Genomic DNA, 113,233 nt, shown 5'->3' with positions numbered 1-113,233 from the left:
TACCGCCGCAACGGAGTCTTCGCAGTCCATGATGGTGGTCAGTGCCGCTTCCATCAGGATGTCCTTGACGCCGGCCGCGTCGGACTTGCCAATCTGGCTGTCACGGTCGATCTGGATCTCGAAATGCAGACCGTTGTGCTTGAGCAGGATGGCGGTCGGGTTGCTGGCACTGCCGGTATAGCCGGCCAGCTGAGACGGGGCTGCCAGGCCGGTTTCGCCACCGTCACGCAGGGCGACGCAGAGCTGACCGTTCTGGATGCTGTAACCGGCAGAGTCCTTGTGGGACGCACCTGCCAGCGGAGCGCTTTCGTCGAGGAAGTCGCGACCGAAGGCGATGACCTTGGCGCCACGGGCCGGGTTGTAGCCCTTGCCTTTCTCGGCGCCGTTTTCTTCGGAGATGGCATCAGTACCATAGAGCGCGTCGTACAGGCTGCCCCAGCGCGCATTGGCCGCGTTCAGTGCATAACGGGCGTTCATCACCGGTACCACAAGCTGAGGACCGGCCATGGTGGCCATTTCCGGATCCACATTCTCGGTGGTAGCTGTGAAGTCTTCACCTTCCGGCAGCAGGTAGCCGATTTCCTGCAGGAAAGACTTGTAGCTGTCGAAGTTGAAGGTGCCGCGGTTATCACGGTGCCAGGCGTCGATCTGTGCCTGAATGGCATCACGCTTTGCCAGCAGCTCACGGTTACGCGGTGCGAGGTCGTGCACGATGCTGTCGAAGCGGTTCCAGAACTGCTCCACGTCGACGCCGGTGCCCGGCAGTGCTTCGTTATTGATGAAATCGTAAAGCTCTTTGGCGACCTGCAGGCCACCGACCTGTACCCGTTGGCTCATCTTCTTGCCTCAATTTTTATGATCGTTGTCCTTCAGATACGGCGAAGAACAACTGGAAATCTGTCCATCAAAGGATTGTGCATTGCGAAAATAGCGCATTTTTTTTCGCCTGTCCCGCGTATGCGCCTAAAGTATGAGAAAGTGGGTCGATGGTGGTGTTTTCGTGAAAGATCGCTGTGTGTTGACAGTTTTTCGTGAATTTTAGGTTGTTTTTTTACAAGCAAAAGGGCCGCTGGGCGGCCCCTTGTGCACGGGTTAAACAGAATCGTCGGCTTGTCGTAATTTTAGAACAACCAGCTGCCTGAGTCGGGCAGCGGCTGGCGCTTGTCCAGGCACTGCAGGCCCTTGATGCAGCGGACGATGTACCAAACCAGCACAAACAGCAGGATCAGGTAGCCTACCAGAATCAGTGAAGTGATCAGGCCAATAAGGCTGTAGAGGACGCCGATCCAGAAGGTACGGATCTGCCAGCGGTAGTGGTCCTTGAGCCAGTTCGGCGCATCACCCTTGTAGATATACGCCATGACGACGCCGATGATACTGGTGATACCGACCACCAGGCCTACCAGGTAGAGGATGTAGACAATCTTGGCGTTACCGGACTCGCCGACAGTTTCCAGCGTCTGGGGTGAGGGTTCGTTCATCAATAGCTCCTTTTGATCAATGTTTGGTCTTTCACGGCTTTGCGCGATGCAGATGGATATCGAGTTGAGGGTAGGCAATCTCGATGTCGTGCTCATTAAACAGCCGGTTGATCGCCTTGTTCAGCTCGTCGGTGACCGGTATCCGGTCCGCCATGTTGCTGACGAAGATACGCAGGTCGATATTCAGGGTGCTGTCGGCAAACTGTCGGAAGTAGGCATCCGGTGCAGGATCATCGAGCACGCGGGCGTTCTCCCTGGCGGCCTGCAGCAGCAGCTGTTCGGCGAGTTCCACATCACTGCCGTAGGCCACGCCCACGGTGATGACGACACGGGTGGTGGCGTCACTGAGCGACCAGTTTATCAGTTGTTCAGTAATAAAGGTCTTGTTGGGGATGATCACTTCCTTGCGGTCCCAGTCGGTAATGGTGGTCGCCCTGATCTGGATGCGCGAGACCGTGCCGGTCACGTTCCCCAGCGTGACGGTGTCACCGATGCGGACCGGTTTCTCGAACAGGATGATCAGGCCGGAGACAAAGTTTGCCACGATCTCCTGCAAACCGAAGCCCAGCCCCACACCCAGGGCTGCCACCAGCCATTGCAGCTTGCTCCACTGTACGCCGAACTGACCGATGGCGATCATCACGCCGAGAAGAATCAGCGAGTACTTGAGCAGGGTGGTGATCGCGTAGCCGGTACCGGGCGACAGGTCCAGGTGGCGCAGGGCGAGCAGCTCCAGCAGGCCCGGCAGGTTTTTGGCCGCCAGCAGGCTGAGCCAGACGATCAGGCCTCCCACCACCAGATCTCGCAGGGTGACATGGGTGAGAATTTCCTGATCGCCGCTCATCACCAGGCTGCTCCAGAGTTGCACACTCTCGAGTACCTGAAGGGTTGGCAGGAAATCACCCAGCGTCAGCCACAGGGAAATGCCCAGCAGCAGGACCACAGCTGTTTTCAGCAGCACGCGGGACTGATCCGAGATGGTCTGCAGGTCGAGGTAGTCTTCTTTCAGCGGAGCGGTATCGTCCTTGTTCTCGCGGGCAGCGATGATCTCGGCGCGTCGGTTGCGGGCACGGCTGAAGGCCAGGCGGCGCTCCTCGATCAGCAGCCAGCGCAGTCCCAGCTTGAACAGAATGAACGCGCCCACACCCTGCAGGATCACCACCAGCAGGATCAGCATGAAGAACAGGGCGGTAAGGGTGTAGCCCCAGAGTCCCAGACCGAACATGACCAGGTTGAACAGGAGCATCAGCCCGATCCACAGGTGGGCGTTGGACCACCAGCGATGATGCTGGGTCAGTTGCTCGAAAGTATGGCTGACGCGCCAGAAGCCCTGCCAGAACAGGATCAGGCTCAGCACCAGCAGCAGGAACAGCACACGGCCGGGGCCGCTCTGCAGTTCGAGCGCATTGTAGCTGTCGGTCAGCAGCAGCAGCGAAAGCAGCGGCAGGGAGACCCAGAACAGCAGGTGCAGTTGTCGGCGTACCACTTTGGCCAGCGGTTTGGGCAGGGCGAAGTGGCCGCACATCAGTCCGTCCGGGATGCGCAGCCAGACCAGCGCCATGCCGTAGAACTGCAGGCTCAGTGCCCAGAGCAGTAACAGTTGACCAAGGATCAGATGATCGGGGTGGTCCGGGTTGAGGCTGTAGTTGCGCAGCAGCAACAACAGGGTTGGTATCGGCAGCGCCGCGATGGCGCCGGCAATAAGTAGCCTCAGGGTGCGTGAGAAGCGGTCGTGAACCACGTTACCCAAGTCTTGACGCCAGCGCTGTCGGTTCCTCTTCTGATAGCGGTAGACGCTGACCGACAGGGCCAGTAACAGCGCGGCGAAACCCAGCAATGAGTTCAGGTGCGCATCCTCGGCCAGCAAGGGTGTCGCGGGCAGTGGTATCAGCTTCTGTTTCAGCATTTCCAGGCCGGCTGCGATCTCGCCGGGCCATTGCCAGGAGACAGGCGGTGAGACCGGCAGCCACAACAGCTGCTGCTCGATCAGGCGCCGGGCCTGTTGCAGGCGTTCGTTGAGCTGTTCCTTGACCGCCAGCAGCTGGGACAGCTCACTGATCAGTTGCTGGCGGCTGTCCTGCAGCCGGTCGCGCAGTGTCTGCTGGTTCTGCAGGAGTTGTTGCTGATAGCTGCGTAACTCCCCGGTCAACGACTCCGCCGCGGCGTCAGGACTGCTGGCCGCCTGGCGCAGGCTGTTGAGCTCCAGGCTGCTCAGGCGCAGGGCATTCAGCGCCTGACGGGTGGTGGCGATATCCACCGGGCGTGACAGTTCCTGAGTGAAACGGCGCAACTCGAAGCTGGCACTGTAGCTTTCCAGCTCAAGTTGCTGCTGAATGGTCTTGAAGCTGCGAGTGATCAGATCCAGTTCACGCTCAAGGCTGGTACGGTGGCTTTGGGCTTCGCTGGTCTGCTCGACCAACTGACGAAGTTGCTCGCTGAGCCGTCGGTTTTGTTGCAGCAATTGTGACAACAGCGGGTGTTCCATGGCGGTCTCGTCAGGAACGGTCAGACTGCTAAGGGTGCTTTCCAGTTCGTCGCGTTGCAGCTGCTCGCGACGGTCCAGCATCGCTTTCAGGGTGAGGCTGGCCTGCTGCAGTTGCAGGCGCAACTGCTCCAGCTGAAGGTTGGCCAGTTCGGTTTGACCGGGCAGGGCCAGCAGTTCCAGTTCAAGGGCTCGGATATGACTGCTGCGGCGTTCCTGCAGGGCGTTCTTGAGTTGCAGGCGAGCATCGTTAAATTCCCGACCGGTCTGTTCCGGTGGCAGAGGCGGCAGCTCCGGCGGTGTCTGTTTCAGTTCGGCCAGCTGCTCGCGCAGGCTCAGCAGCTTCTGATCGTTCAGTTCGACCTGCTGATTCAGCTGTTCCTGCTGCTGTTCCAGCTGCAGCAACGACGCGCGCTTGAGGATGATGGCCTGCTCCAGGTCGGGCTGGCTTAGCTTCGCAAAGCCGGTATCCCGGGCTGGTTCACGGTTCTGGTCGAGCGCCTGCTGCTGCTGGCGCAGCTCCTCGGGCTGGCGTTCGAGCAGCAGCTGCAGTTCGTCAGCGTGGCTTTGGTATTGCTGGCGGCTTTTCAGTGCGTTCAGGGTTTTCTGATACAGCTCCCTGAGGGCGGTCTGATTATCCGTCGCTTCGGTCTGCTGCAGCTGCTGTTCGAGCCGCTGAATGGTGTCTTCCGGGGAAGCAGCTAAAGTTAAAGAGCAGGCCAGCAGCAAGCCAGACAGTAACAGCCAGCGGTGGAGTAATCGTTTTGTCATCAGTCTGTCAATATCAGCACATGGAGAGGAGGCACAATCAGTACCGGCTAATCAGAGCATAGGAGCATCACCGTGAACAGAACAAAAATAATACCGCCGGGTGATCAAGCCGTACCGGGTTTTCACCCCTGTCGACTGCGTGATTCTCTGGATACTTTCATTCCGGGGGAGCAGACCCTGTGCAGCGCCGAGGTTCAGGCATATCTGGCCTACTATGGCCTGGATGCCGTTACGGCCAGGGCACGCTTCAGCATCGGCACCGAACTGGTCGGTGATACGTTGCTGGTGGTGCAGCATTACAGTCGCGCCCATAGCCGGGGCACGGCCGTTGTCGTGCATGGTTATACCGACCATGCCGGCCTGTATCGCCACCTGATTACCCATCTGCTCGATCAGCACTGGGATGTGCTCATCTATGATCTGCCTGGTCATGGTCTGTCATCGGGACAACGCTATGCCATCGACAGCTTTCGTACCTATGCCCGTCAGCTGACCAGCCTACTGCAACGGCATGAACATCAGCTGACGATGCCCTGTGTCGGCATCGGGCAAAGCACTGGCGGGGCTATCCTGTTGCAGGTTGCGTTTGAGCGGCAGCGTGGCGGCCTGTTGTTGCAGGACAGGGTGCTGTTGTCGCCGCTGGTGCGTCCGCGTCATTACAGCCGTATCGAGCTGAGCTACCGCTGGCTGCACTGGTGCCTCAAGCGGGTTAATCGAGAGCACAGCGAGAGCTCCAATGATGCCGAGTTCGTTCATTTCATGCGCCATCATGATCCCATGCAGGGTAATTTCGTCGATGTCGGCTGGGTGGGCGCCATGCTGGAGTGGGTGCATCAGGTGGAGTCTGCTGCACCCGTTCAGGTGCCGGCCCTGATTATTCAGGGGACAGACGATCAAACGCTGGAGTGGGAGCACAATCTGGAGGTGTTGTCGGGGGTGTTGCCGCGAGCCAATATCGAGCGTCTGGTCGCCGCGCGTCACCATCTGGTCAATGAGGCGGAGCCCTGGCGCAGTGAGGTGCTGGATCGGGTCAGTCAGCGGCTCAAGGTGCATTCGCGACCACAAGGGTTGCGCCGGGTGGCCGGTTAGGCTTTCCAGCGCGAGTTCTAACTTGCTAGACTCGGGGTACACAGAGTGAGGCTGACGCCTTGTGTCCATGGATGGAGCACAGTCGGCCTTTGACGCTTCAGTTCAAGGATGAACGAGGAACAACGCATGAGCGGCAAAAAAGCCGTACGGGTTGGTGATATTGGCACCGACCATGATGGATTTCCGGCCACACCGGTTATTTCAGGCTCTCCTGATGTCTTGATCGATGGCATTCCGGCCGCCCGTGTGGGCGATCCTCTGGCGCCACATTCCAAACCCAAGCATCCTCCCCATGGCCGCAGCATTGCGACCGGCTCCACTACCGTTTTGATCAATGGCCGGCCTGCTGCTGTCACTGGAGGTTCGATCTCCTGTGGCGGGGTCACCATCGGCGGTGGCAGCGTCAATATTGGTGACCGCTACATACCGGCTAATGGCAAGGGGCTATTTTCTCCTGCATCCGCATTGGGGCCAGCGGAAGCAGGAGAGGGCTTGCGCGGTGGGCGCGCGAGTCAGGTGAGCCCGGCAGGCCTTGAGGGTGGCCGCGATACTTCCTTTCTGGAGGATAACGACAAGCGCCGCAAGACCTTGCGCATCGGCCTGTTCTTCGATGGCACCGGCAATAACATGTACAACGATATCCAGCTGCCGGACAGGGATATTACCAATATTGCCAAGCTCTACGAGTTGTACAGAGAGTCCGAGGAAGTCAAACGTATCTACATCGAAGGTGTAGGTACCACACGAGGCGAAATGACTGTGTCAGGATTCGACGCGCCTGAGCCCTGGCTTGCACTGAGCATGGGTGTTGGTCCGGAAGGAGGGCATGGGCGGGTGCAATATGCCGTGGAGGAAGTGAGGGATGCACTTAGAGACTCTCCGTGCGAACGTGTTGTTTTCGATGTATTTGGGTTCAGCCGTGGTGCCGCTCTGGCCCGGCATTTCGTCAATCTGATCCACCGCTGGCCCCGGATGTGGTCGTATCCCTCAAAACTGGCACCCATCCCGGCCTTTCCCCAGAGCGTCACAGCCAGTGTGTGTTTCCTCGGGCTGTTCGATACGGTCGGCAGCTTTTATGCCCCCGGCAACGATGATGATGGGGACTTCAACCTGAATCTGTCACCCGAGAGCGCGCAGAAGGTCGTACAGCTAACGGCATATCATGAAATCCGGCAAAACTTTCCGCTGACCAGCATCCATGGGACTAACAGCCAATCCGCCCATTTTCTCGAAATCCCCATGCCGGGTGTGCACTCGGATATCGGTGGCGGTTATGAAAACCCGGATCATCAAAGGTTGATCAACTTTGAGCGTTTCACCATCCGCACCCTGTCGGGGCATGGGCTGAACGGGGAAGCGATACGTAGTGCTCAGCGCCAGGCGGAAGCGCTCGACAAGCAGGACGCACGCAACATTGCCCTGCGTATACAGGGGGCTGACGCCATCATTGAGGAGCGCCGTGCCACGCGCAAGGAGCTGGCTGTCGTTTCACTTCGCGAGATGTACCGCTTTGCCGAACAGGCAGGCGTCCCTCTCAAACGCATTCTGCCGACTGACAAGCATTTGTCAGTTCCCGATGAGCTGGCACAGGCGCTGGGTCGCTGGCGGTCCGCAGGTGCCGAGTTGGGCAGGGCGCGCGACTTCTTGCATGGCTACATGCATACGTCTCACCGGGATGACAGCCAGGACAGTTTGATTGATAGCCTGGCCCATGCTCCCGAACCCGGAGGCAAGCGTCAAATATTCCTCAATCGACCAGAGCGCGCGATTCAACCACGGGAGTCCAGTCGGCATGCATAATTACTGGGCAAGGTGTATCGGCGCACTGTCATTGGCAATCCTGATGCTGGCAAGTTGTTCCCGAGAGCCCGAGCGCTATGACTTTGCAGTGGCTGTTGCCGGTGGCCCTAAAGGCTGGCCTGTTTGGGTAGTAGACGTGGTGTTTGATGGCCGCTGGAGGGTCGGCGCTGGCGCCATCGACAGTGGCTATGAAAGCGTACCGCCAACAGGAAAAGTTTCCGTGATCAGCAACCCGCGAGAAGCCCCGCAGGAGATTTTCGCCCGCTGGTTTTCCTATCGCACCCAGACGTTCTATGAGATCCATCTGACCCTGCCGGAAGACATGGCACAGCGAGTCGCGCGCTGGTATCGACAGTATCCGCGCAGAGACTACAACCATAAATTGATTGTGGGGCTGTCTGGGACGGGTGAAGCAAAAGTCTGGTGGAAAGCGTTTTGTTTGCCCTGTGATCGGGACCGCAGCAAGGACTTGCTGGCTACGTTGGTTGAACTCCAACATGGACAGGAAGTGGAGGGCGACCCCTATCCGTACGTTTACCAGACCACGGATTATGTGGATGAAGGCGTGATCCCGCTGCCGGACGGTTTTCAGCGTGAAGAAATGCCGCCGATCAAGAGCTGGTTTAGTGGGGAGCAGTGAGCATGCGGAATGATTGGGTTGTACGCCTTGGTTCGCTGTTGCTGGTGGTTGTCGTCTTGGTCGGCTGTTCCCGAGAGCCTGAACGCTATGACTTTGGTGTGGCTGTTGCCGGTGGCCCCAAGGGCTGGCCCATTTGGGGTGAAAAGGTGGTATTTGATGATCACTGGAGAGTAGGCGCTGGCGCCATCGACAGTGGCTATGAAAGAGTGCCACCAAAAGGAAAAGTTTCCGTGCTCAGCAACCCGCGAAAAGCCCCGCAGACAATATTTGCCCGCTGGTTTTCCTACCGCACCCAGACGTTCTACGAGATCCATCTGACCCTGCCGGACGATATGGCGCAGCAAGTCGCGCGCTGGTATCGCCAGTATCCTCGGTCGGATTATCTGCATACGTTAATTGTAGGCCTTTCCGGCGCAGGGGAAGCCAAGGTGTTATGGACGGCTTCCTGCATGTCCTGTGAGTGGCGAGACTTCAGCAAGGACTTCCAGGCTACGTTGATTGCAGGCGCACAGGGGCAGGAAGTGGAGGGAGACCCCTATCCGTACGTTTACCAGACCACGGATTTTGTGGATCAGGGCGTGATCCCGCTGCCGGACGGTTTTCAGCGTGAAGAAATGCCGCCGATCAAGAGCTGGTTCAGTGGGGAGCAGTGAGTATGCGGAATGATTGGGCAGTCCGTTTGGGTTCGCTGTTGCTGGTGGTTGTCGTCTTGGTCGGCTGTTCCCGAGAGCCTGAACGCTATGACTTTGGCGTGGCTGTTGCCGGTGGCCCCAAGGGCTGGCCTGTTTGGGTAGAAGATGTGCATTTCGATGATCGCTGGGGGGTACCGGTGGGAGCTATTGACAGTGGCTATGAGAATACCCCGCCGACAGGTCCTGTGGCTCGTATGAGTCCCAAACCACCCCCGCAGACAATATTCGCCCGCTGGTTTTCCTACCGCACTCAGACATTCTACGAGATCCATCTGGCCCTGCCGGACGATATGGCGCAGCAAGTCGCGCGCTGGTACCGGCAGTATCCGCGGCCGGATTATCTGCATAAATTTGTTGTAGGCCTTTCCGGCACCGGGGAAGCCAAGGTGCTGTGGCGGGCATCCTGCCTGTCCTGTGAATGGGGAGACTTCAGTCAAGACTTCCTGACTACGTTGATTGAAGGTGCACGGGGACAGGAAGTGGAGGGAGACCCCTATCCGTACGTTTACCAGACCACGGATTATGTGGATGAAGGCGTGATCCCGCTGCCGGACGGTTTTCAGCGTGAAGAAATGCCGCCGATCAAGAGCTGGTTCAGTGAGGAGCAGTGAGCATGCGGAATGATTGGGCAGTCCGTTTGGGTTCGCTGTTGCTGGTGGTTGTCGTCTTGGTCGGCTGTTCCCGAGAGCCTGAACGCTATGACTTTGGCGTGGCTGTTGCCGGTGGCCCTCAAGGTTGGCCCATTTGGGGGGAAAAGGTGGTATTTGACGACCGCTGGAGAGTAGGCGCTGGCGCCATCGACAGTGGCTATGAAAGTGTACCGCCAACAGGAAAAGTTTCCGTGATCAGCAACCCGCGAGAAGCCCCGCAGAAGGTTTTCGCCCGCTGGTTTTCCCACCGCAATCAGACATTCTACGAGATCCATCTGACCCTGCCGGAAGACATGGCGCAGCAAGTCGCGCGCTGGTATCGCCAGTATCCTCGGTCGGATTATCTGCATACGTTAATTGTAGGCCTTTCCGGGGCAGGGGAAGCCAAGGTGTTATGGACGGCTTCCTGCATGTCCTGTGAGTGGCGAGACTTCAGCAAGGACTTCCAGGCTACGTTGATTGCAGGCGCACAGGGGCAGGAAGTGGAAGGAGACCCCTATCCGTACGTTTACCAGACCACGGATTTTGTGGATCAGGGGGTGATCCCGCTGCCGGACGGTTTTCAGCGTGAAGAAATGCCGCCGATCAAGAGCTGGTTCAGTGGGGAGCAGTGAGTATGCGTAATCATTGGGCTGTCCGTCTGGGTTCGCTGTTGCTGGTGGTTGTCGTCTTGGTCGGCTGCTCCCGAGAGCCCGAACGCTATGACTTTGAAGAGGCTATTGCCTCGACTCCTGCCCCGCTCTGCCTGGGCACAACTCTGTAAAAACAAAACCCCGGTATATCGACCGGGGTTTTGGGTATCAATAGCACCCCGCAGGCAGGGAGCTGTACTGGCGCCTGATCAGAACAGGCGACGGCAGCGGATGGTGCCGTTGACCAGCTTCAGCTTTTCCAGCGCCAGTTCGGAGTAGTCCGCATCCACGTCGATCACTACGTAGCCAACCTTGTCGTTGGTCTGCAGGTACTGACCGGAGATGTTGATGCCGTTTTCGGAGAACACGGTGTTGATCTGGGTGAGCACACCCGGGATGTTCTCGTGTACATGCAGCAGACGGTGCTTGTTCGGGTGTTCCGGCAGCGCCACTTCCGGGAAGTTAACGGAGGTGATGGAAGAACCGTTGTCGCTGTACTTGACCAGCTTCTCGGCCACTTCGTAACCGATGTTCTCCTGGGCTTCCATGGTGGAACCGCCCACGTGCGGGGTCAGGATAACGTTGTCGAATTCACGCAGCGGGCTGATGAACTCGTCGTTGTTGGTGCGCGGCTCGACCGGGAATACGTCGATGGCGGCGCCCAGCAGTTTGCCGGCTTTCAGTGCTTCGCACAGGGCATCGATGTCGACCACGGTACCGCGGGCGGCGTTGATGAAGATGGCGTCCTGCTTGATCTGCTCGAACTGAGCCTGGCCCATCATGTCCTTGGTGGCAGCGGTTTCCGGGACGTGCAGGCTGATAATGTCACACATGCCCAGCAGTTCCGGCATGGAACTGACCTGCTTGGCATTACCCAGCGGCAGCTTGGTGACGACGTCGTAGAAGTAGACGTCCATGCCCAGGCCTTCGGCCAGCACGCTCAGCTGGGAGCCGATGCTGCCGTAGCCGACGATACCCAGCTTCTTGCCACGGATTTCGTAGGAATTCTTGGCGCTCTTCTGCCATTCGCCACGATGAGCCTTAGCGTTCTTCTCCGCCACGCCGCGCAGCAGGATGATCGCTTCAGCCAGTACCAGCTCGGCCACGGAGCGGGTGTTGGAGTAGGGTGCGTTGAACACCGCGATGCCGCTTTCGGTGGCGGCCAGCAGGTCGACCTGGTTGGTGCCGATGCAGAAACAGCCAACAGCGACCAGTTTTTCCGCCGCTGCGAACACCTGACGGGTCAGCTGGGTACGGGAGCGGATGCCGATGAAGTGAACGTCACGAATCTTTTCGATCAGCTCCTCTTCCGGCAGAGAACCGGTATGGAATTCAATGTTGGTGTAGCCCTGCGCGTTCAGCGTGTCGATCGCGGACTGGTGCACGCCTTCCAGCAACAGAATCTTGATCTTGCTCTTATCCAGAGAAGTAGTTTTGCTCATCTTCTGCGACTCATGCTGCAGCTGGGCGGGGAAGTCGTCCAGCCAAGGGAAAATTTGAGGCGCAAGTGTAGCACAAAGTCGATGGCTTGTTTGTGGCGACACTTGGTTGCAGTGCGGAAAAATATTCAGCTCGACTTGAACACAAGCGAATATCAGGGCTGAGGTGGGGTCAGCCCCGGAGAGATCAGGCTTGCCTTAGCTGTAGTAGCACAGGTAGGCGGTCGGGGTTTCGATCTGGACGTCAAAGGAGTCACCGGCGGTGATGTTGAACTCGGTACCGGCGGGGAAAGCGGTCCACTCTTCGCTGCCCGGCAGGCGGACAGTCAGCTGGCCCGCCGTAACGATCATGCGCTCGTTCTGGCTGGTGCCGAAGGTGAATTCACCCGGCAGCATGACGCCGGAAGTGGCCGGGCCTTCCGGGGTTTCGAATGCGATGGAAACGACTTTGCCGTCGAAGTAGCTGTTGGTGCTGAGCATGGGGCTCTCCTTGGATTCAGGGCCGTCAGGCCGGGATTTATGGAGTCGCATCATAATCCGGCGGGCTGGTGGCTGTCATCTGCGCTCAATCGGTGCAGCCTGCTCAAGGACCAAGTCAACAAAGGTCTGGTTGGCCCGCGACAGTCGGTGGCCCTTGCGCCAGGCCAGTGACAGCTTGAGCCAGACCGGCTGAGTGAAGGGGATGGCGACCAGGGAAGGGTCATCGGCCACCACCATTTTCAACAAGGTGGTGATGCCATAGCCGTGGCTGACAATCTGCTTGATCAGTGGGATCAGATTGGCTTCAAAGCTGATGCGTGGGGGCAGGCCGGCTTCCTGGCTGATGCGGTCGATTACTTCACGGTGGAAATAGCCCTCCTTGAACAGCACCAGCTCCTCGGCGAAGAAGGCTTCGTAGTCCATGCTGTCAGCTTCGGCCTGTGGGTGATCGGCGGGCAGGATCGCCATCATCTGATCGTGCAGAAAACACTGGGTTTCCAGATCCTCCGGCGGTATGTCGGTGACAATCACGCCCATATCGATTTCGCCGCGGTGGATCATCTGCTGCAGTTTGCGCGTGCCGGCTTCCACCACCTCCAGGCGGATGCCGGGATAGCGGTGATGGAAGGCCATCAGAATGGGGGGAAAGTAATAGGACCCGAGCATGCTGGGGATGCCGACGCGGACTTCGCCACGTTCAAGGGTGTGCAGTTCTCGCATCTCCCGCTCGGCGTCATCTGCCGCCTGCAGAATGGTGCGAGCATGACGTAGTAGTACCTCGCCCTCATCGGTCAACCGAACCTGTTTGCCCTGGCGGTCGAACAGGGGCAGGTCCAGCTGCTGCTCCAGTTTGCGGATTGCCATGCTTACGGCGGGCTGGGCGATATGCAGCTGCTCGGCGGCGGCGGTAAAGCCGCCCTGTTCGGCCACGGTGAGGAAGTAACGCAGGTTGCGCAGATCCATATCAATAATCGTTATGGGTTAAATAAAAACTATATATTTTAATGATTTTAGTCCGGCTGTTATTGTCTCGCCACTGATGTTTCCGATTGCTTCATTCAGGTCGACACCATGATTACTTCCGGCAGTGCCGCCTTCTGGCGTGCCACCCTGGCTCTGTGTCTGGGCTCATTCATGATCTTTTCCAATGTCTATATCACTCAGCCACTGTTGCCGATGCTGGCGCAGACGTTTGATGTGTCGGCACTGCAGGCGGGCTGGACCTTTACCGTTACCACCCTGACCCTGGGGCTGTCGCTGCTGATCTGGGGGCCCCTGTCCGATGCACTGGGGCGGCGCTCGATCATGCTGTTGACCATGTCCGGTGCGACCCTGATCACCTTGCTGCTTTCCTTTACCGACAGCTATGCCGGCGTGCTGCTGCTACGCGCCTTGCAGGGTGTACTGCTGGCCGGACTACCAGCGATCGCCATCGCCTGGATGGGCGATGAGTTCGAGCGCCCGGCGATGCTGCTGGCCGTGGGGCTCTATATCGGCGGCAACAGTCTGGGCGGGATCAGCGGTCGCCTGATCGGTGGCTTCGTCGGCGACTGGCTGGGGTGGTCGCAGGCGTTCATGGTGATGACGTTGCTCAGCCTGGTCTGCCTGGCGGTGTTTGCCCTGCTGCTGCCGGCATCGCAGCATTTCAAGCCACAGCCACTGAAGCCGCGGCGGATGCTGGCAGACCTGGGCAGCCATCTGCGCAACCCGGTACTGTTGCTGGCCTACCTGATTGGCGGCTTCAACTTCTTCATCTTCATCAACCAGTACAGCTACATCACCTTTGTACTGGCCGAGGCGCCCTACTACCTGCCGCCCAGTCTGCTGGGGATGCTGTTTTTGACCTATCTGGCGGGGACCTTCGGTTCAGCGATTTCTGGCAAGATCGGCCAGCAGCTGCCGCAGCCGCTGTGCATGGCGCTGGGCATTCTGGTGTTGATGCTGGGTAGCCTGCTGACGTTGTCGTCGCAGCTGTGGCTGATCCTGCTCGGTTTTCTGGTCAACAGTTTCGGCTTTTTCTTCGCCCATTCCAGCGCCAGCAGCTGGGTCAGCCAGAATGCCCACCATGCCCGCGCCAGCGCTTCGTCGTTATATCTATTGTTTTACTACACAGGGGCCAGCACCGGCGGCTTCTATCTGCACCCTTTCTGGCAGTGGCAGGCCTGGAGCGGTGTGGTGATCGGCTCACTGCTGGTGCTGGGTGTGACGTTGGCGCTGAGCCTCTGCCTGTACCGTTTGCAGCAGCGGCAGTTGAACGCGGTTTTGACCTGATCTGTTAGACTGTGGACAGAATCTGTTGTCAGGAGACGCTTGCGATGAGTTATCAACACCGTGCGGCCGATGGCCGTGATCTGGAGCTGCCGCTGGGCAAGGTGGTCTGCATCGGCCGCAACTATGCCGATCACGCCCTGGAGCTCAATAATCCCATCCCCAAAGAGCCGATCCTGTTCATCAAGCCTGCCACCTCCGTGGTGTCGATGGAGCATCCGTTCCGCATTCCCACCGACAAGGGCGCGGTTCATTTCGAGACCGAGATGGCCATTCTGATCGGTGAAACCCTGCGCAATGCCAATGAACAGAAGGCGATGCATGCCATCGCCGGTATCGGCCTGGGGCTGGACATGACCCTGCGGGAGGTGCAGGACCAGCTGAAACAGAAGGGGCAGCCCTGGGAGAAGTCCAAGTGCTTCGATGGTGCCTGTCCACTGTCGGTCTTCCTGTCACCGGCCTCGGTCAATGATCTGACCGATGTGCAGATCCGCCTGACCGTGAACGACGAGGTACGTCAGGACGGCAACTCGGCGCAGATGTTAACTCCGGTGCTCAAATTGTTGGCCTATGCCAGCCAGTGGTTCACGCTGGAGCCGGGTGACGTGGTATTGACCGGTACACCGGCCGGCGTCGGCCCGGTGCAGCCCGGCGATCAGCTGCGCGTGGAACTGGTCGACCTGCTCAGAGTCGACACCTCGGTGCTCTAAGCGGCCAAACAGAAAATGGATGACTAAGGCACGGCGAGTGCCGACAAGGAGACTTTGATGCTCTGGTTCAAAATGCTGCACATCCTGGCGATGACCAGCTGGATGGCGGGGATCTTTTACCTGCCGCGAATCTTCGTGCACTACGTGGAAGGCCGGGAGGCCGGTCAGGACGTGGCGCGTCTGGAGGTCATGGCGCGCAAGCTCTACGGCTTTATGACCATCATGGCGGTGTTTACGCTGGGGCTGGGGTTCTGGCTCTGGCTGGGGTACTGGTTCGACAGCCCGGGCAAGTGGATCCATGCCAAACTGCTGTTTGTTGCTCTGCTGATCGGCTACCACGTCTGGTGCCGGGCCTATCTGAAACAGATGCAGCGCGGAGAACTCAGTCGCAGCGGACGCTATTTCCGCCTCTACAACGAGTTGCCGTTGCTGATCTTCATTCCGATCCTGATCTTCGTGGTGGTCAAGCCGTTCTGATCCCGTAAGCGGACCCGTTTCAGTCGTTACGGGTCTGCTTGTGCTCCAGTCGTACGATACGCGCTTCCAGTCGGTCGGTCGCGTCGCGCAACTCCTCGACCTCTTCCTGCCAAATGTCGATCTCGACCTGCGTTGGCAGCAGTCGCGCTTCCTCGTGCAGGTATTCTTCCAGGCTGTGGATAAGGCTGCTGCTGCCGTAACGCAGTTGGTGGCTGGCGGAGCGCAGCAGGTTGGCCAGCGGGTGGGCGGCGGTATCGCCGATCAGGTCGGCGAGCCAGGCTTCCCAGTCGACCTGACTGTCGGCCAGGATCTGCTGCAGCCGGTGTACCAGTCCGCTATCTCCTTCGATCGTGACACCGTGTCCGAACAGCACCTGATTGCCGGCCATGGGCAGGCGCATCAGGTTCAGGGCCGAGCCGCGAAGGCAGGCATCGGCTTCGCCGGCGCTTTCCGCCAGCAGGTCGATGCCTTGGTTGTGTGGCAGCAGGTAGAGATGCCAGTCCGGGCTGGAGCACTCGACGCGGATCTCGCGTCCGGCCAGTTCGCCCAGCCGGGACAGGGTCACCGGATCCCGCGTCAGTATGCGGTTGAGACTCTCCTCGGCCAGCGTCAGCAGGGTGGCATTGATCATTCCGGTGGCCATGGCGGTGCTCCTGTATCCGGGTTCAGTGCTGTTCTCAGACTGGTTCAGGACTGCTCAGGGTTTGATGCCGGTATGCAGGGCGACGATGCCGCCGGTCATGTTCTGGTAGCGGCAGTTGACGAAGCCGGCGGCTTCCATCATCCCCTTCAGGGTTTCCTGGTCGGGGTGCTTGCGGATCGACTCGGCCAGGTAGCGGTAGCTGTCGGCATCGCCGGCGATCACCTTGCCCATCTGCGGCAGAATGTTGAATGAGTAGAAGTCGTACAGCTTGGTCAGCGCCGGGTTGTCGGTCTTGGAGAACTCCAGGATCATCAGTTTGCCGCCGGGCTTGAGTACACGCAGCATGGAGGCGATGGCGGCGTTCTGGTCGGTGACATTGCGCAGACCGAAGGCGATGGTGATGACGTCGAAGGTGTTGTCCTCGAACGGCAGGCATTCGGCGTTGGCCTGGACGTACTCGACATTGCCGGCGACGCCGGAGTTGAGCAGCTTGTCGCGGCCCACCTTGAGCATGGAATCGTTGATATCGGCCAGGATCACCTTGCCTTCGGGGCCGACCATACGCGAGAACTTGCGTGTCAGGTCGCCGGTACCGCCGGCGATATCGAGTACCTTGTGACCGCGGCGTACGCCGCTCTGGTCGATGGTGATTCGCTTCCACAGGCGGTGGATGCCGCCGGACATGAGGTCATTCATCAGATCGTATTTGCCCGCCACCGAGTGGAAAACATCGGCGACGCGTTTGACCTTCTCCTCGACCGGGACGTCCTGGTAGCCGAAGTGAGTGGTTTTCTTCTCGTTCTGCTCTGACATGGTTCTCTGTCCGACTGTTGATCTGGTTGGGGGCATTCTACTCTGCGCCCCCGCATTTGTCGCACCTGCATACGCAGGATTGCCGCGATGGTGCCTGTCAGCCGCGGGCGATCAGGCCGTTGTCGCGGCTGGCACCGGCCGCCTCGAGCTGGTCCAGGTAGCGCTGCCAGTACTGCGCCTGATTATGCGCCAGATCGTGCAGGTATTCCCAAGTGTAGAGGCCAGAGTCGTGACCGTCATCAAAGATGATCTTCAAGGCGTAGTTGCCCGCGGGCTCAACACCCTTGATGCCGACATGCTGCTTGCCGGTTTGCAGTACGCCGTTACCAATACCGTGGCCACGCACCTCGGCGGACGGTGAATGCACGCGCAGGAATTCGGCAGTCAGCTCGAACGTGCCGTCGGCATAGATCAGTTCCAGGGTGCGGGACTTCAGGTGCAGCTTGATATCGGAGGGCAGGGGAACCGAGGTGTTCATGGTGGGGCTCCGTAGAAACCGGGGCAAGTTGCTTGCCCCGGTAATTGAAGGCTGAACAGGTTGTTAGAGAATATAGTGGCTCAGATCCTCATCATGGCTGAGTTCATCCAGCTGGGCATTGACGTAGTCGGCATCGACCTGCACCGTCTCGCCGGACTTGTCGGACGCCATAAAGGACAGCTCGTCCAGCAGGCGTTCCATCATGGTGTGCAGGCGACGGGCACCGATGTTCTCGGTCTGTTCGTTGACCTCGTAGGCCAGCTCGGCGATGCGGGCAATACCGTCTTCGGTAAACTCCACGTTGACGCCTTCGGTGGCCAGCAGCGCCTTGTACTGCTCGGTCAGCGATGCCTTGGGTTCGGTCAGAATGCGGCGGAAGTCGTTCGGTGTCAGCGCGTTCAGCTCGACGCGGATCGGCAGGCGCCCCTGCAGTTCCGGGATCAGGTCGGACGGACGGGCCAGGTGGAAGGCGCCGGATGCGATGAACAGAATATGGTCGGTCTTGACCATGCCATACTTGGTGTTGACGGTGCAGCCCTCGATCAGCGGCAGCAGGTCGCGCTGTACGCCTTCACGGGAGACGTCGCCGCCACCGTTGTTGTCGCCGCGCTTGCATACCTTGTCAATCTCGTCGAGGAAGACGATGCCGTTCTGTTCCACCAGGTCGACCGCTTTCTGCTTGGTCTCGTCGTCCTTCACCAGTGCCGCCGCTTCCTCGTCGGTGAGCAGCTTGAACGCTTCCTTCACCTTGAGGCGCTGGGATTTCTTGCGGTCCTGGCCCAGGTTGGAGAACATGCTCTGCAGCTGGTTGGTCATCTCTTCCATGCCCGGAGGGGCCATGATCTCGACGCCCATCGGTTGCTGGGAGACTTCGACGTCGATCTCCTTGTCATCCAGCTGACCTTCACGCAGCTTCTTGCGGAAGATCTGGCGGGTGGCTGTGTCGGTCTTGGTCGGCTCTTCGGCATTGTCGAAGCCGATGGGGCGCGCCGGCGGCAGCAGGGCATCGAGGATGCGTTCCTCGGCGGCTTCCTCGGCGCGGAAACGGACCTGCTCCATCGCCTGCTCACGCACCATTTTCACCGCCATTTCCACCAGGTCGCGGACGATGGTTTCCACGTCACGGCCGACATAGCCGACTTCGGTGAACTTGGTCGCTTCCACCTTGATGAAGGGCGCGTTGGCCAGCTTGGCCAGGCGTCGAGCGATCTCGGTCTTGCCGACACCGGTCGGGCCGATCATCAGAATATTCTTCGGCGTCACTTCCGGGCGCAGCTCGGCATCCAGCTGCATGCGGCGCCAGCGGTTACGCAGTGCGATCGCTACGGAGCGCTTGGCATCGTCCTGACCAATGATGTGGCGGTTGAGTTCATGCACGATCTCGCGCGGGGTCATGTTGGACATGTTCAGCTCTCCTCGCGGCTGTTGGCCTGGGCTTTGTTGGCAAGGGTTTCGATGGTCAGGTTATCGTTGGTGAAGACGCATATGCCGGCGGCGATATGCAGGCTCTTCTCGACGATGTCGCGGGCGCTCAGCTCGGTGTTGTCGACCAGTGCACGGGCGGCGGCCAGCGCGTAGTTGCCGCCGGAACCGATGGCGATGACACCGTCTTCCGGTTCGATGACATCACCGTTGCCGGAGATCAGATAGGTTTTTTCGTGGTTGGCCACCAGCATCAACGCTTCCAGACGGCGCAGTACGCGGTCGGAACGCCATTCGCGCGCCAGATGAATGACGGCGTTGATGATGTTGCCTTGGTGCTTGTCGAGCTGCTGCTCGAACAGGTCACGCAGGGTGATGGCGTCCGCGGTGCTGCCGGCAAAGCCGGTGATCACCTGGTGCTTGGGCAGCATGTTGACCTTTTTGGCAGTGCCTTTCATTACGGTGTTGCCCAGTGAAACCTGGCCATCACCGCCGACTACGACCTGGTCGCCACGGCGCACGGAAACAATAGTTGTCATAACAGAAAAATCCTATCGGCATCTCTAATGGCTACAGATATGGATGCGGATAACAGGATTTCAAGGGGGAGATCCGGATCAGTCGATCCGGATCGGCATCGGGATGATGTTGAGCTTGCCCAGCTTGTTGTGGGCCTGGTTCATCTCGGTCTTGTTGTCGAACGGGCCAAGGCGAACTCGATACCAGACTCCGTTGCTGCCGTCGGAGCGGTCGGTGCGTACACCGGGGAAGCCCTGCAGAATCAGTTTGGCTCTCATACGTTCGGCATCGCCCGGATCACGGAAGGAGCCGGTCTGCAGCAGGTAGCGGTGCTCCATCTTGGCATCCTTGGGTGTGGATTTGTACACATCCACCTTGGGCGCCACGACTTCGGCTTTGGGCAGCATCTCATAGAACTCGAACTTGCTCGTTTCGGGTTCCGGCTTTGCAGCCGGTGCCGTCGCAGGTGCCGCCTTGGGCGCGGGTTTCGGCGCCGGTTTGGGCGCGACCGTGGTCGTAGCCGCCGGTTTTTGTTCCGGCGGCGTCTGCAGCAGGGTAAAGACCAGATAGCCGAGTCCGCCCAATACGACCAACGTAATCAGCAGCAGTTTCCAGGGCGTGCGCCGCGGAGGCGGCGCCGAGCGCTTGGCGGCTGCCGGGCGAGCGGGCTGTCGCGCCGGCTTGCGGCTGGCGCTGTTGCCGCTGCGGCGCTTGCGGGCAAAGTCCTGCTTGGCCATCGATTACATCTGCTCCGGTGCGGATACGCCCAGCAGTTTAAGGCCGTTGGCCAGGACCTGACGCACGGCGACGCTCAGGGTCAGACGGGCGTTACGCAGTTCGGCATCGTCGATAATCAGCTTGTGGCCGTTGTACCAGGTGTGGAAGTCACCGGCCAGGTCACGCAGGTAGTTGGCCAGCACGTGCGGCTCGAAATTGAGCGCCGCATGCTGCAGGGTTTCCGGGTACTTGGCCAGCTGCTTGACCAGGTCTGCTTCGGTTTCGCTTTCCAGTCGCTCCAGAGAGGCCAGGCCAGCGGCTTGGTCCCAAGCCATGCCTTCGCTGTCCAGCTTGCGCAGTACCGAGCAGACACGGGCGTGGGCGTACTGGATGTAGTACACCGGGTTGTCCTTGGATTCGGTCTTGGCCAGCTCCAGGTCGAAGTCCATGTGCTGGTCGGCCTTGCGGGTCACGTAGAAGAAGCGGCAGGCATCATTGCCCACTTCGTTGCGCAGCTCGCGCAGGGTGACGAAGGAACCGGAACGGGTGGACATCTGTACGCGTTCGCTGCCGCGGTAGAGGATGGCGAACTGAACCAGGCGTACTTCCAGCTTCTCCGGGTCGTAACCCATTGCCTGGATCGCCGCTTTCACACGGGCGATGTAGCCGTGGTGGTCGGCACCCCAGATGTTGACCACCTTGTCGAAGCCGCGCTCGAACTTGTTCATGTGGTAGGCGATGTCGGACGCGAAGTAGGTGGTCTGGCCGTTGGCTCGCTTGACCACGCGGTCCTTGTCGTCACCGAAATCGGTGGAGCGGAACCAGATGTTGCCCTCCTGCTCGTACAGGTAACCCTTGGCTTCCAGCTGCTCCAGGGCACGGCTGACGTCACCGCTGCTGGTCAGAGAGCGTTCGGAGAACCATTCCTGGTAGTTGACGCCGAACTCACCCAGGTCTTCACGGATATCGGACAGAATGGAGTTCAGGCCAGCATCGAATACCAGCTCGTAGTCGTCGCCGAGCAGCTGCTGGGCGCGCTCGATCAGCGCATCGATGTGGATTTCCTTGTCACCGCCTGCCGGTTCGTCGGCCGGGATGTCAGCGAAGACTTCGGCTACCGGGCGGTTGAAGCGATCGCCGTGATCCTTGATCAGATCGTGAGCGATGTCGCGGATGTAGTAGCCCTGGTAGCCGTTGCTCGGGAAGGCCAGTTCCTGCTCGTGCTGTTCCAGGTAGCGCAGCCAGACGCTGGCGGCGAGGATGTTCATCTGACGGCCGGCGTCGTTGACGTAGTACTCGCGCTCCACTTCAACGCCAGCGGCTTCCAGCAGGTCGGCCACAGTGGCACCGTAGGCGGCGCCACGGCCATGACCAACGTGCAGAGGGCCGGTCGGGTTGGCGGAAACGAACTCGACCTGCATGCGCGGACCGGAGTTGGCGGCGCCACGACCAAAGGTATCACCCTGCTCGAGAATGTCGCCGACGACGGAGAAAGTAGACGCCTGGCTGACGAAGAAGTTGATGAAGCCGGGGCCTGCGATCTCGGTTTTTTCGACGCTGGCGTTGGCCGGCAGGGCGTCGCACAGCAGCTGGGCCAGTTCACGCGGGTTGCGTCGGGCCGGTTTAGCCAGAGTCAGAGCGATGTTGCTGGCGAAGTCGCCGTGGGCCTTGTCACGGGTGTTTTCCACCTGGATGTTGGGAGTGATGTCGGCCGGCAGGGTGCCGTTGGCGGTCAGGGTTGATAGTGCCGCGTCGATCAACTGGGCAATCTGTTCTTTCATCGGGGTACTCTGGCTGGAATTGAAGATCAGAATGATGCAATAAACCGGACATTATACGCCCCGGGGGTGGTCAATTGCCAATCAGTAGCTGTCGATCGGATCCACATCCAGCGTCCAGCGAACACGCCGTGCTTCCGGGTGGGCCTGCATCAGTCCGATCAGCACCGCCAGCGCCTGATGCAGCGGCTTGCGCTGTCCGGCCTGCAGCAGCAGCTGGGCACGAAACAGCCCGGCGCGCTTTTCCATCAGCGACGGAAAAGGCCCGATGCACTGGGCACCCTGTGGCAGCAGCTGTTGCTGCTGTGCCAGTTCGCGCAGGCTGAGCAGGAAGTTCTCGGCCAGCCCCTGGCGGGTGGCTTCGGCCCGGATCAGGCAGTGGTGGGCAAAGGGCGGCAGATGACCGCCGCGGCGCAGTTGCAGCTCCTCACGGGCAAAGGCGTCGTAGCCGGCATGGACCAGTGTATTGAGCATGGGATGGTCGGCATTGAATGTCTGCAGCACGACCTCGCCGGGCAGATCGGCACGGCCGGCGCGGCCGGCCACCTGTAGAATCAATTGGGCGGTTTTCTCCATGCCACGGAAGTCGGCGCTGAACAGGCCAGCATCGGCATCGAGGATGGCCACCAGTGTCACTCGGGGGAAGTGGTGGCCCTTGGCCAGCATCTGGGTGCCGACCAGAATGCAGGGCTCGCCCTGATGGACCTGCTCCATAATCCGCTCCAGCGCATGCTTGCGCTGGGTGCTGTCGCGGTCAACTCTGAGAATAGGGGTGTCGGGAAAATGGACCGCCAGACGGTCTTCAACCCGCTCGGTGCCGCTGCCGGCTGGTCGCAACTGGCCGCTGCCGCACTGGGCGCAGTGGCGCGGGATCGGTGTCTGCCGGTCGCAGTGGTGGCAGTGCAGGTGTGGCGGCTGGCGGTGCAGCGTCATGCGGGCATCGCAGCGGGTGCAGTCCACGGGGGTGCCGCAGTCATGGCAGACCAGTGCCGGTGAAAAGCCGCGTCGATTGAGGAACAGCAGCACTTGGGTGTCACGTGCCAGGTGTTCATGGATGCGTTTCAGCAATGGCGGTGACAGACCGGCATCCAGTGTCTGTTGACGGATATCGAGCAGCTCGAATTTGGGCGGTTTGGCGTTGCCGGCGCGGCGGGTCAGGCGCAGGTGCTGGAAACGCCCGCTCAGGGCGTTGTGCAGGGTCTCCAGCGACGGTGTGGCGCTGCCGAGCAGGATCGGGATGTCATGCTCGCGGGCACGGAAGATTGCCAGATCTCGAGCGTGGTAACGGAAACCATCCTGCTGCTTGAACGAGCCGTCGTGCTCCTCGTCGACGATGATCAGGCCCGGTGTCTTCAGTGGCGTGAATATGGCGGAGCGGGTGCCGATCAGGATGCGTGCACTGCCCTCGCGCGCCCAGAGCCAGGCATCGAGGCGCTGACGGTCGGTCATGCCCGAGTGCAGGGCCAGTACGGGCACGCGGAAGCGAGCCTTGAAGCGAGCGATGGTTTGCGGAGTCAGGCCGATCTCGGGTACCAGCACCAATGCCTGTTTGCTCTCTTCCAGGCAGCGCTGGATCGCCTGCAGGTAGACCTCGGTCTTGCCCGAACCGGTGACGCCTTCCAGCAGGATGGGGGTAAAGCCCTGTGCCTGGTTTACCGCCTCGACAGCGGCCAGCTGTTCGTCATGCAGCGTCAGCGGCGCTTCGCGCAGCACATCAGCGCCGCGATCATCGGAGTGCGTCAGCACAGGGTGGTGCTCAAAGGATTCAGCCAGGCCCTTGTCAGCCAGTGTTTTCAGCAGGGTCGGGTTGCCGCCTTCGGCCCGCAAAGCGTCGGTGCTGATCCCCTGCGGGTGCTCCAGCAGCAGGCTCAGCAGCTCGCGCTGGCGTTCGGCTCGTGTCGACAGCTGGTCAACGGCGGCGTCGGCGGCAGCCTGCCAGAGGGTCTGGTGCTGGAAGCGGGCGGGCTGTCCCTGGCGCAGCAGTACCGGCAAGGCCTGTTGCATGGCGTCGCCAATCGGGTGCTGATAGTAGTGCGCTGCCCAGGATGTCAATCGGAACAGGTCGGCTGTCAGCACCGGCTCGGTATCGAGCAATTCCAGTGCCGGTTTGAGCTTGTCGAGGGGAAAGTCGCTTTCGGTTTCGAGCGAGACCAGAACGCCGATGACCTCGCGCCGGCCGAAGGGTACGCGCACGCGGCAGCCGGGCTCGGCCGTTTCCGGCCCGTAGATCGGTGGGCGGTAGTCGAACAGGCGGTAGAGAGGCGTAGGGATGGCGACGCGGAAAATCAAAACGGACCCTCGGGGTGGCGAATGGGCGCTTGCTGCTAGGGTGCAGTCTAGGGGTTTTGGCGGTAACAGGGAATGGGCTTTGAAAGCTTGCCCATAATAGTGGTGGTGCGTATAATTTCGCGCCTTAGTTGTACATATCTGTGCTTGCTGAAAGCACGCCATTGAATGTGCGGTGCCTGGCGTCAAATACGACCGGGTGGCGGCACGCCAATTTTATCGAGGTTTAAGATGAAAGCTGGTATCCATCCGGAATACACCGAAATCAAAGTTACCTGTTCTTGCGGTAACGTGATGAACACCCGTTCTACCCTGGGTGAAGACATGCTGGTCGACGTATGCAGCCAGTGCCACCCGTTCTACACCGGCAAGCAGAAGGAAGCGACTTCTGGTGGCCGTGTTGACCGCTTCAAGAAACGTTTCGGTTCTCGTGGCTTCAAGTCATAAGCGACTGTTTCCACGCGAACACAAAAAGGCACTCATCACGAGTGCCTTTTTTGTATCTGTGCTTTTCCTCTCCACGCTCCTCTCCTTTCTATTTGTTGTCTCATCGGCGCAAGCCCGGTGCCCGCAACTGCCCGGCGGTTTTTCTGCTCGGGTCGAGTATGTCTATGACGGTGATACCCTTCGCTTGAGTGATGGCCGCAAGGTGCGCCTGATCGGCGTGAATACACCAGAGCTGGGGCGTGATGGTCGCCCGAACGAACCCTATGCGCAGGCGGCGCGGGGCTGGTTGCGGCAGTATGCCGATCGGCAGCAGGTCCATTTGTTGCCGGGTGTTGAGCCACGTGACCGCTACGGGCGTTTGCTGGCGCATCTCTATCTGCCGGATGGTCGTCTTGCCGCTGAGGAACTGGTGCGCTCGGGGCTGGGCTTTGCGCTGGCGGTGGGGCGCAACAACGGTTTGGCGGACTGCCTGTTTGCGGCGGAAAGTGAAACTCGACTGAAACGCGAGCGACTTTGGCGGCAGTCACCCATTGCAGCGGCTGACGTCAGCCGAGCCGGCTTTGCTGTAGTGCGTGGGCGGGTGACACGAATGACGGCGACCCGGCGCGGGCTTTATGTGGACCTGGATGACCACCTGGCGTTATTCCTGCCGCAGGTGCTGGCCAATGAAGTGCGTGGCCAAAACTGGCGAAAAGGGCAGTTTCTGGAAGCACGTGGTTGGGTGATTGACCGGCTGCGGCGGCAGGGTCGCCTCTCTGTCGGGCAGCAGCGCTGGCTGCTGAAAGTGACGCAAAAGTACCACTTACAATCACACTAAAGTAAAAAAATTACACTTCTGAAGCACGGTTGTTGTGGTTATGGGTTTTTTATATGATGCAAGTCCGTCTTATTAAACCTTAGTTGGAAACAGCAACCATGTCTCAAGATTTCAAACAAGCTGCTCTCGATTACCACGAGTTTCCGCGCCCGGGTAAAATCAGTGTAGAGCTCTCTACCTCTGCTGAGACTTCGCGCGATCTTTCCCTGGCCTATTCGCCGGGTGTGGCCGAGCCGGTCCGTGAGATCGCCAAGGATCCTGAAGCAGCGTACCGTTACACTGCAAAAGGGAACCTGGTTGCCGTGATCTCCAACGGTTCCGCTATCCTGGGTCTGGGTGACCTGGGCCCGCTGGCTTCCAAGCCGGTTATGGAAGGCAAGTCCCTGCTGTTCAAGCGTTTCGCCAATATCGACTCCATCGATATCGAAGTGGACGCTGAGAGCCCGCAGGCGTTCATCGATACGGTTGCCCGCATCGCTGAAACCTTCGGCGGAATCAACCTGGAAGACATCAAGGCACCTGAATGCTTCGAGATCGAGCGCGCCCTGATCGAGCGCTGCAACATCCCGGTTTTCCACGATGATCAGCATGGTACCGCGATCGTAACCGCGGCTGGCATGATCAACGCGCTGGAACTGGCTGGCAAGAAGCTGGAAGAAGCACAGATCGTATGTCTGGGTGCGGGCGCTGCTGCCAGCGCATGCATGAAGCTGCTGATCAACATGGGTGCCAAGGTCGAAAACATCTTCATGCTGGACCGTAAGGGTGTGATCCACTCCGGTCGTGAAGATCTGACTCCGGAGAAAGCGGCTTTTGCCACTGAAACCGATAAGCGTACTCTGGAAGACGCTATTACTGGTGCAGACGTATTTGTTGGCCTGTCCGGCCCGGATCTGCTGTCACCGGAAAACCTGCTGAAGATGGCGGACAACCCGATCGTCTTCGCCTGCGCCAACCCTGACCCGGAAATCAAGCCGGAAGTGGCGCGTGAGACCCGTTCTGATGTGATCATGGCAACTGGTCGTTCCGATTACCCGAACCAGGTAAACAACGTCCTGGGCTTCCCGTTCATTTTCCGTGGTGCACTGGACGTACGTGCAAGCGCTATCAACGAGGAAATGAAGGCCGCAGCCGTTCGCGCGCTGGCCGATCTGGCAAAGCAGCCGGTGACCCAGGAAGTGCTGGATGCCTACGGCATGGACTCTTTGGAGTTCGGTCGCGAGTACATCCTGCCGAAGGCTACCGACTCCCGTCTGCTGGGTGCAATCTCCTACGCTGTAGCCAAGGCTGCAGTCGATACTGGAGTGGCGCGTCTGCCGATGCCGGCGAACTACCCGCTGTAAGCGGCTGTTCTTTCGGGAAAATAAAAAACCGCTGCCTGTGCAGCGGTTTTTTTATGCCTGTCTTGCGTGTGCGCTTGCAGGCCCGGGCGGGAAAGCGACTGTCGGGTCAGTAGCCGAAGATCGCTTCCGTCGCCGGTGCTTCCAGTTGCTGTTCCGGGCTGCGTGCGGTTTCGCGGGGGACATCTTCGCTGCGGAAGTATTCATTCATGGCGTTATCCTGACCGGCATAGGCGCGCTTGCCGGTGGCCGGGTCGATACGTACACGTACGACGCCTTGCGGCACTGTTGGCGGGTTGTCAGGAATATCCTTCAGGGCTTCTTCCATGAAGTCGATCCAGATCGGCAGAGCGCGGCTGCTGCCGTACTCACCACGGCCAAGGGGTGCCGGCTGGTCGAAGCCGACCCAGGTGGTCGCGACCAGATCGGGGCTGAAGCCGCTGAACCAGACATCCTTCTGTTCGTTGGTCGTGCCGGTCTTGCCAGCCAGATCGGCTCGTTGGAGTACGCGAGCACGCGTGCCGGTACCGCGGGTGATGACATCACGCATGACGTCGTAGATCAGGAAGGCGTTGCGCGGGGTGATGATACGCGTTGCCGGTGACGGAGTGGCGGGTGCCTCGTCCGGTGGCAGCAGGGCGGTCAGTGCTGAATCGTTGACGACCTGCGCCAGCTCGGTGTCACTGTCGCCTGTGTCGTCGCTGACGGAAACGGCAGTATCGCACTGGGGACAGGCCTGCACAGGGTTGGCCTGAAGAATGATGTCACCCTCGGCATTCTCGATGCGGGCGATCAGGTAGGGCTCGATCAGGAAGCCGCCATTGGCCAGGGCCGCGTAACCACGGGCAACCTGCAGCGGTGTGGCGCTGGCGCTGCCCAGTGACAGGGATAGGTTGCCCGGAAAGTTATCCGGTTCGAAGCCGAACCGCAGAATGAATTCCCGGGCCTGCTCGATTCCCAGCGCGCGCATCAGGCGAATGGAGACCAGATTGCGAGAACGGAACAGGGCTTCACGCAGGCGTGTCGGGCCGTTGAACTTGCCGTTGTCGTTCTCGGGGCGCCAGGCGCCTTCCAGGCTGACATCATGAAATACGACCGGGGCGTCGTTGATGATTGAGGCCGGTGTGAAACCGTTTTCCAGTGCAGCGGTATACAGGAAGGGCTTGATGTTGGAACCGGGCTGACGATAAGCCTGGGTCGCCCGATTGAACTTGTTGTGATAGAAGCTGAATCCGCCGGTCAGGGCGCGGATGGCGCCGTCCTGCGGATTCATGGCAACCAGTGCGCCCTGGACGCGGGGCATCTGGGTCAGGCGCAGCTTGCCTTCCGGGTCCAGCATGACGCGGATGATATCGCCGGCATCCAAAACGTCACTGGGGCGTTTGGGCTCAGGGCCGGTCCAGTGAACGCTGCGGTAGGGGCGAGCCCACTTGATGCCTTGCCAGTCCAGCTGGCTTTCGTTGCCGTCAGTGCGCAACAGTCGAGCACCGTCGTCGGTTACCTCCAGCACCAGGGCCGGTTCCAGACCCGCATAGGCAGTATGCTGGCGCAGTGCGCTGAGCTGATCTTCGAGGTTGAGGGTGTCGATATCGATGCTGGCTTCGGCGCCGCGGTAACCATGGTCGTCGGTATAGTTAAGCAGGCCTCGTCGCAGCGCCGCGGTGGCTTCGTCCTGCATCTGGCTGTTAATGGTGGTCCAGACGCGGTAACCGTCGGTATAGAGGTCTTCGCCGTACTGCTCATATAGCTGCTGGCGCACCATTTCGGCGATATAGGGCGCATCCAGTTCGATATCGCTGCGGTGGTAGCGGGCGGTGACCGGGGTAGCTACGGCTTCGTCATGCTGTTGCTGTGAAATGTAGCCGAGCTGTAGCATGCGGCCCAGAATCCAGTCGCGTCGCTCCTGAGCGCGATCAGGGTTGGTGATCGGGTTAAACGCAGAAGGAGCCTTGGGCAGGCCGGCAATCATCGCCAGCTGGGCGAGGCTCAAGTCATCGATATTCTTGCCGTAATAGGTATTGGCGGCTGACTGGATACCGTAGGCGCGGTGTCCCAGATAAATCTGGTTGACGTATAGTTCCAGAATCTCCTGCTTGCTAAGCTCCTGTTCGATCTGCAAGGCCAGCAATATCTCGATGAACTTGCGTCGGAAGGTCTGCTCACGCGTCAGGAAGAAGTTCTTGGCGACCTGCATGGTGATGGTGGAGCCACCGCTCTGGATGCGCCCGGTTGAGGCCAGCTGGAAGGCTGCACGGCTCAGACCCTTGATGTCAATGCCGAAGTGCTCGAAGAAGCGGGTGTCTTCAGCTGCCTGAAGTGCCTTGATGAAGTTGCCGGGGATTTGCTCGAACGGAATCGGTGTGCGCTTCTTTTCACCGAATTCGGCGATCAGTTTATCGTCGGCGGAGTAAACGCGTAACGGCGTCTGGAATTTGACTTCGCGCAGGCTCTGTACATCGGGAAGCTCTGGGCTGAAGTAATAATACACGCCGGCAAAGGTCGCAGCGCCAGTAAAGACGCCGATCAGAGACAGTGTCAGTAGCCATTTAAATAGCCGTTTCAGAATACGCATGCGGGCCTTGGAAATTACGTTGGAAAAAAATAGAGCTGGATCATTATATAGGTGTAACTAGCACGGTCCACAATGAACTGGCAGTTTAAATTGTCCCTGATTCAGGCTACATTGTGACCGATTGCGGGACTTCACCTGGTTGATGATATAAGGAAAATGTCGTGCTCAGCTTATTCAAGCCAAAGACTGCCGGCTGGGTAGGAGTGGATATAGGCTCCGCTTCTGTAAAGTTGGTGGCGCTTACCAAACATGGACAGTCATACCAGATCGAAGGTTATGCTGTTGTTCCTCTGCCTCCCACCGCGGTAGTTGATGGCAATGTCGAAATCCCGGGTGAAGTGTCTGATGCTATCGAACGTGGTATCAAAATCTGCGGCGTAAGCCTTTCTCATGCGGTTACGGCGGTTCCCTCCTCTGCGGTCATTACCAAGCGCCTGGAAATCAGCAACGCCTTCGTTGGCATGGAGCTGGAAGAGCAGGTGCAGGTTGAGGCCGACCAGTTCATCCCTTACCCGCTGGAAGAAGTTGCGCTGGATTTTGAAGTGCAGGGGCCGGTTGATAAGGCGCCAGAGCTCAACGATATCCTGCTGGTCGCCTGTCGTCGCGATGATGCCGATAGCCGGGAAGAGGCGATTAACGGTTCAGGCCTGAAGTGTGAAGTGATTGATATCGACACTTACGCGATCGAGCGTACCCTGCCATTGCTGGAGATGGGTGAGCCGGGGGGGCAGCTTGTCGGTATCGTGGATATTGGCGCGGCAACCCTGACCCTGAATGTGTTCAAGGGCAACAAGATCATCTATAACCGTGAACAGGCTTTCGGTGGCAATGATCTCACCAACATGATCCACCAGCAGAAAGGAATCGACGTTGCGGAAGTCGAGCGTTTGTTGAGCACGGGCGAACTTGACGAAGAAACGATGGAAATGCTGGTGCTGCCTTTCCGTCAGACGGTTGTGCAGCAGGTATCGCGTGCGCTGCAGTTTTATTACTCCTCCGGTTCTCAAGGGCAACTGGGCAAGCTGTATCTGGCCGGCGGTACCTCGGGTCTTGAAGGACTGTCCGCCATGGTTGGTGAAGAAGTGGGTGTAAGCACCTACATTGCCAATCCTTTCGTTAATATGCAGGTGGCCTCCAAGGTTAACGCAGCACGGTTGCAGAAGGATGCTCCTTGTCTGCTCAAGGCGTGTGGCCTGGCGCAACGAAGCTTTGATATTTAGGGATCATAGGGATTATGTATGGCACGTATTAACCTCAGGCCCTGGCGCGAAGAACGGAACGAGCGGCAACAGAAGCGCTTTATCGGCAATATTGCCGGTGCTGCCTTGCTGGGTGTGCTGGTCGTACTGGGGATCAGCTATTACTACGATGTTCAGATGGATCGCCAGAATGCGCGTAACAGCTATCTGAAGACCGAGATTGCCAAGCTGGATCAAAAGATCAAGGAGATCCAGGAACTGCGCGCCAAGCGCGAGCGTTTGCTTGAGCGTCTCAAGGCTATTCAGCAGCTGCAGGGCAACCGTCCGGTCATCGTGCGTAACTTTGACGAGCTGGTGCGGGTGTTGCCGGATGGTATCTATTACGAATCACTGGTACGTAAGGGTGAAGCAATCACCGTTGATGGCTTGGCCGAGAACAACAACGATGTTTCCGAGCTGATGCGTCGCCTGGATAGTTCGATCTGGTTTACCGAGCCTGACCTGCGTCAGGTCGATACGAGCGATGATGCCAAACATTTCAATATGCAAGTCGGCATGACCCGGCCTGATGCTGAGGAGGCAAAATAATGGATGCCAACTCATTCAAGCGTGCCTTTCAGGGATTCGATATCAATAATGTGGATGTCAATCAGGCCGGCAGCTGGCCGATCGGCGTCAAGATTATCGTTTACCTGATGGTATTTGCGCTGGTAGTCGGTGGTGGCGTGCACTTCCTCATCAACGATAAGCATGTGGCCGTCGAGCGCGAGATCGCCAAGGAAGGAGAGCTCAAGCAGGAGTATCAGACCAAGGCGTTTCAGGTTGCCAGTTTGGATGCCCTGCGCAAGCAGATGGCGGATGTGGAAGGGCGCTTTGCCGAACTGCTGAAACAGCTGCCGACCGACAAGGAAGTGCCGGGGCTGCTGGAAGATATCACCGAGATTGGCAAGGCTGCCGGCCTGGAGTTCGATCTCATCGCGCTGCAGCCTGAGCGCAAGGAACAATTCTATGTGGAACTGCCGATTCGAATTCTGGTGCGGGGCAACTACCATCAGATGGGCGAATTTGTCAGTGGTGTGGCCGCTATCAAGCGTATCGTGACCTTGCATGACTTTGCTCTGAAGCCTGAGAAGCAGGGCGGCCTACTGTCAATGGAAATCAGCGCGAAGACTTACCGCTATGATGATACGAAATAACGCTCAGCCCAAAGGCCGGTTAGCACTGGCTCTGCTTCTGATGTTGCCGTTATCAGGGTGCCTCTGGGTCGATGATACTCAGGATCTGCAGAGCTACACGCGTGAGCAGCAGGCACGGCCCAGTGGTAAGGTCGAGCCGCTGCCTGTCTTCAAGCCCTATGAAAGCTTTGTCTACGAAGGCGCGAGCCTGAGGAACCCCTTCCGCCCCCTGGTGCGCGGCACCGGCGAGCGCGAAGAGATGATGCCTGATGATGCGATCCGGCCTGACATGGAGCGGCCCAGGGAGTATCTGGAAGAGTTCTCGATTGATGAGCTGCACATGGTGGGTATCATCACGGAGCCAGGGGGTAATACGCTCTGGGCGTTGGTCAAAGACCCCAATCGGGAAGTGCACCGGGTCGTGGCCGGCAACTACCTGGGCAACGATTATGGTGAGGTGACCGCCATCAGTGAGCGTGAACTTCAGCTGGTAGAGATTATTTCGAACGGACGGGGCGGCTGGATGAAGCGGCCACGTACACTGACGTTAGAAGAACAGCAGGATTGATAAGGATGCAGACCGTGAATACACACAGACGGATCGAAACCAACCGGATGCAGGCTCGACGCCTGGCGCCATTCTGGCTCCTGCTCAGTGTACTGATGCTGACTTTGTTCGGACGTACTGCTCTGGCGCAAAATGCAGTCCTGCAGGACGTCAGCTTTGCTTCTCTGCCGGGCAAGAAAATCGAGGTTCAGATGAGCTTTGATGCTGTGCCGCCTGCGCCCAAAGCCTACATGATCGAAACCCCCCCGCGTCTGGTGGTGGATCTCTGGGGAGCGGGTAACGGCATGGAGCAGAAAGTGCTGGCAGTCAAGTCCGGTGAGGTCGACAGTCTGCATTTCGCTGAAGCCAATGGCCGTATGCGCATCGTAGCCAATCTGAATGCGGTGGTTGGCTATGACATCCGTACTCAGGGCAACATGCTGTTGCTGGAGCTGGGGAGGGATGCCGCAGTTGCGTCTTCTGCTGCAGTGCAAGCCAACAAGGCGGCTTCGGCACCGCGTGATGTAGCGGCCGATAACAGCCGTGTAACCGGGATCGACTTCCACCGTCTGGACGGTGACCGTGGCCGTATCACCGTTGACTTGAGCAATGCCGGAGCGGGCCTGGATATCATTGAAGAAAGTGGCAACGTGGTGGTCAATCTGACCAATGCCGATCTGGATCCGGCGCTGCAGCAGCGTCTGGACGTGCAGGATTTCGCTACGCCGGTGAACTACATCGATACCGTGGTTAATGGCCGCAATGCAACCATCCTGATCAAACCGACCTCAATGCCCTACGACTACATGGCTTACCAGAGTGGCAGCCAGCTGGTGCTGGATTTCCAGCCGTTGACAGCCGCTGAGCAGAAGGCCAAGGAAGATTTCTTCCCCTATAAGGGAGAAAAAATCGACCTTAACTTCCAGAATGTCGAGATCCGTACTGTTTTGCAGATCATTGCTGAGGTGGCGGAAAAGAACCTGGTGGTCAGCGACAATGTTCAGGGTGATATCACCCTGCGCCTGAAGAATGTTCCCTGGGACCAGGCGCTGGATATCGTGCTCAAGACCAAGGGGCTGGATAAGCGTGAAGCGGGTAATGTACTGCTGGTCGGTACTGTGCAGGAAATCGCTGAGCGCGAAGCAGTGGAGCTGCAGAGTCAGCAAAGTGAAATTACCGTTGCGCCTTTGGCCACCGACTTTATTCAGATCGATTACCGCAAGGCATCCGATATCAAGGCGCGTCTTGAAGAAGCCAAACTGGTCTCCGAGCGTGGTTTTGTAATGGCTGACGATGAAACCAATACCTTGATGGTACGTGAAACGGCTAAGCAAATAGCCGAGATTCGTGACACCATCAAACAGTTCGATGTTGAAGTTGCACAGGTGATGGTGCAGGCAAGACTGGTTACAGCGTCCGATACCGCTGCTAAGGAACTGGGTATCCGCTGGGGTGCCGGTTATCAAGGCGACCGTCTGAGTGTCGGGGGATCACCCAACTTCGATTCAACTCCTTTCGTGCATAACCCGATTCTGACCTCGGACCAGGCCGACTCGGTCGAGGATTCCGAAGCGCTGAAAAAGAACATAACAATCCCGAGTAACCTGATGGTGGACCTCGGAATTGAAAGCGCGACATCGGGCCTCGCCTTCGGATACCTGAGCGATCGTTTCCTGCTTTCCGCCGAACTGCTGGCAATGCAGACTGACGGTAAATTGGAGATCGTTTCCCAGCCAAAGGTAATTACCACCAATGGTAAACCTGCCGTTATCAAGGCGGGTCAGGAAGTGCCGACCCGAACTATCGATAGCGACGGCAAGGCGACAGTCGAATGGAAAGAGGTGGTTCTCAAGCTGGATGTGGTGCCGCAGATCATCCCAGGTGATAAGGTACAGCTGGATCTGATAATCACCGAAGACTCGGTGGGTGCGATCTACGATGACTTGGGTAACCGCCTGATCAACAAGCAGGAGCTGCGAACCTCCATTGTGGTGGCCGATGGTGAAACGGTCGTGTTGGGTGGCGTGTTGCGTAACCAGACCAGTGAAAATGTGTCCAAGACACCGTTGCTGGGTGACTTGCCGGTGCTGGGGCATTTGTTCAAGAGCCGCATAACGGATAATGAAAAACGTGAACTCCTGATCTTCATCACTCCGCAGATGATCCGAGAGTCACTCAGACGATAAGTACAAAGAGCTAAGAACAACTTGAATGTGTTTCTAATTGGCCCTATGGGTGCTGGTAAAAGCACCATAGGGCGTTTGCTTTCTCAGGAGCTGGCACTGGAGTTTCACGATTCCGATCGTGAAATCGAGGAAAGAGCCGGTACCAATATTCCGTGGATCTTCGATGTCGAAGGTGAAGCGGGCTTTCGTCAGCGCGAAGAAGCCGCAATCGATGAACTCAGTCGGCTGGACAATATCGTCCTGGCTACGGGTGGCGGTGCTGTGCTTCGTGAGGCCAATCGTCGGCATCTGCAAAGTCGGGGAACCGTCGTTTATCTGCACACCTCCATTGAGCAGCAGTTGGAGCGGACCGCCAAGGATCGCAACCGGCCCCTGTTGCAGACGGAAAACCCCCGCGCTGTGCTGGAAGCCTTGATCAAGGAGCGAGACCCGCTTTACCGCTCCTGCTGTGACCTGCTGATCAAGACCGACCGTCGGCACCCCAGGGGTGTCGTGAACGATATTGTTCGCTTTCTCAAGCGGCAACAGCCCCTCAAAACATCCGACTAAAGCGCTTTCGGAGACGTACTGATGCAAACGCTGAATGTTGATCTGGGGGAGCGCAGCTACCCTATTCATATTGGCCAGAACCTGCTGGCACAGCCACTGTTGGCGCCTTTCATCAAGGGGCGCCAGGTGATGGTAGTCAGTAATGAAACCGTGGCGCCGCTGTACCTGGATAAACTGATGGCACAGCTGTCCGGTTTCCAGGTGGATGCGGTTATCCTCCCCGACGGTGAGGCGTTCAAGGATCTGGACCATATCAACCGTATCTTTGATGCTTTGCTGGAAAAGCGCCATAACCGAACTACCACGCTGATTGCGCTGGGCGGCGGCGTGGTGGGTGACATGACGGGTTTCGCGGCCGCCTGTTACCAGCGTGGCGTGGCCTTTATTCAGGTGCCGACCACTCTGCTGTCGCAGGTGGATTCATCTGTGGGGGGCAAGACCGGCGTCAACCATCCGCTGGGCAAGAACATGATCGGTGCCTTTCACCAGCCACAAGTCGTGCTGGCCGATACCGATGTACTGACGACGCTGCCGGAGCGGGAGCTCTCGGCGGGCCTGGCCGAGGTGATCAAGTATGGCTTGATCCACGATGTCGAATTTCTGGGCTGGCTGGAGCAGAACATGCCGGCCCTGCGTCAGCGCGATTCATCTGCGCTTGCCCAGGCGATTTACCGCTCCTGTGAAATCAAGGCGGAAATGGTGGCACTGGATGAGCGGGAAGCCGGTGTGCGGGCGCTGTTGAACCTTGGCCACACTTTCGGTCATGCGATCGAGACTGATCAGGGCTATGGGCAGTGGCTGCATGGTGAGGCCGTTGGGGCCGGGACGATGATGGCGGCGGATCTGTCTGCACGCCTGGGATGGCTGTCGCAGCAGGATCTTGATCGCGTGCGCAACATTCTGCTGGCTGCAGGCCTGCCGGTATTGCCGCCGACCGATATGACATCTGAGCGATTCCTGGAGTTGATGTCGGTCGACAAGAAAGTGATCGATGGCAATCTGCGCCTGGTGTTGCTGCAGAAGCTGGGCAAGGCCGTTGTGACGTCGGATTTCCCGGCCGCGCGACTGACGGAAACACTGATCGCAGGTGAGCGTCTGGGACAGCTGTAACCGGATATCGGAAGGGTCGGAGAAGGAAGGTCAGACATGAGTGTGCCCAGCTATTACCATGAACCGGGATCGCGGTTGCAGTTATCGGAGAAGCTGCAGCACCTGGTGCGTTTTTCCGACTTTCTGATCCTGATTGCGGGTGTTGAGGGGTGTGGCAAAACGACCCTGCTGAACAAGCTGGAACAGGATGGGCAGGCCAGTGCTGGGCGCTCGGCGCTGGTCGGCTTTGAGGCGACGGCGGATGTGACGGGGCTGTTGCAGGCGCTGACACATGCGCTGCAGATGGAGCCGGCTGACGGCAATCAGGCGCGATTGTCCCAACTGCATGCTTTGGCCAAGCAACTGGCTGAAGATGATCTTCCTCTGGTGTTGCTGATCGATGATGCCGATTACCTGACCAATAATGCGCTGGAGTTGCTGATCAATTTTGCCACTCTGGAAGGTGCGGCCGCGCCCCGGATCCTGCTGGCGGGCACGCCGGCATTTGAACAGCGCTTCCGTGAGCTGGAGCTGGATCAGCGACTCGAAGGCCATCTTCATGTCGAGCATCTTGAGCCTTTTACGGCAGAAGAGTCGGCTGAATTCATTGAGTCGCTGTTGCCGGACGGTGTCGTACTCAAGGAGCGCCAGCTGCGCTTGCTGGTTGAGCAGTCGGCTGGTCGGCCGGCACGCTTGCGTCAGGCGGTTGCCGATGTTTTGAAACGGGATTCCGGCGTCGCGCGTTCCTCCGGTAAGCTTCCCATGCCGCCGAAACATATCAGTGCGGCGTTCATTATTCTGCTGCTGGTGTTTTCCGTTGCCATCTGGCAATACCTGCCCGATGACGAGGCGGAGACGGTCGTGGCGGAGCGGGTAACCCTGCCGCTGGCGATCAACACCGTGCCACAGGCGCAGACCGGTGCGGCAGACGAAATTCGCCTGGATGTGGAGCCGTCTAGGCCAGCTGACAGTTCATCGATGCCACCGGGTGTGGAACAGGCGATGGCGGCGCTGACGCCTGCGGAAACCCTTGTTGAAACTGCCGCGGACGCTCTCGCGACTACAGCCGCATCCGCAGACAAGGCAGCTTCACAACCAGAGGTGGCTCCGGCTGTAGTGGTTGAAACGGCTCAAGTTGGCTCAGACATTCAGCCCTCTGAAGTTTCCCTCCCTGACGTTGACCCTGCAGTGATTAAGCCCGCCGAGACCAGGCCGGTAGTGGTGGAGGCTGCTGAAACTCCAGTCGTGAAACGGCCAGAGCCGGAGCCGGTTGCAACGCCTGCACCGAAACCGGAGCCGTTACCTGTCGCGCAACCCAAGCCGCAACCGGTAGCTAAGCCTGTAGCTGAACCAAAACCTGAGCCCAAGCCTGTGGTAACACAGCCAAAAGAGACAGCCGGTGCTGCCGATCGCTGGTTGCGCGAACAGGAGTTGATGGGCTGGCCGGTGCAGGGGTATACATTGCAGATGCTGGGGGCGCGTGAAGAGAAAAGCGTGAAGGTCTTTATCGAATCCCAGGCTCAGCCGGAGCGCTTCTATTATTTCCGTACCCTGTTCAAGGGCAAGCCCTGGCATGTGGTGGTGTATGGTCAGTATGCCGACCGTGCCGCCGCGGTCAATGCGGTTAAGGCGTTACCGCCCGCTCTGCAGAAGCTGCGGCCCTGGGCGAGATCGATTGCCGGTGTGAAGGCAGATATTCAGAAAAATCAGTAACTTAACCTGGAAAATGGCACCCTGGGGTGCCATTTTTTTTACCCCGGATTGTCACCTTTGTTGGGTAAAATTTGTTCTTTTGCCACCGCGCGTGTAAAATTGCTTCCCCTTTTTGCCCGTCCAGTATGCTCCGGGAGAAAGGAGATATTATAACTATTTGTTTTTAAAGAGTTTTTAGTGAGGTCGGCTTATGAACAAAGGTCTTTATCGCCTCGGAGAATTCAAGGATAACTGTGGCTTTGGTCTGATGGCCCACATGCAGGGACAGACCAGCCACGACTTGTTGGAAAAGGCGATTGAAGCACTGGCTTGCATGACTCACCGCGGAGGGATAGCTGCGGACGGCAAAACCGGGGATGGTTGTGGTCTGCTGATGCAGAAGCCGGATAGTTTCCTGCGTGCGGTGATGAAAGAAGAGCAGGGCGTAGAGCTCGGCGAGAATTATGCCGTGGGCATGGTATTCCTGTCCCGTGAGCCGGCACTTGCCGAACAGGCTCGCAGCGAGCTGAATAGTGCTTTAGAGGCACAAGGCCTGGAAGTCGCAGGCTGGCGTACGGTTCCAACTGATCAAGGCTGTTTGGGACCCATCGCAAAAGATACTCTGCCACAGATTGAGCAGGTATTTATCAACCCAAATGGCAAGAACGATCGTGAATTTGCCGTTAGCCTCTTTACAGCCCGCCGCCTCACCGAAAACGCTCTCAACCAGGATCCTGATTTTTACATCTGCAGTCTTTCCGACAAGGTTCTTTCCTACAAGGGCCTGATGATGCCGGTGGATCTTCCGGTGTTCTACCAGGATCTCAACGATCCGCGCCTTGAAACAGCGATCTGTACTTACCACCAGCGTTTTTCTACCAACACCGCTCCGCGTTGGCCGCTGGCGCAGCCGTTCCGCTTCCTGGCGCACAATGGTGAGATCAACACGGTTGACGGCAACCGCAACTGGGCTCGTGCACGTCGCACCAAGTTCGTGACCGAACTGCTGCCGAACCTGGATGAGCTGCAGCCGATCGTCAACACCACCGGCTCCGATTCCTCCAGCATGGACAACATGCTCGAGTTCCTGCTGGTCGGTGGCATGGACATCTACAAGGCCGTACGCATGATCGTACCGCCGGCGTGGCAGAACGTTGAGACCATGGACTCCGATCTGCGTGCCTTCTACGACTACCACTCCATGCACATGGAGCCCTGGGACGGTCCCGCCGGCATGGTTATGACCGACGGTCGTTTCGCGGTCTGCATGCTGGACCGTAATGGTTTGCGCCCGTCCCGCTGGGTGATGACCCGTGACGGCTATATCTGCACCGCCTCCGAGATCGGCGTGTTCGATTACAAGCCGGAAGATATCGTGGCGCAGGGCCGTGTCGGACCGGGACAGATGCTGTCGATCGACACCGCGACCGGTGAAGTGCTGCATACCGATGACGTGGACAACAAGCTCAAGTCCGGTCAGCCGTACAAGCAGTGGCTGAAAGAGAATGCCATCCGCCTCGAACAGCACATGAACTTCGACATGGAGTCCCAGTCCTTCCGCGAAATGTCACCGGAAGAGACCAAGGAACACATGAAGATGTTCCAGGTGACCTTCGAAGAGCGCGACCAGGTACTGCGTCCGCTGGGTGAATCCGGCATGGAAGCGGTCGGCTCCATGGGTGACGACAAGCCGATGGCGGTGCTGTCGAGCAAGATCCGCTCACCCTACGACTACTTCCGTCAGCAGTTCGCGCAGGTGACCAACCCGCCGATCGACCCGCTGCGTGAAGCGATCGTCATGTCGCTGGAAACCTGCATCGGTGCCGAGCAGAACGTGTTCGAGGAAACCCCGCAGCACGCGCGCCGTATTATTCTGACCACACCCGTGTTGTCGGCGAACAAGTTCCGCTACCTGTGTGACTGCCCGAACGAAGGCTTCGAATCGCACAAGCTGGACCTGCAGTACGACCCGGAAGTGGGTCTTGAGCAGGCGATCCGTGACCTCTGCGCCCAGGCTGAAGAAGCAGCCCGTAACGGCAAGGTCCTGCTGGTCCTGACTGATGCTTATATCCAGCGTGGCAAGCTGCCGATCCATGCCGCCATGGCCACCGGTGCGGTACACCACCACCTGGTGGAAAAAGGTCTGCGCTGCGAGACCAACCTGATTGTGGAAACTGCGACTGCGCGCGATTCTCACCACTTTGCCGTGCTGTTCGGTTTTGGTGCGACTGCGGTTTACCCGTACCTGGCGTACCGCGTGCTCAACGACCTCTGCCGTACCGGTGAGCTGGGTCTGGAACCGATGCAGGCGCACGAAAACTACCGCAAGGGCATCAACAAGGGCCTGCTGAAGATCCTGTCCAAGATGGGTATCTCCACCGTTGCCTCCTACCGCGGCGCTCAGCTGTTCGAAGCCGTGGGCCTGTCCAGCGAAGTGGTCGACCTCTGTTTCCGTGGCGTGTGCAGCCGTATCGAAGGTGCCCGTTTCGCCGACTTCCAGAGCGAACAGGCGGATCTGGCCAAGCTGGCCTGGAGCGCGCGCAAGCCGATCAGTCAGGGTGGTCTGCTGAAGTATGTCCACGGTGGCGAGTACCACGCCTACAACCCGGATGTGGTGCGTACCATCCACGAAGCGGTCACCACCGGTGATCAGCGTGCCTACGACCGTTACGCCGAGCTGGTCAACAACCGTGGTGTCGCGACGCTGCGCGACCTGCTGGGCCTCAAGAAAGGACTGAAACCGGTACCGCTGGACGAAGTCGAGCCGGTTGAGAACATCTTCCCGCGCTTCGATAGTGCTGCCATGTCACTGGGTGCACTGTCTCCGGAAGCGCACGAAGCGCTGGCCGTTGCGATGAACGAGCTGGGTGGTCGCTCCAACTCCGGTGAGGGTGGTGAAGATCCGGCCCGTCACGGCACCATGAAGCGCTCCAAGATCAAGCAGGTCGCTTCTGGTCGTTTCGGTGTTACGCCGGAATACCTGATGAGTGCCGATGTCATGCAGATCAAGGTTGCCCAGGGCGCCAAGCCCGGTGAGGGTGGCCAGTTGCCGGGCGGCAAGGTCAACGACCTGATCGCGCGTCTGCGTTACTCGGTGCCGGGCGTGACCCTGATTTCGCCGCCGCCGCACCACGATATCTACTCGATCGAGGATCTGGCGCAGCTGATCTTCGACCTCAAGCAGATCAATCCTGAAGGGCTGGTATCAGTGAAGCTGGTATCCCGCCCGGGTGTCGGCACCATCGCCTGTGGCGTAGCCAAGGCCTATGCTGACCTGATCACCATCTCCGGTTACGACGGTGGTACAGCAGCTTCTCCGCTGACCTCCATCCACTACGCCGGTTCGCCATGGGAACTGGGTCTGGCCGATGCTCAACAGGCACTGCGTGCCAACCTGCTGCGTGGCAAGATCCGCCTGCAGACAGACGGTGGTCTGAAGACCGGTCTGGATGTGGTCAAGGCCGCGATGCTGGGTGCCGAGAGCTTCGGCTTCGGTACCATGCCGATGGTCGCGCTGGGCTGCAAATACCTGCGTATCTGTCACCTGAACAACTGTGCGACCGGTGTTGCGACTCAGCGTGAAGACCTGCGTAGCGACCACTTCCGCGGGACCGTGGAAATGGTTAAGAACTTCTTCCGCTTCATCGCTGAAGAAACCCGTCAGCTGATGGCTCAGCTGGGTGTACGCAGCTTCGACGAGCTGATCGGCCGTGTCGACCTGTTGGAAATCCTGGAAGGCGTAACGCCGAAGCATGCCAACCTGGACCTGACGCCGATCATCGGTAATGCCGGTGTGCCGGAGGAGTATCCGCACACCTGTCAGCAGCCGCGTAACGAGCCGTACGACGCCGGTACGCTGAACACCGAAATGCTTGAACTGGCCCGCGAAGCGATTGCCGGCAAGCAGGGCGGTGAGTGGACGCTGAGGATCACCAACTGCGACCGTTCCGTTGGTGCTCGCACCTCGGGCGAAATTGCCCGTCTGCACAGCAATCAGGGCATGAGCGATGCGCCGATCACCTTCCGCTTCCAGGGCCATGCCGGTCAGTCTTTCGGCGTCTGGAACGCCGGTGGCCAGAACCTGCTGCTGGAAGGCGATGCCAACGACTATGTCGGCAAGGGCATGGCCGGCGGCAAGATTGTTGTGCGTCCGTTCGAAGCAGCGACCTTCAAGTCCAATGAAACCGCGATTCTGGGTAACACCTGCCTGTACGGTGCAACCGGTGGCAAGCTGTTCGCGGCCGGCCATGCCGGTGAGCGTTTCGGCGTGCGTAACTCCGGCTGTCATGCGGTGATCGAAGGTGCCGGTGACCACTGCTGTGAATACATGACCGGCGGTATGGTGACCGTGCTGGGTGAAACCGGCTACAACTTCGGTGCTGGTATGACCGGTGGTTTTGCCTACGTGCTGGATATGAACAACAGCTTTGTGGACAAGTACAACCACGAGCTGGTGGATATCCACCGCATCGGAACCGAGCAGATGGAAGCGTACAAGAACCACCTGCGCTCGGTGATCGAGGAGTTCACGGCGGAGACCGGAAGTGCCTGGGGTCAGGAGATCCTCGACAACTTCTACGACTTCAGCTGCAAGTTCTGGCTGGTGAAGCCGAAGGCCGCAAGCCTGAATGAACTTCTGAACACTGTGCGTGTACGTCCCGAGTAAGCACAGAGAACGACTAACAGCAGCACCTGCCCGCGGGGCAGGTGCCGGACGAGGTGGTAATATGACTGACCGTCTGAAAAACGATTTCCAGTTTATCGATGTTGGCCGTCAGGGACCGGAAAAGATCCCGGCGGGCGTGCGCAAACAGCAGTTTGCTGAGATCTACGAGCCGTTCAAATCCAAGGACGCATCCTCTCAGGCACACCGTTGCCTGGAGTGTGGCAACCCTTACTGCGAATGGAAGTGCCCGGTACACAACTTCATCCCCAACTGGCTGAAGCTGGTCACCGAAGGCAACATCATGGAAGCGGTGGAGCTGAGCCATCAGACCAACACCCTGCCGGAAGTCTGTGGCCGTGTCTGCCCGCAGGACCGTCTGTGTGAAGGTGCCTGTACGCTGAACGACGGCTTTGGTGCCGTGACCATCGGCTCCGTCGAGAAATACATCACTGACACCGCTTTCGCCATGGGCTGGAAGCCGGACATGTCCAAGGTGCAGTGGACCGACAAGAAAGTCGCGATCATCGGTTCAGGCCCGGCGGGTCTGGGTTGTGCCGATATCCTGGTACGCAACGGCATCAAGCCGGTGGTATTCGACCGTAACCCGGAGATCGGTGGTCTGCTGACCTTCGGTATCCCGGAATTCAAGCTCGAAAAGAGCGTGATGAGCCGTCGCCGCGAAGTGTTCACCGAGATGGGCATCGAGTTCCGTCTGAACACCGAAGTTGGCAAGGACATCAGCATGCAGCAGCTGATGGACGAGTATGACGCCGTCTTCCTGGGCATGGGGACCTACACCTACATGAAGGGCGGTTTCCCGGGTGAAGATCTGGATGGTGTGTACGATGCACTGCCGTTCCTGATCTCCAACGTCAACCACTGCCTGGGCTTCGAAAAAGACGCGTCCGAGTACATCAGCGTCAAGGGCCAGAAAGTGGTCGTGCTCGGTGGTGGCGACACCGCCATGGACTGTAACCGTACCTCCATCCGTCAGGGTGCAGAATCGGTGACCTGTGCCTACCGTCGTGACGAAGAGAACATGCCGGGCTCCAAGCGCGAGGTGGAAAACGCGCGCGAAGAGGGCGTCCAGTTCCTGTTCAACCGCCAGCCGGTTGAGGTTGTGGGCGAAAACGGCAAGGTCGCTGGCGTCAAGGTGGTTGCAACTCAGATGGGCGAGCCGGACGAAAACGGTCGTCGCCGTGCTGAAGTGGTACCGGGTTCCGAAGAAGTCCTGCCTGCTGATGCGGTACTGGTTGCCTTTGGTTTCCGTCCGAGCCCGGCGCCCTGGTTCGCCGACTTCGGTATCGAGCTGCACGACGATGGTCGTATCAAGACTCAGGCGCAGCCGCAGGAAGCGGGCCGCTTTGCCTTCCAGACCAGCAACGCCAAGGTGTTTGCCGGGGGTGATATGGTGCGCGGTTCCGACCTGGTGGTTACTGCCATCGACGAAGGCCGCAAGGCGGCCGAGGGTATCCTGGACTTCCTCGAAGTCTGATCCCTTCCGCAACTGCGTATAAAAAACCGGATGCTGTCATGGCATCCGGTTTTTTTGTGCCTGCACTCAGTCTGTTGCCCTGTCGATCGCCTTGCGCAGATACAGCTCAAGCCGGAGGGTGACCGCCCAGCGCGGATCGAAATCCGAATCACGGTTGAAGTGCAGCTCGGGGATCAGGTCCAGAAATAGCCGTCCCCGGTGGATATCGCGCCGGTACCAGCTTTGCAGGTAGTAGTCATTGATGCGCGGGTCGTGGAAGCTGTCACCCACCATGATCAAACCGTTGCGCCAATTGCTGCGGTTGTTGATGCGGCGGGAAACTTCAAAGCGCTGGGAGAACTCCAGCGTATCTTCCGTTTCCTGCCACTGGAACTGGGTGAAGGAGCGCAGTTGACGATCCGAGTCCAGTGGCCGGGTCAGGTCCCAGTGGCTGCGAGCCGAGTAGCCGTCGCTGTCGAACCATGACAGACGATTGTAGCTGTGCAGTTCCCAGGGACTGTCATCCCAGCTCCAGATGCGCTCACCGGTAGCACGCACGTAAGGATCAATTGGTGTTCTGATCTTGATACCGCCGCCAAAGCGGTAGCTCCAGTGCAGGCGCTTGTCATCGGGATCAAGCTTGTCCAGGCCGATGATGGCATCGTTGCCGGACAGGCGTTCATTGAGCTGGCTGTCGCTGCCCTGTTCTGCCAGGGTGCCGAGGGATTCCTCGGGGTCACTTTCGATCAGCAGTCGCAACCGTTCCTTGCTGGTGGGCAGGTCAAGCTTGAAGCGTACGCTGAAATCATCGCTGAAACCCTCCGATTCCTCCCATAGGGTCTCCTGGGTGATGCGCAGGTAGGATTCGTTATCCACCATCAGGCTTTCTTCGGTGCCGAACAGACCGTCGAGACTGCGGGCCGTGTAGTCGACCCAGCTACCGATGGTGTCATGGGTCTGGTCGAGGCCGTGGGCGGCCCAGTCAGGCAGGTCGGAACCGTTGGCGGCAAGGAGCGGCTGACTGCAGAGGCAGGCGAGGGCCAAGGTGGAGAGGCGGTTGGCTTTCATGCGGACGACATCCCTGAGAGTTCATCTAAATGTATAGATGATAAAGGGACGATGATAAAGAGGTGGATGGCAACGGCAGCACCGAGGGTGCGTGCTGCCGTTGCTTCCAGGGTGGGATCAGAGATTCTTCAGCATGCGTTCGTGCTGAGCCTGAATCTCGGCGTTGGGTTCTTCGCCCATCAGCGACACTACGATGATGGCGATGGTGGCGAAGATGATGCCCGGTACGATCTCGTACATGTCGAACAGACCGCCGGACAGCTGCTTCCAGACCACCACGGTGACGGCACCGATGACGATGCCGGCCAGGGCGCCGTTGCGGGTCATCTTCTTCCAGTACAGACTGATCAGCAGGGCCGGGCCGAAGGCGGCACCGAAACCGGCCCAGGCGTAGGACACCAGGCCCAGTACGGTGCTGTCCGGGTTGAGCGCCAGGAACATCGCGACCAGCGACAGACCGATTACGGCCAGGCGGCCAACCATGACGATCTCCTTCTGCGAGGCCTCTTTGCGGAACAGTTGCTTGTAGAAGTCCTCGGCCAGAGCGGAGGAAGAAACCAGCAGCTGAGAGTCAGCTGTACTCATGATAGCGGCCAGAATGGCAGCCAGCAGGATACCGGCGATCACCGGGTGGAAGATGGCGTTCACCAGCAGCATGAAGATGGTTTCGCCGTCGCCCAGTTCACCGCCCATCTGGGTTTCCACGAACAGCATGCCGGCCAGGCCAACCAGCAGGGCGCCCGCCATGGACAGACCGCTCCAGCCTACGGCAATACGACGGGCGGTAGGGATCTCCTCATTGCTGCGGCAGGCGGCGAAACGAGCCAGAATGTGTGGCTGACCAAAGTAGCCAAGGCCCCAGGCCGCCAGCGAGATGATTGCGATCAGGCTCAGCGGATCACCGTTGACATCGTTAAAGATGGTCAACAGTTCCGGGTTTTTCGCTTCTACGGCGGTCCACATGGCGGAGAAACCGCCGTCAGCCTGGATGGCGGCAACCGGTACGATCAGCAGTGCAGCCGCCATCAGCAGGCCCTGCACCAGGTCGGTCCAGGAAACCGCAAGGAAGCCGCCAAACAGGGTGTAGGACACGATACAGACGGTGCCGACGATCAGCGCGGTGGTGTACTCAAGACCAAAGACGGTTTCGAACAGTTTGCCACCGGCGACCAGGCCGGAGCTGGTGTAGAACAGGAAGAACAGCAGAATGAAAAAGGCTGAAATAACCTGCAGCATGCGGGAGCTATCGCGGAAACGGTTGGCAAAGTACTCCGGCAGGGTCAGGGCGTCACCCGCCTCAATGCTGTAGGTGCGCAGGCGCTTGGCGGTGAACATCCAGTTGGCCCAGGTGCCCAGCAGCAAGCCTCCCGCCAGCCAGAGGGCTTCCAGGCCAGAGCCGAAGGCGTAACCGGGAAGACCGAGCAGCAGCCAGCCACTCATATCGGAAGCACCTGCTGACAGAGCAGCGGGCCAGGGGCCGAGGGAGCGGCCGCCCAGGAAGTAGTCGGATGAGTTGGCGGTTCGCTGGTAGGCGATGACACCGATTGCCAGCATCATGATCAGGTAAACGACAAAGGTGCCGTAGACCGCGTAGTTGTTTTCAATCATGCAAAAAGCCTCTCTGCAGCCCTCGTGGGGCCTGGTTATTGTGCGCCTGCCTCATGCGTGAGCCCAGAGAAGCTGAGGCAGGTCGGCGATGAGTGTGCGGTTGGGCCCGCTCTCATTTCAGGTTAGACGGTACGGCTACCCAGCTCCAGCAGGGTCGCGTTACCGCCCACCGCGGTGGTGTTGATGGTACGGGTCTTTTCGGTGACCAGACGCAGCAGGAAGTCGGGACTGGTCAGCAGTGGGCAATGCTGCAGATCCGTTTCCGCCACCAGCTGCAGCAGGACTCCTTCCTGCATCGCCAGTGCCCGGTTCAGGCTGATCTCCTGCTCCGGAGTGCAGCTGGTGACGACCAGACGCAGATCGGGGTGCTTGATCAGTTCCGGCTCCGGGGTGTCACTGTCCACAGCCAGCAATGCACGGGGCACGCCGGCCTGTTGCAGCGCTTCAACCAGCTGACCCAGCCAGCGTTCCTGACCGGGCCAGCGCAGCACGGCAGCGTTACCGCAGGCCAGGGTGGCCAGCAGTTGGCAAGCAACCAGTGTTTCGCTGCTTTCGGGGTTGCCCAGCACCAGAGCGACACCACGGCCGGTCAGGTAGAGCTCGTTGGATTCGCCGGTGGGTCCCGGCATCTCCAGGGTTGCGCCCAGGCCTTCGGCATCGTTCAGCAGCTGGCGTGCCAGGCGCTCGGTCAAGGCCGCTTCGGCGTGTGCCGGCAGGTGCTCCAGTGCCTCGGCCAGCAGGCGGCAACGGTCGGCAAAGCCGCGACGGTTCCAGGCCTCCCAGACAGTGGTGGCCCGGATATCGTGAGAATCAGAGTGATGCATGATTATCCCTCCACCTTGTCAGTTTTGGATACTTGCCGGGCCGCGCTCGGTCGGGCCGCGATCGGCTGCAGCCGGGTGAAGCGCAGCAGGTAGTGCGGGCCGCCTGCCTTGGGACCGGTGCCGGACAGGCCCTGGCCACCGAACGGCTGTACGCCCACGGTGGCGCCTACCTGGTTACGGTTGATGTAGGTGTTGCCGACGCGTGCACGGGACTCGATATGAGCGGCCGTGCCTTCGTTACGGGTATGAATGCCCAGAGTCAGGCCGTAGCCACAGCGGTTGATCTGATCGATCAGCTTGTCCAGCTCGCGGGCGTCGTAGCGTACCAGGTGCATGATCGGACCGAACTGCTCACGGCCCAGGCGCTCGATGGAATCGATCTCGAAGGCGCTCGGCGGCACGAAAGTGCCCTGTTCGGCATCTTCATGCAGGGCTGTCTGTGCCAGCAGTTTGGCATGGGATTTCATCTGCTCGACGTAGCTGAGCAGACCCTTCTGCGCATCGGCATCGATCACCGGGCCTACATCAGTGCTGTGCAGGCAGGGGTTGCCGGTTTTCAGTTCTGCCATGGCCCCCTTGAGAAGGTCGATGACGCGGTCGGCGATATCCTTCTGCACGCAGAGTACACGCAGGGCGGAGCAGCGCTGGCCGGCGGACGCGAAGGCGGACTGCACGGCATCTTGTACCACCTGTTCCGGCAGCGAGGTGGAATCGATGATCATCGCGTTCTGGCCGCCGGTTTCGGCGATCAGGGGTACCGGTGCACAGTCACGGGCCGCCAGCGTACGGTTGATCAGACGCGCGGTCTCGGTGGAGCCGGTGAAGGCAACCCCGGCGATGCGCGGATCGCCGGTCAGCGGCGCACCAACCTCGGCACCGGTGCCGGGCAGCAGCTGGATGGCACTGCCGGGGACGCCGGCGGCCAGCATCAGTTCAATGGCACGGCAGGCGATCAGACTGGTCTGCTCGGCCGGTTTGGCGACCACGGTGTTGCCCGTGGCCAGTGCGGCGGTGATCTGGCCAAGGAAGATCGCCAGCGGGAAGTTCCACGGGCTGATGCAGACGAAGACGCCACGGCCATCGCGGATCAGTGTGTGGTTCTGGCCATCGGCGAGCGTGCGCTTCAGCGGGGCGCTGAACAGTTCATTGGCCTGAATGGCGTAATAGCGGCAGAAGTCCACGGCTTCACGCACTTCGTCGATGCTGTCCTGGATGGTCTTGCCGGCTTCCTGATGGCAGAGGGCAACCAGTTCTTCCAGGTTCTCTTCCAGCAGGTCGCCCAGGCGCATCAGGGCCTGGGTGCGGATACCTACCGGAGTAGCATGCCAGTCGGTGAAACCTTCACTGGCTGTCTGGATCGCCTGAGCAACAAGGTCGGCATCGGCAAAGTGGACCTGGCCGGTGTGGTGGCGGCGGTCATAGGGCGCCTTGACCTCGAACAGGTGACCGGTCTCGACACGCTGGCCGTTGATGATCGGGCCGCCCTGCCACTGGTGATCCAGCCACTGGTTGATCTTGTCACGGAAGGGTTCCCACTCGCAGGCGATTTCGATGTTAGGTCCTCGCGAGTTGCGGCGCTGCTGGCCGTAAATATCCCGCGGCAGCGGGATGTGGGGGTTGTGCAGCGGATTGCGCTTGCTCAGGGTCAGCCAGGGGTGCTCGGTCAGATCGCTGACCGGGCAGCGGGCATCGACCAGGCGGTGCACGAAGGAGCTGTTGGCACCGTTTTCCAGCAGGCGGCGCACCAGGTAGGGCAGCAGGTCCTTGTGATTGCCGACCGGGGCGTAGATGCGTACGGCAACACCGGCCTGTTCCAGCACGCGGTCGTAGAGGGCATCGCCCATGCCGTGCAGGCGCTGGAATTCGAACTGGTCATGCCGCGCTTCGGTCATGATGGTGGCGACCGTGTGAGCGTTGTGGCTGGCGAACTGCGGCCAGATCAACCCTTTGACATGGTTGCTGAGCAGGAAGCGGGCGCAGGCCAGGTAGGACACGTCGGTGGCTTCCTTGCGGGTGAACACCGGGTAGCCGTCCAGACCTTTCTGCTGGCACAGTTTGATCTCGGAGTCCCAGTAGGCACCTTTTACCAGGCGCACCGGGATCAGGTCGCCCTGCTGTCGGGACAGTGCAGCCAGCCAGATCAGTACCGGCAGGGCGCGCTTGGAGTAGGTCTGGACCACCAGACCGAAACCGCCCCAGCCCTTGCAGTCCGGGTGCTGGTAAAGTTTCTGGAACAGCTGCAGCGACAGCTCCAGACGGTCGGCTTCCTCGGCGTCGACCGTGATCGCCACGTCCAGCGCACGGGCCTGACGTATCAGCTTGAGCACGGTCTCGAACAGCTGCTCCATCACCTGTGCTTCCTGGCCCGGCTCGTAACGCGGGTGCAGGGCGGACAGCTTGATGGAGACGCTCGGTTTGGGCCCCTTGGCCTTCTTGTCCTGGTAGTTGCCGACAAAGTCGATGGCGCGGCTGTAATCGTTCAGGTACTTGGCGGCGTCGGTGCGGGTCAGTGCCGCTTCACCGAGCATGTCGAAGGAGTAGGTGTAGCCCTTCTGGCGTTCGTCGCTGCCGCGCTTCATCGCTTCGTTGATGTCACGGCCCAGCACGAACTGGTGGCCCATGATCTTCATCGCCTGCTGCATCACCTTGCGGATCAGCGGCTCGCCGAGACGGTTGACCAGACGGTTGATGACGCCGGACGGGGTACCGTCCTCGCGCTCGTCCATGGTGACCACCTTGCCGGTCAGCAACAGGCCCCAGGTGGAGGCGTTGACCAGCACGGAGTCGGAATTCTTCAGGTGGCTCTTCCAGTCGGCTACGCTGAGCTTGTCGCGGATCAGGGCATCGGCGGTATCGGCATCGGGGATACGCATCAGCGCCTCGGCCAGACACATCAGCAGGATGCCTTCACGGGTATCCAGACTGTATTCCAGCAGCAGGGCGTCGATCATGTGGATGGCGCCATCATCGGCCCGGACCTGTTCGATCAGGCTGGTGGCGCGGGATTCGGCCTGGCGGATCTGATCGCCGGTCGGTTCGGCCAGCGCCATCAGTTCCTTGAGCCAGCGGCTCTCGTCAATGGCGTAAAGCGGGGAGATCTGCTCCCAGAGCGCCGACAGCGGCTGCTCGATCAGTCCCGGATGCAGAGCATCGATCGCTTTGAACATAGACTTTTCCTCAACTCGTCCGCAGGCACCACGCTGCCGGTTTGGGCAGGGTGAAACCCTTGGTGTTTGCCGGTTCAGAGAGCTGAAGTGCCCACTGAATTGGCATTTAATAACAGTCGTTGCGGAGCGGTCTTGTCTGTTTCTATGGTTGTTTTGCGTGATCCTCCGGTGGCTGATCACTCCGCTGGCGACGGAATTGGGCCGGTGACATGTCGAAACGCAGGCGGAAGGCTCGGGTCAGCGCGCTCTGGTTACAAAAGCCGTAGCGACCGGCCAGTTGGGCGATGGAGTCGGGGGCATGCAGCAGCGCCTGGCGTACGGCCTGCAGGCGACGTTCACTGACATACTGGCTTGGCGTCAGGCCGGTCTGGTCACGGAAGCGGGCAAAGAACTGGCTGCTGCTGAGACAGAACAGTCCGGCCAGTTCTTCCACCGGCAGGCGTCGGTCCATATGGGTGTCAATATAGTCATTGAGCAGATCCAGATTCAACTTGCCCTGGATGCGCAGCGGCAGACTCTGGTCGAGCTGGCGTTGCAAGGCACAGATCAAGGTATTGCTGCAGGCTTCCTGTAGCAGGGCATCCTGAGGGTTGTACTCAATTTCGCGGCTTAATGAACGCAACAGCAGTTGCAGTTCGGGCGGGCAGTGGAAGTAGCTGGCTTGCTGGAACAGGCGGTCGATCCGTTCCTGTTGCAGGCGGTCATCACTCTCCGTGGGCAGGTCGAGCACCAGGATGCGGTTATCGCCGAGGCCGCTGAAGATATGGTCAGTCGCGCAGGGGACCAGACAGCCGTGGCCGATGCGCACTTCGCGGCTGTGACCCACCAGCTCAAAGGCGGTATCACCCTCAAGGCCGAACACCAGCTGGTGGTGCTGGTGATCATGCTGATCGGCAGCAGGGGGCAGGCTGAGAACTTTGGTGCTTCGGGTCATGGGACGTGGTCACCGCATTATCATGATTCGGGTTAACCTTAGCCTACTAATTATACAGTGCAACTGAGGCGATGTGATCAGGCGGAGCGCATTTGACCGCTTTTACGGGTACAATGGCGCCAAATAAACTCTTACTTACAGGATAGATGGCGAGATGGCTGAACTGAAAAACGATCGCTTTCTGCGTGCGCTGCTGCGTGAGCCGGTCGATGTGACCCCGGTCTGGATGATGCGTCAGGCGGGGCGTTATCTGCCGGAGTACCGGGCGACCCGGGCTCAGGCCGGTGACTTTCTGAGTCTGTGCAAGAACCGTGAACTGGCCTGCGAGGTAACCCTGCAGCCGCTGGAACGCTACGATCTGGATGCGGCCATCCTGTTCTCCGATATCCTGACCATCCCTGATGCCATGGGGCTGGGGCTCTACTTTGAGCAGGGCGAAGGCCCGCGCTTCAAGAAGGTCATTCGTACCGAGCAGGATGTGGCCGAACTGCCGATCCCTGATGCCGCCAGCGACCTGGACTACGTCATGGCCGCCGTCAGCGAGATCCGCGGCGCCCTGTCCGGTCGCGTACCGCTGATCGGCTTTTCCGGCAGCCCCTGGACGCTGGCGACCTATATGGTCGAAGGCGGTTCCAGCAAGGACTTCCGTCACATCAAGCAGATGATGTATGCCACCCCCGAGGTGATGCATGCGCTGCTGGACAAGCTGGCACAGTCGGTCACCGGATACCTGAACGAACAGATCCGTTGCGGTGCTCAGGCGGTACAGATTTTCGATACCTGGGGGGGCGTACTCAGTGGTCCCATGTACCAGGAGTTTTCGCTGAAATACATGCAGCAGATCGTTTCCGGCTTGATCCGCGAGCATGAAGGCCGTCGCGTGCCGGTGATCCTGTTCACCAAGAATGGTGGTCAGTGGCTGGAAATGATGGCGGAAGCCGGTGCCGATGCGCTGGGCCTGGACTGGACCACCAATATCGATGATGCCCGCCGCCGCGTTGGCAATCGTGTCGCTCTGCAGGGCAATATGGACCCGAGCGTACTCTACGCTCCGGCTGACCGTATCCTTGCCGAGGTGGCCGATATCCTGCAGCGCTTCGGCAGTGGCAACGGCCATGTGTTCAACCTGGGTCACGGCATCCACCAGTTTGTCGACCCGGAAAGTGCCAAGGTGTTTGTCGATGCGGTACATGAGCTAAGCGCCCAGTATCACCGTTAATCTGCTCGTCCTTCGAGTGAGCCAGGCAGCGGTGTGATCCATCGCTGCCTGTGTTGTATCTACGGATTGAAAAACCATGAAAAAACTGTCGAATCTCTTTACCAGCAACCGCAGCTGGTCCGACCGTATTCGGGAACAGGATCCGGAATTCTTCCCGACGCTGGCGGGGCAGCAGGCCCCCGAGTATCTGTGGATCGGCTGCTCCGACAGTCGCGTACCGGCCAACGAGATCGTCGACCTGTTGCCGGGTGAGCTGTTTGTGCACCGTAACGTGTCCAACATCGTTGTGCATACCGATATGAACTGCCTGTCGGTGCTGCAGTATGCGGTTGAGGTGCTCAAGGTAAAGCATGTGATGGTGGTGGGCCACTACGGCTGTGGTGGTGTACGTGCCGCGCTGGAGCAGCGCTCGCACGGCCTGATCGACAACTGGCTGCGCAATATCCGTGTGGTGTACAACAAGCACCGTGCCCTGGTCGGTCCCTGGAAGGATACGCCCAAGCAGGTAGACATGATGTGTGAGCTGAATGCCGTCGAGCAGGCCTACAACGTGTGTAACACCACGATCGTGCAGGATGCCTGGGCCCGAGGTCAGGATCTGAGTATCCATGGCTGGGTGTACAGCCTGAAGAATGGTCGTCTTACTGATCTGGAATTCTGCGCCGGCAACCAGGCTGAGGTTGAGCCCGAACTGCAGCAGGCGATTGCCCGTATCGAATCGACTCGCGCTTTCAGCTGACAGCCGAATAATCAGGAGAGCGTCGCTCCTGAAGTATGAAAAGCCCCTTCCCACAAGAAAGGGGCTTTTTCGTATTCAGGCTATGACGGAAACTCAGCTCAGCAGCAGGGTCATTGCGGTGCCGCCCAGCAGCAGCAGGATGAACAGCAGGGCTCCCAGCGCCATCGGTTTCCAGCCGGCGGCGCGGATGGCGCTGATGCGGGTAGCGAAGCCCAGAGCGGCCATTGCCATGGCCAGGCACAGCTGGTCCAGTTGATGCAACAGGTCCAGCACCTGCGGTGGCAGCAGCTCCAGGCTGTTGACCAGTGGCAGCAGCATGAACACCAGTGCAAACCAGGGGATGGGCAGCTTGCTCGGTTCATCACTGGCTGCGTCATCCCGACCGAACAGCTGGCTCAGTACCAGCAGGACCGGTACCAGCAGCATCACCCGCATCAGTTTGGTTACCACCGCGGTATGAGCAGCATCGGCGGGCAGGGTGGCGGCTACCGCCGTGACCTGTGCGACTTCATGGGTGGTGGCGCCCACCAGGCGGCCAAAGGCGATCTCGCCGTTGTGGAACCCGTTGTGATTAAACAGGGCCTGTACCCACTCCTGGGCGAACAGCCAGGGGTAGAGCAGCATGGCGGCGCTGCCGAACAGTACCACGGTGGCAATTGCCACCGGCACCGCCTGCTGGCGAACACGGATGGTGGGGGCGCTGGCCAGTACCGCGGCTGCGCCGCAGATGGCACTGCCGGCGCCGATCAGAACCGCGGTGCGGGCATCCAGTTTAAGCCAGCGAATACCGACCCAGGCCGCCGTGGCCAGGATGCCGACTACAATCACCAGATCGATCAGCAGCGCATTGAAACCGGCGCTTTGCAGATCGTCGAAGCTGATTCGCAGTCCATAGAGAATGATGCCGGCACGCAACAGGTAGTGGCGGCTGAACTGCAGACCTTCCGTGCTGAGTGTTTCAACCCTGTCGCTGCCCAGGTGCCCGGCGACAATGCCCAGCAGCATCGCCAGTGTCAGTGGTCCGATGGTGCTGATACCGGGCAAGGGCAGTTGAACCAGCAGCAGCGCACTCAGACTCAACCCCAGTGTCAGCAGCAGGCCGGGCAGCAGCCGATGAGTGTTGAAAGCCGGGTTGAGACGTGACTGCAGTTGCATGGGGCACCTCCTTGAAAACAGGGGTGCACTTTAATGCGATTGGTTATAAGTTTAAAACGGATTGATTTGGTATTATTTACCTGTTTTATCGATAGATGTATTGGGTGAATGAGGTTGCCATGCTTTCCCTGCGTCAGTTGGAAGTCTTTCTTGCCGTGATCGAGACCGGCTCCACCACCCGTGCGGCGGAAGCGGTGGCGCTGTCCCAGTCCGCAGCCAGTAATGCCCTGAGCGAGCTGGAGTCTCGGCTCGGGGAAAAGCTGTTCGACCGGGTCGGCAAACGCCTGGTGCTCAATGCCAGTGGTCGGGCACTGCAGCCGCGTGCCCGTACTCTGCTGGTGCAGGCGCGGGATGCCGAGGCCCTGTTTCGCGGTGGCGGCGGCCAGTTGAAAGTCGGCGCCAGTACCACCATTGGCAACTACCTGTTGCCGCGTCTGTTGGGGGCTGCTGGTGCCGATTTGCCCTGTGAGCGGGTGGAGATCGCCAATACCGATGATATCGCTGAGCGGATGCTCAGGTTCGAGCTGGACCTGGGCCTGATCGAGGGGCGGGCATTACATCCGGATCTGGTCATGACCCCCTGGCGTCAGGACGAGATGGTGATTGTGGCGGTACCCGGTTTCGCCGGCCAGCCCCTGGAAACTCTGCCCTGGATCATGCGGGAACCGGGTTCAGGCACGCGCAGCGTGGTAGAGCAGGAGCTGTTCGGGAAACTTGAAAGAGGGCGGCCGGCGCTGGAAGGGGTTCAGCCGGTGCTGGAGCTGGGTAGCTCCGAGGCGATCCACAATGCGCTGAGGGCCGGGCTGGGGGTCAGTTGCCTGTCGCGGCATGTGGTGCAGCAGTCGCTGCAGAGTGGTGAGCTGCAGGTGCTGGCGCCGGAGCGCAGCATCCGCCGCCAGCTGTACCTGCTGCGCCACCGGCAGCGGCCGGATACCGCTGTGGTGGCGCGTTTTCTGGCATGCTGTCCGCCAGAGGCTTGAACGATGCGCTCGGGTCTTAGCTGATGCTCTGTGCCAGCGCCTGGTCCAGGTCGGCGATCAGGTCGTCAATGTGCTCGATCCCGATCGACAGGCGCACCATCTCCGGCGATACGCCGGCCGATTTCAGCTCTTCGTCGTTGAGCTGGCGGTGGGTGGTTTCGGCCGGGATGGAGGCCAGCGACTTGCAGTCACCGATGTTCACCAGACGCAGGAAGATCTGCAGCGCATCATAGAACTTGCGTGTGCCTTCGCGACCGGACTTGAGACCGAAGCTGAGAATGCCGGACGCCTGACCGTTCATGTATTTCTTGGCCAGGGCGTGATCCTTGTGGCTTTCCAGACCGGCGTAGTTGACCCAGGTAACTTCCGGGTGGTTTTCCAGGTACTCGGCGATTTTCTGCGTGTTGTCGCAGATTCGTTCCATGCGCAGCGACAGGGTTTCCAGGCCCTGCAGCAGCATGAAAGCGTTCATCGGGGACAGGGCGGCCCCCATGTTGCGCAGCGGCACTACGCGGGCGCGACCGATGAAGGCGGCCGGGCCGAAGGCTTCGGTGTAGACCACGCCGTGGTAGGACACATCCGGTTCGTTGAGCAGCGGGAAGCGCTCCTTGTTCTCGGCCCAGGGGAAGTTGCCGGAATCGATGATCAGACCGCCGATGGTAGTGCCGTGGCCGCCGATATATTTGGTGGCGGCGGTGACGATGATGTCGGCACCCTGCTCGATCGGGCGCCACAGCGACGGGCTGGGTACGGTGTTATCCACAACCAGCGGCACACCGTGACGGTGGGCAATCTCGGCCAGCTTCTCGATATCGGCGATGCCGCCGGACGGGTTGCCCACGGATTCACAGTAGATCGCCTTGGTGCGTGCATCGATCTTGCTCTCGATGGCGGCGAAGTCATCTTTCTGTACGAAGCGCACTTCCAGGCCCTGGCGCGGCAGGGTGTGGGCGAACAGGTTGTAGGTGCCGCCGTACAGCTCGCTGGTGGAGATGATGTTGTCGCCGGCCTCGGCCAGTGTCTGGATGGTGTACGTGATCGCGGCCATGCCGGAGGCTACCGCCAGTGCCGCCACGCCGCCTTCCATCGCCGCCACGCGCTTTTCCAGCACGTCGGTGGTCGGGTTCATGATGCGGGTGTAGATATTGCCCGGCACCTTGAGATCGAACAGATCAGCTCCGTGCTGAGCGTCGTCGAAGGTATAGGACGTGGTCTGGTAGATTGGCACGGCTGCCGATTTGGTGGTCGGGTCGGTTTCGTAGCCGGCATGCAGAGCAAGTGTTTCCAGTTTCATTATTGGTTTTTCCTTGTTGGCTTGATCGGGGCGGCAGCATCTTTGGGGCCCAGGCTGACCCGGGCGGCGGCCGCTTGATACAATTGGGCTGTGCAAACAGTCGCTCAGTGTAAACCCTAATCCTCCAGGAGGCACCCCGATGGCCAAAACCAAAACCGCCTTTGTCTGCAACGATTGTGGCGCTGATTACCGCAAGTGGCAGGGGCAGTGCAGTGCCTGTGGGGCGTGGAACACGATCACCGAAGTACGTCTGGGTTCTGATGCCGGTGGCGTGCGCAGTGCGCGCTTCGAGGGCTATGCCGGCGGTGCGGGGGCACAGAAAAAAGTGGTCAGCCTCAGTGAGGTGGCGCTGGAAGAGATGCCGCGCTTCTCCAGCGGCAGTGCAGAACTGGACCGAGTACTGGGCGGTGGTCTGGTGCCGGGCTCGGCGGTGCTGATCGGCGGCCATCCCGGTGCCGGCAAGAGTACCCTGTTGCTGCAGACCATGTGCCATCTGGCGGCGCAGATGCCGGCGCTGTACATCACCGGTGAGGAATCGTTGCAGCAGGTGGCGATGCGCGCGTCGCGTCTGGGCCTTAAGGCCGATCAGCTGCAGATGCTTTCGGAAACCGCGGTCGAGACCATTTGCGACCTGGCGAACGAGCTGAGGCCAAAAGTGATCGTGATCGATTCAATCCAGGTGATGCATGTGACCGATGTGCAGTCGGCCCCAGGCTCGGTGTCTCAGGTGCGCGAGAGTGCGGCGTTTCTGACTCGCTTTGCCAAGCAGACCGGTACGGTGCTGTTTTTGGTCGGCCATGTGACCAAGGACGGCTCCCTGGCCGGTCCCAAGGTGCTGGAGCACATGATCGACTGTTCGCTGCAGCTGGAAGGTTCCTCCGACAGCCGATTCCGCACGCTGCGCAGCCACAAGAACCGCTTCGGCGCGGTCAACGAGCTGGGCGTGTTCGCTATGCTGGAGAACGGCCTCAAGGAAGTGAAAAACCCCAGTTCCATCTTCCTTAGTCGCGGCAGCGAACCCAGTCCCGGCAGCGTGGTGATGGTGGTCTGGGAGGGTACTCGCCCGCTGCTGGTCGAGTTGCAGGCGCTGGTCGACGAGTCGCATCTGTCCAATCCGCGCCGGGTGGCGGTGGGGCTGGAGCAGAACCGGCTGGCGATGCTGCTGGCGGTGCTCAACCGCCATGGCGGCCTGATGACCGGTGACCAGGATGTGTTCGTCAATGTGGTCGGTGGCGTCAAGGTGCTGGAAACCAGTGCCGACCTGGCGCTGCTGCTCGCGGTGGTGTCCAGTTTCCGCAACCTGGCGCTGTCACAGGAGTTGATGGTGTTTGGCGAGGTGGGACTGTCTGGTGAAATCCGCCCGGTACCCAACGGTCAGGAGCGCATTCGCGAGGCGTCCAAGCACGGCTTCAAGCGCGCCATCGTGCCGATCGCCAACGTGCCGCGCGAGCCTGTGCCCGGCATGAAGGTCGTCGGCGTCAAGACGCTGTCCGAAGCGCTGGATGCGATCTAGGGTGGCTCGGACGGGTTCAGCCGTCGATCAGCTGTTCCAGTTCGCGTTCGAGCAGTGTCTCGTCACCCAGGTTCAGTTCGATCAGGCGACGCAGGTGGGTGATGCTGTCGATCTCCATGCCGGCGGCGGCGAAACCGTACAGAGGTGGGTCCGCATGTCGGAGGATGGCCGGAATCTCGATCAGAATGTCATTGGCCAGGTAGAGGTGCAGCCGGGCCTCGTCACCGGCCTCGATCGGCAGTGGGCGTTGGGACTCCACCAGGGTGCCGCGCAGCGAAATGTCGATCAGCTGGACAACAGCTGTGCCCTTGTCACTGTGCAGCTCGCACTCGGCATCGAAGGGGATGCGGGTAAAACGTCGCCGTTCCTGGGAATTGTTCACGTTCGGGCTCCTGATGGTTCTGCCGGGTTAACCTGATGGTATTACACCACAGTCTGATTGTGGAGACAGAGTGCGCCAGATCAATATAGGCTCGACCTTAGTTGGCCTAGTCTAGTCGGTTTGATTCTTTTTCAACCAACAGAGGCGCGACATGTGGGACGTCATGACTGATCTGCTGGTGGCAGGGCGGCACTCTCGCTACTTCAACCATACGCGCAGTTACCATCTGTTTACCCGGGTGCGGATGATCGCCTGGTTGCTGATGGTGCTGCAAAGTGCCTGGATCCTGATCGACTGGTGGCTGTTGCCCACCGAAGTCAGTACCACCATCGCCTATGCCCGCCTGGCCACCAGCGCAGGCTGTCTGGTACTCGGGATCTGGGCGGCACAGCCCTATCGCCTTGAGGTGTCATTGATCCGGCTGCTGTTGCTGGTGCTGGTGCTGACCCTGTTTCAGACCGGCAGTACACTGATTCTGGAGCATCACGGCTATCAGAGCAGTGTTGCCGGCTACGCTTTCTTCCCCTTCATGATCATCACCATGCTGGCGATTTTCCCGCTGACGGTGCTGGAAGTGTTGGGCTTTACCCTGTTTGTGGTGCTGGTTGAGCTGGTCACCCAGCTCTGGCTGGGCAGTTTCGGTCAGGTCGGGGCGCTCAACGATCTTTGGCTGCTGGCGCTGCTGGGCTGTATTGCCGGCTGGGCATCGGTAAATCAGCTCAATCTGCTGCTGGTCCTCTATCGTCAGGCGACACGTGATCCGCTGACCGGCCTGGCCAACCGGCGCCAGGTGATGGAGCAGCTGGATGAAGATATCAAGGTGGCGCGCAGCCAGGGAGACCCCTTGGCGGTGATGATGTTCGATCTGGACAAGTTCAAGGGGTTCAATGATCAGTATGGTCATGCCGCCGGGGATATCGTGCTCAAGCAGTTTGCCCGCATTCTGCGTCAGCAGGCCAGGCGCAAGGAGGATCTGGCCGGGCGTTTTGGGGGCGAGGAGTTTCTGCTGATTCTGCCGGGCATGGACTGTACTCAGGCAAGTGAGCTGGCGGGTACCATTCGTGCGGCCTGCCATGAAACCCGCTTGCAGGTTCCCACAGGGGATGAGGTGAGCTTTACTACCAGTATCGGTATCGCGGTTCTGCAGGCTGGTGAGGACCATACAGGTCTGCTGCAGCGGGCGGATGAGGCGTTGTACCGCGCCAAGGATGCGGGGCGGGATCGTCACTGTCTGGCGGAGCTGGAGCAGGATCGGGCTGCCTGAGGCGCTGAAACGAAAAGGCCGCCCGAAGGCGGCCTGACACTCAGCCCAAGGCTCAGCTCATGCGGCGGTACTTGATCCGCTCCGGCTGATGGTCCTTGCCGTAACGGCGCTTGTAGTCCTCGGCGTACTCGGTGTAGTTGCCTTCGAAGAACTCCACGTTGGAGTCCCCTTCATACGCAATGATGTGCGTACAGATACGGTCGAGGAACCAGCGGTCGTGCGAGATCACCACGGCGCAGCCCGGGAACGCCAGCAGCGCTTCTTCCAGCGCACGCAGTGTTTCGATGTCCAGGTCGTTGGTCGGCTCGTCGAGCAGCAGCACGTTGCCGCCTTCCTTCAACAGCTTGGCCATGTGCAGTCGGTTGCGTTCACCACCGGACAGATCTTTGACGAACTTCTGCTGGTCAGAGCCCTTGAAGTTGAAACGACCACAGTAGGCGCGGGCCGGGGTCTGGAAGTTGCCCACGGTAATGATGTCCTGACCGTCGGAAATTTCCTGGAACACGGTGTTGTTGCCGTTCAGCTCACGGGACTGGTTCACGTACGCCAGCTGCACGGTGGAGCCGATCTCGATCTCGCCGGAATCAGGTTTCTCTTCCCCGGTCAGCATGCGGAACAGGGTGGACTTGCCGGCACCGTTGGGGCCGATGATGCCGACGATCGCACCTGGCGGGATGGCAAAGTTCAGGTTCTCGAACAGCAGCTTGTCATCGTAGGACTTGGTGACATTGTGCAACTCGATCACCTTGTCGCCCAGGCGCGGACCCGGCGGAATGTAGATCTCCTGGGTCTCGTTGCGCTGCTGGAACTCGCGGGAGTTCATCTCCTCGAACGCCTTCAGACGCGCCTTGGACTTGGTCTGACGACCCTTGGCGCCCTGGCGCACCCATTCCAGCTCGGACTTCATCGCCTTGCGGTGAGCCGCTTCAGACTTGGCTTCCTGTTCCAGGCGGGCTTCCTTCTGCTCCAGCCAGCTGGAGTAGTTGCCTTCCCAGGGGATGCCGTGGCCGCGGTCCAGTTCCAGAATCCAGCCGGCGGCGTTGTCGAGGAAGTAACGGTCGTGGGTGATCGCCACCACGGTACCCGGGTATTCCTGCAGGAAACGCTCGATCCAGGCGATGGACTCGGCGTCCAGGTGGTTGGTCGGCTCGTCCAGCAGCAGCATGTCCGGGTGATCCAGCAGCAGGCGGCACAGGGCGACGCGGCGGCGCTCACCACCGGACAGGTGTTCAACCTTGGCATCCCAGGGCGGCAGACGCATGGCGTCGGCGGCGCGCTCCAGTGCCTGATCCAGGTTATGACCGTCCTTGGCGGTGATCAGGTTTTCCAGCTCGGCCTGCTGTTTGGCCAGCGCATCGAAGTCGGCATCGGGATCAGCGTAGGCGGCATAGACCTGGTCCAGCTCGGCCAGCGCGTCCTTGACGTCGGATACCGCTTCCTCGATGACCTCACGCACGGTCTTGCTGTCGTCCAGTTCCGGCTCCTGCGGCAGGTAGCCCACTTTCATGTTGGGCATGGGGCGCGCTTCGCCGGTGTAGTCCTTGTCGACGCCCGCCATGATGCGCAGCAGGGTGGATTTGCCGGCACCGTTCAGACCCAGCACACCGATCTTGGCGCCGGGGAAGAATGACAGGGAGATATCCTTGAGGATTTCACGCTTGGGCGGTACCACCTTGCCCACGCGGTTCATCGTGTAAACGTACTGAGCCATCAATATGCCTGTATGCTTGGCGGGCACCACGCAAAACCTGCTGCGCGAATCAGCGGCGGCGCTGCGCAGCACTGGCGCGCCAGCCCGGTCAGAATCCTTATGTATACCCAATACACTGCGGTTCCTGCTCGCGGGCGCCTTGCCTCTGACTCGCTCACGACGGTTTTTCGAGGTCCCTTGGGGTTAAAAAACAGCCAGATTCTACCTCCGGCGCCGGGGGAAAGCCATTTGCTCTGGATCAGGGCGGAAAAATGGCAGGAGCGCGTGGCTCGGCCTACACTCATGACGACTGGTCACTCGGCCAGCAGTGTTTCTGGTCAATGATTCACCCAATATGGAGGGGAATTGTGATGAGTAAAAATCTGACCCGTTTCAACAGTCTGTTCGATGACACTTTTCTCAACGACTTCTTCCGCCCGCTGACAACGCGCTCCAACGGCGATCGGGTGCCGGCGATCGATGTGCATGAGACCGACACGGCCTACAAGGTCAATGTGGATATGCCGGGCGTGAAGAAGGAAGACATCCAGATCTCGCTTGATAACGGTGTGCTGACCGTGAAAGGCGAAACCCGCAAGGAAGACAAGGAAGAAAAGGATGGCAAGCTGATCCGGCAGGAGCGCCATGTGGGACACTTTATCCGCCAGCTGTCGGTGGGCTCCGACGTGGATGCCCAGGCGGTTAAGGCTGCTTTTGAGGACGGTGTGCTGGCGATTACGCTGCCGAAAAAGCCCGCTGAAGCGGAGCAGGGCGTTAATATCAGTATCGATTGAGCGACCCTTCGGCCAGGGACCGGCCTTTTACTTCTACAGGGTGAGGTGGTTGCTGGCAGCGTCAGAGGGGGTATGTCGCGGCCGGTCTAATACTTGGCTTTGCTGGGACTCGGTTGTGAGAGCCGCGCTTTGCGGGCGAAGCAACCGTCCAAGCTGCCGCGAGGTCTGCTTCTGCACCAAAATGAATCTTTTGCGTAATGGACTGACCCCTTTTCATGTGCCTTCCGTACGATTTTTAGACTATAATGCGCCTCTTTTTCAAGGCAGCTACAGGTCAGTCCGTCACTACCTGCACCAACTTTGCCGCTATTTTTGCAACTTCAGGGGACAGCAATGTTTAGCAAAGATATGTCTATCGCCAGTTATGATGCGGATCTGTGGTCTGCGATGCAGTCCGAAGCGACTCGTCAGGAAGAGCACATCGAACTGATCGCGTCTGAAAACTACACCAGCCCGCGCGTGATGGAAGCCCAGGGTTCTGTCCTGACCAACAAGTACGCCGAAGGCTATCCGCACAAGCGTTACTACGGTGGTTGCGAGTACGTCGACGTGGTTGAAGAGCTGGCGATCGAGCGTGCCAAGGAACTGTTCGGCGCTACTTACGCCAACGTCCAGCCACACTCCGGTTCCCAGGCCAATGCCGCTGTTTACATGGCACTGTGCCAGCCGGGCGATACTGTTCTGGGCATGAGTCTGGCGCACGGCGGTCACCTGACTCACGGTGCGGCTGTTTCCTTCTCCGGTCGTATCTACAAGGCCGTTCAGTACGGTCTGAACCCGGAAACCGGTGCTATCGACTACGACGAAGTTGAGCGTCTGGCGGTTGAGAACAAGCCGAAGATGATCGTGGCCGGCTTCTCTGCCTACTCCCAGATCGTTGACTGGGCGCGTTTCCGCGAGATCGCTGACAAGGTTGGCGCTTACCTGTTCGTCGACATGGCGCACATCGCCGGTCTGGTTGCGGCAGGCGTGTACCCGACTCCGCTGCCCTTCGCTGATGTGGTTACCACTACCACTCACAAGACCCTGGGTGGTCCGCGTGGCGGTCTGATCCTGTCTGCCAATGCGGATGAAGACCTGCAGAAGAAGCTGAACTTTGCGGTATTTCCGGAGTCTCAGGGCGGCCCGCTGATGCACGTTATCGCTGCAAAGGCTGTCTGCTTCAAGGAAGCGATGGAGCCGGAGTGGAAAGAGTACCAGGCCCAGGTCGTGAAGAACGCTCAGGCCATGGCCAAGGTGTTCCTGGATCGCGGCATCAACATCGTATCCGGTGGTACTGAAGACCACCTGTTCCTGGTTGACCTGATCAACAAGGACATCACCGGTAAGGATGCGGACGCTGCTCTGGGCCGCGCCAACATCACCGTGAACAAGAACTCCGTACCGAACGACCCGCGTTCTCCGTTCGTGACCTCTGGTCTGCGTATCGGTACTCCGGCCGTGACCCGTCGCGGCTTCAAGGAAGAGGAAGTGGCTCAGCTGGCGAACTGGATCTGCGATATCCTCGACGATATCGAGAACGACGAGATCATCGCTCGCGTCAAAGAGCAGGTTAAAGAGATCTGCGCTCGCTTCCCGGTTTACAAGTAAGCCGGTAGAATAGCCGGGGCGGCTGCGGCCGCCCTTTTTTTATCAGGGCTTTTGCCCAGGAATTTCCTTCGGGAGGTGTTCCTTCTGAGCCCGCTTCCGAAATACGCTCTTTAAGCTGAGGCATGCATGCACTGTCCGTTTTGTGGCACCCATGAGACCAAAGTAGTCGACTCCCGGCTGGTCGCCGAAGGCCAGCAGGTCCGGCGTCGACGTGAGTGCATCAGCTGCCATGAGCGTTTTACCACCTACGAAACTGCTGAACTGCTGATGCCGCGTGTGATCAAGAACGACGGCAGCCGTCAGCCCTTCGATGAGGACAAGTTGCGCGCCGGTATCCTGCGTGCGCTGGAAAAGCGTCCAGTCAGCATCGAAGAGATCGAAGCCTGTATCACCCGCATCAAGCAACGCCTGCGCGCCACCGGCGAACGTGAACTGCCGTCCAGAGAAGTGGGCGAAGCGGTGATGGCCGAGCTGCGCAAGCTTGATGAAGTGGCTTATGTGCGTTTTGCCTCGGTCTATCGCAGTTTCCAGGATATCAAGGAGTTCCGCGAGGAGATCGAGCGGCTTTCCAGTCCGAGCGGCGGTGAAGGGGAGGTCAAGTGACATGACGACCAGCTTCAGCGCTCAGGATCACCAATGGATGGCGCGTGCCATTCGTCTGGCCCGTCAGGGACTCTACACCACCGACCCCAACCCGCGTGTCGGCTGCGTTATCGTACGTGATGACCAGCTGGTGGGCGAAGGCGCTCACCTCAAGGCGGGTGAACCTCATGCCGAAGTGCATGCGTTGCGAGCCGCCGGTGATCATGCCTGCGGTGCTACCGCCTACGTAACCCTGGAACCCTGCAGCCATCACGGCAAAACGCCGCCGTGTGCCGAGGCGCTGGTCAAGGCCGGCGTGGCCCGGGTGATCTGTGCCATGCAGGACCCCAATCCACTGGTGGCGGGGCGTGGCCTGGCACGGTTGCAGGAGGCCGGTATCGAAACCGCTTCCGGGCTGCTGGAAAGCGAAGCGCGGGCACTGAACCCCGGCTTCATCAGCCGCATGGAGCGGGGGCGACCCTATACCCGGCTCAAGCTGGCGTCTAGTCTGGATGGGCGTACCGCCATGCAGAGCGGCGAGTCACAATGGATCACCGGTTCCGCCGCACGGGCGGATGTGCAGCGCCTGCGGGCGCGCAGTTCCGCCGTGCTGACCGGCGTGGACACGGTGTTGATCGACAACGCGTCGCTGACCGTGCGGGCCGCCGAGCTGGGCCTGCCGGATGAACAGGCGGCACTGGCGGCGGCAACTCAGCCGTTGCGCGTCGTGGTTGATAGCCAGTTGCGTCTGCCGGCGTCTACCGCCATGCTGAGCCTGCCGGGCAGTACGCTGGTGGCGACCAGCCGCGCCGACAATGAACCGAGCGCGATTGCGCTGAGCGCTACCGGTGCGCGGGTATTGTCGTTGCCGGGTGCGGATGGTCGTGTGAACCTTTCGGCCCTATTGCCCTGGCTGGCGGAACACGCCCAGTGTAACGAGCTGCTGATTGAATGCGGTGCGACACTGGCGGGTGCGGCGCTGCGTGCAGGACTGGTCGATGAACTGGTACTCTACATGGCGCCAACGCTGTTGGGCAGCTCGGCGCGGCCGCTGTTCAATCTGCCGCTGGAGCAGATGGTCCAGCAGTACCGCCTGCAACTAACTGATACGCGCCAGCTGGGTGATGACCTGCGTTTGACCCTGAGCTGCCACCAGGAAACTGACTGATGTTTACCGGAATCATTGAAGCTGTAGGCAGCATTGCCGACATCCGCCTGATCGGCGGTGACATGCGCCTCTATGTGCGCACCGGTGCGCTGGATCTGAGTGACGTTAAGCTCGGTGACAGTATCGCCACCAACGGCGTCTGCCTGACAGCAGTGGAGCTGCCGGGTGATGGTTTCATCGCCGATGTGTCGCTGGAGACACTGGCGCATACCCGGTTCGAATCATTGGCCGTTGGTGAAGCGGTCAACCTGGAAAAGGCGATGCGGGCCGATACCCGCTTCGGTGGTCATATCGTCACCGGCCACGTGGATGCTCTGGGTACGGTCGTCGCACGCGGTGACGATGCCCGTTCGGTACGGCTGAAAGTGCGCATGCCGGCGTCCATCCAGCGCTATGTGGCCGCCAAGGGCTCGATCACCGTGGATGGTGTCAGCCTGACGGTGAACGCCCTCGATGGCGACTGCCTTGAGCTCAATATCGTGCCGCATACGGCACAGGAAACCATTATCGACAGTTACACGGCCGGTCGTCAGGTGCACCTGGAAGTGGATATCATAGCCCGCTATCTGGAACGCCTGATGGGTGCAGCGCAGACTGAAGAGTCGACCGACGGCGATGCCGGCGGAGTGACTCTGGCGCTGCTGGCTAACCACGGATTCATGCGTCGCTGAGGCGGCGGGAGAGGATTATGCAGCTGAACACCACAGAAGAACTGATCGAAGATATCCGCCAGGGCAAGATGGTCATCCTGATGGATGACGAGGACCGCGAAAACGAAGGTGACCTGGTGATCGCCGCCCAGTGCGTGCGTCCCGAAGACATCAACTTCATGATCACCCACGCACGTGGCCTGGTCTGCCTGACCCTGACCCGCGAGCGTTGCGAACAGCTTAAGCTGCCGTTGATGGTGCAGAGCAACGGCGCCGCCTTTTCGACCAACTTTACCCTGTCGATCGAAGCGGCCAAGGGCGTGACCACCGGTATCTCGGCGGCTGACCGAGCCGTAACCGTGCACGCGGCGGTCAAGGCTGATGCGCTGCCCGAAGATATCGTTCAGCCGGGTCACATCTTCCCGCTGATGGCGCAGCCGGGTGGCGTACTCAGCCGTGCCGGTCATACCGAGGCGGGTTGTGACATGGCGCGCCTGGCCGGCTTCTCGCCGGCATCGGTGATCGTCGAGATCATCAATGAAGACGGCAGCATGGCGCGCCGTCCAGACCTGGAAAAGTTTGCCGCCAAGCATGGTATCAAGATCGGCACCATCGCCGACCTGATCCATTACCGTACTATGAACGAGCATACCGTTGAGCGTACCGACGAGGGTGTACTGCCGACCGAGTTTGGCGAGTTCCGCTATGTTAGCTACCGCGACGAGATTCAGGGCTGCACTCACCTGGCACTGGTGAAAGGCGATATTTCAGAGGATGACGCCACGCTGGTGCGTGTGCATGTACGTACCGAGGTCCTTCGCGACGTGGTCGGTGTTCGTCGAGGTCCTGAAGTGAAATGGACCATGCGACGTGCGCTGGAGCGTGTGGCCGACGAGGGCAAGGGCGTGGTGCTGCTGCTGGACAGTGGTCGCCGTGTTGACTTGGGTGAGGCCGTCGACAGCCTGCTCAACGCCAGTGAAAAACGTTCCAAGGTGAATGTCAGTGCCTCCGGTGCCTACCTGACCGTCGGCACGGGTTCACAGATTCTGCGTGATCTGGGTGTGCGCAAGATGCGCCTGCTCAGCTCGCCGATGAAATTCAACGCGATTTCCGGTTTTGATCTGGAAATCGAAGAGTACATCCCCTACGAGGATTGATGGACAAGCTTATGACAGTACAAGTTTTTGAAGGCGACTTCGTCAGCGCCAACGGCAAATACGCCATCGTGGTCGGCCGCTTCAACGCGTTCGTGGTTGAGAGCCTGCTGGACGGCGCCATCGACACCCTGACCCGTCACGGTGTGGATGAAGAAAACATTCGCGTGATCCGTGTGCCGGGCGCGTTCGAGATCCCGCTGGCGGTCAAGCGTGTCGCCCAGCAGAAGCAGGACGATGCGATCATCGCCCTGGGTGCCGTGATCCGTGGCGGCACGCCGCACTTCGAATACGTCTCCGCTGAGAGCTCCAAGGGCGTGGCCCAGGTCTCCATGGACTACGACGTACCGGTGGCCAACGGCATTCTGACCGTGAACTCCATCGAACAAGCCATTGAACGCTCCGGAACCAAGGCTGGTAACAAGGGCGCCGAAGCTGCACTGTCTGCACTGGAAATGGTCAGCCTGCTGCGTCAGCTTGAGGTCTGAGCATGAGCGACACCACTCCGCGTAAGAAGGGCAAGCCCAACCTGACCGAAAGGCGTCGCAACGCCCGCAGCTTCGCGCTGCAGGCGTTGTACCAGTGGTCTCTGGCCGGGCAGAGTGCCCACGAGATCGAAGCCCAGTTCCGTGTCGACAACGATATGGGCAACACTGATACGCAGCTGTTCTCCGAACTGCTGCGTGGTGTCATCAGTGGCACCCGTGATCTCGATGAGGCGTTCCGTCCCTTCCTGGACCGCCCGCTGGACGATCTGGACCCGGTGGAACTGAGCGTGCTGCGCATCGGTGCCTATGAACTGATCCACCGTCTGCAGGTGCCCTATCGCGTGGCGATCAACGAAAGCGTGGAACTGGCCAAGGTATTTGGTGCCACCGAGAGTCACAAGTACGTCAACGGTATTCTCGACAAGCTGGCCCAGCGGGTCCGTGCCGCCGAGATCCGTGAGCGCCGTTCCGGCAACTGAGCGCTGTAGCGGCTGGTTGTGGGCGAATTTGAGCTGATCCGCCGCTGCTTCATGCAGGCGCGGCAAGGCGCAGGCGTGGTGACCGGTATCGGTGATGACTGTGCCGTGCTGCAGGTGCCTGCAGGGCAGCAGCTGGTGGTGTCGATCGACACCCTGGTCGAGGGTACCCACTTTCTGCCCGGTACGCCGCCAGCGGAGGTGGCGACCCGTCTACTGGGGGCCGCGGTCAGCGATCTTGCGGCGGCCGCTGCCACGCCGGCCTGGTTGACGCTTGCGTTGACCCTGCCCCGTGGCGATGCCGACTGGGTCGAGCCTTTTGCTGCGGCACTGGCGGAGCGTGCCTGCGAACTGGGCATCAGTCTGGTCGGTGGTGATACCACTCGCGGTGCCACACTGACGCTCAGTGCCCAGGTACATGGCTTTGTCCCTGCGGGGCAGGCGTTGTTGCGCAGTGGCGCTCAGGTGGGGGATCGGGTGCTGGTGTCTGGTACGCTGGGCGACAGTCGTGGCGGTCTGGAAACCCTGCTGCAGCCGCGGCCGGTTGATGCCGATGTGCGTTACCTGCAGCAGCGCTTTCACCGCCCCGAGCCCCGCGTCATGCTGGCACAGCGACTGCGCCCCCTTGTTCATGCCGGACTGGATATCTCCGATGGCCTGCTGGCCGACCTGAATCACCTGCTGGAAGCATCAGGTGTCGGGGCCGAGGTCGAACGGGATCGTGTGCCCTGTTCGGCAGCACTGCGTCGGCTTTATCCACAGGACGCCGCCGACTGGGCGTTGTCCGGGGGCGAAGATTTCGAACTTTGCCTCAGTGTTGCGGCCGAACAGGTAACGGCCTGTCTTGCCGAGGCGGATCGGCTGGGGATCAGGCTGACGGAAGTCGGCCGGATTACTGCCGAGCCAGGACTGCGTGTGCTGGATGGCTCTGGCCAACTGATCGAAGGGTTGGCGCGGGGCTATGATCATTTCAAGGAGTCCACATGAACAAGGCACCGGCATCGGTCTGGCGCAACCCCGTTCATTTTCTGGCCTTTGGCCTGGGCAGCGGTGCGGCACCCAAGGCGCCGGGCACTTTCGGCACCCTGGCGGCGGTGCCGCTCTGGTACCTGATGGCGCAAGCCAGCCTGCCGGTATACCTGCTGCTGACGCTGGCCGCCTTTGTGATCGGAATCTGGCTCTGTGGTCGTACATCACGCGATCTGGGTGTCCATGACCACGGCGGTATCGTCTGGGACGAGTTTGTCGGGTACTGGATTACCATGATTGCGGTACCGGTGGACTGGATCTGGGCGCTGCTCGGTTTTATCCTGTTCCGCCTGTTCGATATCTGGAAACCCTGGCCGATCCGACCGGTCGACCGTCGTGTCCATGGCGGGCTGGGAATCATGCTTGATGACGTACTGGCCGGTGCATTCGCTGCGTTGGTACTTCAGGGGCTGCTCTGGTTCTGGGGATAACCCGCCAGGCGCCCGGGAAACGAATACTGATAGAGGATACAAGGTGTCAGTACAGTATGTAGCCGATTCGCGGCTTCCGACCCCCTGGGGGGTCTTTACCATGGTGGGCTTCGAAGACCCCGCCACCGGCAAGGAGCACGTCGCGCTGGTGTTCGGTGAAGTAGCCGGTGATGAGCCGGTACTGGCCCGCATCCATTCCGAGTGTCTGACCGGTGATGCGCTGTTCAGCCTGCGCTGTGACTGCGGTTTTCAGCTGCAGGAAGCGCTCAAGCGGATCGCCGAAGAGGGTAAGGGTGTATTGCTTTACCTGCGTCAGGAAGGGCGTGGCATCGGCCTGCTGAACAAGATCAAGGCCTACCATCTGCAGGATGGTGGTGCCGATACCGTTGAAGCTAATGAGCGTCTCGGCTTTGCCGCCGACATGCGCGACTACAGCATGTGCGAGCCGATGCTGGAGCATCTGGGTATCAACGCGGTGAAGTTGATGACCAACAACCCGCGCAAGGTGGCGGCACTGGAGAAATACGGTGTCAATGTGGCCGAGCGGGTACCGTTGCAGGTAGGCAAGAACCGCCACAACGAAGACTATCTGCAGACCAAGATGGGCAAGCTCGGACACATGATGACCGAGCACCACTTCAAGGATGAATAACTAGCTGCGTTGCTGCTGCGGCGTTGAAAATGGCCTCAAAATGCTCATTTATAACGCATAAACTCCGCTTTTTCGGCCATTTTCGCCCGGGCGGCGATCCGCTTGCATCAGCTGCCTCGCTTACGTTATTCACAGCCCAGGCGGTCAATATCCCAGCCGCTGCCGGATCGAGGCTTCGATGCCGGCAGCATCCAGCCCGCATTCGGCCAGCTGTTCGCTGCGGCTGGCATGGGCGATCCAGCGATCCGGAATGCCCAGCATCAGCACCGGCGTCGTCAGGCCTGCGCTTTGCAGGTACTCCACCACCGCCGAGCCGGCGCCCCCCTGTACCGCATGATCCTCAAGTGTGACCAGCAACTCATGGCTGGCAGCCATCTGCTTGATCACGTTTTCATCCAGCGGTTTTACGAAGCGCATGTCGACCAGCGTGTAATCATTAGCCTCGGCAACCTGCTGGGCAGCATCCAGTAACGGGCCGAAGTTAAGCAGCGCCACTTGTTGCCCCTGGCGCAGCGTCCGGCTTTTTCCCAGTACCAGCGGTGTCTGCTGGCCCGCCCGGGGCAAGGCGGCACTGCCGCGCGGGTAACGTACCGCCGCCGGCCCGGCATGTTCGTAGCCCAGCGTCAGCATCGTTTCCAGCTCCGCTTCATCGGCGGGGGTCATCAACACCATATCGGGCAGACAGCGCAGGAAGGCCAGGTCGAAACAGCCCGCATGGGTAGCGCCGTCCTCACCGACCAGCCCGGCGCGATCGACGGCCAGCAGCACATCAAGCCGCTGGGTGGCGATGTCGTGGACCACCTGGTCATAGGCGCGTTGCAGGAAGGTTGAGTAGATCGCCAGCACCGGTTTCATGCCGCGACAGGCGAACCCGGCGGCCAGCGTAGCAGCATGCTGCTCGGCGATGGCGACATCGAAGTAGCGTTCCGGGAACTGCTCGGAGAAGGCGACCAGATCGGAACCTTCGCGCATCGCCGGGGTAATGCCGATCAGGCGGTTATCCACAGCCGCGCGGTCACAGAGCCAGCGGCCGAAGACGTTGCAGTATTTGGGGCGTTTGGGGGTAGCGGCTGAGGGTGTTTTGCTGGGTGGCTCCAGCTTGGTCAGTGCGTGGTAGCCGACCGGGTCCGCTTCCGCCGGCGCAAAGCCCTTGCCCTTGCGGGTGATGACGTGCAGCAGTCGTGGCCCCTTCTGGGCCAGTGCCTGCTCCAGCGCCGGCAACAGCAGGCTGAAGTTGTGACCGTCCACCGGACCTGTGTAGCTCAGTTCCAGCGCCTTGAACAGCTCAGCGGTGACCGGGCTATCGCTGTTGTCTTTCAGGTTGCGGGCCAGGTAGCTGGCCAGGCCGCCCTCGTTTCGCGAGATCGACATGTCGTTGTCATTCAGGACAACCAGCAGGTTGGCGCCCGTGTGGGCGGCATGGTGCAGTGCCTCGAACGCCATGCCGGCGGTCATGGCGCCATCGCCGATCACGGCCACGGTGTGGCGGTCGTGCCCCTGCAGTCGTTGCGCCAGCGCCATGCCCAGCGCTGCCGAGATGGAAGTGCTGGAATGGCCGGTGCCGAAGGTGTCGAACGGGCTTTCGCTGCGCTTGGGGAAGGGCGACAGGCCATCCTTCTGGCGCATGCTCAGCATCTGCTCGCGGCGACCGGTCAGTATCTTGTGTGGATAACTCTGATGGCCTACGTCCCAGACCAGGTCCTCATCGGGTGTCTGCAGCAGGTAATGCAGGGCAATGGTCAACTCGATCACGCCGAGGCCGGCGCCGAAATGGCCGCCGGTCTGACCCACCGAGTAGAGCAGGAAGGCACGCAGCTCCCGCGCCAGCTGCGGCAGCTGAGAGCGTGAGAGGGTACGCAGGTCCTGGGGAGTATCGATCTGGTCCAGCAATGGCGTTGCCGGGCGTGCAGTTGGAATCTGGTGAAACATCTCAGTGATCGCGGTTTACGATGTAATCGGTCAGCGCGATCAGGTCATCGGCTGCCGGGCCGAAGCCGCGCAGGGTGGCGACGGCCTCGTCATGCAGCTGGTGCAGGCGCTCTCGGGCACCTTCCAGGCCCAGCAGGGCCGGATAGGTGGGCTTGTTCTGCGCCAGGTCGGACCCTTGAGGCTTGCCCAGCGTGGCGGTGTCGCCTTCGATATCGAGCAGGTCGTCCTGAATCTGGAAAGCGAGGCCGATCAGGTCGCCATAGCGACGCAGTGGCTCAAGCTTGTCGGCACCGGCCTCACCGGCGGACAGTACGCCCAGTTCAACGGCGGCGGTGATCAGCGCACCGGTCTTGCAGGCGTGCATCGCCTGCAGTTGTTCCAGAGTCAGCCGCTTGTCCACATGGGACAGGTCAAACGCCTGGCCAGCGACCATGCCGCGCTCGCCACTGGCGCGGGCGAGGAGGTTGAGCATGCGCAGCTGCAGGGCGGCGGAAACCCCCTCACAGGGTTCGCTGAGGTGTTCGAAGGCCAGGCACTGGAGCGCATCACCGGCCAGGATGGCGCTGGCTTCGTCAAAGGCAATATGGCAGGTGGGCTGGCCGCGGCGCAGGTCGTCATCGTCCATGGCCGGCAGGTCGTCGTGTACCAGCGAGTAGCTGTGGATGCATTCGATGGCGACGGCGGCCCGATCGGTCAGCGTGTTGGCGTCGTCACCGCTGCAGAGTTTGTGGCTCAGGTAGACCAGTGCCGGGCGCAGGCGCTTGCCGCCATTGAGCAGGCCGTGACGCATGGTCTGCTGCAGCCGGGGTTCCAGGCTCAGCTCGGTGGTGACCAGCTGATCAAGCTGTTGTTCGACCCGTTGACGGTAGTGCTGCAACAGCTGCGCAAGGTTGCTCATGTCAAGGGGTCTCCCTGTTCGGGGAAGTCGCTGGCGTGGATTTCGCCGTCCTGCTCGGTCAGCAGTTGCACCTTCTGTTCGGCCTGCTGCAGGATGGTTTGGCAGTCGCGGGTCAGGCGAATGCCCTGCTCGAACGCCTTGAGCGCTTCTTCGATCGGCAGGTCGCCCTGCTCGAGCTGTTCGACCAGTCCTTCCAGTTGTTGCAGCGACTGTTCAAAGTCGGGAGTCTTGGGTTTGGATGCCATGGCGGTTCACTGTCCTCTATAGGCCGCTCACGTTAACCAACCCTGTGAGGAGGGTCAATCCGCAGCGGGAAAAAGCCGGTAAATGGGATGAACACCTGTTCCATTCTGGTATCATCGTGGCTGGCGGAGCCCTCGCTTTGGCGCGTCAATTGGGTCGGAATTATCTATTCAGGAGCGATCAGTGGATCTGGCTACCCTCGTTGGTCTTATCGGGGCCTTTGGTATCATCATCGCGGCGATGGTCCTGGGCGGCGATATCGGTATTTTCGTCAACCCTCCCTCTATTTTGATCGTCCTCGGCGGTACCTTGCTGGTAGTGCTGATGAAGTTCACCCTGGGACAGTTCCTGGCAGCCGGTAAGGTGATGGCCAAGGCGTTCATGTTCAAATCGGTCAACCCGGAAGACATCATTGCCGAAACCGTCGATCTGGCCGATGCGGCGCGTAAGGGTGGTCTGCTGTCGCTGGAGGATAAGCAGGTGTCGTCTGACTTTATGCAGCGTGGCATCCAGCTGCTGGTGGACGGACATGACCCGGAAGTGGTCAAGCAGCTGCTGAAAAAGGAGGCAGCCCTGACCTATGACCGTCACGATTTCGGCACCAAAATCTTCAAGGCGATGGGTGATGTGGCGCCGGCGATGGGGATGATCGGTACGCTGGTTGGTCTGGTGCAGATGCTGTCCAACATGTCCGACCCCAAATCGATCGGTCCGGCAATGGCGGTAGCCCTGCTGACGACCCTGTACGGCGCCATGATCGCCAACATGTTTGCGCTGCCGGTGGCTGACAAGCTGGAAGTACGTCGTGACGAGGAAGCGCTCAACCAGGCGCTGGTGATTGACGGCCTGCTGGCGATTCAGGCGGGCCAGAACCCTCGTGTGATCGACCAGATGCTGCGCAGCTACCTGCCTGAAGGTAAACGTGCCGTTGCTGAAAGCTGAGGGACACGGCGATGAGTGACGACAACGAAGAAAAGTGCAAATGCCCCCCGCCGGGATCACCGGCGTGGATGGCGACCTTTGCCGACCTGATGTCGCTGTTGATGTGTTTCTTCGTGCTGCTGCTGTCCTTCTCCGAGATGGACGTGCTTAAGTTCAAGCAGCTGGCTGGCTCCATGCGCGAAGCGTTCGGCGTGCAGAACCAGATCAAGGTTGAGGATATCCCCAAGGGGACTTCCATCATCGCCCAAGAGTTCAGCCCGGGACGACCCGAGCCTACGCCGCTGAACGAAGTGCGACAGATGACCATCAACAACGACATGAACAGTCTGGATGTGCGCTCGCTGGAGGGCGAGGCCCAGGTGGAAGATCGCCTCAAGGGGCTGGAAGCCTTGCAGCGTCAGCAGGAAGAGGAAGCCCGTGAGGAAGCGATTGCGGTTGCTCAGGCACTGTCAGCCGAGATTGGCGAGGGCAGTATCGAGGTCGAGACCGACGGGACGCGCATCATCATTCGGGTCAAGGAGCATGGTTCCTTCGAATCCGGCTCGGCTGAGCTGAAGTTTGATTACATTCCCGTGATCGCCAAGATCCGTGATCTGCTACTGGATATCAGTGGCAAGGTGGCGATCGAGGGACATACCGACAACGTTCCCTATGGTGGGCGCCGGTTCGAGTCCAACTGGGACCTGTCCTCGGCACGGGCCCTGGCGGTGGCGCACGAGCTGTTTTCTGATCGCCGTATCGACCAGTCTCGCTTCAGCATCACCGGTTATGCGGATACTCATCCTCTGGCACCCAATAGCAGTGTGGAGCTGCGTGCACGCAACCGCCGGGTCGAGATTGTGATCCAGAAAGGCAGTGTGGACGAGGCACTGGAGAAGCTGCAGTCACGCCCTGAGGGGGATACCGAAGGCGAGCCGATCGATCCGGGCAGCCTGTTCTGATACTGGCGGCCTCTTTGGAATGCACATAAAAAAACCGCCTGATGGCGGTTTTTTTATAGCGTTGGCCAAGTGATTACTTGGCTGCGTCCAGCATGTACTGAATACCGGCTTTCAGTTCGCTGTCGGAGCAGTCCATGCAGGTGCCTTTCGGCGGCATGGCGTTGATGCCGGTGATAGCGGTTGCCAGCAGAGCATCGATGCCTTTTTCGGCACGCGGAGCCCAGGCAGCCGCGTCGCCAAACTTGGGTGCGCCAGCCACGCCTGCAGCGTGACAAACGGAGCACTTGGTCTTGTAAATTTCTTCGCCAGTGCGTTCAGCCATGGCAGCAGCTGGGGTCAGCAGCACGGCAGTCGCCGCGATCAGCAGAGTCTTTTTCATTGCAGGTTTCCTTCTAATTATCTCGGATTGTCACCGATTATACTCAAATAAAACGAGTTTAGGCCTGTCATCTGCTGAAAGTAAATAGTCTAAAGGTGCGGCATCTGGCCGCAGTCTGTGCATAAAGTGCGGCAGGCGTCTGTCAGTGTTCAGCGCTGGCTGCCGAGACGCATGGCGAAGTCGGCCTGGCCCTGCAACAGCCGGTCGTGGCGGCGGGAACGCTCCTGCAGGCGATGCTCGCGAATGGCCTGTTCCAGTACTTCATGCGGTACGGGCACCAGGTTGCGAACATCTTCAATGGAGTAGCCGCGGTTAAGCAGCTGGCGCAGTTGTGCAGTCAGTTGAGTGGCGCTCATGATTCTGTCCTCATTATTTGTGTCATGAGGCCATTATGAGCGCCGGAATGTGACGCTTGTGTGTCAGTTTTGAGGTGCTTTTCTGACAACGCGGCAAACAAGGGCTGCGAGCGACAGCAGGATGAAGAGCGGGCTCGCGGCTGCCAGTAGTTCTGCCATGGTGAAACCGGCAATGACCTCCGGGGTATAGCCGCAGGACTCCCAGATTTCAAACATCCAGGGCCACCATTCACCGGGGGTAAACCAGGCCGGCAGGCCGGACTCCAGAGAGCAGCTGCTTTCGATCCAGTAGCGCTCGATCGCCAGGGTACGCCAGCTGCGTTCGGTAAAGCCCAGTGCGATGATCAGGGCCAGCAAGCGGCCACCGGTCTGCACTTTTGAACAGCCTGGCAGCAACAGGGCGGTGGCAGCGAGCAGTATCAGCGCAAACAGCCACAGTCGTATATGGATGCACAGGACGCAGGGGCCGTATTCGAGTCCGTATTGGAAGTAGAGGGCCACGGCTGCGGCGGTGACGGCGCCAACCAGCAGTACCAGCCAGTAGATGCGGGAGTTTAGCAGTTGCTGGGCAAACTTCATGGTGACCTGTCTCTGTGAAAAATTGCAGCAGAAAGGGTAGCCCGATCCGTTGTAATCGAGCAAGTAAAGGTATCAGATGGGCTGCATTCCATTAAGTTCAACGAGCCAAATTGGCGCACAAATTCTGTAAAAGTCACATTTTTGGTGCATTGTATGCACTAATGTAGTGCTTTATTATTAAAGGGCTTTATCGCGTCAGAACATTCTCCGAGTTTCCAACTCCTGTCAGAAATCCTCTGAGTCCAACCTGAATGCAGTGACCAGGCGTCATATGCACTCTGTTGTTCTGGCCAACTTACGCTTCATCATCTGAGGTACTTAATGTCCTATATCCATGAAACCATCGCAGGCCTGATGGCCTCTAGCCCTGCCCAAGCCGAGTTTTACCAGGCGGTTGAGGAAGTGCTGGAGTCTCTGGAGCCCGTGCTGGAACAAAGCCCCCACTATAGTGACAACAGCATCATTGAACGCATGATCGAGCCCGAACGCCAGATCATGTTTCGAGTTCCCTGGGTTGACGACCAGGGTAGGGTGCACGTCAATAAGGGGTACCGAATCGAATTCAACTCGGCGCTGGGTCCTTACAAGGGCGGTTTGCGTTTTCATCCGTCGGTTAATGCCGGCATCATCAAGTTCCTGGGATTCGAGCAGATCTTCAAGAATGCCCTGACCGGCCTGCCGATCGGCGGCGGCAAAGGTGGCGCCAACTTTGATCCCAAGGGGCGCTCCGATCAGGAAATCATGCGCTTCTGCCAGTCCTACATGAACGAACTCTACCGACATATCGGCCCCAGCACCGATGTGCCGGCCGGTGATATCGGTGTGGGTGCGCGCGAGATCGGTTATATGTTCGGCCAGTACAAGCGCCTGACCGGCCGCTATGAAGGCGTCCTGACCGGTAAGGGGCTGCTCTGGGGCGGTTCGCTGGTGCGTAAGGAAGCCACCGGTTACGGTTGTGTCTACTTCGCCGAAAACATGCTCAAGGCTCACGCTGATACCCTGGAAGGCAAGACTTGTCTGGTATCCGGTGCCGGTAACGTGGCGATCTACACCATCGAAAAACTGTACCAGTTGGGTGCACGTCCGGTGACCTGCTCCGACTCCAGCGGCACCCTGTACGACAGCCACGGCATCGATCTGGAAACTCTGAAGGTGCTCAAGGAGCAGAAGCGGGTATCTCTGCGTGAATACCTGAATGAATTCCCGAAAGCAGAGTTCATTCCGGTAGAGGAGTATCCGGAAGACGGCCATGCCGTATGGCGCTTCAAGGCCGATGCGGCTTTCCCCTGTGCGACGCAGAACGAGCTGACCGAAGCCGATGCCCGTGTACTGCTGGATAACGGCTGCCGTTGTATCAGTGAAGGCGCCAACATGCCGTCGACACCGGAAGCGGTAGAACTGTTCATCGCCAGCCGTATCCACTACGGTCCGGGCAAGGCTGCCAACGCCGGTGGCGTGGCGACCAGCCAGCTGGAGATGAGTCAAAACGCCAGTATGCAGCGTTGGACTTTCGAACAGGTCGACCAGCAGCTGCAGGCGATTATGGCCGATATCTATACTCGCTGCAGTGAAACCGCGCAGGAGTTCGACCAGCCGTACAACCTGGTGCTGGGCGCCAATATCGCCGGTTTCCGCCGTGTGGCGGATGCGATGCTGGAGCAGGGTGTAGTGTAATTCCCGCTGTTGCGTCGACCGGGGCCCGCCGCGTGCGGGCCTTTTGTTTTCAGCTGTTATGGACCTGTTCGCGGAACTGGCCGATGGCTTCGACTACTCGCTGTGCTTCCTGGCGTATCTCCAGCATGACCGTACCGGTCTTGTTGGCCAACAGCACTCCCTGCTCAACCTCTGTCTGACTGCTCAAGGCCTCTTCTGCGGCGGTACTGGCCAGCACACGGTTCTGCTCAACGACTTGTCTTATCTCTTCGGTGGCGTCCCCGGTGCGCCGGGCCAGGTTACGTACCTCATCTGCGACGACGGCAAAGCCGCGCCCCTGGCTCCCAGCACGGGCCGCTTCGATGGCTGCATTCAGGGCCAGCAGGTTGGTTTGCTCGGCAATGCCCTTGATGACGTCAACGATGCGCTCGATGTTGCCCGACTGTTCGCTCAGGGCGCCCACCTGCCTGGCCATGCTTTGCAGGTGCTGTTCAATGTTGCGTACCATGCCGACGGTATCCTCGACGGCCAGGGCACCATTGATGGCGCTTTGGTCCGTTTCCAGGGCGATATCATAGGCCAGTTGTGCAGCGCGGGACTCTGCGTTGCGGCGTTCAATCTCGGGCGTGATATCACTGGCGATCTTGATTACCCCATAGAGCTCCCCCGCAGCGTTATAAAGCGGGTTGTAGGTTGCTTGAAGCCAGATGGGGCGTGCATTGCGCCCCCTGCGTTCGAACGTGCCGGCGATGTACTCACCCCGGCTCAAGCGAAGCCAGAAATCGCTGTATTCCCCGGTGGCGGCGTAGTCAGGATCACAGAACAGACGATGATGCTGGCCGGCAATCTCGTCGTGCCTGTAATTCAACGTACTCAGAAAGTTGTCATTGGCACGCACGACCTCTCCGTTCAGGTTGAACTCGATCACGGCCATGGAGGTGTCGATGGCATTCATGACGCTGCTCAGGTGCTGTTCCTTTTCAACGTTCTCGGTGATATCGCGTGCCAGCTTGATCACCTTGATTACCCGGCCTTTGGTATCTGTGACCGGGATGTAGCTGGCCTCCAGCCAGACGTGGCTGCCCCGACTCGATACCCGACGAAAGCGCCCGCTCTGACTTTCGCCGCTAATCAGTGCCTGCCAGAACTGTTGATATTCAGGGGCCTGTGCATATTCCGTTTCACACAGCACGCTATGGTGCCGTCCCCGCAGTTCCTGCTCGGAATAATGCATGGTCTGTTCAAACAGCCTGTTTGTACTCAGGATCAAGCCGTCAGGAGTGAATTCGATAATGGCCATGGTCGCATCCAGAGCGCTGGCCAGCTGCTGTGCTGTGGACAGCTGTTCCTTGCAGTCGGAGAGTTCTTGCTTCAGCTTGCGTGTAAACATAAGAGTCCTGGAACCCGGGAAAAGGTGGTGTTGAGTGAGCACTGGATACTGGGGGAGAACAAGTCCTCCACCTATGACTCTGAAACTACAGATAAATTTCTTGGTCTGCGTTCGCTGTACGTGCTACGTGCGTTGAGCAAGAGTGGATCATTCGTTGAGCGGTAGCGAAGGTATCCAGGTACCTTCACTACAAGACCTTGCCGCGGTCAGCTGTTTTCCTTCTCGGCCGCACGCCGCAGAATCGCATCCAGCCAGCGTGCCGGCAGGATGCGGCGCAGATAGCCGAGCAGATAGGTCGGCACCGTGACGTAATAGCGGGCTTTAGGGCGGGAGCTTTCCAGCGCATGGCGCAGTGACTTGAACACCGCTTCCGGTGGCAGTGTGAAGCTTGAGTCCTGCTCCTCGCCGCCTTCCAGGCGCTTGAGTACCCCGGCATAGGTAGGGGCATGGGCGCTGTGTTCATGATCGATATTGCGCTTGAATGCGTCCAGTGCATTGCGGCGGAAGGCGCTGGTGATCGGGCCGGGCTCGATCAGGGCAATATGCACACCTGAGCCGTGCAGCTCCTGCCGATAGGTATCGGTAATCCCTTCCAGGGCGAACTTGGAGGCGTTATAGGCGCCGCGGTACGGCATTGCCACCAGCCCCAGTACCGAGGAATTCATCACAATTCGGCCGTGCCCCTGCTGGCGCATCACCGGAATCACACGGTTGGTCAGCTCCACCCAACCGAACAGGTTGGTCTCGAACTGCGTCCGCAGCGCTTCCCGGCTAAGATCCTCGACAGCACCGGGCTGGCCGTAGGCGCCGTTGTTGAACAGTGCATCCAGGCGACCACCGGTCAGCTTCAGCGCATGAGCCACACCCCGTTCGATCGACTCGGATGAGTCCAGATCAAGTGCGAAACTCTCCAGCCCCATTGCTTCCAGCGCGGTGACATCCTCTGGCTTGCGCACGGTCGCCAGCACCCGGTAACCGGATTCTTGCAGGCGCAGAGCGCAGTGCTTGCCGATACCGGTTGAGCAGCCGGTCACGAGAATGGTGGAGATCATCAGGGCCTCGCTGTGGATAAGTGCGTTGTCTGACGCCGGATACTAACACGGGACAGGTCAGGAAGGAGGCGGGTGCGCAGTAAGGAGGTGTATGCGGGTGCTGAAAACGAAAAAAGCCTGTAAAAACAGGCTTTTAACTTTTGCAATTTGGTGGAGGTGGCGGGTGAGTGCTATCTCCACATAACACCTTGATCTATATAGGCGTATCGGCGTGTGGTTGGCTGTTGTGTTACAGCAGTATGTGCTGTCTGGTTCGAGAGAGTCAAGCGGACTATTTGTTAAGCTGCTGCCAAGGTATGACTTGAACAATATTTAACCTAGACTAAAATGTTGGCGCGTTTAAGTTGTATCAGAATGGAATCGTTGCCCAATGGACTGGCCCAACCACTACCCTTCGCAGTGCCCGCCCTCTCAAGCTGAAACTGCCCAGCAGACTATCTATCGTTTTCTTACTCGCAGAAACCCAAGGGCAAGAGACTTTCTGTCGTATTACGATATCGATATCAAAAAGGTGTTAGATGGCAAGCAGGAGCAACCCAAAGACTGGGGGGATGATGCGTGTCGAGCGCGGGGGCTATCAGTTTTTACAAAGCTTGAACATTGCTATGAAATGCAAGCACTCGTCCCGGCTATGAGAAAGAAGCCCTTAGGGGAACTGGAGCTAGAACCTACTGATGGGGCTCTTATTCTCAAAACTACAGGCAGGCACCCAGAGCATCATACTGTATGGATTCCTTCCTATAATGGGTTAGAAGGCAGGTGCGTACCCGTGCCAGAGACTAAGGTTGAGCAGGCGTGAAAAAATGATGATGGATTCGCCTCTCCCTAAAGGGAATATTCAGAACATAGGATTGCTTGAACTGCGTGAGGTCTACACCTATTACGATTTCCCTAGGGTTTTCAGCGCAGAGAGTCTAACCGGGCAGCTCTTTCTCGGTCTTTGCGTAGAAGATGACATCTCTGACGACGATCAGCTCGAGACTAGGTGGCTCTATGTGGCTATAAGTCCAACTAGGCTGCAAGCAGTGAAGGCTGGCAACATGCCCCTGCGGATTGCTTTCACTCGCCCAGAAGGCGGTGTGTGCTTTGAGCTTTGTATGATTGAAGAGGAGTTGGTCGAAGTCCTCGAGAAAAATCCTCAGCAACTCCCTGAAGAGGACCTACCCGCAGAGGGCGCAGTACTTCGGTTGGAAGGCTTGCATCAGCTGGAAAAAATACCAAGTGCCTCTAACGAAGCACGACAGACACTCCGAGAGGTTTTAAACCTTCATATTGAGAACCCTTCAATTAAGTCTCTGGAAATTCCTCTAGGGTTGCTAGGTACGCTAGCCTCCTCTCTACAGTCGGTTCTCGATAGCATCATGCAAAACGTAATGAATAGGCCTACTCTGCATGGTCGTATACCTGAGGCTGTGATGAATGAGGCGCAGCTTAGATTTACAGGTGTATTTGAAGGCTCATTTGGCGCTAGGCTCTCATCTGCTCAACAGTCGGATTTGATCGAACCAGCAGTAAGTGATGCGCTATGCGTATTGGTTGATCTGGTTCGATCCGGGGATGACCCTGTGCGGTTGAGTAGGTTGCTTAGGTCTCAGAACCAGAGAACGGCCAGACGTTATGCACAGTTTCTCAAGGCTCTCTACTCTTCAAACTGTGATATCGGTCTTGATTGGGGGTCTTCAAACCCTACTAGGGGGGGCTCTTCACAAATCAGTAGCAGGGCGGCTAGAGCGGCTTATGACCTAGTTAGCGAAATGGAGTCCTCAATGTCCAATGCCTATCTTGTGAAGGCACGCCTTACGGGGTGGGTTTATAAGACCCGTTCTTTTGTTGCTGTTGCGGAAGATGGAATAGAGTACCGGGGCAGATTATCTGATGAACTTTTTGATGAGCGCGAATCGCCTCAAATTCACGCTCTGTACGAAATGAAGATTGCGGACCTTGTTGAGGAAAGTTCTCTTCATGCCGGAGAAAAGTCTACATACGTTCTACAGGAGTTGAGGATGATACTTCCCCCAGGGCAGTAAGAGAGGCTTTTGATGCCCATCAGTAAGTTCAATGTAAGCCCCTTTCTCCGGGGCAATACCTTTCTCCTTTCAGGGCCAATCGGGGAATTACCATGCCATACGCTCGAAGGGTTTGCTGGGGGAACAGCGGTAAAGCCTGTTCCTTGACCTTCACTTAATGCTGGAATAAAACCCCGATTTCGGAGAAATTCATTACAGCTTCAAAGCTTCCCAAGCCTTTTTAGGTAAAAGCCATCTAAGGCTATTTGCCTCGAAAACTCCTACTGCTATAAAAATGAACATAAAAGCCCATCCAAGTGCTTCCCAAGCCCCATTATTAATCCAGCAAAAGGCAGTGGTGCTGAAAAATAAAAGGTTTACTGCAATGCCTCTTAATGTTGCATTCATATTAATTCTGGTTTTGGCTCTTGAAATTTTTTATTCGATCTTTTAGTTTCTTTATTTTTATCTCAGCTAATGCAATGGGAAACCCATCATTTGGGATGGAAATTTTTTTATGGCCCTCTATTTCAATTTCTGTAGAACCCCATGCGTCAAAATGATCAATAATGTAATCTAAAAACTTTCCAGACTCCACTGATAACATAGTGAAGCCATCGCAGTGTCGGGCTTTAGCAGATTCGGTATAAGAATTTATTATGTTTTCTGATTTAAGCGTAACATTCCCTGTGTCGCCATCGTTAAAGCCGATCATTCTTGGGTAAATTATTATTTTCAATTCTTCGGCTCTACGAGAAAGAAAATCACCATCTCGCTTAGACTGATAAGTCAGAGCTGTGCCATCAGTCATCGTAATGCTGGCGTAATCTTCATTCCGATTCCACGTGTCTAACTTGGGTTCACGGCACATTAGTTTATATAGTTTGCTACTCAAAGAAGAATCCTTTATGACTTTGTGATGTAATATTATATTTTAATTTTTGCGATGATTTAAAAAATATAACTAAAATATCTGATGACTTACATATTCTATCTGACCTGCTCTCCCCCCCCGCCGGGGGTGCTTGTCATCAGAAAGAAAAAATAACTAATCCGAGGCATTATTACATATCTATAATTCAGGACTCTACTCCAGCTTGTCCAGACAAGTGAGCACAAGGGCTGGAGCTTATATTTAAGTTTTGATTTAACTGATGATACACATAGTATGCCTTGTAGAGCATGCTCTGTTCACTGAGAGCTACGGGTAGTGTGTCCAGGTGAGTAAGAGGTTTGGACACTTTCCACGTCGATCTGCAGCCCGCATTGTGTAGTGTCAAGTTGAGTGGGTAATGAATTTATTGACACTATGTCCATGTAAGCCTAGATTATATTGGACAATTCGACACAGACATGGACGCACACCATGAGCGGACAGCAAGTAGCCTACATCCGAGTATCAACAGTAGACCAGAACACCGACCGCCAGCTCGAGGGGCTGACCTTTGATGAGTCATTCACCGACAAGGTGAGCGGTAAGGATACCAATCGGCCAGCGCTACAGGAGTGCCTGCGTCATCTCCGGAAGGCCGACACTCTGCACGTACACAGTATCGACCGCCTAGCCCGAAACATGGCTGATCTCATGAAGCTGGTGCAAGAGCTGACAGCGAAGGGTGTTGCTGTGAGGTTCCACAAGGAGAACCTGACTTTCACTGGAGAGGATAACCCGTTTCAGACCCTGCAGCTCCAGATGATGGGAGCCTTTGCCGAGTTCGAGCGGGCAATGATCAGGGAGCGACAGAGAGAAGGCATGGCAGCAGCTAAGAAGAAAGGAAAGCAGATTGGTGCTAAGAAGAAGCTAGACCCTGATCAGGTCGCAGCGATACGCGCTAGAGTGGCGTCAGGGGAGGCTAAGAAGGCCCTGGCTGAAGAGTATGGTGTCAGTCGTCAAACACTGTACTCTGCCCTTGCGTCGGCCTGAGGTTGTAGCGCACGACCACCAATATCCCGGGAGGATGTTTCTATTCACTAACATCCGTCTCTTACCCTGCTGTTTTCAGCATGTATACCTGAGGTCTTCCAAGCGTCGGCCTCCGTGTCTCTTTCAGCGCTTCCATACCTCCCTCCGTCGTCTAGAACGTCTCACACAGGGTAATACAGTATTCTCTGCACTGATCTGAAGTTCTGACCACGTACTCGGTCTAGTTGGATTCCTGACCATCTAAGGCTGCGTGATCAACGATCACTTGATACCCCACACCATAGGACAAATATAAGTTATTTCTAATATTTATATTGATGTGTGTATCTTCCCTCCTGCTGTTTTCGTCATCCTCTTGACCTGACTAGAGGTCGGGCATCAGGCAGGACTTTTGGGTTTCTTATAGCTGCTGTGCTGTATTGTGCATTTCAGGACTTAAGTAGTTAGGCACTGTTGTAATGGTGGTTATGGTCATCAACATCAGCGAAAACTCAATGCAACCCACCGTACGACCGCTCGCTGACGCATCCCTTTAGGGGATTCTTAAGGGGGGGAATTAAGAATCCAGCAACGACGGGGCTTTCAGCCCGATTTGGGTGGGGTGGATTTCCCCATTTTTGGCAACAAGAACGAATATCGAATGTAGGAGGTGATGACCCACTCCTTAGAGCAAGAATTTGTGTACAAGGAGCCACCCACATGAAAAGCACCAAGAACATCAGTGCCATCGATTTCACTGCACTCGCGAAGCTGACGATGGACAACAAGCACGCCGGGATAATCGCTATGCTGGCCATTGAGTCTAGTGACAAGGGAATTGTCTCTATCACCAACAAGGCACTCGTTGAGGCGACTGGCATGGACAGGAAATCCGTCCGAGTGGCTATGGATTACCTCCAAGCCAGCCGAGCGCTGATTAAGGACCTGGTGGTCAAGGACATTTTCCACATCAATAGCCGACTGGTCAGCACGCACGATCCTCGAACACTTCGAGACGCTGACTTCTTTCCCGAGTTTAGCGCGAAAATAGACAGCCTTAAGTGTATCCCTAAGCCGTCACGGTCAGACATGCGTGAGGTCGAGCGGATGAACAAGTTAACTGATGCTGATATTGCAGACTGTTTTGCAGCGTGAAGTGAGAGTTCTGCTAACAAAGTATTCACTTGCGTGAAGCGCTAAGGCTGCCTTCAAGTGTGTACTGCATCTAAATATTTTACACAGTTATGAGTGTTGTGTAATTTTGCGTTCAAAAGTACATAATGTGTAGTTTTGGGCTTTATATTACATACTGCTTTTGCAAGGAAGTTACGAGAATGATGCTGTCATATGACCCAGAAAGGCCAGAGCGAGAACGCCGTGCCATGTACGAAAAGCGCGGTATGAAGGTTCTAAAGGAAGATTCTCTACCCAACAACATTTTCGCAATATTAAACGACTACCCGAAAGGGGCTGAAGTCTCGACAGCAGAGTTACGTCGCGGCCTTCAGTGCCACTATCTCTCCGATATGCCCAGCGCACAGCAAGTTACCAACGCTCTTACCTCGCTGGTCAAGCGTCAGTACCTTGAAAAAGTCGGCAGAAGTTACGCTATTAAAGGGGAGCGATCCTATGACTTGGTGGCAAAGGTGGTCTCGCATGAAGTGTATGAAAGTTTCTGTGGGGCTTTTACCAAGGTTGTGGCTGATAGGCGCAGAACGCAACGTTGCGGCTCCAAAAAAGATTGCCTTGCGGTACATACGTATGACAGTCAAGGGCGATGTCTGGATACTGCCAATGGCAGGGTTCCGTACGGGTTGCATTTGATGGTGTTCGAGGGAAAACCAAGGTTTTTCATCATGTCCACCTTGAGTAATGGTGTTGAGGACTTCATTGAAGCGGCGTTTGAAGCTTTACACACACGCTATGATGACGGAAATGGTGGTGTCCTATACATGGATTACTTCAAAGAATGTACAAAGGTGAACGAGCGTTACCGCAAGTTCTTCAAGGCTTGCATGGAGCGCAGGCTAATACGTGATATGGGAAGCCGTTCTTGGGCATTTGACCTGCGAATGCCGTGGTTTCAGTTTGCTGATACTGGATTGCAACAGTGGCTTCAGGATGCAATGGATCGATCGACCACCAGTACCGCTAGTGATGAGCCACGTCCCGGTACTTCCAACCAAGAACGATCTTAACATGACGGATAATCCGCCTAGCTGATTAGCTTGGTCGAACCTTTCGACTCAAACTAGGGCTGGTGCCAAGTGAAGGGCTGGAGATGCTTGCTCTCACTAGGTGGGGTCTGTAGCAGGGAAAGGAAGGGCCTTCACTAAGCATCTTACGCTATACCCCACGAATAATTTCAGTACCTAGTCAGCGATCTCCCCAACGCACTTCTGTCCAGTCTATCCCCTATCAGGTTCCTTCGCAGCAGCATGCCGCTTAAGCCTTGATTGCCCACACCTAAGGATTACGTGTCTTTGACACCCCTCCACATGCTTGAACTGAACTTATTGGGCAACCAGCAAGTTTCTATCGAACCGAAATTTTTAACTTTAGAGGAAAGCATATGAACGAAGCACAGACCTCCAGCTCAAACATCAACTTGGAGATTTTGAATTCCTTGGTAGCAGGACACCAGCTCTACGGGGGTGACTTGATAAGCACTCTCCAATTCAGGAAGAATGACATCGAAGAGCTATTCGAGGAAGCGACATGGCTCTTAGAGAACAATGAGCCGCTGCCGAGCTATGTGTTAGAGATGCTGCCACATGATGTCGAATGCTATGAGTTACTCACAGGTGGACAACTGCCGATTAAACTCATCGGGCTACTCTCTACGCATGGTTACTATGAACTAGTTATAGAGACCTTCTGCAAATTGAAAAAGGGCAAGACGCAGCACTCGTGAGTTGCTAATGAAAACAATAGGGAGACCACCAGGTCTCCCTATTGTTTTCGACATCCTCTTGCTCACGACTTTCGCAGTCGGTCTATTTTTCAGGCTGCATGTCGATGACCGAGAGCGTATTTGGCATTGACGATTTATGAGGGGAAGGTCGTAGCCTGAAGTTTTTGAGTTACCTCTCAAGCCGACGGAATGGCATAACCGATACTACTGCGTTGTCCCAGAATATGGACTCGATGACAGGTTTCAGAGGTTTTGCGTTCCTGCTGCCGTATACCGCGTGTGTCGCTGACTCGTCTGTGTGTCCGACAATCTCCTTGATCGCGTAGTCTGGCGCATGAGCTGCACGTAGGTGGTCGATGAAGCTGTGTCGGAACGAGTGGAATGTCTTTGCCGTGTCAGTGATACCCAGCTGTTTTTTGAAGCGACCAAACCACTTAACAGGATTATGGCTGTAGCGCTCTGAAACCTTCTCCAAACTGGGCAGCAGCATAACTGCGCCAGCTGCTCGACGTTGCTCGATATAACGTAGAAGGCCCAAATCTAATAGTTTGGGATGCACTGGCACTACTCGTCTGCTTGAGGCGTTCTTAAGCTGCTGGTGCTCACCTTCGTCCGTGATGTGGAAGCAGAGTGTGCCGTTATCTTCCCGAATGTCGTGCAGGTTCATCTGACATATTTCCTCAATCCTCGCACCGGTGTAAAGGCCGATGAGGGGGAGCCAGTAGTAGTAATCGTGTTTGTGTTTGCCTTGCGTGAACACCGGTGAGCTGAAGATCGATTTGAGGTCTGACTCAGAGAAAGGCTTGCGGCTGTCTTTCTTGTTTTTGTTGATCTTGATACCCATGCCGGACAGAGGGTTGGACTCAATATAGCCGTTGCTGGTCGCCCAGTTGAGGAACGCGGTGACCTTCACGAAGCGGTTATGTGCAGTGCGAATGCTGATGGTTTCGTATGCCTGCTCACCTTCAAGGATTGCGTCGATAGGCAGGTCTTTGAGAGCCGCGAGCTTCTCCCGCTGGGCTGGGTAGCGTAGCAATTTCTCCTTGAACGCTCGTCCGTGCTCTTTATCGATTTGAGCGATATCGAGATCACCCACCAATTCCGTGAACATGCGTAGAGATAGGTCGTTCTCGTTCTGCGTCCGCTGTCGTGACCACTCGCCTAGCTTGATCTTCTCTGCGGCATACTCTTTGTAGACACTTGAAACCAGACGCTTGGGTTGTGGCTTTTTCTTGGTCGCGCTAATGGCGGCGGACGTATCCTCAGGGTGTAGCGTGTCTGGCATGACGGCACCGCTACTGACTTTGGCGTGTAATCGTTCGTAGACAGCGATGGTCTGCTTGGTGATCTCCTGGCATAGGAGCTTAAAGCTGATGTCATCCTCGTCTATGTTGCCGTCGATCAAAGTGCGTGCTGTTGATGCTGCTTTGTCGAGTTTGTTGAGAGCGTATCTTTCTCTTGCTTCGCTGAGCCAGTCACTGATGATTTCTTCGTGGGTTTCTGCCTCTTCACGAGTGAGAGGGCCTCTACATAGGTCGTGTTCTATGAGGTCATGATACCAGTCACTTGCCCATTGCTTGGCGATGCTGACGAGTTCCTGTTTTGATTCGGTCATGTTTTGTTCTTCCCTTAGCAACCGACGACGGAGCCGGAGTGTGATGTGATGTGCTAAGGGGTGGGCAATGTGGCGATCTTTGGTGTGAAGGCTGAATCGCAGAGGGCTGCTGTGGCCGGGAAGGCGATAGTTGAACCAGTAGGTAGTGTTGCGAAGGATGCAGTATGAAGGTGAGCCGCGCATGTTGTGTGACACCTGTGTGTTACACGCCGCATTTTCGGTCCTTCAGATGGCAGAAAGCCCCGAATGACGGGGCCTTCAAAGTGTCTGGTGGAGGTGGCGGGTTTCGAACCCGCGTCCGCCAATCCTCTGCCTCAAGATCTACATGCTTAGGCATCTCTATTTAGTTAACCCGTCGCGACCCGAGAGCCAGGGTGCTATGGGCGAGCTCTTTTAGTTTTAACCGTTCAGCTTAGAGCAAAGCATCCGGGCGATTCTGTCTCGAATGACACCGCAAAATCTCTGAGTTACAGACACCTTAGAGCGCGGCGCTAGCCGACTTAAGCGGCTAGAGCGTAGTTATCGTCGTTTGCAACTATAACTGTGTGATGAGGGATTTACGAGAATCATCACGTTCTCGGCATGCACCCAAGGGTTCGTAATCAGCGTCGAAGCCAAGTCACCCCCAGATATGTAACGCGCTATTGTAACGACTTAATGGACTCGGTGAAAGTGGAAAAGTTCAGCGAACGGCGACGGATATTTCGCGCTGTTTCTGACGGTTCCAGTCTTTCTCCTTCTCGTCGGCGCGCTTGTCGTGCAGTTTCTTGCCTTTCACCAGGGCAATCTCGCACTTCACCATGCCGTTCTTCCAGTAGAGGGCGAGGGCAACGCAGGTGTAACCTTTGGCCTCGACGGCGGTGGTGAGCTTGTCGAGTTCACGGCGATGCAGCAGCAGTTTGCGGTCGCGACGCGGGTCGGTGACATAGTGCGTGGAAGCCGAGATCAGTGGCGTAATGTGCGCGCCGACCAGCCAGGCTTCGTCGTTCTTGAACACCACGTAGGAGTCCACCAGCTGGCCCCGTCCTTCGCGCAGGCTTTTGACTTCCCAGCCTTGCAGGGACAAGCCAGCCTCGAAACGGGTTTCGATGGTGTATTCGTGCTTGGCACGTTTATTGAGGCAGATGGTGTTTCCGCCTGGAGCCTTCTTTTTCTTTGCCATGGCGCGATTATATAGGTGGCACTGGTGCAAGGAAAGCGGGCAAATTGCGTAGTTTCAGCGCCTTAGTCTGAGCTGAGTGGCAACAAATGGCCGAAAAGGTTGTCACCCCTGTCCGATTTATGAACAATTGCCCCCCGTGTACAATTTTCAACTTGAGAGCAATATGCAGTCTAAACAGTCAATTCACGGTTCATGGGCGAACCGGTGGATCTTCATTCTTGCAGCGACGGGCTCTGCCGTCGGACTGGGTAACATCTGGAAGTTCCCCTACATCACCGGTGAAAACGGTGGTGGCGCCTTTGTGCTGGTATACCTGTTCTGCATTCTGCTGGTCGGTATTCCGATCATGATGGGTGAGATCCTGGTGGGACGTCGTGCGCGTCAGAGTCCGATCAATGCGGTGCGTGAAACCGCTGCCGAAGCAGGGCTGAATCAGAACTGGAGCCTGATCGGCTGGCTGGGGGTGCTGGCCGGCTACATTATCTTCTCCTTCTATTCTGTCGTCGCCGGCTGGGTGATGCATTACATCGCCGGTATGGGGACGGGGCAGTTCGTCGATATCAGCAGCGATCTGGCAGGTGAGCGCTTTACCGAACTGCTGGCCAGTCCTGAGCAGATGCTGATGTGGCACACGCTGTTCGTGCTGATGGTCGTCGGCGTTGTGGCTGGCGGGGTCAACAAGGGGCTGGAACGAGCCACCAAAATCATGATGCCGGCCCTGTTTGTGCTGCTGTTTGTGCTGCTGGGCTACTCGATCAACAGCGGCAGCTTTGCCGAGGGCTGGTCGTTCCTGTTCAGCTTTAACCCGGATGCACTGACCTGGGATGCGGTGCTGGTCGCACTGGGGCATGCCTTCTTTACCCTGTCGCTGGGTATGGGCGCGATCATGGCCTACGGTTCCTACATGGGCAAGAAGGACTCCATCGGGGTGACCGTTATTGCCATCGGCGCACTGGATACGCTGGTGGCACTGGTCGCGGGTCTGGCGATCTTCCCGGTCGTCTTTGCCAACCAGATGGACCCGGCTGCAGGCCCTGGGCTGATGTTCATCACTCTGCCGGTGGCCTTTGGCCAGATGCCGGGTGGTCAGGTATTCGGCTTCCTGTTCTTCCTGCTGGTGGGCGTCGCGGCCTGGACATCAGCCATTTCGTTGCTTGAACCGGCAACGGCCTGGATCGTTGAACGCTTCGGGCTCAAGCGACTGCCGGCGGCAGCGTTGCTGGGGCTGGTGGTTTGGCTGATGGGGATCGCTTCACTGCTGTCGTTCAACCACTGGGAGGAGATCAAGATTCTGGGGATGGGAATCTTCGACTTCCTCGATTTTATTACCGCGAACATCATGTTGCCGTTGAGCGGCTTGTTGATCGCGATCTATTCCGGTTGGGCGTTGAGCACACACATTACGCGCGATGAGCTGGCGCTGGGTTCTAACGCAACCTACGGTGCCTGGTCACTGGTGATCCGTTTCATCGCACCGGTCGCAGTGATGATAATTTTCGTCGTCAACCTGTATGACAAGCTGGCCTGATTCAGGCCAGCCAGGTATTTGCCGACATGACACAAGTAAATCGCAGTGCGCTGGTGCTTCATACCGCCGAGCAGATGTTCGATCTGGTCAATGATGTGCGCAGCTATCCGCAGTTTCTGCCCTGGTGCGCGTCCACCGAGCTGATCTCGGAGCGTGAAGATGAGCTGGTGGCTACCCTTAACCTGTCCAAGGGTGGCCTCAAGTACAGCTTTACCACGCGCAACCAGTTGCAGCGGCCCGGAAAGATGGAGATCGCGCTGGTGGAGGGGCCTTTCTCCTCCCTGCGCGGCGTCTGGGTGTTTACGCCGCTCAGTGATGAGGCCTGCAAGGTTGAATTGACCATGGATTTCGAATTCAAGGGCAAGTTGACCGGCATGGCGATGTCCAAGGTATTCAGCTCGGTGGCGACCACGATGGTGGATGCTTTTGTCAGCCGGGCAGACCAGATCTATGGTTAGGAGTGGGATGATGAAAGTTGAAATCGCCTATGCGCTGCCCCATGAGCAGAAGATCATAGCGCTGCAGGTCGAGGATGGCTGTACGGCCCAGCAGGCGGTGGTGCGCTCGGGGATTGTTGAGCTGTTTCCGGAAATCGACCCGGCCGGTACGCCGATGGGAATTTTCGGCAAAGCCATCAAGGATCCGGCCAGCACGGTGTTGAGAGAGGGCGACCGCGTGGAAATTTACCGTCCTCTGATCGCTGATCCCAAGGAGGTCAGGGCGCGCCGGGCGGCCAAAATGAAAGCTCAGAAGGCCGCCGAAGCGAAGCAGGAGTGAGCGGGAGGTCGGAAATCAGGGAGTGGTTTCCGGCTTGGCACCCGGACGGAAGTCGCCACTGAGGCGAGTCAGTTTGTCGTCTTCAAAGAACAGGCTGATGCGCTCCTGGTAGCGCGTACCATCGCCTTCCTTGATGCTGTAAATGTAGTCCCAGCGGTTTTCACTGAAGCTGTCGTTGATCAGCGGAGTGCCGAGGATATAACGCACCTGTGAGGGTGTCATGCCGGGGCGCAGCTGGTCGACCATCTCCTGGGTCACGACGTTACCCTGAGGGATGTCGATCTTGTACACACCGGGAAATTCGGAACAGCCGGCAATCAGAAGTGCAACTGTAGCGCTGAGAAGAACCTTTCGCATCGGACAATGGCTTCCGTTTTCATGCCTAAACAAAGATAATGGAGTCTAACATTGCAAATCCCGAACAGCATAGTGATTGAGACCTAATATGGCACTGGAAAATCAGGAACTGCGGAAGGCCGGACTGAAGGTAACTCTGCCGCGGGTCAAAATTTATCAGATTCTGGAGCGTGCCGGAGAGGGTGACCACTTCAGTGCTGAAGATATCTACAAGCTCCTGATGGAGCAGGGCGAGGATGTCGGTCTGGCGACCGTCTACCGTGTATTGACCCAGTTTGAAGCGGCTGGCCTGGTGTCACGCCATCACTTCGAAGGTGGTCACTCGGTATTCGAGCTGGCCCGTGACGAGCACCATGACCATGTGGTCTGTGTAAAGTGCGGCCGTGTACGCGAGTTCAGTGAGCCCAAAGTCAGTGAGATCCTGGACAAGGTGGCGGAAGATCTTGGCTTTACCATCACTGACCGCACGCTCTACCTCTACGGCGTTTGCAAAAACGGCTGTGACGAAGAAAAGAAATAAGCGCTTGTTTCATCGCTGTCAGCCCTCAGGCTGACAGCATCTCCCGGGCATGGCTCAAGGATGTCCGGGTGATATCCACTCCGCCTAGCATGCGGGCCACTTCCTCAACTCTTTGTTTCTTATCGAGTCGACGAACCCGTGTGTGGGTGCCGTTCTGCAGCCCTTTCTTGGTGACGAACAGGTGCTGATGCCCCTGGGCCGCGACCTGAGGCTGATGGGTGACACAAAGAATCTGTACGCGCTGACCCAGTTCGCGCAACATGCGCCCCACCACTTCGGCCACACCGCCGCCAATGCCGACATCGACCTCGTCGAACACCAGTGTGGGTGTGCTGGAGGTTTGTGCCGTAATCACCTGAATCGCCAAGCTTATGCGGGACAGCTCGCCCCCCGAGGCAACCTTGGCCAGCGCGCGGGCGGGCTGGCCCTCGTTGGTGCTGATCAGGAATTCCACATCTTCCAGACCGTTGGCGTTGTAACGCTCCTCGTCCAGCGGGGTCAGGCAGGCGCTGAAATGAGCCGCCGGCATACCCAGTGCATGTAGTTGCTCATCGACCTGAAGGTCCAGCAAGCCGGCGCAGCGCTGGCGTGCTTCGCTGAGTTCGGCGGCGGCCTTGAGGTAGTCTTCGCGGGCGCTGAACACATCCTGCTCCAGCTGTGCCAAGGCCTCGTCCGAGCCGGTCAGTCCGCTCAGCTCGGCCTGCAGTGACTGGTGGAACTCGATCAGCTGCTCCGGCAGCAGCCGGTGTTTGCGCGCGACCTCATAGATGGCGGACAGGCGCTCTTCCACCTCCTGTTGGCGCTCGGGGTTGGTTTCGATACTGTCGAGGAAGTGGCGAATTTCACGTTCAGCTTCTTCCACCTGGATCAGGGCGCTGTTGAACATCTCACCCGCCTGTTGCACACGCTTGTCCTGGCTGTGCAGCTGATCGAGCAACTGCAGGCAGTGCTGCAGCATCGACAGGCAGTTTGAGCCCTCGGCATCGCTGCTCAACTGCAGCAACTGGTGACCGGTGCCGAGCAGGCTGCCGGCGTTATCCAGCAGCTGCTGCTCCTGCTCCAGCTGTTCCAGCTCGCCGTCCTGAAGCGCGAGCTGGTCCAGCTCCTCGACCTGGTAACTGAGCAGCTGGATGCGGGCATTGCGTTCGTCGGAGATCTGGGTCAGTGCCAGCCACTCGCTGTCGAGTCGGCGCCATTTGTGGAATTGGCGGCGTACCTGTTCCGCCAGTTCGGTATGGCTGCCGAACTCGTCCAGCAGAACCCGGTGGTAATCCTTTTTCAACAGGCGCTGGTGTTCGTGCTGGCCGTGGATATCGACCAGGTACTGGCCGAACTCCCGCACGAGGGCGAGTGGCGTCGGGCGGCCGTTGATATAGCTGCGGCTGCGCCCTTCGCAGGTAATCACGCGACGCAGCTGGCATTCCTGAGGATCGCCTTCCAGTTCGTGCTCGTTGAGCCAAAGCATGGCCGGCGGCAGCTCGCGGATGTCGAAGCTGGCGGTCAGCTCGGCCCGGTCGGCGTCCTTGAGGACGCTGTCGCTGTCGGCCCGGTCGCCCAGGCAGAGGCCGAGGGCGTCCAGCATGATCGATTTGCCGGCACCGGTTTCGCCGCTGATTACGGTCATTCCGGTATCCAGTTCGACTTCCAGAGCATCGACAATCGCGAAATTACGGATCGTTATCTGCGTCAGCATGTGGCTCACCCTATGGGTTTATGTACAGTGGTTATTTATACAGTATTTACTGTATAAGCCATTTTCCTTCGGGCATCAATCTCTGGCTTAAAAAAATATGCTTTAGAGGTTGAATCGCGCCGGGTGGGCCCCATATAGGATGGCATCTAGGCGTAACCTCAAGAGTCAGTTGGAGAGACCTGATGGCGAAAGAGCAGCAGAACACCCAGGAAACCGTTGAGCCGATTCAGGACGCGGCTGAAACCGTGGTCGAGACAGAGGCCGGCGAGCCGAATGCTGCCGAAGCGACAGCGGCCGATGTGCTGCAACAGCTCGAGGAATCGCGTGTCGAGATCGAGGCGCTGAAAAAGGAACTGGCCGAGCTGCAGCCGCGTGCACAGGCGGAAATCCAGAACATCCGTCGCCGTGCCGAGCAGGATGTGGAAAAGGCCCACAAGTTTGGTCTGGAAAAGTTTGCCAATGAGCTGCTGCCGGTCGTGGACAGTCTGGAGCGCGCAATCGAAGCGACTCAGGGTGACGACGAGCAGACCAAGGCGATCCGTGAAGGCGTCGAGATGACCCTGAACATGTTCCTGAGCGGTATGGAAAAGTTCAATGTGGAGCAGGTGAACCCGGAAGGGCAGCCGTTCAACCCGGAGCACCATCAGGCGATGTCCATGGTGCCGGCAGAAGGCGTTGAGCCCAACACGGTGGTTGCCGTGGTGCAGAAGGGCTACCTGCTTAACGGCCGTCTGATGCGTCCAGCCATGGTAATGGTCGCAAAAGGCTGAGCAAAGGGTGAAAAGTGGCGTTGAAATTCGACAACGCGCACCCATATACAGAAACAACCAGTTTTTAGACAGATTATCAGCCCGCCCGGCGGGCAAGAGAAATATCGGAGCAGAACATGGGCAAAATTATCGGTATTGACCTGGGCACCACCAACTCCTGCGTGGCTATCCTGGACGGCGAAAAGACCAAGGTGATCGAGAACGCTGAAGGCGATCGCACCACTCCGTCTATCATCGCCTACACCAACGACGGTGAAACGCTGGTTGGTCAGCCGGCCAAGCGTCAGGCGGTGACCAACCCGGACAACACCCTGTTTGCGATCAAGCGACTGATCGGTCGTCGTTTTGACGACAAGGTCGTGCAGAAAGACATCAAGATGGTGCCGTACAAGATCACCGCAGCCGACAACGGTGACGCCTGGGTGGATGTCAAAGGTCAGAAAATGGCACCGCCGCAGGTGTCTGCCGAAATCCTGAAGAAGATGAAGAAGACCGCCGAGGATTATCTGGGCGAGACCGTGACTGAAGCGGTTATCACCGTACCGGCCTACTTCAACGATTCTCAGCGTCAGGCAACCAAGGACGCTGGCAAGATCGCAGGTCTGGACGTTAAGCGTATCATCAACGAGCCGACTGCGGCTGCGCTGGCCTACGGTATGGACAAGTCCAAGGGTGACAAGACCGTCGCAGTATATGACCTGGGTGGTGGTACCTTCGATATCTCCATCATCGAAATCGCGGACGTGGACGGTGAGCACCAGTTCGAAGTACTGGCCACCAACGGTGATACCTTCTTGGGTGGTGAAGACTTCGACCTGGCGGTAATCAACTACCTGGCCGACGAATTCAAGAAAGAGAGCGGCATCGACCTGCACAACGACCCGCTGGCGCTGCAGCGCCTGAAAGAAGCGGCCGAGAAAGCCAAGGTTGAGCTGTCTTCCGCACAGGCGACTGACGTCAACCTGCCGTACATCACCGCTGATGCGACTGGTCCGAAGCACCTGAACGTAAAACTGACCCGCTCCAAGCTGGAATCCCTGGTAGAAGAGCTGGTGGTGCGCTCCATCGAGCCGTGCCGCATCGCGATCCAGGACTCCGGTGTGTCCGCGTCTGAGATCGACGAAGTGATCCTGGTCGGTGGTCAGACCCGTATGCCGCTGGTTCAGCAGAAAGTGGCCGAGTTCTTCGGCAAGGAACCGCGCAAGGACGTGAACCCGGATGAAGCCGTGGCGATTGGTGCTGCGATTCAGGGTGCCGTGCTGTCCGGTGACGTCAAAGACGTACTGCTGTTGGACGTGACTCCGCTGACCCTGGGTATCGAAACCATGGGCGGCGTGGCGACTCCGCTGATCGAGAAGAACACCACTATCCCGACCAAGAAGTCTCAGGTGTTCTCGACTGCCGATGACAACCAGACCGCGGTAACCATCCACGTGGTTCAGGGTGAACGCAAGCAGGCCGCACAGAACAAGTCTCTGGGTCGTTTCGACCTGGCTGACATCCCGCCGGCACCGCGTGGCATGCCGCAGATCGAAGTGACCTTCGACATCGATGCCAACGGTATCCTGAACGTGTCCGCGAAGGACAAGGCGACCGGCAAGGAACAGTCCATCGTGATCAAGGCCTCTTCCGGCCTGAACGATGACGAGATCGAACAGATGGTTCGCGACGCCGAAGCGCACGCCGAAGAAGACAAGAAGTTCGAAGAGCTGACCGGTGCGCGTAACCAGGGTGACGCGATGATCCACACGGCGCAGAAAACGCTGAAGGATGCCGGCGACAAGGCGACCGACGAAGAGAAGAGCCAGATCGAAGCCGCCATCAAGGAACTGGAAGAAGTTCTGAAGGGTTCCGATAAGGAAGCGATCGAAGGCAAGACTGAAGCGCTGACTGAAGCTCTGTCTGCTGTCGCGCAGAAGATGTACGCCGAAGCGGCTCAGGCTGAGCAGCAGGCGGGTGGTGCCGAAGCCGGTGCCAAGGATGCGGCGGACGACGTTGTTGACGCCGAGTTCGAAGAAGTTAAGGACGACGACAAGAAGTAAACGCTTCAATGCGTTCGCGCATGTCGATCGTTGCAGTGTGACAGCGCGGGCTCAGGCCCGCGTTGTCATGTCCGGCTCTTGCGGGCCAAACCTTAACCAGTCAGATTCGGATCATGTCAAAGCAGGACTACTACGAACTCTTGGGTGTGGCGCGTGACGCGTCCGATCGCGATATCAAGAAAGCCTATCGTCGCCTGGCGATGAAGTACCATCCGGACCGTAACCCGGATGACAAAGAGGCGGAAGACAAGTTCAAAGAGATCAGCGAGGCCTATGAGGTCCTGTCTGATGCCCAGAAGAAGGCGGCCTATGACCAGTTCGGTCATGCCGGTGTCGATGGCCAGGGCGGCGGCTTTGGTGGCGGCGGTTTCGAGGGTAACTTCTCCGACATCTTCGGTGATGTGTTTGGCGACATCTTCGGCGGTGGCGGCGGTGGTGGCGGTCGACGCCGCTCCGGTGTGCAGCGTGGTGCCGATCTGCGCTACAACCTGGACCTGTCGCTGGAAGAAGCGGTCCGTGGCTGTGAGAAAACTCTGGAGATTCCGACGCTGGTGGGCTGTGAAGTCTGCGATGGCAGTGGCGCCAAACCGGGTACCAGTGCCAAGACCTGCTCCACCTGTGGTGGCATGGGACAGGTGCGCATGCAGCAGGGTTTCTTCTCGGTACAGCAGACCTGCCCCACCTGTCGTGGCGAGGGCAAGGTCATCTCCGACCCCTGTGATGCCTGTCACGGTCAGGGGCGTGTCGAGAAAACCAAGACGCTGCAGGTCAAGATTCCGGCGGGCGTCGACACCGGCGACCGTATCCGTTTGACCGGTGAGGGCGAGGCGGGCAGTCATGGCGGCCCGGCGGGCGACCTCTATGTTCAGGTGCACGTGCGTGAGCATCCGATCTTCCAGCGTGACGGCAAGCACCTGTACTGCGAAGTGCCGATCAGCTTTGTCGATGCGGCGCTGGGTGGCGAGCTTGACGTGCCGACCCTGGATGGTCGCGTCAAGCTGAAGATTCCGGCCGAAACCCAGACCGGCAAGCTGTTCCGTCTGCGTGGCAAGGGCGTGGCCCCGGTTCGTGGCGGCAGCACCGGCGACCTGATGGTCAAGGTGGCGATCGAAACGCCGGTGAACCTCAACAGCCGCCAGAGAGAGCTGTTGCGTGAATTTGCCGAGGCGACGGCCGAGGGTAACAGCAAGCACAGCCCGAAAAAGCACGGCTTTTTTGACTCGGTGAAGAAGTTCTTCGAAGATATGACCTGATTGCGTGCCCTTTGGGGCGCGCCGGTGCAGACAGACACAGGAATAAAGCATGATCAGAGTAGCGGTAACCGGCGCGGCCGGCCGTATGGGCAAAACCATTATCGAAGCACTGCAGCAGGATGATGCGGCTACCTTCAGTGCCGCCATCGTCGAGCCGGACAGTTCACTGATCGGTGCCGATGCCGGTGAGCTGGCGGGTGTCGGCAAGTTGGGTGTGGCCCTGGCCGGAAGCCTGGAAGCCGTGGTCGATGATTTCGATCTGTTGATCGATTTCACCGCACCCGAAGTGACCATGCAGAACGTGGCTTTCTGTGCTGCCCACGGCAAAAAGGTGGTGATTGGAACTACCGGCCTGAGTGACGGTCAGAAACAGGAATTGAAGCAGGCAGCCGATAAGACCGCCATCGTGTTTGCGCCGAACATGAGTGTGGGTGTCAATCTCTGCTTCAAGCTGCTGGAGATCGCCGCCAAGGCGCTGGGCGATGACAGCGGCTACGATATCGAAGTGATCGAAGCACACCACCGTCACAAGGTGGATGCTCCTTCCGGTACCGCTCTGCGCATGGGTGAAGTGGTTGCCGATGCGCTGGGGCGTGACCTCAAGGAATGCGCAGTATACGGTCGTGAAGGCATTACCGGTGCGCGTCCAGCCAAGCAGATCGGCTTCGAAACCATCCGTGCCGGTGATGTGGTCGGTGACCATACGGTGCTGTTTGCTACTGAAGGTGAGCGCATCGAGATTACCCACAAGGCTTCCAGCCGCATGACCTTCGCCAAGGGCGCGGTGCGTGCTGCCGGTTGGCTTGAAGGCAAACAGACCGGTCTGTTCGACATGCAGGACGTTCTGGGTCTACACTGAATTCAACCTTGTTGTTGTTCCCTCTGCCCGCTCACGTAGCGGGCTTTTTTATGCCCGAGCGCAACCTTTCTGTCACTGTGGGGCGGCATGCTGTTGATATCGCTTGCTGCAGCTGCACAGTCGGCGCTAATGTATAGCCAGATCAGGACGGCTGGAGGCTGGATGTACAAGCTCTGTTTCTTTGTCCCCGAGGCTGATGCCGAGCCGGTCAAGACGGCTCTGTTTGCGGCCGGGGTAGGCAGGATTGGTGATTACGATCAGTGTTGCTGGCAGACACTGGGTATGGGGCAGTTTCGCCCTCTGGCCGGTGCCAACCCACATCTGGGACAGCAGGGCCAGCTGGAGAAGGTGGCCGAGCTGAAGGTGGAGATGGTATGCACTGACGCGCTGATCCATACCGCTGTGGCAACCCTCAAGCAGGCCCACCCGTATGAAGAGGTGGCCTACGAAGTCTACAAGTTGGCGGATATCTGAGATCGGGCACGAGAAGGGAGATCGGTGTGACACAGCTGTTGGTTCGCTATTCGCGTATTCTGGAAATCGTCGGCGATATCGTCAAGGTGCATGTGCCCGAGCCTGACGAAGGGGAAGTGGCCGCCATTGGCTATGGCGACCTGGCCCTGATCGAAAACATCCTCGACCCGGATCAGCCGCCCTATATGGCGCAGGTGATTCAGCTGGAGCGCAACAGCGTCTCGCTGCAGGTGTTTTCCGGTACCAAGGGGCTGTCGACCAAGGCCGGCGTGCGCTTTCTGGGTCACGCCATGCAGGTGACCTTCTCCCCCAATATTCTTGGTCGTGCCTTTTCCGGTGCGGGTCGCGCCATTGATGGCGGCCCCACTTTGGCTGAAGAGGCCCGCATCGAGATCGACGGTCCCACCGTCAATCCCGCCCGGCGTATCCTGGCGTCACGCATGATCCGTACCGATGTGCCGATGATCGACGTGTTCAACTCGCTGGTCGAGAGCCAGAAGATCCCGATCTTTTCGGTGGCCGGCGAGCCCTATAACCGCCTGCTGGCGCAGATCGGTGCCAATGCCGATGCCGACGTGGTGGTGTTTGGCGGCATTGGCCTGATTTTCGATGACTACCACTTCTTCCGCCGTGCCTTCGAAGAGGCTGGCGTCAGCGCACGCACGGTGATGTTCGTGCATCTGGGCTCGGATCCTACAGTGGAAGGCCTGCTGGTGCCGGATATGGCGCTGGCAGTGGCCGAGCGTTTTGCCGTCGAAGAGGGCAAGCGGGTACTGGTGCTGCTGACCGACATGACCGCCTATGCCGATGCGCTCAAGGAGGTCGGAATCTCCATGGAGCACGTGCCATCCAACCGTGGCTATATCGGGGATCTATACTCCCAGCTGGCGCGCCGTTATGAAAAGGCCTGTGACTACAAGGGTGCAGGCTCGGTCACCATCCTGTCGGTGACCACCATGCCGGGTGATGATGTCACCCACCCGGTGCCGGACAACACCGGTTACATCACCGAAGGCCAGTTCTATCTGCACAATGGGGTGCTGGACCCCTTCGGCTCCCTGTCCCGCCTCAAGCAGCATGTCATCGGCAAGGTGACCCGCGAGGATCACGGCCAGATCATGAATACCATGGTGCGCCTCTACGCCGAGGCGCGCGACGCCCAGCAGAAGCAGGCGATGTCCTTTGATTTGACCGAATACGACGAGCGTCTGCTCAGGTTTGGTGACCTCTTCCGCACCCGCTTCATGGATATCAGTGTCTCCATGCCTTTGGAAGAAGCGCTGGATCTGTGCTGGCAGACGCTGGCGGAGTGTTTCCAGCCGCAGGAGCTGTTAATGAAGCAGCAGCTTGTGGACAAGTACTTTCCACAGGTTCAGGCGTCAGAGTAAGGCCTCATGAGCAAGCTGGCGCTCAACAAGAGCACCCTCAATCATGAAAACCAGCGACTGAAATCCTTTCGCCAGTTCGTGCCGGCACTGGATCTGAAGCGCAAGCAGATCCTGGCGGCGCGGATGGCCTCCCGTCGTGCGCTGGCCGAGTTCGAACAGCAGATGCAGCAGGTGGACGCCGAAGTGGCCCGCCAGTTGCCGATGCTGGCGGGCAGCCAGCTGGATCTGGGCTCGCTGGTGCAGCTGAAGGGTGTCCAGCAGCGTACCGATAACCTGGTCGGCATCGAGCTGCCGGTGGTGGAACGGATCGACATCGACTGTCGCCAGTACTCGCGCCTGGCGCTGCCGCCCTGGGTCGATATCCTGGCGGCCCGTTTGCAGCAGATGCTGGAACTCCGAGTGCGGCATCAGGTGGAGCGGGTGCGGTTGGAGCGCCTGGAGGCCGCACTGCAGAAGACCACCCAGCGCCTGAACCTGTTCGACAAGGTACTGATTCCGCGTACCGAAGCCAATATCCGTCGCATCCGCATTGCGTTGTCGGACGCCGAACGCGCCGGGGTGGTGCGCGCCAAGATTGCCAAGAACAAACGGGCCCGGATGGCAGCGTCATGAGTATTCAAACCCTTAACAAGGCGACTCTGGTTGGCTTGACGGCTGACAAGGCGGTAGTGCTGGATCGGTTGCAGGCGCTGGGATTACTGCACGTGATTTCGCTGGCGAAAACCCGGCCTGAAGCGGTGCTGGAACTGCCTGAAGCTGTTCATCCCGATCAGTTGCAACAGGCGATACGTTATCTGCTCAGCTGTCCGCAGAAGCGGCGGCAGGTGACGGTCGAGCGCCATTTTGATCTGCACAAGGTGGTGGTCGCGACCCTTGAGAACCGCAAGCGCCGCCTGGAACTGCAGGAGCAGCTGGATTTCCTGCGCAAGCGCATCCGCGATCTCGAGCCCTGGGGCAGCTTTGAACTGCCCGGCAACCAAGGACTGCTGGGGCACCGGCTCTGGTTTTATCTGGTGCCCAACTACCGCATGCCGGAAGTAGCCAAGACCGACCTTGCATGGTCGGTGGTACACCGGGACAACCGTTATTCCTACGTCGCAGTGATCGCCGAGGAGGAGCCACGCGCCAACCAGATGCCGGTGCCGCGCACCCATACGGGGTCCGTGCCACTGGACCGGTTGCGTCGTGAGCTGGAAGACCTGGAGATTGAGCTCGAGGCGCTGGAAGCCGAACGCGAGGCGCATACTCGCTGGCTGTATCTGCTGCAGCGCTCACTGGCGGGCAGTCAGGACCGTGCTGATTGTGACCGGGTGGGCCAGCAGACGCTGGATGCCGGTGAGATTTTTGCTGTTCAGGGCTGGTTTGCAGCTGAACAGCAGGCCTCGCTGGAGCAGTTTGCGCAAAATGAGGGGCTGGTGCTGGTCATTGACCCGGTGGCTGAAGGCGAGCGTCCGCCGACGTTGCTGGACAACCCGGAGCGGCTGGCCGGCGGTGAGGAGATCGTGCGTTTCTATCAGATGCCCGGCTACCGCGCCTGGGACCCATCACGCGTGGTGTTCTTCTCCTTTGCTGCCTTCTTTGCCCTGATTCTGTCCGATGCCGGCTATGCCCTGTTGTTGGGTGTGGTGCTGATGTTCTACTGGTCGCGCATGGGGCTGAGCGAAACCGGTCGCCGGCTCCGGGCCCTGGGCACCACGCTGACCCTGTTCTCGGCTGGCTGGGGCGTGCTGGTGGGCAGTTACTTCGGGGCGGCGCCCCCCGAGCCTCTGGTCGCCCTGAAAATGTTCGATATGAACGACTTTGACAGCATGATGCGGATCTCGGTGCTGATGGGCGCCGGGCATCTGTTGCTGGCTAACCTGATCACCGCCTGGCGCTGCCGCGGGCGACTGCAGATGCTGGCGCCGCTGGGTTGGGCGCTGCTGGTGGTGGCCGGTGTCAGTGGCTGGCTGCGGCAGCAGCTGGATGTGGAATGGGGCCTGATGGCGCTGGGCATGGTGCAGATACTGCTCTGTTCCAGTGAGCGGCCGTTGCAGGGGGCGCAGAACTGGCTGTGGCGGCTGGTGGACGGCCTGCTGGCGCTGACCGGGCTGTCGAAGATGTTCGGCGATGTGCTCAGTTATCTGCGCCTCTTCGCCCTGGGCTTGGCCAGTGCTTCGCTGGCCATCACCTTTAATCAGCTGGCCAGTGATGTAGCGGCGGCAGTGCCGGGCATGGGGCTGTTCCTCGAGGTGCTGATTCTGCTGCTGGGCCACCTGCTCAACTTTGTGCTGGCGGTGGTCAGTGGTGTCATCCACGGCCTGCGCCTGAACCTGATCGAGTTCTACAACTGGAGCCTTGCGGATGAAGGCTACGCTTTTCAACCTTTCACCAAGCGGGAGGTGAACCCTTGGATAACCTGATTTTGGCCCTGGGATGGGCAGGACTCTATGGCCCCATGGCGCTGGGCGCGATCGGCAGCATCATCGGCTGTGCCCTGGCCGGTCAGGCCGCCTGCGGCGCGCTACTGGAGACGGAAACCGGTCATGGGCGCTACGTCGGTATCGCGGCCATGCCGTCGTCACAGACCATCTACGGCATCGTGGTGATGTTCTCGCTCAACCGCACGGTGACGCTGGATAACGCCCCGGGCCTGTTTGCCATCGGTATTCTCGCCGGGCTGGCGCTGCTGTTCAGTGCCGTACGTCAGGGCCAGTGCTGTGCCAGTGCGATCAACGTGTCCAAGATCAAGCCGGAGATCTTCGGCATGTCGATCGCGCCGGCGGCGATCGTTGAGGGCTTCGCGGTGTTCGCGTTCATCTTCGCGCTGGTGATCAGCGCGGGTATTCCGGCATAACGGAGGCAGGATGAGCGATCAGGCCAAACAGCATGCAGCCTCGGGCGTGGAAGCGCTGATCGAGCGGCTGCGGCAGCAAGGGGTCGAGCAGGGGCAGCGTGAAGCGGCTGATCTGGTCGAGGAAGCCGAACGCCGGGCCGACTGGCTGCTGGAGCAGGCGCGCCAGGAGGCGGATAACCTGCGCCAACGCGCCAGGGACGATGCCGAGCGCCTGCGTCGTGCCGGCGAGGACGCACTGAAAATGGCGGCCCGGGACATGAACCTGCAGTTGCGTGAGCAGCTGGCGCATACCTTTGCCGACCGGGTTCGGTTGCAGGTCAGCGAGCAGCTTGACAGCGAAGTCTTCATTCGCGAGGTGATCCATGAAGTCGTGATGCAGGCCTGCCAGGATGCCACTCTGTGCGCGATGCCGAAGGTTGAAATCCTGCTGCCGGCCGGCGTGGTCGGCCTTGAAGAGCTGCGTCGTAACCCGCACGCCTACCGCGAGGGCAAGCTGAGCCAGTTCGTGCAGGAGCAGCTGAATCTGCAGTTGCGCGAGGGCGTGACGCTGGACTTGCACGACGGGCGCGGTATCCGCATTCGCTGCAACGGTGACGATGCCGAGATCGATCTCAGCGATCGGGCACTGGCGGAACTGCTGCTGCGCCACTTGCAGCCGCGTTTCCGCGCCATCCTGGAGGGGGTGATCCGCTAGTGTCGGTCTACTATACCCTGATCCCGGCACTGCCGGCGTTGCCGGTCAAGCTGGAGCAGCTCAAGGAACTGCCGATTTCGGTGCTGCAGCTGGAGCGCCGGCTGGGCATGCTGCCAGAGGCTGATCAAGTGCTGCTGGTACGGGCGCTGCGCCTGTTTCAGCGCGAGCGCACCGGGGATGAGGCATTTTCCGACCGGGACGAGGTGTTGCACTGGCAGCAGGAGCTGGCGGCGATTCCCTACAAGCCGCTGCGTGCCGTGCTGGCGGAAAACCTGGAGTGGCGCAGCCTGATTGCGGCGCAGCGGTACCGCCTGGCGGGCCAGCATGAAGGTGACAGTTTCGAGGGCTATGGCAAGCGTACCTGGATCATTCGCCGTGACTGGCAGCAGCCCGACTTTGGCCTTGGGCGTCGTTATCCCTGGCTGGTGGAGTCGCTGGCCCAGTTGAAGCAGGGTCAGGGCGTGGAGCTGGAACAGCAGATTCTTGCCCGTCTCTGGCGCAAGCTGCGCATGCTGGAGCAGAGTCACCCCTTTTCCCTGATCGCCGTGGCCGCTTACCGGCTGCGCTGGTCCATCGCCGAATATCGTCTGCGCTGGCAGGCCGAGGCGGCACAACAACATTTTTCGCAACTGGTCGATCGCGCACTGGCTGGCGTCATGCCGGATAGCGGGATTGACCCGGTCTGGATTGACCCGGTCCGGATGGATCCGGTAACAGAGGCTAACCGATGACAACCCCGAACGCTCCGACCGCCCGTGTAATCGGTGTCCGTGATGATATCGTCAGCATCCGTATGCTGCGTGACGCCGAAGGCGATTACTACCCGGTCACCAAGAATGAAGTGGTGCTGATCTGCCCGCAGCGTCATGATGGTGAACGTCAGGAACGACTCCAGGCCGAGGTGCTCAGGGTGCGCCACGGCGAGGCCGACGTGCAGGTGTTCGAGACCACCCGCGGCGTGGCGATCGGGGATGCCGTGGAGCAGACCGGTCAGATGCTGTCGGTGGCACTGGGACCCGGGTTGCTGGGCCAGGTTTACGATGGCCTGCAGAATCCGCTGGAGTTGATCGCCGGTCAGCACGGTTTCTTCCTGCCGCGAGGTCTCGACGTGGACGGCATCGACCAGCAGCAGAAATGGTCCTTCCAGCCGGTGGTCAAGGTCGGGGCGCGGGTCAAGGCTGGCGACCTGCTTGGCCGGGTGCCGGAGAGCCGCTTCAGTCACAAGATCATGGTGCCGTTCAACCTGCGCGGTGAAGCGGAAGTCACCTGGGTGCAGGAGGGCAGCTTTACCGTGACCACGCCGGTAGTGCGTCTGCGCATGGCTAACGGCGAGGAGCGCGAGGTCAGCATGCAGCAACGCTGGCCGGTACGAGTACCGGTCAACCGTGACCTGCTGCGTGAGGGCTATAACCAGCGCCTGTTCCCGCAGCAGCCGATGCTGACCAGTATCCGCCTGATCGACACCTTCTTCCCGGTGGCGCTGGGCGGTACCGCCTGTATCCCCGGGCCCTTCGGTGCCGGCAAAACGGTGCTGCAGGGGCTGATCTCGCGTTACTCCAACGTGGATATGGTCGTGATCGTCGCCTGCGGCGAGCGTGCCGGCGAGGTGGTCGAAACCATCACCGAGTTTCCCAACATGCCAGACCCGAGGGGCGGCACGCTGATGGACCGCACGGTGATCATCTGTAATACCTCGTCGATGCCGGTGGCGGCGCGTGAAGCCTCGATCTACACCGGTATCACCATCAGTGAGTATTACCGCCAGATGGGCTACAACGTGCTGCTGATCGCGGACTCCACCTCGCGCTGGGCCCAGGCGATGCGTGAAACCTCGGGTCGTCTGGAAGAGATTCCCGGCGAAGAGGCGTTCCCGGCCTATCTGGACTCGGCGGTGCGGGCGTTGTACGAGCGTGCCGGCCTGGTCGAGACCAATGACCGGGAACAGGGCAGTCTGACCCTGATCGGCACCGTATCACCAGCCGGCGGCAACTTTGAGGAGCCGGTGACCCAGTCCACGCTGCGCACAGTGAAAACCTTCCTCGGCCTCAGCGCCGAGCGAGCCTACAAGCGAGCCTATCCGGCGGTGGACCCGCTGATCTCCTGGTCACGTTATCTGGATCAGCTCGATGAATGGTTCAGCCGCGAACTGTCGCCGCAATGGGGCGGTAACGTCAAGCGGATGCTGGAACTGATCCGTCAGGGTGAGCAGGTACAGCAGATGATGCAGGTGACCGGTGAAGAGGGGGTGACACTGGAGGATTATCTGGACTGGCAGAAGGCGCAGTGTCTTGATCAGGTCTATCTGCAGCAGGACGCCTTCGACGATGTCGATGCCTCGACGCCGGTGGAGCGTCAGCAGGAGCTGTTCACGCTGCTGCTGCAGTGCCTCGACGACTCGCGTGAGTTTGCCGACAAGGAGGCGGTCCGCGACCACTTCGTCAAGCTTACCGGCCTGTTCCGCAACCTCAACTACAGCCACCACGATGGCCCGGACTACCGTCGCTACCGTAGCGAGATCGAACAGCTGGGGATCAGTTGATCAGCACCAGCTCGTCCAGTTCCGGGCTCAGTGCGATGTGGCGCAGCGGAAATGAGGGGTCGGCGGCGGCCCGGTCGGCGAAGTAGAAGCGCAGGGCATTGCGGATAGTGGTGAACGCCAGTTGATCCCAGGGGATCTCCTCTTCACTGAACAGCCGGGTTTCCAGGGTTTCCTCGCTGCTGCCGAATCTGGCTTCGGGCAGATCGGCCAGATAGATCAGCTGGACCTGGTTGACGTGGATGATCGAGGTCATCGTATACAGCTGGCGCAATTCGACCCGGGCACAGGCCTCTTCCAGGGTCTCGCGCAGTGCGGCGTCCTCGGTGCTTTCCCCGTTTTCCATATAGCCGGCCGGCAGGGTCCAGTAGCCGTAGCGTGGTTCGATCGCGCGGCGGCAGAGCAGTACCTTGTCGCCATGTACCGGCAGGCAGCCGGCGACGATGCGCGGGTTCTGGTAATGGATCTGTCCGCAATGGTCGCAGACATGACGCTCGCGGTTGTCTCCGGTGGGTACCCTGAGGGTTACCGGGGAGCCGCAACGGCTGCAGTAATTCATCCTGGCTCCTTGTTCATCCTGCCTTCGGCTTAGTCGCATATTGTGACATCTTCGGGCAGGCTCGCGACAGTCCGGCGACAGGGGTATTATAGGTGGATCAGATGTAACCGGATCGCTCATGCTAGACCATCTTCGCCTCCGGCTGCAGCATCACCGCCCCTGGCGCCTGCGTACCCGCGGCCGGGAAGCCGGTGTGCTGGTGGCCCTGACCGACTGCGCCGACCCCGAGGTGATCCTGACCCTGCGGTCGCCTTACCTGTCTACCCACAGCGGTGAGATTTCCTTTCCCGGCGGCAAGCGGGACCCCGATGATATTGATCTGCTGGCAACAGCAATGCGCGAGGCTGAGGAAGAGATCGCTCTGAGCCCCGGCCATGTGGATATTATCGGATCCCTGGGGCAGGTGGTGTCCAAGCATCACCTCCAGGTTACCCCCTGGGTGGGCGTGATCGCACCCGAGTTGCCATTGGCGGCTAACCCGGAGGAGATCGCCGAGATCTACCGGGTACCGCTGAGCTTTCTGCTCGAGCCGGGTAACCGGCGTATGGATCGGCTGGAATTCGCCGGCCAGACCCGTTTTGTGCCCGCCTGGCCCTGGCAGGGCGAAGTGATCTGGGGGCTGACCGCCTATATCCTGAGCGAGCTGCTGAATGTTGGCTTCGATGCTGATATACCCATGCGCCCCCGCCCCGAACACCTGGAGAGCTCTCGTGATTGATGTTGTTGAAGAAAAGCCTGTTCCCAGCCCCTGCGTCAGTGTCTGTGCACTGGGCGACGGGGATATCTGTATTGCCTGTCATCGCAGCGGCAAGGAAATCAGCCAGTGGGGACGCATGAACAATGAAGAAAAACGAGCGGTCTGGGCATTGATCAGACGCCGGGAGCAGGGCGAGGCAGTGTAGCTCGAGCCGCGCCGGTGTTACCACCGGCGCGCTTTTGTCTGGCGTGGGTGTCAGAGGCTCTCGCGAGCCTTGGCAGTCTTGATGACGCGAACGGTCTTCACCAGATTGTCGCAGATCTGCAGGGTTTCCATGCGGTAGCCGGCCACTTCCAGGCAGACATTGGCGCTGGGAATCGACTCCAGAATCTCGGTGATCAGGCCGTTCAGGGTTTTCGGCCCATCGGTGGGCAGCTGCCAGTTCAGCGCCTTGTTGACCTCGCGGATATAGGCGCTGCCGTCGATGAAGAAGCTGCCATCCTCCTGCGGATGGATGTCCTGATTCATATCGTCCTGGTCGTTGGACAACTCGCCGACGATCTCTTCCAGAATATCTTCCAGGGTGACAATTCCCTCGATATCACCGTATTCGTCCACAACGACACCGATACGTCGACTCTGTTTCTGGAAATTGAGCAGCTGGGTCTGCAGCGGCGTGCTTTCGGGCACGAAGTAGGCTTCATGCACCACCTGCATGATCGCCGGCTTGGTGACATTGCCCTGCTGGATCAGCTGGGCCAGGTTGCGCATGTGCAGAATGCCGACGATGTTGTTGATATCGCCGCGGTATACCGGCAGGCGGGTGTGGCCGGTCTTGGACAGCAACTCCAGGATCTGGTCCATCTCCAGGTCCAGGTCGATCCCTTCCACTTCGTTACGCGGGATCATGATGTCGTTGACGGTCACTTCGTTCAGTTCCAGCACGCCGAGCAGCATCGACTGGTTACGGTGCGGCAGCAGAGAGCCGGCTTCATGCACGATGGTGCGCAGCTCCTCGGTGCTCAGGTGTTCGTTGCCGGCTTCGTTGACGTTGACGCCGAACAGGCGCAGGAAGCCGTTGGTGATGCCATTGATGATCCACACCAGCGGGTAGGCCAGTTTCAGCATCGGTTTGAGGATATAGGACGCCGGGAAAGCGATCTTTTCCGGGTGCAATGCCGCCATGGTTTTCGGCGATACCTCGGCAAAAATCAGAATTACCAGCGTCAGGCCGGCGGTGGCGATCATGATGCCGGCGTCACCCCACAGGCGCACGGCGATCACGGTGGCGATGGCGGACGCCAGGATATTGACGAAGTTATTGCCGATCAGGATCAGGCCGATCAGGCGGTCGGGGCGTTCCAGCAGACTGTTGGCCTGGCGAGCGGCACGGTGTCCGTTTTTCACCAGGTGGCGCAACCGGTAACGGTTGAGGGACATCATCCCGGTTTCGGAGCTGGAAAAGAAAGCTGAACAGAAAATCAGCAGGACCAGGATGGTGGTCAGTGTGCTTATCGACGCATCGTCCAAGGGACAAAAACCTTAATTGGAATTGGGGCGTTCATTTTCTGGTCAGAGTAGGGGGCTGTCAAGCGCACCGACTACGCCTTGAGTAGCAGTTCCAGCACCAGTTTGGAGCCGAAAAAGGCCAGCATCAACAGCACGAAACCACCCAGGGTCCAGCGTACCGCGGTCCGGCTGCGCCAGCCCAGGAAGTGACGCCCGGCCAACAGCACGGCATAGACCACCCAGGCAGTGAGCGACAGCAGGGTCTTGTGCATCAGGTGCTGGGCGAACAGGTCGTCGACGAACAGGAAACCGGTGATCAGGGCCGCGCTGAGCAGCAGGAAGCCGGCCCAGAGACTTTCGAACAGCAGCCGCTCCATCATCTGCAGCGGCGGTAGAGAAGCGACCAGACCGCGGGTGTGGTGTTGCTTGAGAGCCACTTCCTGACGCGACAGCAGAACGGCCTGTACGGTGGCGATGGTGAACAGGCTGTAGGCTAGCAGTGACAGCAGGATATGGGCGACCAAGCCACCGGAATAGGGCTTGGGCGTGGCGCCGGTATGGACGAAGGCCGCCAGAATCATGGTCAGTGCGGCCAGCGGGAAGACGCCGATGAACAGATTGTCGAGGCGCTGGCGCAGGCTGCTGGTCAGTACCATGCCGACCACGCCCCAGGCGATCAGCGCGCCGACCGGGAAGAAACTCAGGTCGATGCCGCCCGGCTGGTGCAGCAGTATATAGACGCTGTAACCCTGCAGCATAAAGCCGGTCAGGCCCAGCAGGCGAATGGGCAGACGCAGTTGGTCTTCATTGCCGGCCGACAGGCGACGCCATTGCAGTGCGGTTGCAACGATATAGCAGAGTGCGGCGATAAGCGTCGTGGTGATCAGCATCCATATCCTCCTTAATGGCGGCTAAGTGTGGCACAAATGCCGGGGGGAGGAAATATAGGTGCCCCCGGGGCGGGGGGTTCTGTATAATATGTCGCCAAAGCGTTTACAGGGCGGGTGCCGGGAGGGTGCCGCCGGCAGATAGAGGTATTCGATGTTTGATAATCTGACAGAACGGCTTACGCAGACGCTGCGCTCGGTGACCGGTCAGGCAAAGCTGACTGAAGACAACATCAAGAGCACGCTGCGTGAAGTGCGCATGGCGCTGCTGGAAGCGGACGTGGCCCTGCCGGTCGTGAAAGCGTTCATCAACAGCGTCAAGGAGCGGGCTGTTGGTCAGGAGGTCAGCAAGAGCCTGAGCCCCGGTCAGGTCTTCGTCAAGATCGTCAACGAAGAGCTGGTCAAGGTGATGGGTGAGGCCAACGCCGAACTCGACCTGGCCACCCAGCCGCCGGCCGTGCTGATGATGGCGGGCCTGCAGGGGGCGGGTAAGACCACCTCCGTGGCCAAGCTGGCGCGCTTCCTGAAAGAGCGCAAGAAGAAAAAGGTGCTGGTGGTGTCCGCCGACATCTACCGTCCGGCGGCGATCCGCCAGCTGGAGACCCTGGCCGGTGAAGTGGGCGTCGAGTTCTTCCCGTCCACGGCGGACCAGGATCCGGTCGATATTGCCGAGGCGGCGATTCAGCATGCCCGCGTCAAGGCGTTCGATGTACTGATCCTCGATACCGCCGGCCGCCTCCATGTCGATGAAGACATGATGCAGGAGATCAAGCGCCTGCACGCCTCGGTCAAGCCGGTGGAAACCCTGTTCGTAGTCGACTCCATGACCGGTCAGGATGCCGCCAACACGGCGCGTGCCTTCAATGAGGTGCTGCCGCTGACCGGTGTCATTCTGACCAAGACCGATGGTGATGCCCGTGGTGGTGCCGCCCTGTCGGTGCGTCATATCACCGGCAAGCCGATCAAGTTCCTCGGTGTCGGCGAAAAGACTGATGCGCTGGAGCCGTTCCACCCGGATCGT

The 113,233-nt window shown here is 58.9% G+C and carries 107 protein-coding genes and 1 other RNA gene (2 of these 108 only partly in view); 66 read left to right on the top strand and 42 right to left on the bottom strand.

Annotation, left to right across the window (positions count from 1 at the left end):
• The 3 genes from ABD013_RS13405 to ABD013_RS13395 all read right to left on the bottom strand — a co-directional run.
• Positions 1-837: the beginning of a malate synthase G gene (locus ABD013_RS13405; RefSeq protein ID WP_343806724.1), read on the bottom strand. It extends 1,338 nt beyond the left edge of the window; the window shows 837 of its 2,175 coding nt (coding positions 1-837); it begins with the start codon at positions 835-837; its stop codon lies beyond the left edge, outside the window.
• A gap of 284 nt (positions 838-1,121) precedes the next feature.
• A complete protein-coding gene (locus tag ABD013_RS13400) occupies positions 1,122-1,481 on the bottom strand; it encodes a DUF4870 family protein (protein WP_343806721.1) in 360 nt (119 codons plus the stop codon).
• A 31-nt stretch (positions 1,482-1,512) separates the two neighbouring features.
• On the bottom strand, positions 1,513-4,734 hold the full coding sequence (locus ABD013_RS13395; RefSeq protein WP_343806718.1) for a mechanosensitive ion channel domain-containing protein: 3,222 nt from the start codon (positions 4,732-4,734) through the stop codon (positions 1,513-1,515).
• A 72-nt stretch (positions 4,735-4,806) separates the two neighbouring features.
• On the opposite strand from ABD013_RS13395, the gene ABD013_RS13390 reads away from it, so the two are divergent.
• The 7 genes from ABD013_RS13390 to ABD013_RS13360 all read left to right on the top strand — a co-directional run bounded on the left by ABD013_RS13390 (position 4,807) and on the right by ABD013_RS13360 (position 10,368).
• Positions 4,807-5,823 carry an alpha/beta hydrolase gene (locus tag ABD013_RS13390; RefSeq protein ID WP_343806715.1) on the top strand — a complete coding sequence of 339 codons (1,017 nt, stop codon included), beginning with the start codon at positions 4,807-4,809 and terminating at the stop codon, positions 5,821-5,823.
• Between the two features lie 126 nt (positions 5,824-5,949).
• Positions 5,950-7,623, top strand: coding sequence for a type VI secretion system PAAR protein (locus ABD013_RS13385; RefSeq protein ID WP_343806712.1), 1,674 nt, complete (start codon positions 5,950-5,952; stop codon positions 7,621-7,623).
• Positions 7,616-8,263 (top strand): DUF2931 family protein, encoded by a 648-nt coding sequence (locus ABD013_RS13380; RefSeq protein ID WP_343806709.1) that lies wholly within the window; start codon positions 7,616-7,618, stop codon positions 8,261-8,263. The genes ABD013_RS13385 and ABD013_RS13380 overlap by 8 nt, the downstream gene beginning before the upstream one ends.
• 2 nt (positions 8,264-8,265) lie before the next feature.
• The gene (locus ABD013_RS13375) at positions 8,266-8,916 is read left to right on the top strand and encodes a DUF2931 family protein (protein WP_343806706.1); all 651 of its coding nucleotides are present in this window, start codon (positions 8,266-8,268) and stop codon (positions 8,914-8,916) included.
• A gap of 2 nt (positions 8,917-8,918) precedes the next feature.
• The gene (locus tag ABD013_RS13370) at positions 8,919-9,566 is read left to right on the top strand and encodes a DUF2931 family protein (protein ID WP_343806704.1); all 648 of its coding nucleotides are present in this window, start codon (positions 8,919-8,921) and stop codon (positions 9,564-9,566) included.
• Between the two features lie 2 nt (positions 9,567-9,568).
• A complete protein-coding gene (locus ABD013_RS13365; protein ID WP_343806701.1) occupies positions 9,569-10,219 on the top strand; it encodes a DUF2931 family protein in 651 nt (216 codons plus the stop codon).
• 2 nt (positions 10,220-10,221) lie between these two features.
• Positions 10,222-10,368 carry a hypothetical protein gene (locus tag ABD013_RS13360; RefSeq protein ID WP_343806698.1) on the top strand — a complete coding sequence of 49 codons (147 nt, stop codon included), beginning with the start codon at positions 10,222-10,224 and terminating at the stop codon, positions 10,366-10,368.
• A gap of 78 nt (positions 10,369-10,446) precedes the next feature.
• Here the strand turns inward: ABD013_RS13360 and serA are convergent, their stop codons facing one another.
• From serA to ABD013_RS13345, 3 genes are all read right to left on the bottom strand, one after another.
• A complete protein-coding gene (serA, locus tag ABD013_RS13355) occupies positions 10,447-11,679 on the bottom strand; it encodes a phosphoglycerate dehydrogenase (protein WP_343806695.1) in 1,233 nt (410 codons plus the stop codon).
• 195 nt (positions 11,680-11,874) lie between these two features.
• Positions 11,875-12,156: a pyrimidine/purine nucleoside phosphorylase gene (gene ppnP, locus ABD013_RS13350; protein WP_343806692.1), complete on the bottom strand. Its 282-nt coding sequence runs from the start codon at positions 12,154-12,156 to the stop codon at positions 11,875-11,877.
• A 75-nt stretch (positions 12,157-12,231) separates the two neighbouring features.
• Positions 12,232-13,119 (bottom strand): LysR family transcriptional regulator, encoded by an 888-nt coding sequence (locus tag ABD013_RS13345; RefSeq protein ID WP_343806689.1) that lies wholly within the window; start codon positions 13,117-13,119, stop codon positions 12,232-12,234.
• Positions 13,120-13,227: 108 nt separating this feature from the next.
• On the opposite strand from ABD013_RS13345, the gene ABD013_RS13340 reads away from it, so the two are divergent.
• The 3 genes from ABD013_RS13340 to ABD013_RS13330 are packed head-to-tail and all read left to right on the top strand — an operon-like array spanning position 13,228 to position 15,611.
• The gene (locus ABD013_RS13340) at positions 13,228-14,427 is read left to right on the top strand and encodes an MFS transporter (RefSeq protein ID WP_343806686.1); all 1,200 of its coding nucleotides are present in this window, start codon (positions 13,228-13,230) and stop codon (positions 14,425-14,427) included.
• A 44-nt stretch (positions 14,428-14,471) separates the two neighbouring features.
• The gene (locus ABD013_RS13335) at positions 14,472-15,134 is read left to right on the top strand and encodes a fumarylacetoacetate hydrolase family protein (RefSeq protein WP_343806683.1); all 663 of its coding nucleotides are present in this window, start codon (positions 14,472-14,474) and stop codon (positions 15,132-15,134) included.
• Positions 15,135-15,191: 57 nt separating this feature from the next.
• The gene (locus tag ABD013_RS13330; RefSeq protein WP_343806680.1) at positions 15,192-15,611 is read left to right on the top strand and encodes a CopD family protein; all 420 of its coding nucleotides are present in this window, start codon (positions 15,192-15,194) and stop codon (positions 15,609-15,611) included.
• Between the two features lie 19 nt (positions 15,612-15,630).
• Here the strand turns inward: ABD013_RS13330 and ABD013_RS13325 are convergent, their stop codons facing one another.
• From ABD013_RS13325 to ABD013_RS13290, 8 genes are all read right to left on the bottom strand, one after another.
• Positions 15,631-16,254 (bottom strand): ubiquinone biosynthesis accessory factor UbiJ, encoded by a 624-nt coding sequence (locus tag ABD013_RS13325; protein WP_343806677.1) that lies wholly within the window; start codon positions 16,252-16,254, stop codon positions 15,631-15,633.
• Between the two features lie 54 nt (positions 16,255-16,308).
• A complete protein-coding gene (ubiE, locus tag ABD013_RS13320; RefSeq protein ID WP_343806674.1) occupies positions 16,309-17,067 on the bottom strand; it encodes a bifunctional demethylmenaquinone methyltransferase/2-methoxy-6-polyprenyl-1,4-benzoquinol methylase UbiE in 759 nt (252 codons plus the stop codon).
• Positions 17,068-17,164: 97 nt separating this feature from the next.
• The gene (locus tag ABD013_RS13315) at positions 17,165-17,545 is read right to left on the bottom strand and encodes a gamma-butyrobetaine hydroxylase family protein (RefSeq protein WP_343806672.1); all 381 of its coding nucleotides are present in this window, start codon (positions 17,543-17,545) and stop codon (positions 17,165-17,167) included.
• Positions 17,546-17,608: 63 nt separating this feature from the next.
• Positions 17,609-18,949, bottom strand: a complete 1,341-nt coding sequence (gene hslU, locus ABD013_RS13310; protein ID WP_343806670.1) for an ATP-dependent protease ATPase subunit HslU — start codon at positions 18,947-18,949, stop codon at positions 17,609-17,611.
• Between the two features lie 2 nt (positions 18,950-18,951).
• A complete protein-coding gene (gene hslV, locus ABD013_RS13305; protein WP_343806668.1) occupies positions 18,952-19,506 on the bottom strand; it encodes an ATP-dependent protease subunit HslV in 555 nt (184 codons plus the stop codon).
• Positions 19,507-19,584: 78 nt separating this feature from the next.
• The gene (locus tag ABD013_RS13300; protein ID WP_343806666.1) at positions 19,585-20,223 is read right to left on the bottom strand and encodes an SPOR domain-containing protein; all 639 of its coding nucleotides are present in this window, start codon (positions 20,221-20,223) and stop codon (positions 19,585-19,587) included.
• 3 nt (positions 20,224-20,226) lie between these two features.
• On the bottom strand, positions 20,227-21,984 hold the full coding sequence (gene argS, locus ABD013_RS13295; RefSeq protein ID WP_343806664.1) for an arginine--tRNA ligase: 1,758 nt from the start codon (positions 21,982-21,984) through the stop codon (positions 20,227-20,229).
• Between the two features lie 81 nt (positions 21,985-22,065).
• On the bottom strand, positions 22,066-24,270 hold the full coding sequence (locus ABD013_RS13290) for a primosomal protein N' (RefSeq protein WP_343806662.1): 2,205 nt from the start codon (positions 24,268-24,270) through the stop codon (positions 22,066-22,068).
• A 228-nt stretch (positions 24,271-24,498) separates the two neighbouring features.
• Between ABD013_RS13290 and rpmE the strand changes: the two genes are divergently transcribed.
• From rpmE to ABD013_RS13275, 3 genes are all read left to right on the top strand, one after another.
• Entirely contained in the window at positions 24,499-24,714 is a 216-nt protein-coding gene (gene rpmE, locus ABD013_RS13285; RefSeq protein ID WP_217335726.1) for a 50S ribosomal protein L31, read from the top strand.
• A 184-nt stretch (positions 24,715-24,898) separates the two neighbouring features.
• Positions 24,899-25,531: a thermonuclease family protein gene (locus ABD013_RS13280; RefSeq protein WP_343806658.1), complete on the top strand. Its 633-nt coding sequence runs from the start codon at positions 24,899-24,901 to the stop codon at positions 25,529-25,531.
• Between the two features lie 98 nt (positions 25,532-25,629).
• Positions 25,630-26,874, top strand: a complete 1,245-nt coding sequence (locus ABD013_RS13275) for a malic enzyme-like NAD(P)-binding protein (RefSeq protein ID WP_343806656.1) — start codon at positions 25,630-25,632, stop codon at positions 26,872-26,874.
• Positions 26,875-26,980: 106 nt separating this feature from the next.
• On the opposite strand, the gene ABD013_RS13270 is transcribed toward ABD013_RS13275, so the two are convergent.
• The gene (locus tag ABD013_RS13270; RefSeq protein ID WP_343806654.1) at positions 26,981-29,443 is read right to left on the bottom strand and encodes a penicillin-binding protein 1A; all 2,463 of its coding nucleotides are present in this window, start codon (positions 29,441-29,443) and stop codon (positions 26,981-26,983) included.
• A gap of 161 nt (positions 29,444-29,604) precedes the next feature.
• Between ABD013_RS13270 and pilM the strand changes: the two genes are divergently transcribed.
• From pilM to ABD013_RS13220, 10 genes are all read left to right on the top strand, one after another.
• The gene (gene pilM, locus ABD013_RS13265; RefSeq protein ID WP_343806652.1) at positions 29,605-30,663 is read left to right on the top strand and encodes a type IV pilus assembly protein PilM; all 1,059 of its coding nucleotides are present in this window, start codon (positions 29,605-29,607) and stop codon (positions 30,661-30,663) included.
• Between the two features lie 18 nt (positions 30,664-30,681).
• Complete coding sequence (locus tag ABD013_RS13260; protein ID WP_343806649.1) at positions 30,682-31,230, top strand: PilN domain-containing protein; 549 nt, start codon at positions 30,682-30,684, stop codon at positions 31,228-31,230.
• The gene (locus tag ABD013_RS13255) at positions 31,230-31,838 is read left to right on the top strand and encodes a type IV pilus inner membrane component PilO (RefSeq protein WP_343806646.1); all 609 of its coding nucleotides are present in this window, start codon (positions 31,230-31,232) and stop codon (positions 31,836-31,838) included. The genes ABD013_RS13260 and ABD013_RS13255 overlap by 1 nt, the downstream gene beginning before the upstream one ends.
• A complete protein-coding gene (locus ABD013_RS13250; RefSeq protein ID WP_343806644.1) occupies positions 31,822-32,385 on the top strand; it encodes a pilus assembly protein PilP in 564 nt (187 codons plus the stop codon). Before ABD013_RS13255 ends, ABD013_RS13250 begins: the two co-directional genes overlap by 17 nt.
• A 5-nt stretch (positions 32,386-32,390) precedes the next feature.
• The gene (locus tag ABD013_RS13245; protein WP_343806642.1) at positions 32,391-34,550 is read left to right on the top strand and encodes a type IV pilus secretin PilQ; all 2,160 of its coding nucleotides are present in this window, start codon (positions 32,391-32,393) and stop codon (positions 34,548-34,550) included.
• A 21-nt stretch (positions 34,551-34,571) separates the two neighbouring features.
• Positions 34,572-35,099, top strand: coding sequence for a shikimate kinase AroK (gene aroK / locus ABD013_RS13240; RefSeq protein WP_343806640.1), 528 nt, complete (start codon positions 34,572-34,574; stop codon positions 35,097-35,099).
• Positions 35,100-35,120: 21 nt separating this feature from the next.
• Entirely contained in the window at positions 35,121-36,209 is a 1,089-nt protein-coding gene (gene aroB / locus ABD013_RS13235; RefSeq protein WP_343806638.1) for a 3-dehydroquinate synthase, read from the top strand.
• A gap of 36 nt (positions 36,210-36,245) precedes the next feature.
• Positions 36,246-37,901: an AAA family ATPase gene (locus ABD013_RS13230; protein WP_343806636.1), complete on the top strand. Its 1,656-nt coding sequence runs from the start codon at positions 36,246-36,248 to the stop codon at positions 37,899-37,901.
• A gap of 190 nt (positions 37,902-38,091) precedes the next feature.
• A complete protein-coding gene (gltB, locus tag ABD013_RS13225) occupies positions 38,092-42,546 on the top strand; it encodes a glutamate synthase large subunit (RefSeq protein WP_343806633.1) in 4,455 nt (1,484 codons plus the stop codon).
• Between the two features lie 61 nt (positions 42,547-42,607).
• The gene (locus ABD013_RS13220; protein WP_343806631.1) at positions 42,608-44,041 is read left to right on the top strand and encodes an FAD-dependent oxidoreductase; all 1,434 of its coding nucleotides are present in this window, start codon (positions 42,608-42,610) and stop codon (positions 44,039-44,041) included.
• 66 nt (positions 44,042-44,107) lie between these two features.
• Here ABD013_RS13220 and ABD013_RS13215 read toward each other — a convergent pair whose 3' ends face one another.
• The 5 genes from ABD013_RS13215 to ABD013_RS13195 form a co-directional block, all read right to left on the bottom strand.
• Complete coding sequence (locus ABD013_RS13215; protein WP_343806629.1) at positions 44,108-45,088, bottom strand: hypothetical protein; 981 nt, start codon at positions 45,086-45,088, stop codon at positions 44,108-44,110.
• A 117-nt stretch (positions 45,089-45,205) separates the two neighbouring features.
• Positions 45,206-46,696 carry a sodium/proline symporter PutP gene (putP, locus tag ABD013_RS13210; RefSeq protein WP_343806627.1) on the bottom strand — a complete coding sequence of 497 codons (1,491 nt, stop codon included), beginning with the start codon at positions 46,694-46,696 and terminating at the stop codon, positions 45,206-45,208.
• 122 nt (positions 46,697-46,818) lie between these two features.
• Complete coding sequence (locus tag ABD013_RS13205) at positions 46,819-47,520, bottom strand: hypothetical protein (RefSeq protein WP_343806625.1); 702 nt, start codon at positions 47,518-47,520, stop codon at positions 46,819-46,821.
• A gap of 2 nt (positions 47,521-47,522) precedes the next feature.
• A complete protein-coding gene (gene putA / locus ABD013_RS13200; RefSeq protein ID WP_343806623.1) occupies positions 47,523-50,687 on the bottom strand; it encodes a bifunctional proline dehydrogenase/L-glutamate gamma-semialdehyde dehydrogenase PutA in 3,165 nt (1,054 codons plus the stop codon).
• 142 nt (positions 50,688-50,829) lie between these two features.
• Positions 50,830-51,621 (bottom strand): helix-turn-helix domain-containing protein, encoded by a 792-nt coding sequence (locus ABD013_RS13195; RefSeq protein WP_343806621.1) that lies wholly within the window; start codon positions 51,619-51,621, stop codon positions 50,830-50,832.
• 154 nt (positions 51,622-51,775) lie between these two features.
• Between ABD013_RS13195 and hemE the strand changes: the two genes are divergently transcribed.
• Both hemE and can read left to right on the top strand, forming a co-directional pair.
• Positions 51,776-52,840 (top strand): uroporphyrinogen decarboxylase, encoded by a 1,065-nt coding sequence (gene hemE, locus ABD013_RS13190; protein WP_343806619.1) that lies wholly within the window; start codon positions 51,776-51,778, stop codon positions 52,838-52,840.
• A gap of 76 nt (positions 52,841-52,916) precedes the next feature.
• The gene (gene can / locus ABD013_RS13185; protein ID WP_343806617.1) at positions 52,917-53,579 is read left to right on the top strand and encodes a carbonate dehydratase; all 663 of its coding nucleotides are present in this window, start codon (positions 52,917-52,919) and stop codon (positions 53,577-53,579) included.
• A 93-nt stretch (positions 53,580-53,672) separates the two neighbouring features.
• Here the strand turns inward: can and ABD013_RS13180 are convergent, their stop codons facing one another.
• Positions 53,673-54,734, bottom strand: coding sequence for a YeiH family protein (locus ABD013_RS13180; protein ID WP_343806615.1), 1,062 nt, complete (start codon positions 54,732-54,734; stop codon positions 53,673-53,675).
• A 119-nt stretch (positions 54,735-54,853) separates the two neighbouring features.
• Between ABD013_RS13180 and ABD013_RS13175 the strand changes: the two genes are divergently transcribed.
• Positions 54,854-55,714 (top strand): LysR family transcriptional regulator, encoded by an 861-nt coding sequence (locus tag ABD013_RS13175; RefSeq protein ID WP_343806613.1) that lies wholly within the window; start codon positions 54,854-54,856, stop codon positions 55,712-55,714.
• Between the two features lie 16 nt (positions 55,715-55,730).
• Here ABD013_RS13175 and ABD013_RS13170 read toward each other — a convergent pair whose 3' ends face one another.
• Entirely contained in the window at positions 55,731-57,008 is a 1,278-nt protein-coding gene (locus ABD013_RS13170; protein ID WP_343806611.1) for an O-acetylhomoserine aminocarboxypropyltransferase/cysteine synthase family protein, read from the bottom strand.
• Positions 57,009-57,147: 139 nt separating this feature from the next.
• Here ABD013_RS13170 and radA point away from each other — a divergent pair, with 139 nt between their 5' ends.
• Positions 57,148-58,521: a DNA repair protein RadA gene (radA, locus tag ABD013_RS13165; protein ID WP_343806609.1), complete on the top strand. Its 1,374-nt coding sequence runs from the start codon at positions 57,148-57,150 to the stop codon at positions 58,519-58,521.
• Positions 58,522-58,537: 16 nt separating this feature from the next.
• Here the strand turns inward: radA and ABD013_RS13160 are convergent, their stop codons facing one another.
• Positions 58,538-58,903, bottom strand: a complete 366-nt coding sequence (locus ABD013_RS13160; RefSeq protein WP_343806607.1) for a PilZ domain-containing protein — start codon at positions 58,901-58,903, stop codon at positions 58,538-58,540.
• A gap of 163 nt (positions 58,904-59,066) precedes the next feature.
• On the opposite strand from ABD013_RS13160, the gene ABD013_RS13155 reads away from it, so the two are divergent.
• Positions 59,067-60,167: a GGDEF domain-containing protein gene (locus ABD013_RS13155; protein WP_343806604.1), complete on the top strand. Its 1,101-nt coding sequence runs from the start codon at positions 59,067-59,069 to the stop codon at positions 60,165-60,167.
• A gap of 52 nt (positions 60,168-60,219) precedes the next feature.
• Here ABD013_RS13155 and ettA read toward each other — a convergent pair whose 3' ends face one another.
• Positions 60,220-61,878, bottom strand: coding sequence for an energy-dependent translational throttle protein EttA (gene ettA / locus ABD013_RS13150; protein WP_343806602.1), 1,659 nt, complete (start codon positions 61,876-61,878; stop codon positions 60,220-60,222).
• A gap of 350 nt (positions 61,879-62,228) precedes the next feature.
• Here ettA and ABD013_RS13145 point away from each other — a divergent pair, with 350 nt between their 5' ends.
• The 11 genes from ABD013_RS13145 (at position 62,229) to ribA (ending at position 70,871) form a co-directional block, all read left to right on the top strand.
• Entirely contained in the window at positions 62,229-62,651 is a 423-nt protein-coding gene (locus ABD013_RS13145; protein WP_343806600.1) for an Hsp20/alpha crystallin family protein, read from the top strand.
• Positions 62,652-62,984: 333 nt separating this feature from the next.
• Positions 62,985-64,241 (top strand): serine hydroxymethyltransferase, encoded by a 1,257-nt coding sequence (glyA, locus tag ABD013_RS13140; protein WP_343806598.1) that lies wholly within the window; start codon positions 62,985-62,987, stop codon positions 64,239-64,241.
• Between the two features lie 126 nt (positions 64,242-64,367).
• On the top strand, positions 64,368-64,844 hold the full coding sequence (nrdR, locus tag ABD013_RS13135; RefSeq protein ID WP_343806596.1) for a transcriptional regulator NrdR: 477 nt from the start codon (positions 64,368-64,370) through the stop codon (positions 64,842-64,844).
• A gap of 1 nt (position 64,845) precedes the next feature.
• Positions 64,846-65,991 carry a bifunctional diaminohydroxyphosphoribosylaminopyrimidine deaminase/5-amino-6-(5-phosphoribosylamino)uracil reductase RibD gene (gene ribD / locus ABD013_RS13130; RefSeq protein ID WP_343806594.1) on the top strand — a complete coding sequence of 382 codons (1,146 nt, stop codon included), beginning with the start codon at positions 64,846-64,848 and terminating at the stop codon, positions 65,989-65,991.
• A complete protein-coding gene (locus ABD013_RS13125) occupies positions 65,991-66,662 on the top strand; it encodes a riboflavin synthase (RefSeq protein WP_343806592.1) in 672 nt (223 codons plus the stop codon). The genes ribD and ABD013_RS13125 overlap by 1 nt, the downstream gene beginning before the upstream one ends.
• 17 nt (positions 66,663-66,679) lie before the next feature.
• Positions 66,680-67,798: a bifunctional 3,4-dihydroxy-2-butanone-4-phosphate synthase/GTP cyclohydrolase II gene (gene ribBA / locus ABD013_RS13120; RefSeq protein ID WP_343806590.1), complete on the top strand. Its 1,119-nt coding sequence runs from the start codon at positions 66,680-66,682 to the stop codon at positions 67,796-67,798.
• An 11-nt stretch (positions 67,799-67,809) separates the two neighbouring features.
• Positions 67,810-68,283 carry a 6,7-dimethyl-8-ribityllumazine synthase gene (gene ribH, locus ABD013_RS13115; RefSeq protein WP_343806588.1) on the top strand — a complete coding sequence of 158 codons (474 nt, stop codon included), beginning with the start codon at positions 67,810-67,812 and terminating at the stop codon, positions 68,281-68,283.
• Positions 68,284-68,285: 2 nt separating this feature from the next.
• Entirely contained in the window at positions 68,286-68,762 is a 477-nt protein-coding gene (nusB, locus tag ABD013_RS13110; protein ID WP_343806586.1) for a transcription antitermination factor NusB, read from the top strand.
• Positions 68,763-68,780: 18 nt separating this feature from the next.
• Entirely contained in the window at positions 68,781-69,746 is a 966-nt protein-coding gene (thiL, locus tag ABD013_RS13105; protein WP_343806584.1) for a thiamine-phosphate kinase, read from the top strand.
• Entirely contained in the window at positions 69,743-70,219 is a 477-nt protein-coding gene (locus ABD013_RS13100; protein ID WP_343806582.1) for a phosphatidylglycerophosphatase A family protein, read from the top strand. The genes thiL and ABD013_RS13100 overlap by 4 nt, the downstream gene beginning before the upstream one ends.
• A gap of 43 nt (positions 70,220-70,262) precedes the next feature.
• Positions 70,263-70,871: a GTP cyclohydrolase II gene (gene ribA, locus ABD013_RS13095; RefSeq protein WP_343806580.1), complete on the top strand. Its 609-nt coding sequence runs from the start codon at positions 70,263-70,265 to the stop codon at positions 70,869-70,871.
• A gap of 144 nt (positions 70,872-71,015) precedes the next feature.
• Here the strand turns inward: ribA and dxs are convergent, their stop codons facing one another.
• The 3 genes from dxs to ABD013_RS13080 are packed head-to-tail and all read right to left on the bottom strand — an operon-like array spanning position 71,016 to position 73,943.
• On the bottom strand, positions 71,016-72,800 hold the full coding sequence (gene dxs / locus ABD013_RS13090; protein ID WP_343806578.1) for a 1-deoxy-D-xylulose-5-phosphate synthase: 1,785 nt from the start codon (positions 72,798-72,800) through the stop codon (positions 71,016-71,018).
• Position 72,801: 1 nt separating this feature from the next.
• Positions 72,802-73,698 (bottom strand): polyprenyl synthetase family protein, encoded by an 897-nt coding sequence (locus ABD013_RS13085; protein ID WP_343806576.1) that lies wholly within the window; start codon positions 73,696-73,698, stop codon positions 72,802-72,804.
• The gene (locus ABD013_RS13080; RefSeq protein WP_343806574.1) at positions 73,695-73,943 is read right to left on the bottom strand and encodes an exodeoxyribonuclease VII small subunit; all 249 of its coding nucleotides are present in this window, start codon (positions 73,941-73,943) and stop codon (positions 73,695-73,697) included. Before ABD013_RS13080 ends, ABD013_RS13085 begins: the two co-directional genes overlap by 4 nt.
• A 181-nt stretch (positions 73,944-74,124) precedes the next feature.
• Here ABD013_RS13080 and pomA point away from each other — a divergent pair, with 181 nt between their 5' ends.
• A complete protein-coding gene (gene pomA, locus ABD013_RS13075) occupies positions 74,125-74,883 on the top strand; it encodes a flagellar motor protein PomA (protein WP_343806572.1) in 759 nt (252 codons plus the stop codon).
• Positions 74,884-74,894: 11 nt separating this feature from the next.
• The gene (locus tag ABD013_RS13070) at positions 74,895-75,824 is read left to right on the top strand and encodes a flagellar motor protein MotB (RefSeq protein ID WP_343806570.1); all 930 of its coding nucleotides are present in this window, start codon (positions 74,895-74,897) and stop codon (positions 75,822-75,824) included.
• Between the two features lie 73 nt (positions 75,825-75,897).
• Here the strand turns inward: ABD013_RS13070 and ABD013_RS13065 are convergent, their stop codons facing one another.
• The 3 genes from ABD013_RS13065 to ABD013_RS13055 form a co-directional block, all read right to left on the bottom strand.
• Positions 75,898-76,203, bottom strand: a complete 306-nt coding sequence (locus ABD013_RS13065; RefSeq protein WP_343806568.1) for a c-type cytochrome — start codon at positions 76,201-76,203, stop codon at positions 75,898-75,900.
• Between the two features lie 149 nt (positions 76,204-76,352).
• Complete coding sequence (locus tag ABD013_RS13060) at positions 76,353-76,559, bottom strand: hypothetical protein (RefSeq protein WP_343806566.1); 207 nt, start codon at positions 76,557-76,559, stop codon at positions 76,353-76,355.
• Positions 76,560-76,622: 63 nt separating this feature from the next.
• Positions 76,623-77,138: a disulfide bond formation protein B gene (locus ABD013_RS13055; protein WP_343806563.1), complete on the bottom strand. Its 516-nt coding sequence runs from the start codon at positions 77,136-77,138 to the stop codon at positions 76,623-76,625.
• A gap of 321 nt (positions 77,139-77,459) precedes the next feature.
• Here ABD013_RS13055 and gdhA point away from each other — a divergent pair, with 321 nt between their 5' ends.
• A complete protein-coding gene (gene gdhA, locus ABD013_RS13050) occupies positions 77,460-78,812 on the top strand; it encodes an NADP-specific glutamate dehydrogenase (RefSeq protein WP_343806560.1) in 1,353 nt (450 codons plus the stop codon).
• Positions 78,813-78,861: 49 nt separating this feature from the next.
• Here gdhA and ABD013_RS13045 read toward each other — a convergent pair whose 3' ends face one another.
• Positions 78,862-80,181: a methyl-accepting chemotaxis protein gene (locus ABD013_RS13045; RefSeq protein ID WP_343806558.1), complete on the bottom strand. Its 1,320-nt coding sequence runs from the start codon at positions 80,179-80,181 to the stop codon at positions 78,862-78,864.
• Positions 80,182-80,387: 206 nt separating this feature from the next.
• Positions 80,388-81,233 (bottom strand): SDR family oxidoreductase, encoded by an 846-nt coding sequence (locus ABD013_RS13040; protein ID WP_343806556.1) that lies wholly within the window; start codon positions 81,231-81,233, stop codon positions 80,388-80,390.
• Positions 81,234-82,036: 803 nt separating this feature from the next.
• On the opposite strand from ABD013_RS13040, the gene ABD013_RS13035 reads away from it, so the two are divergent.
• Entirely contained in the window at positions 82,037-83,260 is a 1,224-nt protein-coding gene (locus ABD013_RS13035) for a DUF6575 domain-containing protein (RefSeq protein WP_343806554.1), read from the top strand.
• Between the two features lie 192 nt (positions 83,261-83,452).
• Here the strand turns inward: ABD013_RS13035 and ABD013_RS13030 are convergent, their stop codons facing one another.
• Together ABD013_RS13030 and ABD013_RS13025 are read right to left on the bottom strand one after the other, a co-directional pair.
• Complete coding sequence (locus ABD013_RS13030) at positions 83,453-83,647, bottom strand: hypothetical protein (protein WP_343806552.1); 195 nt, start codon at positions 83,645-83,647, stop codon at positions 83,453-83,455.
• Position 83,648: 1 nt separating this feature from the next.
• Entirely contained in the window at positions 83,649-84,134 is a 486-nt protein-coding gene (locus ABD013_RS13025) for a hypothetical protein (protein WP_343806550.1), read from the bottom strand.
• A gap of 471 nt (positions 84,135-84,605) precedes the next feature.
• Here ABD013_RS13025 and ABD013_RS13020 point away from each other — a divergent pair, with 471 nt between their 5' ends.
• The 4 genes from ABD013_RS13020 (at position 84,606) to ABD013_RS13005 (ending at position 88,056) form a co-directional block, all read left to right on the top strand.
• Positions 84,606-85,163 carry a recombinase family protein gene (locus tag ABD013_RS13020; protein ID WP_343806549.1) on the top strand — a complete coding sequence of 186 codons (558 nt, stop codon included), beginning with the start codon at positions 84,606-84,608 and terminating at the stop codon, positions 85,161-85,163.
• Between the two features lie 699 nt (positions 85,164-85,862).
• Positions 85,863-86,297 (top strand): hypothetical protein, encoded by a 435-nt coding sequence (locus tag ABD013_RS13015; RefSeq protein WP_343806547.1) that lies wholly within the window; start codon positions 85,863-85,865, stop codon positions 86,295-86,297.
• Between the two features lie 179 nt (positions 86,298-86,476).
• Positions 86,477-87,340: a hypothetical protein gene (locus tag ABD013_RS13010; RefSeq protein WP_343806546.1), complete on the top strand. Its 864-nt coding sequence runs from the start codon at positions 86,477-86,479 to the stop codon at positions 87,338-87,340.
• Positions 87,341-87,714: 374 nt separating this feature from the next.
• On the top strand, positions 87,715-88,056 hold the full coding sequence (locus ABD013_RS13005) for a hypothetical protein (protein ID WP_343806544.1): 342 nt from the start codon (positions 87,715-87,717) through the stop codon (positions 88,054-88,056).
• Positions 88,057-88,225: 169 nt separating this feature from the next.
• Here the strand turns inward: ABD013_RS13005 and ABD013_RS13000 are convergent, their stop codons facing one another.
• The 3 genes from ABD013_RS13000 to smpB all read right to left on the bottom strand — a co-directional run bounded on the left by ABD013_RS13000 (position 88,226) and on the right by smpB (position 90,833).
• Positions 88,226-89,671: a site-specific integrase gene (locus ABD013_RS13000; protein WP_343806541.1), complete on the bottom strand. Its 1,446-nt coding sequence runs from the start codon at positions 89,669-89,671 to the stop codon at positions 88,226-88,228.
• Positions 89,672-89,939: 268 nt separating this feature from the next.
• Positions 89,940-90,298: a transfer-messenger RNA gene (gene ssrA / locus ABD013_RS12995) on the bottom strand.
• Positions 90,299-90,353: 55 nt separating this feature from the next.
• A complete protein-coding gene (smpB, locus tag ABD013_RS12990; protein ID WP_343806539.1) occupies positions 90,354-90,833 on the bottom strand; it encodes an SsrA-binding protein SmpB in 480 nt (159 codons plus the stop codon).
• A 163-nt stretch (positions 90,834-90,996) separates the two neighbouring features.
• Here smpB and ABD013_RS12985 point away from each other — a divergent pair, with 163 nt between their 5' ends.
• From ABD013_RS12985 to ABD013_RS12975, 3 genes are read left to right on the top strand one after another with little or no spacing between them, the layout of a single operon-like run.
• Positions 90,997-92,361 (top strand): sodium-dependent transporter, encoded by a 1,365-nt coding sequence (locus ABD013_RS12985; protein ID WP_343806537.1) that lies wholly within the window; start codon positions 90,997-90,999, stop codon positions 92,359-92,361.
• Between the two features lie 26 nt (positions 92,362-92,387).
• Positions 92,388-92,819 (top strand): type II toxin-antitoxin system RatA family toxin, encoded by a 432-nt coding sequence (locus ABD013_RS12980; protein ID WP_343806535.1) that lies wholly within the window; start codon positions 92,388-92,390, stop codon positions 92,817-92,819.
• A gap of 7 nt (positions 92,820-92,826) precedes the next feature.
• Positions 92,827-93,138, top strand: coding sequence for an RnfH family protein (locus ABD013_RS12975; protein ID WP_343806533.1), 312 nt, complete (start codon positions 92,827-92,829; stop codon positions 93,136-93,138).
• Positions 93,139-93,153: 15 nt separating this feature from the next.
• Here ABD013_RS12975 and ABD013_RS12970 read toward each other — a convergent pair whose 3' ends face one another.
• A complete protein-coding gene (locus tag ABD013_RS12970) occupies positions 93,154-93,495 on the bottom strand; it encodes an outer membrane protein assembly factor BamE (RefSeq protein WP_343806531.1) in 342 nt (113 codons plus the stop codon).
• 88 nt (positions 93,496-93,583) lie between these two features.
• Between ABD013_RS12970 and fur the strand changes: the two genes are divergently transcribed.
• A complete protein-coding gene (gene fur, locus ABD013_RS12965) occupies positions 93,584-94,015 on the top strand; it encodes a ferric iron uptake transcriptional regulator (protein ID WP_343806529.1) in 432 nt (143 codons plus the stop codon).
• 25 nt (positions 94,016-94,040) lie between these two features.
• Here the strand turns inward: fur and recN are convergent, their stop codons facing one another.
• Positions 94,041-95,708: a DNA repair protein RecN gene (recN, locus tag ABD013_RS12960; protein WP_343806528.1), complete on the bottom strand. Its 1,668-nt coding sequence runs from the start codon at positions 95,706-95,708 to the stop codon at positions 94,041-94,043.
• A gap of 182 nt (positions 95,709-95,890) precedes the next feature.
• Here recN and grpE point away from each other — a divergent pair, with 182 nt between their 5' ends.
• The 12 genes from grpE (at position 95,891) to ABD013_RS12900 (ending at position 108,563) form a co-directional block, all read left to right on the top strand.
• Positions 95,891-96,478, top strand: a complete 588-nt coding sequence (grpE, locus tag ABD013_RS12955; RefSeq protein WP_343806527.1) for a nucleotide exchange factor GrpE — start codon at positions 95,891-95,893, stop codon at positions 96,476-96,478.
• Between the two features lie 116 nt (positions 96,479-96,594).
• Positions 96,595-98,520, top strand: coding sequence for a molecular chaperone DnaK (gene dnaK / locus ABD013_RS12950; protein ID WP_343806525.1), 1,926 nt, complete (start codon positions 96,595-96,597; stop codon positions 98,518-98,520).
• A gap of 113 nt (positions 98,521-98,633) precedes the next feature.
• On the top strand, positions 98,634-99,773 hold the full coding sequence (dnaJ, locus tag ABD013_RS12945) for a molecular chaperone DnaJ (RefSeq protein WP_343806523.1): 1,140 nt from the start codon (positions 98,634-98,636) through the stop codon (positions 99,771-99,773).
• A gap of 49 nt (positions 99,774-99,822) precedes the next feature.
• Positions 99,823-100,632, top strand: coding sequence for a 4-hydroxy-tetrahydrodipicolinate reductase (gene dapB, locus ABD013_RS12940; RefSeq protein ID WP_343806521.1), 810 nt, complete (start codon positions 99,823-99,825; stop codon positions 100,630-100,632).
• A gap of 162 nt (positions 100,633-100,794) precedes the next feature.
• The gene (locus ABD013_RS12935; RefSeq protein ID WP_343806519.1) at positions 100,795-101,106 is read left to right on the top strand and encodes a YqfO family protein; all 312 of its coding nucleotides are present in this window, start codon (positions 100,795-100,797) and stop codon (positions 101,104-101,106) included.
• 26 nt (positions 101,107-101,132) lie between these two features.
• Positions 101,133-102,494 (top strand): V-type ATP synthase subunit B, encoded by a 1,362-nt coding sequence (locus tag ABD013_RS12930; protein WP_343806517.1) that lies wholly within the window; start codon positions 101,133-101,135, stop codon positions 102,492-102,494.
• A 6-nt stretch (positions 102,495-102,500) separates the two neighbouring features.
• Positions 102,501-103,106 (top strand): V-type ATP synthase subunit D, encoded by a 606-nt coding sequence (locus ABD013_RS12925; protein WP_343806516.1) that lies wholly within the window; start codon positions 102,501-102,503, stop codon positions 103,104-103,106.
• Positions 103,103-104,896, top strand: coding sequence for a V-type ATP synthase subunit I (locus tag ABD013_RS12920; protein ID WP_343806515.1), 1,794 nt, complete (start codon positions 103,103-103,105; stop codon positions 104,894-104,896). Before ABD013_RS12925 ends, ABD013_RS12920 begins: the two co-directional genes overlap by 4 nt.
• Positions 104,884-105,330, top strand: a complete 447-nt coding sequence (locus tag ABD013_RS12915; RefSeq protein ID WP_239041166.1) for an ATP synthase subunit C — start codon at positions 104,884-104,886, stop codon at positions 105,328-105,330. Before ABD013_RS12920 ends, ABD013_RS12915 begins: the two co-directional genes overlap by 13 nt.
• Positions 105,331-105,340: 10 nt before the next feature.
• Entirely contained in the window at positions 105,341-106,024 is a 684-nt protein-coding gene (locus ABD013_RS12910; RefSeq protein WP_343806514.1) for an ATPase, read from the top strand.
• Positions 106,024-106,755: a hypothetical protein gene (locus ABD013_RS12905; protein ID WP_343806512.1), complete on the top strand. Its 732-nt coding sequence runs from the start codon at positions 106,024-106,026 to the stop codon at positions 106,753-106,755. The genes ABD013_RS12910 and ABD013_RS12905 overlap by 1 nt, the downstream gene beginning before the upstream one ends.
• Positions 106,752-108,563: a V-type ATP synthase subunit A gene (locus tag ABD013_RS12900; RefSeq protein WP_343806510.1), complete on the top strand. Its 1,812-nt coding sequence runs from the start codon at positions 106,752-106,754 to the stop codon at positions 108,561-108,563. Before ABD013_RS12905 ends, ABD013_RS12900 begins: the two co-directional genes overlap by 4 nt.
• Here the strand turns inward: ABD013_RS12900 and ABD013_RS12895 are convergent.
• Positions 108,556-109,119: an NUDIX hydrolase gene (locus ABD013_RS12895; protein WP_343806508.1), complete on the bottom strand. Its 564-nt coding sequence runs from the start codon at positions 109,117-109,119 to the stop codon at positions 108,556-108,558. The genes ABD013_RS12900 and ABD013_RS12895 overlap by 8 nt on opposite strands.
• Positions 109,120-109,237: 118 nt before the next feature.
• On the opposite strand from ABD013_RS12895, the gene ABD013_RS12890 reads away from it, so the two are divergent.
• Positions 109,238-109,837 (top strand): CoA pyrophosphatase, encoded by a 600-nt coding sequence (locus ABD013_RS12890; protein WP_343806506.1) that lies wholly within the window; start codon positions 109,238-109,240, stop codon positions 109,835-109,837.
• Entirely contained in the window at positions 109,830-110,021 is a 192-nt protein-coding gene (locus tag ABD013_RS12885; RefSeq protein WP_425543410.1) for a DUF1289 domain-containing protein, read from the top strand. Before ABD013_RS12890 ends, ABD013_RS12885 begins: the two co-directional genes overlap by 8 nt.
• Positions 110,022-110,071: 50 nt before the next feature.
• Here the strand turns inward: ABD013_RS12885 and ABD013_RS12880 are convergent, their stop codons facing one another.
• Both ABD013_RS12880 and ABD013_RS12875 read right to left on the bottom strand, forming a co-directional pair.
• On the bottom strand, positions 110,072-111,346 hold the full coding sequence (locus tag ABD013_RS12880) for an HlyC/CorC family transporter (protein ID WP_343806504.1): 1,275 nt from the start codon (positions 111,344-111,346) through the stop codon (positions 110,072-110,074).
• A gap of 71 nt (positions 111,347-111,417) precedes the next feature.
• Positions 111,418-112,215: a cytochrome C assembly family protein gene (locus ABD013_RS12875; RefSeq protein WP_343806502.1), complete on the bottom strand. Its 798-nt coding sequence runs from the start codon at positions 112,213-112,215 to the stop codon at positions 111,418-111,420.
• A 151-nt stretch (positions 112,216-112,366) separates the two neighbouring features.
• Between ABD013_RS12875 and ffh the strand changes: the two genes are divergently transcribed.
• A protein-coding gene (ffh, locus tag ABD013_RS12870) for a signal recognition particle protein (RefSeq protein WP_343806500.1) crosses the window boundary here: on the top strand, positions 112,367-113,233 show its 5' portion. The gene runs 516 nt beyond the window's last position; only the first 867 of its 1,383 coding nucleotides appear in the window; the start codon lies at positions 112,367-112,369; its stop codon lies beyond the right edge, outside the window.

Source organism: Marinobacterium maritimum (genome assembly GCF_039523155.1).
In the GTDB taxonomy this organism is placed as follows: Bacteria; Pseudomonadota; Gammaproteobacteria; order Pseudomonadales; family Balneatricaceae; genus Marinobacterium; species Marinobacterium maritimum.
This window is presented reverse-complemented; position numbering and strand designations above follow the sequence as displayed.

What these genes read in the sequence shown, in the direction of transcription:
- ABD013_RS13400 (WP_343806721.1), bottom strand. Translation starts at nt 1,481, where the DNA reads ATGAACGAACCCTCACCCCAGACGCTGGAAACTGTCGGCGAGTCCGGT.
- ABD013_RS13395 (WP_343806718.1), bottom strand. Translation starts at nt 4,734, where the DNA reads ATGACAAAACGATTACTCCACCGCTGGCTGTTACTGTCTGGCTTGCTG.
- ABD013_RS13385 (WP_343806712.1), top strand. Translation starts at nt 5,950, where the DNA reads ATGAGCGGCAAAAAAGCCGTACGGGTTGGTGATATTGGCACCGACCAT.
- ABD013_RS13380 (WP_343806709.1), top strand. Translation starts at nt 7,616, where the DNA reads ATGCATAATTACTGGGCAAGGTGTATCGGCGCACTGTCATTGGCAATC.
- ABD013_RS13375 (WP_343806706.1), top strand. Translation starts at nt 8,266, where the DNA reads ATGCGGAATGATTGGGTTGTACGCCTTGGTTCGCTGTTGCTGGTGGTT.
- ABD013_RS13370 (WP_343806704.1), top strand. Translation starts at nt 8,919, where the DNA reads ATGCGGAATGATTGGGCAGTCCGTTTGGGTTCGCTGTTGCTGGTGGTT.
- ABD013_RS13365 (WP_343806701.1), top strand. Translation starts at nt 9,569, where the DNA reads ATGCGGAATGATTGGGCAGTCCGTTTGGGTTCGCTGTTGCTGGTGGTT.
- ABD013_RS13360 (WP_343806698.1), top strand. Translation starts at nt 10,222, where the DNA reads ATGCGTAATCATTGGGCTGTCCGTCTGGGTTCGCTGTTGCTGGTGGTT.
- serA (WP_343806695.1), bottom strand. Translation starts at nt 11,679, where the DNA reads ATGAGCAAAACTACTTCTCTGGATAAGAGCAAGATCAAGATTCTGTTG.
- ppnP (WP_343806692.1), bottom strand. Translation starts at nt 12,156, where the DNA reads ATGCTCAGCACCAACAGCTACTTCGACGGCAAAGTCGTTTCCATCGCA.
- ABD013_RS13345 (WP_343806689.1), bottom strand. Translation starts at nt 13,119, where the DNA reads ATGGATCTGCGCAACCTGCGTTACTTCCTCACCGTGGCCGAACAGGGC.
- ABD013_RS13340 (WP_343806686.1), top strand. Translation starts at nt 13,228, where the DNA reads ATGATTACTTCCGGCAGTGCCGCCTTCTGGCGTGCCACCCTGGCTCTG.
- ABD013_RS13335 (WP_343806683.1), top strand. Translation starts at nt 14,472, where the DNA reads ATGAGTTATCAACACCGTGCGGCCGATGGCCGTGATCTGGAGCTGCCG.
- ABD013_RS13330 (WP_343806680.1), top strand. Translation starts at nt 15,192, where the DNA reads ATGCTCTGGTTCAAAATGCTGCACATCCTGGCGATGACCAGCTGGATG.
- ABD013_RS13325 (WP_343806677.1), bottom strand. Translation starts at nt 16,254, where the DNA reads ATGGCCACCGGAATGATCAATGCCACCCTGCTGACGCTGGCCGAGGAG.
- ubiE (WP_343806674.1), bottom strand. Translation starts at nt 17,067, where the DNA reads ATGTCAGAGCAGAACGAGAAGAAAACCACTCACTTCGGCTACCAGGAC.
- ABD013_RS13315 (WP_343806672.1), bottom strand. Translation starts at nt 17,545, where the DNA reads ATGAACACCTCGGTTCCCCTGCCCTCCGATATCAAGCTGCACCTGAAG.
- hslU (WP_343806670.1), bottom strand. Translation starts at nt 18,949, where the DNA reads ATGTCCAACATGACCCCGCGCGAGATCGTGCATGAACTCAACCGCCAC.
- hslV (WP_343806668.1), bottom strand. Translation starts at nt 19,506, where the DNA reads ATGACAACTATTGTTTCCGTGCGCCGTGGCGACCAGGTCGTAGTCGGC.
- ABD013_RS13300 (WP_343806666.1), bottom strand. Translation starts at nt 20,223, where the DNA reads ATGGCCAAGCAGGACTTTGCCCGCAAGCGCCGCAGCGGCAACAGCGCC.
- argS (WP_343806664.1), bottom strand. Translation starts at nt 21,984, where the DNA reads ATGAAAGAACAGATTGCCCAGTTGATCGACGCGGCACTATCAACCCTG.
- rpmE (WP_217335726.1), top strand. Translation starts at nt 24,499, where the DNA reads ATGAAAGCTGGTATCCATCCGGAATACACCGAAATCAAAGTTACCTGT.
- ABD013_RS13275 (WP_343806656.1), top strand. Translation starts at nt 25,630, where the DNA reads ATGTCTCAAGATTTCAAACAAGCTGCTCTCGATTACCACGAGTTTCCG.
- ABD013_RS13270 (WP_343806654.1), bottom strand. Translation starts at nt 29,443, where the DNA reads ATGCGTATTCTGAAACGGCTATTTAAATGGCTACTGACACTGTCTCTG.
- ABD013_RS13260 (WP_343806649.1), top strand. Translation starts at nt 30,682, where the DNA reads ATGGCACGTATTAACCTCAGGCCCTGGCGCGAAGAACGGAACGAGCGG.
- ABD013_RS13255 (WP_343806646.1), top strand. Translation starts at nt 31,230, where the DNA reads ATGGATGCCAACTCATTCAAGCGTGCCTTTCAGGGATTCGATATCAAT.
- ABD013_RS13250 (WP_343806644.1), top strand. Translation starts at nt 31,822, where the DNA reads ATGATGATACGAAATAACGCTCAGCCCAAAGGCCGGTTAGCACTGGCT.
- ABD013_RS13245 (WP_343806642.1), top strand. Translation starts at nt 32,391, where the DNA reads ATGCAGACCGTGAATACACACAGACGGATCGAAACCAACCGGATGCAG.
- aroB (WP_343806638.1), top strand. Translation starts at nt 35,121, where the DNA reads ATGCAAACGCTGAATGTTGATCTGGGGGAGCGCAGCTACCCTATTCAT.
- ABD013_RS13230 (WP_343806636.1), top strand. Translation starts at nt 36,246, where the DNA reads ATGAGTGTGCCCAGCTATTACCATGAACCGGGATCGCGGTTGCAGTTA.
- gltB (WP_343806633.1), top strand. Translation starts at nt 38,092, where the DNA reads ATGAACAAAGGTCTTTATCGCCTCGGAGAATTCAAGGATAACTGTGGC.
- ABD013_RS13220 (WP_343806631.1), top strand. Translation starts at nt 42,608, where the DNA reads ATGACTGACCGTCTGAAAAACGATTTCCAGTTTATCGATGTTGGCCGT.
- ABD013_RS13215 (WP_343806629.1), bottom strand. Translation starts at nt 45,088, where the DNA reads ATGAAAGCCAACCGCCTCTCCACCTTGGCCCTCGCCTGCCTCTGCAGT.
- putP (WP_343806627.1), bottom strand. Translation starts at nt 46,696, where the DNA reads ATGATTGAAAACAACTACGCGGTCTACGGCACCTTTGTCGTTTACCTG.
- ABD013_RS13205 (WP_343806625.1), bottom strand. Translation starts at nt 47,520, where the DNA reads ATGCATCACTCTGATTCTCACGATATCCGGGCCACCACTGTCTGGGAG.
- putA (WP_343806623.1), bottom strand. Translation starts at nt 50,687, where the DNA reads ATGTTCAAAGCGATCGATGCTCTGCATCCGGGACTGATCGAGCAGCCG.
- ABD013_RS13195 (WP_343806621.1), bottom strand. Translation starts at nt 51,621, where the DNA reads ATGACCCGAAGCACCAAAGTTCTCAGCCTGCCCCCTGCTGCCGATCAG.
- hemE (WP_343806619.1), top strand. Translation starts at nt 51,776, where the DNA reads ATGGCTGAACTGAAAAACGATCGCTTTCTGCGTGCGCTGCTGCGTGAG.
- can (WP_343806617.1), top strand. Translation starts at nt 52,917, where the DNA reads ATGAAAAAACTGTCGAATCTCTTTACCAGCAACCGCAGCTGGTCCGAC.
- ABD013_RS13180 (WP_343806615.1), bottom strand. Translation starts at nt 54,734, where the DNA reads ATGCAACTGCAGTCACGTCTCAACCCGGCTTTCAACACTCATCGGCTG.
- ABD013_RS13175 (WP_343806613.1), top strand. Translation starts at nt 54,854, where the DNA reads ATGCTTTCCCTGCGTCAGTTGGAAGTCTTTCTTGCCGTGATCGAGACC.
- ABD013_RS13170 (WP_343806611.1), bottom strand. Translation starts at nt 57,008, where the DNA reads ATGAAACTGGAAACACTTGCTCTGCATGCCGGCTACGAAACCGACCCG.
- radA (WP_343806609.1), top strand. Translation starts at nt 57,148, where the DNA reads ATGGCCAAAACCAAAACCGCCTTTGTCTGCAACGATTGTGGCGCTGAT.
- ABD013_RS13155 (WP_343806604.1), top strand. Translation starts at nt 59,067, where the DNA reads ATGACTGATCTGCTGGTGGCAGGGCGGCACTCTCGCTACTTCAACCAT.
- ettA (WP_343806602.1), bottom strand. Translation starts at nt 61,878, where the DNA reads ATGGCTCAGTACGTTTACACGATGAACCGCGTGGGCAAGGTGGTACCG.
- ABD013_RS13145 (WP_343806600.1), top strand. Translation starts at nt 62,229, where the DNA reads ATGAGTAAAAATCTGACCCGTTTCAACAGTCTGTTCGATGACACTTTT.
- glyA (WP_343806598.1), top strand. Translation starts at nt 62,985, where the DNA reads ATGTTTAGCAAAGATATGTCTATCGCCAGTTATGATGCGGATCTGTGG.
- nrdR (WP_343806596.1), top strand. Translation starts at nt 64,368, where the DNA reads ATGCACTGTCCGTTTTGTGGCACCCATGAGACCAAAGTAGTCGACTCC.
- ribD (WP_343806594.1), top strand. Translation starts at nt 64,846, where the DNA reads ATGACGACCAGCTTCAGCGCTCAGGATCACCAATGGATGGCGCGTGCC.
- ABD013_RS13125 (WP_343806592.1), top strand. Translation starts at nt 65,991, where the DNA reads ATGTTTACCGGAATCATTGAAGCTGTAGGCAGCATTGCCGACATCCGC.
- ribBA (WP_343806590.1), top strand. Translation starts at nt 66,680, where the DNA reads ATGCAGCTGAACACCACAGAAGAACTGATCGAAGATATCCGCCAGGGC.
- ribH (WP_343806588.1), top strand. Translation starts at nt 67,810, where the DNA reads ATGACAGTACAAGTTTTTGAAGGCGACTTCGTCAGCGCCAACGGCAAA.
- nusB (WP_343806586.1), top strand. Translation starts at nt 68,286, where the DNA reads ATGAGCGACACCACTCCGCGTAAGAAGGGCAAGCCCAACCTGACCGAA.
- ABD013_RS13100 (WP_343806582.1), top strand. Translation starts at nt 69,743, where the DNA reads ATGAACAAGGCACCGGCATCGGTCTGGCGCAACCCCGTTCATTTTCTG.
- dxs (WP_343806578.1), bottom strand. Translation starts at nt 72,800, where the DNA reads ATGTTTCACCAGATTCCAACTGCACGCCCGGCAACGCCATTGCTGGAC.
- ABD013_RS13085 (WP_343806576.1), bottom strand. Translation starts at nt 73,698, where the DNA reads ATGAGCAACCTTGCGCAGCTGTTGCAGCACTACCGTCAACGGGTCGAA.
- ABD013_RS13080 (WP_343806574.1), bottom strand. Translation starts at nt 73,943, where the DNA reads ATGGCATCCAAACCCAAGACTCCCGACTTTGAACAGTCGCTGCAACAA.
- ABD013_RS13070 (WP_343806570.1), top strand. Translation starts at nt 74,895, where the DNA reads ATGAGTGACGACAACGAAGAAAAGTGCAAATGCCCCCCGCCGGGATCA.
- ABD013_RS13065 (WP_343806568.1), bottom strand. Translation starts at nt 76,203, where the DNA reads ATGAAAAAGACTCTGCTGATCGCGGCGACTGCCGTGCTGCTGACCCCA.
- ABD013_RS13060 (WP_343806566.1), bottom strand. Translation starts at nt 76,559, where the DNA reads ATGAGCGCCACTCAACTGACTGCACAACTGCGCCAGCTGCTTAACCGC.
- ABD013_RS13055 (WP_343806563.1), bottom strand. Translation starts at nt 77,138, where the DNA reads ATGAAGTTTGCCCAGCAACTGCTAAACTCCCGCATCTACTGGCTGGTA.
- gdhA (WP_343806560.1), top strand. Translation starts at nt 77,460, where the DNA reads ATGTCCTATATCCATGAAACCATCGCAGGCCTGATGGCCTCTAGCCCT.
- ABD013_RS13045 (WP_343806558.1), bottom strand. Translation starts at nt 80,181, where the DNA reads ATGTTTACACGCAAGCTGAAGCAAGAACTCTCCGACTGCAAGGAACAG.
- ABD013_RS13040 (WP_343806556.1), bottom strand. Translation starts at nt 81,233, where the DNA reads ATGATCTCCACCATTCTCGTGACCGGCTGCTCAACCGGTATCGGCAAG.
- ABD013_RS13035 (WP_343806554.1), top strand. Translation starts at nt 82,037, where the DNA reads ATGATGATGGATTCGCCTCTCCCTAAAGGGAATATTCAGAACATAGGA.
- ABD013_RS13030 (WP_343806552.1), bottom strand. Translation starts at nt 83,647, where the DNA reads ATGAATGCAACATTAAGAGGCATTGCAGTAAACCTTTTATTTTTCAGC.
- ABD013_RS13020 (WP_343806549.1), top strand. Translation starts at nt 84,606, where the DNA reads ATGAGCGGACAGCAAGTAGCCTACATCCGAGTATCAACAGTAGACCAG.
- ABD013_RS13015 (WP_343806547.1), top strand. Translation starts at nt 85,863, where the DNA reads ATGAAAAGCACCAAGAACATCAGTGCCATCGATTTCACTGCACTCGCG.
- ABD013_RS13010 (WP_343806546.1), top strand. Translation starts at nt 86,477, where the DNA reads ATGATGCTGTCATATGACCCAGAAAGGCCAGAGCGAGAACGCCGTGCC.
- ABD013_RS13005 (WP_343806544.1), top strand. Translation starts at nt 87,715, where the DNA reads ATGAACGAAGCACAGACCTCCAGCTCAAACATCAACTTGGAGATTTTG.
- ABD013_RS13000 (WP_343806541.1), bottom strand. Translation starts at nt 89,671, where the DNA reads ATGACCGAATCAAAACAGGAACTCGTCAGCATCGCCAAGCAATGGGCA.
- smpB (WP_343806539.1), bottom strand. Translation starts at nt 90,833, where the DNA reads ATGGCAAAGAAAAAGAAGGCTCCAGGCGGAAACACCATCTGCCTCAAT.
- ABD013_RS12985 (WP_343806537.1), top strand. Translation starts at nt 90,997, where the DNA reads ATGCAGTCTAAACAGTCAATTCACGGTTCATGGGCGAACCGGTGGATC.
- ABD013_RS12980 (WP_343806535.1), top strand. Translation starts at nt 92,388, where the DNA reads ATGACACAAGTAAATCGCAGTGCGCTGGTGCTTCATACCGCCGAGCAG.
- ABD013_RS12975 (WP_343806533.1), top strand. Translation starts at nt 92,827, where the DNA reads ATGATGAAAGTTGAAATCGCCTATGCGCTGCCCCATGAGCAGAAGATC.
- ABD013_RS12970 (WP_343806531.1), bottom strand. Translation starts at nt 93,495, where the DNA reads ATGCGAAAGGTTCTTCTCAGCGCTACAGTTGCACTTCTGATTGCCGGC.
- fur (WP_343806529.1), top strand. Translation starts at nt 93,584, where the DNA reads ATGGCACTGGAAAATCAGGAACTGCGGAAGGCCGGACTGAAGGTAACT.
- recN (WP_343806528.1), bottom strand. Translation starts at nt 95,708, where the DNA reads ATGCTGACGCAGATAACGATCCGTAATTTCGCGATTGTCGATGCTCTG.
- grpE (WP_343806527.1), top strand. Translation starts at nt 95,891, where the DNA reads ATGGCGAAAGAGCAGCAGAACACCCAGGAAACCGTTGAGCCGATTCAG.
- dnaK (WP_343806525.1), top strand. Translation starts at nt 96,595, where the DNA reads ATGGGCAAAATTATCGGTATTGACCTGGGCACCACCAACTCCTGCGTG.
- dnaJ (WP_343806523.1), top strand. Translation starts at nt 98,634, where the DNA reads ATGTCAAAGCAGGACTACTACGAACTCTTGGGTGTGGCGCGTGACGCG.
- dapB (WP_343806521.1), top strand. Translation starts at nt 99,823, where the DNA reads ATGATCAGAGTAGCGGTAACCGGCGCGGCCGGCCGTATGGGCAAAACC.
- ABD013_RS12935 (WP_343806519.1), top strand. Translation starts at nt 100,795, where the DNA reads ATGTACAAGCTCTGTTTCTTTGTCCCCGAGGCTGATGCCGAGCCGGTC.
- ABD013_RS12925 (WP_343806516.1), top strand. Translation starts at nt 102,501, where the DNA reads ATGAGCAAGCTGGCGCTCAACAAGAGCACCCTCAATCATGAAAACCAG.
- ABD013_RS12920 (WP_343806515.1), top strand. Translation starts at nt 103,103, where the DNA reads ATGAGTATTCAAACCCTTAACAAGGCGACTCTGGTTGGCTTGACGGCT.
- ABD013_RS12910 (WP_343806514.1), top strand. Translation starts at nt 105,341, where the DNA reads ATGAGCGATCAGGCCAAACAGCATGCAGCCTCGGGCGTGGAAGCGCTG.
- ABD013_RS12900 (WP_343806510.1), top strand. Translation starts at nt 106,752, where the DNA reads ATGACAACCCCGAACGCTCCGACCGCCCGTGTAATCGGTGTCCGTGAT.
- ABD013_RS12895 (WP_343806508.1), bottom strand. Translation starts at nt 109,119, where the DNA reads ATGAATTACTGCAGCCGTTGCGGCTCCCCGGTAACCCTCAGGGTACCC.
- ABD013_RS12890 (WP_343806506.1), top strand. Translation starts at nt 109,238, where the DNA reads ATGCTAGACCATCTTCGCCTCCGGCTGCAGCATCACCGCCCCTGGCGC.
- ABD013_RS12875 (WP_343806502.1), bottom strand. Translation starts at nt 112,215, where the DNA reads ATGCTGATCACCACGACGCTTATCGCCGCACTCTGCTATATCGTTGCA.